Origin of the sequence: Streptomyces sp. NPDC001530 (assembly GCF_042894545.1) — a bacterium.
In the GTDB taxonomy this organism is placed as follows: Bacteria; Actinomycetota; Actinomycetes; order Streptomycetales; family Streptomycetaceae; genus Streptomyces.
This window is the reverse complement of record NZ_JBIAVS010000016.1, coordinates 132,552-246,757: the sequence shown is the minus strand read 5'-3', so window position 1 is coordinate 246,757 and position 114,206 is coordinate 132,552. Positions and strand designations below refer to the sequence as shown.

Here is a 114,206-nt window from a genome sequence, read left to right as displayed (position 1 = left end):
CGGCGTCACATTGCTTCCGGACCCGGAACCGCCGCGCGCGTCCGCGGTGTCACCGGGCGTACCGGTCGACACCCCGCCGAGCGCGACCGCGGCCAGCGACACCGCTCCGGCGGCGGCGAACGCGAACCGCAGCCCGCGTGAGGCCGAGCGATCGACCTCGTGTCGGCTAACGTCATGGATGCGGAAGCCGCGCCCCGAGGAGGGGGGCAGCACATCGGCGTGCGGTCCGGCGGGGACGTACCCGAAAGGCTCGCCCCTCACCCCGAAGATTCCGGCGACGCCGGAGGTCCGCTCGGCGCCCGGGAATCGTCCGCCGAACGCTCCCCCGCCCAGCGGCGAGCCACCGCCGTCGGAGTCACCTCCCCCGGGAAGCCCCTGGAGACGGGCCAGGAAGCTCTCGGAGGGTGGCGGAGGGGCCACTTCCGCGAATACGTTCTTCAGTCGGCGCTGGGCGTCCGCCTCGGCCTTGCACTTCGCACAGGTGGCGAGGTGGGCCAGGACGCGCTCGCGCGACTCATGACCGAGCTCTCCGTCCACCAGGGCGGAGAGTCGGTCGCCGAGGTGCTGCTCAGCGGGGCTAGGACGGGATCCACTCACGCGGTCGCGCCCCCTCCCCCCAGTACGGGCACACGGGCCACGAACGAGCGGCGCTCGGCGCGGGCCTCGGGAGACCGGTGGGCCAGGGCCTTGCGCAGCTGGGAGCGGCCGCGGTGGATCCGGGAGCGGACCGTGCCGAGCTTGACGCCCAGGGTCGCGGCGATCTCCTCGTACGACAGGCCCTCGATGTCGCAGAGGACGACGGCGGCGCGGAACTCGGGCGCGAGGGTGTCCAGCGCCTGCTGGACGTCCGCGTCGAAGTGCGCGTCGTTGAAGACCTGCTGCGGGGACGGCTCGCGGCTGGGCAGGCGCTCGGCCGCGTCGTCGCCGAGGGCGTCGAAGCGGATGCGCTGCTTGCGGCGGACCATGTCCAGGAAGAGGTTCGTGGTGATGCGGTGCAGCCAGCCCTCGAAGGTGCCGGGTGTGTAGGTCGACAGCGAGCGGAAGACGCGAACGAAGACTTCCTGGGTGAGGTCCTCGGCGTCGTGCTGGTTGCCCGTCAGGCGGTAGGCGAGGCGGTAGACCCGTCCGCTGTGCGTGCTGACGATCTCCTCCCAGGTGGGCGGAGTCCACGCCTGCGACTCCGCGTCGGTGGTGAACGTCGCGGTCTGCGCGGGGGCAGCAGCGTGGAACTTGTCAGCGATGTCGGTCACGGATTTCGGCTCACCCGCCGATCTGAGCAGGCGCCGCAGCACCCCTCCTCGATCCACAGGCGCAGCCGCACCTCCCCTGTCGGCTCTGGTGGTGTCCAGTGGAGCCCCTACCATAGCCACCTCGCCCGTTAGCTCCGGATAAGCGGTTTTACGAGAAATTGATACGCGCTCATATGGCTGCGTCAGCACTTGCTCGCCGCCCTGCTCTGCGTCCCGATCCATCGGCTTCCCCCCGCTCTGTTTCCCCACCCCTCTAAACGCCCGGTCCCATCTGCGGGTTCCCGGCACCAACGGATACAGTCACGCCCAGGCAATCACGGGGACAGGAGAGGGTCATTACCGGCAACCGGCAGACGAGCTGGGCGTTCGCCGACGCCTTTGTCGCCGAGGACGAAGCACTGCGCTGGGCCCGTGACCGGGCCCGGGAGGCAGGGCTGCGCTCGGTGTCGCCCGGCACGGGCGCCGCGCTGCGGTTGCTCGCCGCCACCGTCGACGCGAAGGCGGTGGCGGAGATCGGGACCGGGACCGGCGTCTCCGGAATTCATCTGCTGCACGGCATGAGGCCGGACGGGGTACTGACCACCGTGGATCCGGAGCCGGAGCGCCAGCAGTTCGCCCGCCAGGCCTTCCGCGCGGCCGGCTTCGCGAGCAATCGCGCCCGCTTCATCCCCGGTCGCGCGCTGGATGTCCTGCCCCGTCTCGCGGACGCCGGATACGACCTCGTCTTCTGCGACGGCGACCGTCTGGAGTGCCTGGACTACCTCGCTGAATCGTTGCGGCTGCTGCGACCGGGCGGGCTCGTCGTCTTCGAGGGCGTCTTCGCGGACGGCCGCACGGTGGACTCGGGACCGCAGCCCGCGGAGGTCGGCCGGCTGCGCGAACTGCTGCGCGCGGTGCGCGAGAGCCAGGACCTGGTGCCCTCGCTGCTGCCGGTGGGCGATGGCCTACTGTGCGCGGTCAAGCGCTGAGCCCAGCCGCTGGCTGCCCTCCGACCAGGCATTACGTCAATCCCGTACCCCTGAAAAACAGCTTCCCCGGCACCTAATACGGTGCCGGGGAAACTGAAGAGGTATGGTCGCGTTCCGCGTCAGCCGACGACCTTCTTGAGGGCGTCGCCGAGTGCGTCGGCCTCGTCAGGGGTCAGCTCGACGACGAGCCGACCGCCGCCTTCGAGCGGAACGCGCATGACGATGCCCCGCCCCTCCTTGGTCACCTCGAGCGGGCCATCGCCCGTCCGCGGCTTCATGGCCGCCATGCTCGTTCCCCTTCCTGAAACCAGCTCATCGTCGCCGACGGCCCCTTGGAGGGCACGCACGTCCTCTCATAGGACACGCGTCACCGGCATCGAACACATTGCTTCCAGGCCATTATCCCGCATCGCGGGACCCGATGACCAACATCAGTCGGCATCGCTTGCGCAACGCGCTTGAGCAAAACCACTCAATTCGGCGATGTGACTGCGATACTTCGCCGCCGCATGGTCTTCCCCCGCGTGGAATTCTTTGACGCAGGTCACATGTCCGGTCCGGTCCACGGACGGTGATCTCCGCCATGCTGTCCTTCAGACACATGACGTACTGACCAGTACGCCGGAGCCGCGACACCGGAGGGGACCCATCATGGCCGACACCGTGCTCTACGAGGTGAGCGACGGACTCGCGACCATCACGCTGAACCGCCCCGAGGCGATGAACGCGCTGAACATCGAGACCAAGGTCGCCTTCCGGGACGCGGCGCAGGCGGCCGCGGCGGACGGGGACGTGCGGGCGATCCTGCTGACCGCCGCCGGCGACCGCGCGTTCTGTGTCGGACAGGACCTCAAGGAGCACATCGGGCTGCTGGCCGCCGACAAGCAGTCGGGGTCGGGGCAGACGATGAGCACCGTGCGCGAGCACTACAACCCCATCGTGCGGGCGCTGACCGGCGCCGCGAAGCCGGTGGTCGCCGCGGTGAACGGGGTCGCCGCCGGGGCCGGCTTCGGCTTCGCCCTCGCCGCGGACTACCGCATCGTCGCCGATACGGCGGCCTTCAACACGTCCTTCGCGGGGGTCGCGCTGACCGCCGACTCCGGGATCTCCTGGACGCTGCCGCGAGTCGTCGGGCCCGGCCGGGCCGCCGATCTGCTGCTCTTTCCGCGCAGCATCACCGCCCAGGAGGCGTACGAGCTGGGGATCGCGAACCGGCTCGTGCCCGCTGCCGAGCTGCGCACCGAGGCGGAGAAGGTGGCCCGGGGGCTGGCCTCGGGGCCGACTCTGGCGTACGCCGCGCTGAAGGAGTCGCTCGCGTATGGGCTCTCCCATTCTCTGGACGAGACTCTGGAGAAGGAGGACGAGCTTCAGGCGCGGGCGGGGGCTTCGGAGGACCACACGATCGCGGTGGAGGCCTTCGTGAACAAGGAGAAGCCGAAGTATCTGGGGCGGTGACGGTTTGCGGGGAACTGCGGACCGTCTGTGGCTGGTCGCGCCCACGCGGCGGAGCCGCATATGTCACAGCCCCGCGCCCCCTAAGGGGCGCTCCTGCGGGCCGTGCAGTCCGACAGGTGGTCGTTGACGAGGCCGCACGCCTGCATCAAGGCATACGCCGTTGTCGGGCCCACGAAGCGGATGCCGCGCTTCTTCAGGGTCTTGGAGAGGGCCGTCGACTCGTCGGTGACCGCCGGGATGTCGGCCAGGCTCGTCGGGGCCGGGCGGGAGGCGTCGGGGGCGAAGGACCATATGAGCTCGTCCAGCTCGCCCGGGGCCCAGTCGGCCAGCACGCGCGCGTTGGCCACCGTCGCCTCGATCTTGGCGCGGTTGCGGATGATGCCGGGGTCGGCGAGCAGGCGCTCCTTGTCGCCGTCCGTGAAGGTCGCGACCTTGGCGATCTCGAAGCCCGCGAAGGCGGCGCGGAAGCCCGGGCGGCGGCGCAGGATGGTGATCCAGGACAGGCCCGACTGGAAGGCCTCCAGGCAGAGCCGCTCGTACAACGCGTCGTCGCCGTGGACCGGGCGGCCCCACTCCTCGTCGTGGTACGCCACGTAGTCCTCGGTCGACAAGGCCCAGGGACAGCGCATGGCGCCGTCGGGTCCGGCCAGTGCGTCGCTCACCGCTGGTCCTCCTCGGTCTGCTTCCGCAGGGAGGTCGCGGTGCTCGCGCGGGCCCCGGCGAGCGCGGCCTCCAGGTCGGCGATCCGGGCGTCCCGCTCGGCGATCTCGGCGCCGAGACGGCCGAGCGCGTCGTCGACGTCCGCCATGCGGTAGCCCCGTACGGCGACGGGGAAGCGCAGTGACTCCACGTCACCGCGGTGCACCGGACGGTCGTGGGGCAGCGGGTCCGCCAGCCGCTCGGGCACGGCCTCGGGAAGGGGGGCGCTCTCGCCGCCGCCCACCACGGACAGTGTCACCGCGGCGACCACGACGGCGAGCGCGACGACCAGGAACAAGAACATGAACATCGCTGAGGTCCCCACGCTCTGGTGCCGACGCGGGCGCGTCGGCGCGGAAGTACTGATGCTGAAACTGTCAGAGTCCGATCGTGCCATGCGAGTCTGACAGTTAAGGTCGCAGGCGGCTTATCAGCGGGACTTACTGGGAGAGGTCATAGGGGATGCTCAGGCTGGGCAGGCGGGAATTCGACCCGCACGAGCCGGTGATCATGGCGATCGTGAACCGGACCCCGGACTCCTTCTACGACCAAGGAGCCACGTTCCGTGACGAGCCGGCGCTTGACCGCGTGGAGCAGGCGGTGTCGGAGGGTGCCGCCATCATCGACATCGGCGGGGTCAAGGCCGGGCCCGGGGAAGAGGTGACCGCCGAGGAGGAGGCGCGCCGTACGGTCGGTTTCGTCGCCGAGGTGCGTCGGCGCTTCCCCGACGTGATCATCAGCGTCGACACCTGGCGGCACGAGGTCGGAGAGGCGGTCTGCGAGGCCGGGGCGAATCTGCTCAACGACGCGTGGGGCGGGGTCGATCCACGGCTGGCGGAGGTGGCCGCGCGGTACGGGGTGGGGCTGGTGTGCACCCACGCCGGGGGGTCCGAGCCGCGTACGCGTCCGCATCGGATCACGTACGACGATGTCATGGCCGACATCCTGCGGGTGACCGTCGGGCTGGCCGAGCGTGCGGTGGCGCTGGGCGTGCCGCGGGAGTCCGTGCTGATCGACCCCGGGCACGACTTCGGGAAGAACACCCGGCACAGTCTGGAGGCGACGCGGCGGCTGGGGGAGATGGTGGCAACGGGGTGGCCGGTGCTGGTCTCGCTCTCCAACAAGGACTTCGTCGGGGAGACGCTCGACAAGCCGGTCAAGGAGCGGGTGGTGGGCACGTTGGCGACGACCGCCGTGTCCGCCTGGCTGGGGGCTCAGGTCTACCGCGTCCACGAGGTCGCGGAGACCCGCCAGGTCCTGGACATGGTGGCGTCCATCGCGGGCCACCGACCGCCGGCGGTCGCCCGGCGGGGGCTGGCGTAGGGCCCGCGGCGGAGCCGCTCATGGATGGAGTGCGCCCCCGCCGCCCCTACCCTTTCCCGACCTTGGGGGCTCCGCCCCCGAACCCCCGCTCCTCAAACCCCCGCTCCTCAAACGCCGGAGAGGCTGAATCCTTCAGCCCCCGCGGCGGGGGCGAAGAAGCCCCAACCGGACTACCTCCCCGCCTCCTTCGACACCAGTGCCACCGCCTCCTCCACGTCGTCGGTCAGATGGAACAGGAGCAGGTCCTTCTCCGAGGCCTTGCCCTGGGCGATCAGGGTGTTCTTGAGCCAGTCGACGAGGCCGCCCCAGTACGCGGTGCCGAAGAGGACGATGGGGAAGCGGGTGACCTTCTGGGTCTGGACGAGGGTGAGCGCTTCGAAGAGTTCGTCGAGGGTGCCGAGCCCGCCGGGCAGGACCACGAAACCCTGCGCGTACTTGACGAACATCATCTTGCGGACGAAGAAGTAGCGGAAGTTCAGGCCGATGTCGACGTAGGGGTTCAGCCCCTGCTCGAAGGGCAGCTCGATGCCGAGGCCGACGGAGATGCCCTTCGCCTCGCAGGCACCCTTGTTGGCGGCCTCCATGGCGCCGGGGCCACCGCCGGTGATCACGGCGAAGCCGGCCTCGACCAGGCCCCGCCCGAGGGCGACGCCCGCCTCGTACTCCGGCGAGTCCACCGCCGTACGGGCGGATCCGAAGACGCTGATCGCGGGCGGGAGTTCGGCCAGCGTGCCGAAGCCCTCGATGAACTCCGACTGGATGCGCAGGACCCGCCAGGGGTCGGTGTGCACCCAGTCGGAAGGACCGCCCGCGTCCAGGAGGCGCTGATCCGTGGTGCTCGCCTGCACCTGATTGCGCCTGCGCAGCACCGGCCCGAGCCGCTTCTCGTCGGGTGGCACCTTCTTGCCCTCGGGGTTGCCGGTAGCCATGTCCGCTCCCTCCGCATAGGGGCCTCCCCCTGCTCATGGGGTCCCCCGCTCGAGCGAAGCCGAGACTCGGGGAGAAGCCGAGGGCTTGGGGAAGGTTGTTCCACCCCAGCGTAGATCTACGCGGGTTACGGAGGGGGGACGTAAGTATGTCCGCCGGGCACTGCCCAGGTTCGGGCGGATTCAGGCAGGTTCGGGCTTTTTCGGGCGGGTTCAGGCGGTCAGCCAGGCGCGCAGCCGCTCCTCGCCCGCCAGGACCTTCGCCGTCTCCACCCGCTCGTCGCGCTTGTGCGCCAAGTGCGGGTTGCCCGGGCCGTAGTTGACCGCCGGGATGCCGAGCCCGCTGAAGCGGGAGACGTCCGTCCAGCCGTACTTGGGCTGCGGGGTGCCCCCGACCGCCTCGATGAAGGCGGCGGCCGCCGGGTGGGAGAGGCCGGGGAGCGCGCCGCCGCTGTGGTCGTCGACGACGAACTCGTCCACACCGCAGTCGGCGAAGACCTCGCGGACGTGGGCGATCGCCTCCTCCTCGCTGCGGTCGGGCGCATAGCGGAAGTTGACGGTCACGACGCACGCGTCGGGGATGACGTTGCCGGCGACTCCGCCCGAGACGCCCACCGCGTTCAGGCCCTCGCGGTACTCGAGGCCGTCGATGACGGGGTAGCGCGGCTTGTACTCGGCCAGCCTGGTCAGGATCGGGGCCGCCGCGTGGATCGCGTTCGAGCCCATCCAGCTGCGCGCGGAGTGGGCGCGCTCGCCCTTGGTCTTCAGCAGCACCCGCAGCGTGCCCTGGCAGCCGCCCTCGACCTGGCCGTCCGAGGGCTCCAGGAGGACCGCGAAGTCGCCCTCCAGCCACTCGGGGTGGGCCTCGGCCACATGCTTCAGACCGTTCATGTGTGCCGCGACTTCTTCGTTGTCGTAGAAGACGAAGGTGAGGTCGCGGTTGGGGGCGGGGACGGTGGCCGCGATGCGGAGCTGGACGGCGACGCCCGACTTCATGTCGCAGGTGCCGCAGCCCCACAGCACACCGTCCTCGTCGAGGCGGGAGGGGACGTTGTCGGCGATGGGGACGGTGTCGATGTGGCCGGCGAGGATGACGCGCTCGGCGCGGCCCAGGTTCGTCCGCGCCACGACGTTGTTGCCGTACCGGTCGACCGCCAGATGCGGCAGGGCGCGCAGGGCGGCCTCGATGGCGTCCGCGAGCGGCTTCTCGGTGCCGCTCTCCGAGGGGAAGTCGACGAGCTGCGCCGTGAGCTCTGCAGCGTCCAGGGTGAGGTCAAGTGGGGTGTCGGCCATGCCGTCGACCCTAGCGCCCCGGGGTTCCGAGTCCCATGAGCGGCCGGATGCACCGGGGGCTCCCCGGTTGTCCACAGCCCCACGGGCCGCCGACAGAGGCCTCCAGTACCTTGTACGTCGTGCCAGAGCCGTCCCCCACTCCCGTCCGGCGCGGCCGCCTCCTCCGATTCGGGGGGGCCGTCGTGGTCCTGCTCGCGCTCGCGGGCTATCTCACCGTGCAGTACCTCACGGGTGGCACGGGTGCGCCGAGATGCAAGGTCGTCTCGGGCAAGGGAGACGGGGCGTCGTACGAGTTCACGCCCGAGCAGGCGGTGAACGCGGCGACGATCTCGGCGGTCGGCACCTCCCGCGGCATGCCCGAGCGTGCCGTGACCATCGCCCTCGCGACCGCCCTCCAGGAGTCCGGGCTGCGCAACATCCAGCACGGCGACCGTGACTCGCTCGGCCTGTTCCAGCAGCGGCCCTCGCAGGGCTGGGGGACGACGAAGCAGATCATGGACCCGACGTACGCGGCGGGGGTGTTCTACGAACACCTGGCGAAGGTGCCCGGCTATTCGCGCCTTCCCCTCACCGTCGCCGCGCAGCGCGTGCAGCGCAGCGGCTATCCGCAGGCGTACGCGAAGCACGAGCCGGACGCCACGCTGCTCGCCACGGCCCTGACCGGCCGCGCCGCGGCCACGCTGACCTGTGAAGGGCGCCCCGACGCGACCCTGGCCGGCGGCGCGGACTCGGTGCGGGCCGCGCTCGTACGGGACTTCGGGCGCGAGGTGCTGCAGGAGGCGGGAGCCGATGTGGGGGCCGAGGGCGCCTCCGCCTCGCCGACCGTCTCCGCGTCGCCGGCGGCCTCGGCCTCCTCGACGGGCGGGGGGCGGACCGTGACCGTCCCCGTGCGCAAGGAGGCCACTTCGGGGACCGGCGTACGGCAGCGCGGCTGGGAGCTGGCCCACTGGGCCGTGGCCAACTCCTCGGCACTGCACATCGAAAAGGTGTCGTACGCGGGCCGGGAGTGGACCGCCGGCAGCACCGACAGCGAGTGGCGCACGTCCGACGCGAAGGGGAGCTCGGCCGCGCGGACGTCCGCGGCCGAGGTCCGAATCGTCACTGGGCAGTAGTGCGGGTCCTCACCCGTATGGAGGACCCGGTCTCGCGCCGGGTCGACGATGTGCGCAGGTTTTCGCGCGGTCACTCTCGTCTCCGCCGAATCCCCTGAAAACAAAGGGCCGTAAGGATTCGGCAGACTTTCCGACTGGGCACCTTTTGCCCGCTTTTATCCACAGCCGATAATGCGACGCATTGCCAACTCTTTACGTCGGGCCACCGCAACCTTCGTGGGCTTCGAGCGGTAGTCACTGCGTCCGAGCCCGGAACGATCACCTTCGGTCGGTCGGCAACCAGCCGGTCAACTGCCGGGCGCGGTCGGACACTTCCACGTTCTCTCCCGTCTAAGGAGCATCATGTCCCTCCCCCTGACCCGCCGGATCGCCCGTGCCGCGCTGCTCGTCGCAGCGGGAGCGGCAGCCGGGGTCGGTGCGGCCGGCTCCGCCAGCGCGGCCCCCGACCTGCCGGCCACCCCCAACCTCGGCGGGCTGACCGCCCTGGACGGGACAAACCTCGGCAACACCGTCGACGGTGCGACTCAGAACGCCACCGGGCTCGCGGGCAAGACCGGCGGCCACACGGTCAAGAAGGCGGTGTCGGCCGTGGGCAAGACCGGTGGCAAGGTCGCCAAGACGGCGACGCCGGCCGCGCAGAAGGTGGCCGGGGATGCGGCGGGGCAGGCCGGCGGGGTGCTCGGTGACACCGCCAAGACTGCGACCGGGGGTGGCCTGCCGACCGAAGCGGTCACCAAGGGTGGGCTGCCGACGGGCCAGCTGCCGCTGAAGGGTCTCGGCTAGCCGCGGGGCTGTACGGCGAGGGGTCCAGGAAACGTTCGTTTCCTGGACCCCTCGCTTGTGCTCACGCCGCAGCAGTAACCACTACGGCTGCGCCAGGCGTTCCACCGCTGCTGCTACTCGTTCGTCCGTTGCCGTCAGGGCCACGCGTACGAACGTGGCGCCTGCCTGGCCGTAGAAGTCGCCGGGGGCCACCAGGATGCCCAGCTCGGCCAGGTGGGCCACGGTGTCCCAGCAGGACTCGTCGCGGGTGGCCCAGAGGTAGAGGCTGGCCTCGCTGTGTTCGATGCGGAAGCCGTGGTTGAGGAGAGCGTCGCGGAGGGCGGTGCGGCGGGCGGCGTAGCGCTCGCGCTGTTCGCGGACGTGGGTGTCGTCCGACAGGGCGGCAACCACGGCGGCCTGGGTCGGCGCGGACGTCATCATGCCGCCGTGCTTGCGGATCTGGAGGAGGTCGCCGAGGACGGCGGGGTCGCCCGCCAGGAACGCGGCGCGGTAGCCGGCGAGGTTCGAGCGCTTCGAGAGGGAGTGGACCGAGACGATCCCCTCGTACGAGCCGCCGCAGACGTCCGGGTGCAGCACCGAGACCGGGTCGGCCTCCCAGCCCAGCTCGATGTAGCACTCGTCGGAGAAGAGCAGGATGCCGTGCTCGCGGGCCCAGGCGACGATCCGGGTCAGTTCGTCCTTGGACAGCACCTTGCCCGTCGGATTCGACGGGGAGTTCAGCCACAGGAGCCTGAGGCCTGTCGGGTCCAGGTCCGTCGGGTCGTCGTAGACGACGTAGTCCGCCCGGGCCAGGCGCGCGCCGACCTCGTACGTCGGGTACGCAAGGCGGGGGTAAGCGACCTTGTCGCCGGGGCCCAGGCCCAGCTGGGTCGGGAGCCAGGCGACCAGTTCCTTGGAGCCGACGATCGGCAGGACGTGGTGGTGGGTGACGTCCCGGGCGCCGAGCCGTCGCCCCACCCAGCCCGTGATCGCGTCCCGCAGCTCGGGCGTGCCCCACACCGTGGGATAGCCCGGCGAGTCCGCGGCCGCGACCAGAGCTTTCTGGATCAGCTCGGGCACCGGGTCGACCGGGGTGCCGACGGACAGGTCGACGATGCCGCCCGGATGAGCGGCGGCCGTCGCCTTGTAGGGCTCCAGCTTGTCCCAGGGAAAGGTGGGAAGCCGGTCGGAGACTGCGGACACGGGATCGGGCTCACTTTCTCGTACGTACGACCCGTACGTGTGGCCGGCGCGCGTGTGGCCGGCACGGGCTGATACGGCAAACGCCTCGGTCCCGTACGGCGATCAAGGCGATCAGGCCGTACGGGACCGAGGCGGCACGTGTGCGGGCCGCTTACTGGTTCTGCGGCGGTAGCGCTGCGATGAAGGGGTGGTCGCGCTCGATCAGGCCGAGCTTGCTGGCGCCGCCGGGCGAGCCGAGCTCGTCGAAGAACTCGACGTTCGCCTTGTAGTAGTCCTTCCACTCTTCGGGAGTGTCGTCTTCGTAGAAGATCGCCTCGACCGGGCACACCGGCTCACAGGCTCCACAGTCGACGCATTCGTCCGGGTGGATGTACAAGGACCGGGAGCCCTCGTAGATGCAGTCGACCGGGCACTCCTCGATGCACGCCTTGTCCTTGACGTCGACACAAGGCTGCGCGATGACGTAGGTCACGCTGTCGTTCCTCCTCGATAGGGCGCTGGCGGGGCCTCCGTAGGCTCCGCCGCCTGGCGCGCGGGAGCGCGGCGTCGTCGATGCCCGCCCCTAGTATCTCCGTTCTTGGGCATGATCCGAACAGGAGGGGTGAACTGACCTGTGGAAATCTCTGCCTCCGGCCGCCTTGAGGTCCGTATCACCGCTGCTGACGTGGGCAAACGTGTCTCTGTTCGGCGGATGATCAAAGATGCCGCCGAGGGTGAGAAGTTCACCGACACGGTTGGTGTTCTCACATCATGGAACGAAGGTGTGCTGCTGATCACACGACGGACCGGGGAACGTGTCCGGATTGCCGAATCCGCGCTGGTCGCGGGCAAGGTCGTGCCGTCCGCTCCGGCGCGTCGGCGGGGCCCGGCGGCCTCGTACGAGGAGCTGGCGCGGGTCGCCGCGCGGGCGTGGCGGCCGGTGGAGAGCGAGCGGCTCGGCGGGTGGGAGCTGCGGGCGGCCTCCGGGTTCACCCGGCGCGCCAACTCCGTCCTGCCGCTCGGCGACCCCGGCGTGCCGCTGGACGAGGCGCTGACCTATGTACGGGACTGGTACGCCGCCCGTGGTCTGCCCGCGTACATCCAGACCGCGACCGGCGCCGAGGGCACGCAGGAGCTGCTGTGCGCGGAGCTGGAGGCGCGCGGGTGGGTGCGTGAGGTGACGGCCGAGTTGTGGATCGGCTCGCTCGCGCCGGTCGGGGACCGGGAGGCGCCCGGGGTGGTGCTCTCCCGCGAGGCGGACGACGCTTGGCTTGGGCGGTACCAGAGGAAGGGGCTGAGCGACGTGGCCCTGAAGGTGCTGAGCAGCGGGCCTTCGGTGTGGTTCGCGACGGTGCCCGGTGCGGAGGGGGAGGCTCCGGCCGCGATCGGGCGGTGCGTGGTGGACGGCCGCTGGGCCGGTTTCGCGGCCGTCGAGGTCGCCCCCGCCCACCGCCGCCAGGGCCTCGCCACGGCCGTCATGGCCGCCCTGGCCCGCCGCGCCCTGGACGAGGGCGCCTCGGCGGCCTGGCTCCAGGTGGAGGACGACAACGCGGGGGCGCGCGCGATGTACGCCGGGATGGGCTTCGGACCGCATCACGCTTACCACCACTATCGGTGGGTGCCGGACGCTGCGAATGCGGGGTCCGGGGGTGCGGGCGCCGAGGCCGCGGGTGCCGAGTCCGCGGGCGGGGACACCGGGGGCCGGGACGCCGGGGCTGCGCGTCGGGACGCCGAGGTTGCGGAGGCCGAGACCGCGGGCGGGGACACCGAGGGCCGGGACGCCGGGGCTGCGGGTCGGGACGCCGAGGCTGCGGAGTCCCAGACCGCGGACGCCGAGACCACGGGCGGGGACACCGCGGGCCGGGACGCCAGGGCTGCAGGTCGAGACGCCAAGGCTGCGGAGTCCCAGACCGCGGACGCCGAGACCACGGGCGGGGACACCGGGGGCCGGGACGCCAGGGCTGCGCGTCGGGACGCCGAGGCTGCGGAGGCCCAGACCGCGGACGCCGAGACCACGGGCGGGGACACCGAGGGCCGCGGCACCGGGGCTGCGGGCCGGGACGTCGGAAAGGGTGCCGCCGAGCGGCCGGGTGAGGAGGGCCGCTACGGCCGCGAAGCCGGCGGTGGCTCCGGACACAGGGACGACGGGCGCGGCGGTTTCGGGGCCGGCGAGCCGAGCGGGTGCCGGAACGGCGGGACGAGCAGGCACCGACACGGCGGGCCGAGCGACCGCCGCGACGGCGGGGCGAGCGGCCGCCGGGCCGACGAGCCAAGCAGGCACCGGGACGACGAGCCAAGTAGGCACCGGGACGGCGAGCCGAGCGGCCGCCAGGCCGACGAGCCGCGCAGGCGCCGGGGCGGCGGGCCCGGTGGTTTTCGGGTCGGCGACTCGTATCGATCGGTGTGAAGGGGCACGAGGCAGCTATGCGTTCCCCTCAGCCACCGGAACCGGAGCGGGCCGCCGAGGTGCGGCGGCGGTTCGCCGATGAGGCGCGGGCCGAGCGGCCCGATCTGGCGGTGTTGTGCCTCCTGGTGGGGGCCGCGGCGGACGGGGCCCTGGACGAGGCCGGGATGGACGCGGCGCAGATCGAGCTGGACCGGCTGGCGGGGCAGCTGCCGTTCCGGCCCGGTGGGCCGCGGTCCTGGGCGGCCGCGCTCGGGGAACTGCTCGGCGGGCGCTGCGGGTTCCGGGGCTCGCCGGGCGACTACCAGCGGCTGGAGTCCTCGCTGTTGCACGAGGTGCTGCGGCGGCGGCGTGGGCTGCCCATCCTGCTCTCCGTGGTGTGGATGGAGGTCGCGCGGCGGGCCGGTGCGCCGGTGTACGGGGTCGCTCTGCCCGGGCACTTCGTCGTCGGCTTCGGGCCTCCCACCCCTCCCCAAGCTCTCGGCTCCGCTCGAGCAGGGGATACCCCATTCCCGACCGCCGCCCCTCAAGGAGCTTCGCTCGGTGATTTCTTCCAGCAGCAGGTGCTCGCCGATCCCTTCGACGGGGGGCGTGTCCTCACCGGGTCCGATGCGGAGCTGCTCGTCGCGGGGGCGACCGGCGCCCCGCTCGACCCGTCGATGCTCTCCCCCGCCGACCCGCTCGACGTCGTGCTGCGCATCCTGAACAACATCCGTGCGTGGGCCGCCGCCCGGCCCGAGCGCTCGGACGTGTCCCTCTGGTCCGTCGAGCTGTCCCTGCTGCTGCCGTCGCACCCCGCCCGACTGCGCTACGAGCGGGCCCAACTCCTCGTCCAGCGCGGTGACTTCCTTGGCGGTGCCGCCGAACTCGAGGCGTACGCCGATGTGGTGGCCGCCGTGGACGAGCCCGCCGCGGACCGAGTACGCCAACAGGCCCACGCCGCACGGGCGATGCTCAACTGACCTTCTTTCGCCCCCTCCACCCCTGCCCGTCCCGTACCTGGGGGGCTGTCGCCCCCAGACCCCCCGTATCGCGCTCGGCCCGGACGTTCCCGTAGCTCTTGGTCACCGATTCGAACCCGACCACCGAGGTGGTGGCCGCCGCAGTCGTTGTCATGTGATCCATCGTGGCGGCGCGGAGGGTGCCGTCGGCAGTGCGGTGTGTCCTCAGTCCCGGATGACAGATGTCATACGGCGCGGACGCACGCCGGTGCCGCACTCCTCAAACCCAACGCCCGCGCCTGTTCCTCGCCCTCGGGCAAGGGTTTTTCGCCCCCATCCGGCCCACCCGCCCCTTCGACACCCGCTCGCCATGGCTCACTCGGGGCCACGCTGCATCGGATCTTGACGTACGACAAGAGGGCACCCGGCCAGGGAAACCATGGCCGGGTGCCCTCCTCGAAGCGGAAGCGCGTCCGCTAGCTGGGGTTCGTCGAGATGGTCACGTCGCGGTCGGCGGTCGTCTTCCCGAGCAGCGCCTTGTCGAGGGCCGAGGCGACGTCCTGGGGGCTCACGGGCTTCTTGCTGCCGTCGCCCTTGGTGATCGTGATGCCGTCGAAGGCGCCGCCGTACAGGCCCTTCAGCGCGTTGAGGTCGTAGTGCTGGACGAGCTTGCCGTTGACCGCGCGCACGCTCAGGAACTTCCAGATGGAGTTCTGCGGGCTGAACGAGATGGTGTGGGTGGCATCCGTCCGCACCGTGACGTTCGCGGACATCGCCGGCTCGGCGAACTTCGTCATCATCCGGTCGACCTCGGCCTTGGAGACCGTCGGCTGGCGGGTCGTGGTGGCGACCTTCACCGGCGTGGTGGTGTCGGTCTCCACCTGGGCGCGGTACGCGTCCTCAACGGCCTGTGTCGAGGCGGCGACGTCGATGCCCTTGCCCGCCTTGCCGTAGACGGCGACGGCCCTGCCCGGCTCGAACTTGATCGTGCCGTCGCTCACCGAACCGGAGCCGCCCGCGGCGCGCTCCAGGGCGGCCTGCAGCTTCTCCTCGTCGACCGGCATCACGGGCTCGACGACGCGCTCCTGGCCGAACAGCGAGCCGATCACCGAGACGGGGTTGTAGTCGCTGCCCGCGGCGGCGCGGACGGTGGCCTGGCTGTCGAGCTGGAGCCCGGCCTGGTCCGGCTTGAGCGAGACGGTGTCGCCGTCGACCGACAGCTTGAGCGCCTTGTTCGTACGGTCGCCGAAGGCGTCGTCGAGCTTCTTGGCGGCCTCGTCCCGGGTGCCGCCGCCGATGTCGACGCCGAGCACGGTGGTGCCCTTGGGCACGTCCGAGTGGTTCATGAGCAGCCCGGCGCCGTAGGCGCCGCCGGCGATGACGAACACGCCGACGCCCACGAGCTTCAGCTTGCTGCGGCCCTTCTTCTTCGCCGGCTTCGACGAGGCGGGGGGCTGCTGGACCGGCTCGGGCAGCTTCGGCGGGGTGTGCGGCAGCGGGCCGTCGGTGTGCGTGCCCGGCCCGAACGGGGAGTTCTGGGCGGGCGGCACGACGGGGATGCCGCTGGTCAGGGTGTGCCCGGAGACGTTGTCCCCGGGGCCGCCGTAGGCACCGGCGCCCGGCTCGGGCGCGGGCTTCTGCGGCGTGAGGATCGCGGTGTCGTCGCTGAGACCACCGCTGAGACCGCCGCGCGACGTGACGCCCGGAGCGCCGGGAGCGCCGCCGGGACCGCCGGGAGCACCTCCCGGATATCCCGCGCCCGGCCCCGCGGCCAGGCTGCCCGGCGCCGCGCCCGGACCGGCCGGCGGCGCCAGCGGGCCGTCGCCGGTGACCGGACCGCCGGTCGGGCCGGCGGGGCCACCCTGGCCGCCCTGCCCGCCTTCGGAGAAGTACGGGAGGTCGTCGCGGCGCGGCTCGCCGCCGTTGCCGGATCCGACGGACGGGAAGGACCCGGTGCTGCTCAGCGCCGCGGAGACGTCGAAGGAACCGGTGCCGCCGCCGTGGCCGGGGGCCACGGGTCCGGCGCCGGTGGCACCGGGCAGCCCGGCACCGTTCGTAGCGCCGCCACCACCGGGGCGGGGGGCATTCGCGCCACCGTGCCGGGCGCCGCCGGGGGCACCCAGCGGACCGGCACCGTTCGCGGCGCTGGGACGCGCGCCCCCCGGGGCGCCAGGGCGCCCGCCCTGTGCTCCCGTGGAGCCGGCCGCGCCCGCGGGACCCGAACCGCCGGGCAGGCCCGCGCCGTTGGTGGACCCACCTCCCGGCCCGCCCTTGGGCGCACCGGACTTGCGCGGCGCGAACCAGTCGCTGGTCTTCTCCTCGGCCGCGGCGGGTGCTCCGGCGGCGCTGTCCGCGGACGCGGACGTGGCGGCGGACGCGGACGCGGTCGTGGCCGCGGAGGTGGCCGTCGGCGCGGACGTGCCCGCGGCCGAACTGGCGCCCCGCGGCGCCTCCGCGCCGTTGCTCACGCCGTCGGCGGCCTCGGCGGACGCGTCGGTGTCCGCGACGGGTGTGCGGACGACGACGGGCGGGATGGGCCGCGATCCGGGGATGTTGATCCGGATCCGTGTCGTCAGCGTGGTCTCGGTCTTGCGCTCCTCCGGCGGGTTGCCGGTGGCCGAACGGCCCGCGTCAACGCCACTCTCGGAAGCCGCGGGGGTCCCGTACGGCGGCGTCCCCGACGGGTACGCGGCTCCACCGCGCCCGTTGGGCCCGGAGGACGAACTGTCAGTTTCACGACTCAAGGCAGGTTCTCCCGGTTGGCTCCGCCGCCCGTTTACTCGACCTCATCTCGGGCAGCTCGGCGGCGCGCACCACCATACTGGCCGTGTCCGGCGCGCAAACCTCGCCCGCGAAGGAAACCCCCACCGGACCCGCACCTGTTGGATACGGCGAAGTGGTACGTCACTTGCCAAGTCGGGCGCCGGAACCCTTCGGTTGCCGCCCCTGCCCAAGGGTGGCGCACATCACAGCAACAGCCATGCCGCCGAGCAGGAAGAGGTAGGAGACGACTCCCGCGCCGAAGAGGAAGTCGCCTTCCGGGCGGGTGGCGGTGAGCAGGACGACGGCGACCATCCAGCCGGCCGCGGGCGCGACAGCCCCGGCCCGGGAGGCGGTCGCCCGCGCGCCGCCGAGGAAGAGCCCGGCCGCGCCCAGCAGCGCGAGCAGCAACCCTCCCGGGAACCAGGCCGCTTGCACCAGCGCCCCGGCGGCCCCGACCACGCCGCCGAGCACAAAGAGGCCCAGGTAGGCGGCCATCCGCCCGCCCGAGGGCCGTGTCAGCGGCTGGGCGAGCATGTCTCCGCGCTGTCCCGTCGAACTCATCGCACGTCCGCCTCTCGCCGATCGATCCCCTCGAAGAGGTCCGTCTCCCGCGTCGCGCGCCGCTGCCCGCGCACCAACTCGTAGTACTCGGTGGTGAAGAGCGGCTGCGCGAGCTCGTTCGAGAGGACGAACCAGGGCTCGGCCACCTCGATCTGGGTGGCGTGCGCCCGCATCGCGGCGGCCTTGGCGGCGGCGTACGCGGTCCCGTCGATCTCGGTGGTGATCACCGGGTCGTCCACGACACCCGGTACGTCGTCGACGGCGGCGGCGCGGCTGAACGGCAGCTCCGGGAGGGCCTCGCGGAGGCGCGCGAACGCCTCCTCGGCGATCGGGCGCGGCACGCGGTTCCAGTAGATCTTGGCGATCTCCCAGGGCTCGCCGAGGTCCCGGCGGAAGGCGGCCTCCGCGGCCAGCTCGGCGGCGCGCATGGCCACACGATGGGCCTGGATGTGGTCCGGGTGCCCATAACCGCCCTGGGGGTCATAGGTGACGAGCACCTGGGGGCGCACCTCGCGGATCACCTCCACGAGGTGCTCGGCGGCCTGGTCGACGTCGGCGGACCAGAAGGCGCCCGGGCGGTGGTTCTGCTCGACGCCCATCATCCCGGAGTCGCCGAAGCGCCCGGGGCCGCCGAGGAAGCGGTGGTCCGTGACCCCGAGCTCCTTCATGGCGGCGGCCAGCTCACCGATCCGGTGCGGGCCGAGCCCGCCGTCGCGGTCGGGCGCGAGGTGCGCGAGCTCGGATGGGATGACCTCGCCCTCCTCGCCGAGGGTGCAGGTCACCAGCGTCACATGGGCGCCTTCGGCCGCGTATTTGGCCATGGTCGCGCCATTGTTGATCGACTCGTCGTCCGGGTGCGCGTGCACCAGGAGCAGACGCCGGTCGGGCAGTTCCGTCATGGAGCCCACCCTACGAGGCGACGGCGCCGGCCCCGAGCCGGGCGCGGATCAGCACCCGACGGGGGCGCGGATCAGAACTTGATGCTGCCGATCATGCCCGCGATGTTCGTGGTCAGCTCGTTGATCGTGGGAGCGACCGTCGAGGAGGCGAGATAGAAGCCGAGCAGGACACACACGATGGCGTGCGGCGCCTTCAGTCCTGACTTCCTGACCAGGATGACGACGATGATCGCCAGCAGCACCACCGCCGAAATCGAGAGTGCCACGGCGGCTCACCTCCAAAGATCCCTGGGACTTGGGTCCGGTTCGGGGGTCGGACATGGGGGGTCGATAAATCCATACAGCAGCCGGCAGGTTAATACCCACGCAGCGCTAGTGATCATAACTATCCGTACGCGCGCATCGATCGGCGCACGGCCGCACAAGGGGGCGCATGGCCAATATGGTCAGGGCATGACGACCGAGCCTCTCTCGTTCCCGCGCCGGTACGCTCGCACGCAGCGGTTCACCTCCGGCGCGCCGCGTGCGTTCACCGTGTCTCCCGACGGTTCCCGTGTCGTGTTCCTGCGGTCCCGCACCGGTACGGACCGGGCGAACCAGCTGTGGGTTCTCGATGTGCCGGAGGGCGGGGAAAGGGTCGCGGCCGATCCGGTGGCGCTGCTCGGCGGCGCCACGGAGCATCTGCCGCCGGAGGAGCGGGCGCGCCGCGAGCGCAGCCGGGAGGGCGGCGCCGGGGTCGTCGGCTACGCCACCGACACGGCGGTCGAGTTGGCCTCTTTCGCCTTGTCAGGGCGGCTTTTCACGGCGGAGCTGCGGGCCGGCACGGCACGTGAACTCCGCGTCCCCGGGCCGGTGATCGACCCGCGCCCCTCGCCCGACGGACGGCTCGTGGCGTACGTCGCCGGGGGCGCCCTGCGGGTCGTGGGCGCCGAGGGCGAGGACGACCGCGCGCTGACGGAGCCCGAATCCGAGTCGGTTTCCTATGGATTGGCCGAGTTCATCGCGGCCGAGGAGATGGGGCGTTCGCGCGGCTTCTGGTGGTCGCCGGAGAGCGACCGGCTGCTCGTCGCGCGGGTCGACGACACGCCCGTACAGCGCTGGTGGATCTCCGATCCGGCGCAGCCGGAACGCGATCCGCAGCGGGTCGCGTATCCGGTGGCGGGCAGCGCCAACGCGGACGTACGGCTCTTCGTCATCGGGCTCGGAGGGGTGCGCACGGAGGTCGTGTGGGACCGGGCGCGCTACCCGTATCTGGCGCGTGTGCACTGGTCAGCGGGGGGTGCGCCGCTGATTCTGGTGCAGGCGCGGGACCAGCGCAGCCAGCTGTTCCTGGCCGTGGAACCGGACACCGGGGCGACTCGGATGGTGCACGCGGACGAAGATCAACAATGGCTGGATCTTTTCGCTGGAGTGCCGTGCTGGAGCCCCGGCGGACAGCTCGTGCGGATCGCCGACGAGGGCGGCGTCCGGGTGCTCGCGTTCGGTGAACGCCCACTGACGGGACCGCAGTTGCACGTCCGCGCGGTGCTCGACGTGTCGGACGACGACGTGCTGATCTCGGCGTCGGCCGGCGCGGCGGCGGCCGCTCCGGAGACCGGCGAGGTGCATGTGTATCGCGTCAACGAGCTCGGCATGGAGCGCGTCTCGCAGGAGCCCGGCGTGCACTCGGCGGCGCGCGCCGGGGGCGTGACGGTGCTCGTCTCGTCGATGCTCGACCAGCCGGGCGCCCAAGTACAGGTGCTGCGCGAGGGAAAGAGGGCGGCGACCATCCCGTCGTACGCCGAACATCCCGGTTTGTCCCCGCGCGTGACTCTCACACAGGGGGGCGCACGGAAAATCCCATGCGCCGTGCTTATGCCTACTGACTACGACGGTGACACTCCCCTCCCTGTCCTCATGGACCCCTACGGCGGTCCGCACGGCCCGCGGGTGCTCGCCGCGCACAACGCGCACCTCACCTCGCAGTGGTTCGCCGACCAGGGCTTCGCGGTGATCGTCGCCGACGGCCGGGGCACCCCGGGCCGCTCCCCCGCCTGGGAGAAGGCGATCCGCGACGACTTCACGCTCTCGCTCGACGACCAGATCGACGCGCTCCAGGGGCTCGCCGAGACGTTCCCGCTCGACCTGTCCCGGGTGGCGATCCGCGGCTGGTCGTACGGCGGCTGGCTCGCGGCGCTCGCCGTGCTGCGCCGCCCCGACGTCTTCCACGCGGGCATCGCGGGCGCCCCGGTCACGGACTGGCGGCTGTACGACACCCACTACACGGAGCGGTACCTGGGCGATCCGGCGACGAGCCCGGACACGTACGCCAAGAGTTCGCTGATCACCGACGAGGGGCTCTCCGCGCCCGCCGAGCCGCACCGGCCGCTGATGATCGTGCACGGCCTCGCCGACGACAACGTGGTGGTGGCGCACGCCCTGCGGCTCTCCTCTGCGCTGCTGGCCGCGGGCCGCCCGCACGAGGTGCTGCCGCTGTCGGGCGTCACGCACATGACCCCGCAGGAACAGGTCGCCGAGAATCTGCTGCTGCTCCAGGTGGACTTCCTGAAGCGCTCACTGGGGCTCGTCTGACGCGGGAACCCGCCGGTCAGTTCTGCCAGGCGAGGTAGGCCAGGAGAGGAGCGCCGATGAGAAGCAGGTGGACGACGCCGGTCCTCCAGAAGCGCAGCACCGCGGCGAGGGCGAAGCCGCCGCCGGCCAGCCATGCGCTGAACACGAGGATGCCGTGCTGCTCGTCGGCCGTCCGCTGCATCTCGTACGGGTCGGGGGCGCCGAAGCTGATGCCGGCGACGACGAGTCCGTAACCGAGGACGAACAGGAGCAGGACGTCGAAGAGCCCGACCAGGACGGCGAGCAGACCGTCGTGCCGGCGTGGCTGGCGTGGCTGGCGTGGCTGGCGTTCCATGAATGGAGCCTTCCTCAAACGGTGGGCCGGGGTCCTGAGCACCCGTACTCAACTGCTCAGGACCCCGACACGGTCACCGGTGTCAGCCGTGGGCCAGCGGCGAGCCGCCGATCTCCTTGGTGATGGCTCCCTTTCCGTCGCCCTCGATGTCGTAGACGACCGTGGAGTCCGAGGACCAGAAGACCTCACCGTCGTAGACCATCGACGGGGCGGTGCAGGTGTTCACGGGCTCGATCAGGAACCAGGTGTAGTTGTCGTTGACGAGCTTGGTCAGGTCGCACGTCTTGGACGTCTCGACGACGTCGGCGCTGTCCTTGCCGGGGCGGGACTCCAGTCGGGTGGTGATCTTGAAGCTGGTGAACCGCTTGCTGTTGTCGATGACCTGGTCGACCAGGATCTGCCAGTTGACCACGGACTTCGCGGTGATCCTGCCGCCCGAGACGGCGGCGGTGTTCGTCACGTGGTATTGCGACTCCGGCTTCTGGCCGGGGAAGTACACGTCGAAGTCCGTGGTGGCCGACGCGGCGGCCGCCGGGGTGGCGAGCAGGACGCCGGCCGCGAGCGCGGAGGCGGCGAGACCGACGGTGGTGAGCGTCTTGCGCATGGGATTCCTTTCCTGGCGGGGCCGGGCCGGTGGGCCCGGCCCCGCGCGGGTGTCAGTTGCCCCGGAGGGTGTGTTCCAGGGCGTCGGCGTACAGTCGGGCGCCTGCGGGCTTGGGGTGGAACGACTGCATCGACGGCGCCGGCCCGTCGTTGTCGGCCTGGGACCGGCCGGTCATGACAATGCCGTGCACACTTTCGGGGTCTCCGCAGATCGCCTTGCCCGCGAACTCGTCGCGCGGGTCGGAGAAGACCGCGTAGGTGCCCGCGTCGGACGCCGCGCCCTTCATCTCGTCGGCGAGGGTGTTCGCGACCTTGTTGATGAACTGGCCCTCGACGGCGTCCAGCGCCGGCAGGCAGGAGCCGTCCTTCTCCAACAGGCGCGGGTAGCCCATGAGGACGACCTTCGCGTGGGGTGCCTTGGTGTGAATGGCCTTGATCAGATTGGCGATCCGGGGACGGACGGCGTCGTGCAGCCACTTCGGCGCCCACTCGTCGAGCCGGCCGGTCTCCCCGCTGGTCTCCTTGCCGGTGTCGGGGTCGATGTTCGGAATCGAGGCCGCCTGGCAGTTGACGAGGGAGGGGATGGGGATGTCCACGCACTTCTTGACGACGTCCGTGAAGCGGGCGTCGTTGCCGCCGATGCTCATCGTCACCAGGGTGGTGTTCTGGTCGAGGTAGCCCGCGTCGAGCTGCGAGACCTCGCCCTGGCTGCCGTCCCGCACGTCGTAGGTGCGGGCGCCGGAGCACGCGACGAAGTGGTAGTCCATGGTGTTGTCGAAGGAATCTGCCATCGCCCCTATGGACTTGGAGGCGCCGGGCAGGGTCGCCTGGCGGGACCAGGCGAGCTTGGACCGGTGACACTTCGAGGTCGTGTCGACCTCGGCCTTGCCCTCCTTGTGGGCCTTCTCGTTGACCGGGTCGCGGAAGTCGGTCTCCGGGTAGTAGTCCTTGCCGCCCGGCGCGGTGGCACCCTCGCCGGAGGAGTAGGAGTCACCCATGGCGACCACGAAGTTCTTCGGCTTGCCCGGCAGCGGCGTGAACGCCACGGAGTCCCAGGCGATGTCCTCCTCACCGCGTCCGTCGGCGGTGTTGGTGTCCAGCGAAACGGTCGGGACGCCGGTGAAGTTGAACACGCCGAGGTCGACCCACTTGTTCTCCTGCACCCGCTGCGGGTGGACCCGGACCGGGCTCTTGGAGTCGGTGCCGCCGACCACGTAGGAGGCCTGCCGAGTGTGGGCGCCGTGGTCGGGCATGTGCGCGTACACCCGCATCCAGCCCCGCTTGCCGCTGTTCAGCGTCCAGGTGCCCTTGGTGTACATGCGGATGCCCATGGCGTCCCCGGTCTTGGACCGGGTGTGCGAGAACCAGAAGTGGTTGCCGTTGCCCGCGCCGATCTGGTGGAGGTCCACCCGGCCGTTGGGGTACGCGAAGCTCAGCTCGAACTTGCCCTCGGACGACACGCCCGCACACCGGTTGGAGGAGCCAGCGGGGATGGTGCCGTTGGGCAGGTCGTCCACGATCATCGAACCGGCCGGGAGACCGGTGTTGCAGCGCGGCGGGTAGGAGTCCGCGTCCGGCTGCTCGGGGTAGGTGTCGTCGAACCGGTGGACCGGGTTGCCGCACTGCGCCCGAGCGGTGCAGTCCTTCCACTGGACCGGCTTGTTCCACCAGCACTTCAGGTACAGCGGGTTGGAGGTGTCCGGGTCGCCGGGCAGCTTGCAGGCGCCCTTGCCGGTGTCGTTGCTGTCCGTGTCGGTGATCTTGTCGCGGTCGCAGTCGTTGCTGCCGTCGCAGAACAGGCCGACCGGCGGCTTGGCGCTCGTGCGGTCCATGGTGGTCGTCCACCAGGCGGCGCGGTAACCGGGCTGGAAGTCACCGGGCTTGAACATCGCGGAGATCGGACGCGCGGCCCAGCCGATGACCTTCTCCTCGTACGGCCAGTCCTGCGGGTTCGCCGCGTGCCAGTAGGCGTCTCCGCCGTCGGCCCCTTCCAGGAACGGAGTGCGGTTGGCCTTCCACAGCGGGTTGGCGGGGTTGTTCGTCCAACCCAGGCCCCACTTACCGGATTCCTTGCCCGCGTCCGCCTTCAGGTGGTAGCCCGTGTTGTACGTCCACAGCGCGGCGAACCAGTTCTCGATGTACTTCGGGTTGCCGTCGTTGATGACGATCCCGTCCGCACGGGTCTGGTTCCACTTCTCGATGAGGATGTTGACACCGGCGGCGATGTTCGCCGCGTAGTCCAGCGCCACCGCTTCCTGCTGTGTGGTGGACAGGGCGGTCTCGCCGGGCTTCTCCTTGCCCCGCATCCGCATGCCGTCGGTGACCTGGGTGACGCCGTAGCCGCAGTCGGCCTTGGCCCACTCGATGAAGAACGGGTCGGCCTGGTCGCCGTCCGCCGCGTACGGCGTGCCGTAGAAGTTGCCGATCAGCGGGTTGCCCGTGACACCGGGGACGACCATGCGGGCCGCCTGCCACATGTTGGACTCCTGCGCCGTGATGCCGAGCATCACCGTCGCCGGGACATGCCAGTCGGCACCGGAGCCGCCGCTCAGGCTCCTGAGGGGGAACAGCGACTGGGGCGCGTACGCGGCCATGCCGGTGTTCTTCCAGTTCGCCAGCCGCGTCGCGCCCTTGTTGAGCTTGCCGACGACGGCCTGGTCCACGGCCCACTCGATCTGCCGCGGGGTCGGCTGGAAGGCCTGCTTCTTCGGGTCGTTGCGGGGCACGGAACACGATCGGTCCGTGTCCACGGAGGTGGCCCCGGCCCGCGGGGCGGCCTGCTTCCCGCCGAGCGTGAGGGCGGGGGTGAGGTCGTTGCCCTTGCCGTAGTTCGTCGGGCTGCCGAGCGCCACGGCCTCGGGGCTGGTGTCGACGACCGTCGTCTTTCCGGTGTCCAGCGCCCTGATGTCGGTGCGCACCAGGCGGGGGGAGTCGGCCTCGGCCTGGGTGATGCGGGAGGACTTGCCGTCCGCCCACCGTGCGGTGACCGCGGCCTGTCCCCGGCTGGAGACACGGGCGTCCTTGGCGATGCCGCCGGGGTTGTGCAGGAGGCCCGCGGCCCGGGACGTCGTGGTCGCCTTGCCAGTGACGTACACCTCGCCCGCCGGGGTCGAGGTGAGGTCGAACTCGGTCAGCCGGCCCGACGCGAGGCCCGCGGGGCGTGCCTTGGCCTTGGGCGCCCTGATCTGCGCCGCGCTGACGCGGTTGACCGTGGCCCGTTCGCCCGCGGTGGTGCGCCGCTCGGCGGAGCCCGGCTCGCGGTCGAGGAAGGTGACGCCGCCGTCGGCGTCGGCCTTGAGCTGGAACGGCGTGGTCTTCGTCGTGACCACCGTGCGCACCTTGGAGCCGGCGACGCGCACGAGGTGGTTGCCCTCGGCCGCCACGATGCCCCGCTGGGTGGGGATCGCCGAGGTGACCTGCCCGCTCACGGTCTGCCGCGCGCTTTCCTTGCCGGTGAGGGCGTCGACGGTGACGAGCCGGGTCCGGTCCTTCTTCGCCGTGTCGTCCGTCAGCGCGGTGAACACGGCCTGTTCACCGGTGCCGCAGCCGGGCGAGAAGTAGCCGAGCGTCGCGGTGAAGGGCAGCTTTTTCACATCGCCGGTGGAGAGGTCGACGACCGCGGTGAACGCGCCGCGCGTCATCAGCTCGGGCTTGTTGGTGAAGGTGCGCGGCGCGTAGGCCACGGCCGCGTACTTGCCGGACTGGGTGAGGCAGGCGTTGCCGATCCAGGTGTCGGTGTCGAAGCCCGGCTCGGAGAGGGAGGCGGCGGTCTTCCACGCGTAGCCGTCCTTCTCGGCGGCGACCAGGAGGTGGAATCCGGTGCCGTCACCGATCGTGGTGAACGCCCGGTCCTTGCTGGACCTGTAGTTCTTGCCCAGCACGCCCGCCCGCTTCTTGGCGGGGATCGCGCCGGGCTGCTCGTCGGCTCCGGGTGAGGCCGGTGCCGACCAGCCGTCGGCCGCGCCGGGTGGCGCGGTCTGTGCGTATGCCTGGGTGGTGGCGACACCCGCCGACAACGACACAGCGAGTGCCGTCGTCACGGGTATGCGCGCATACCGCAGTATGTCGCGTCTCAACTTCTCTACTTTCGCGATGAGTTGGCCGCGCCGGCACGGCGTGCGGGCACGGCGTGCGGGCACGGCGGAGCGCGCCGCCGCCGGGCATGCGGCAGCGGACGCGGGGATATGAGGTGTGGACAGGCCGGATCAGCACTCGATACGAGCGCGGACGTGCTCGGTGTGCCGGAGCAGACCGGCATGTTGGATCAGACAGGCGTGTCGCAGCAGACAGGCGTGTCGCAGCAGACCGGCGTCTTGGATCAGACCGGCGTGTCGGAGCGGAGCCGACACGCCGGGATCATCGAGCCCTGGCCTGAAGGTGGGTGACGGCGGCGGCCGTCAGTTGCAGGAGCCGACCGAGGAGAGGTTGTCGATGACGACCCTGCCGCCCTTCTTCATGTACGAGTACACCTCGCCGCAGTAGCCCTTCTTCTGGCGCACAGGGCCCGCGTAGGTGCTGAAGGTGCCGAAGTCCTCGTCGTCGGCGGTGGCGGTGTAGTTGTCCTTCAGCCGGATCCCCATGTACTGGGCGGAACCGGTGTCGTTCCACAGCACGCCGCAGGTCGGAACGTCGTAGATCAGGTCACCGGTGGTGGTGCCGTTGGTGTACACGTAGACGGTCGCGTAGCGGGTGGAGTCGCTCGGCAGCCGCTTCGCGGTGATGATCTTCGTGTAGCCCGCTCCGCACACCGTCGAGGCACTGGCGGCGACCGACGGCTTCGCGGCCACGATGGAGCGGGTCTGCTTCGACGCCTTCGGCGCGAACGTGAGGTCGCCGGCGTGGACGGTCGCCGCGCGAGGCAGTGACGTGTCGGTGGCGGCGACAGCCTGGCCGGGCACAGAGGTGCCGATCAGTGCCAGGGCTGCGATGGTCATGCCAGAGCGAAACGCGATCTTTGCGCGCATATGAAATTCCCCCATGTCATTGCGTCAACAGGGGGCGACCTGGTCAGTTGTCGGCTCCCCCATTAGCCACACAGGAACCTATCAGCACTCCCACAGCTTCGAAAATGTATTCCCTGCCACACCGGCGCGAGCACGGCAACGAGCCGGGGTGACATGGCGCACCCCGGCTCGTTTACGGCACCCGCACGGCCGTACGTTGTTCAGACTGACGCGTCCGTATATCGGGATCGGGTCGGCCAAGTTGCCTGCGTGTTAACGCAGTTCATGCACTTTTGTGCGGCTATTTCACCCCGTCATCATGATCGTCCGGCGGCTCCTCCGGCGGTACGACCTGCTTCTCCTCCGCGAAGTGACAGGCCGAGTCGTGCGCGGCCGGGCCCTCGGTGAGCCGGAACTCCGCGGGCACCGCGAGCAGCGGCACCTCCAGCGTGCACCGCTCCTGGGCCTTCCAGCAGCGGGTGCGGAAGCGGCACCCGGAGGGGATGTTGGCCGGGGAGGGCACGTCCCCGGTGAGGATGATCCGCTCCCGGTGCTCCCGGGCCTCCGGGTCGGGCACGGGCACGGCGGAGAGCAGGGCCTGGGTGTAGGGGTGTGTCGGATGGTCGTAGATCTCGGCGTCCTTGCCGGTCTCCACGATCCGTCCGAGGTACATCACGCCGACGCGGTCGGAGATGTGCCGCACGATCGAGAGGTCGTGCGCGATGAAGACGTAGCTCAGGTCGAACTCGTCCTGGAGCCTGTCCATCAGGTTGATCACCTGGGCCTGCACGGAGACGTCGAGCGCGGAGACCGGCTCGTCGGCGACGATGATCTGGGGGCGCAGCGCCAACCCCCGTGCGATGCCGATGCGTTGGCGCTGGCCACCGGAGAACTGGTGCGGGTAGCGGTTGATGTACTCGGGGTTGAGTCCGACCACGTCGAGCAGGTCCTGGACCTTCCTCCTGCGGTCGCGCTTCGGCGCCACCTCGGGATGGATCTCGTACGGCTCCCCGATGATGTCGCCGACGGTCATGCGCGGGTTGAGCGAGGTGTACGGGTCCTGGAAGACCATCTGGATGTTGCGGCGTACGGCCTTCAGCGCCTTGCCGGTCAGCCGGGTGATGTCCTCGCCCTTGTACTTGATCGACCCGGCCGTCGGCCTTTCCAGGTTGACCAGCATCCTGGCGACCGTCGACTTGCCGCAGCCGGACTCGCCGACGATGCCGAGGGTCTCGCCGCGGCCGAGGTGGAAGTCGACGCCGTCGACGGCCTTGACCGCGCCGATCTGCTTCTTGAAGAGGATGCCCTGGGTGAGGGGGTAGTACTTGACCAGGCCGCTGACCTCCAGAAGCGGCTCGGTCGGCGGGCTCGCCCGACGCTCCTCAGTCACCGTCTCGGCCATCGAGGCACTCCCTCCAGAAGTGGCAGGCGCTTCTGCGTTTCTCGTCCACCTCGTAGAGCGGCGGTACGTCGGTGCGGCACACGTCCTGGGCCATCGGGCAGCGCGGGTTGAAGGCACAGCCCGGCGGGATGCGCATCAGGTTGGGCGGCAGGCCCTTGATCGCGTAGAGCTCCTTGCCCTTCTGGTCGAGCCGGGGGATCGACTCCAGGAGCCCCTTCGTATAGGGGTGCGCGGGGGCTCTGTAGATGTCGTGGACCGGCGCCGACTCGACGATCCGGCCCGCGTACATCACGGCGATCCGGTCGGCGACGTCCGCGACCACGCCGAGGTCGTGGGTGATGAGGATGAGCCCCATGTCGAGCTCGCGCTGCAACGCGGCGAGCAGGTCCATGACTTGGGCCTGGACGGTGACGTCGAGGGCGGTGGTCGGTTCGTCGGCGATGATCAGGGCGGGTTCCAGGGCCAGCGCCATGGCGATCATGATGCGCTGGCGCATACCGCCGGAGAACTGGTGCGGATAGTCGCGCACCCGGTCGGCGGCGGCCGGGATGCGCACCCGGTCCATCAGCTCGATCGCCTTGGCGCGGGCGTCCTTCCGGGACATCCCGCGGTGCACGGTGAACATCTCGCCGAGCTGGTCGCCGACGCTGAGCACGGGGTTCAGGGACGACAGCGCGTCCTGGAAGATCATCGCCATCTCGGCGCCGCGCACCTTGCGCCGCTCGTCCTCCTTCAGTTTGAGCAAGTCCTTGCCCTGGAAGAGGATTTCACCGCCGGTGATCTTCCCGGGCGGCATGTCGAGGATGCCCATCACGGCCTGCGCGGTCACCGACTTGCCCGAGCCGGACTCACCGAGCACGGCGAGCGTCTCGCCCTCGTCCACGCTGTAGCTGACTCCGTTGACGGCCTTGGCGACCCCGTCCCTGGTTCTGAACTCCACGTGCAGATCGCGCACTTCGAGCAGCACGGCCGTCACCTCAGCTTCGGGTCGAGGGCGTCGCGCACCGCGTCGCCGAGCATGATGAACGCGAGCACGGTGATCGCGAGGGCGCCGGCCGGCCACAGCAGCATGTGCGGGGCGTTGCGGATGTAGGGGGAGGCCGCGGAGATGTCGATGCCCCAGGACACGGTCGGCGGCTTCAGGCCGACGCCGAGGTACGAGAGCGTCGCCTCGAGGGCGATGTACGTACCGAGCGCGATGGTCGACACGACGATCACCGGCGCGACGGCGTTGGGTGTGATGTGCCGCAGCAGCAGCCGCGCGTTGGAGGCGCCGAGCGCGCGGGCCGCCTGCACATAGTCGTTCTGCCGGGTGGTGATGACGGAGCCGCGCGCGATACGCGAGATCTGCGGCCAACCGAGCAGCACGATGAACCCGATGACCGGCCAGATCGTATTGCTGGTCACCACGGAGAGGAGGACCAGACCGCCGAGCACGACGGGGATGGCGAAGAAGATGTCGGTGATCCGGGAGAGGAACGCGTCCCCCACCCCGCCGAAGAACCCGGCGATCCCGCCCAGCAGAGAGCCGAGGATCGCGACGCCGAGGGTGGCGCAGACGCCGACGCTGATCGAGACGCGGGTCCCGTACACCACCCGGGTGTAGACGTCGCAGCCCTGGCCGTCGAACCCGAAGGGGTGGCCCGGCTGCGAGCCCTCCTGGGCCTTGGCGAGGTCGCACTTGAGGGGGTTCTGGGTGGCGATCAGCGAGGGCCACAGGGAGATGACGACCAGGAAGAGGATGACGAGCCCGGCGATGATGAAGACGGGGTTGCGCCGCAGGTCGTGCCAGGCGTCGGACCACAGGCTTCTGGGTTTCTCCTGCGGACCCGCGCCTTCCGGTCCGCCCGGTGCCCGTCCGCCGGAGGCGGCTGAGGGACGCTGCTCCAACGTCTCCGCCTCGCTCGCGCCGAGGTCCATTGCGCCTCCCATGCCGGTCGCGGCGATCGCGCCCTCCTTCTCGTACGGCGGCTGCTCAGGCATAGCGGATCCTCGGATCGAGTACGGCGTAGAGGAGGTCGACGAGCAGGTTGGCGACCAGGAAGACGAGGACGAGTACGGTCACGAAGCCGACGACGGTCTGCGTGTTCTGGCGCAGGATGCCCTGGTAGAGCTGGTAGCCGACGCCGTGGATGTTGAAGATCCGCTCGGTGACGATCGCGCCGCCCATCAGCGCGCCGATGTCCGTGCCGATAAAGGTGACGACGGGGATCAGCGAGTTGCGCAGCAGGTGTTTGGTGATCACCCGGTGCCGGGGCAGGCCCTTGGCGGTGGCGGTGCGGACGTAGTCGGAGCGTCTGTTCTCCGCGATGGAGGTGCGGGTCAGCCGGGTCACGTACGCGAGGGAGACGGAGGCCAGCACCAGGCCCGGCACGATCAGCTCGCCGAACGTGGCGTCCGTGGAGACCGACGGTTCGATCCACTGCCACTGGACGCCGAGCAGCAGCTGGAGCACCAGGCCGGTGACGAAGACGGGGACGGAGATGACGACGAGGGTGCCCAGGAGCACCGAGGTGTCGACGGGCCGCCCGCGCCGCAGACCGGTGATCACGCCCAGCGTGATGCCGATGACGATCTCGAAGAGGATCGCCACGATCGTCAGCCGGATGGTGACCGGGAACGCCGTCGACATCAGCTCGGTGACCGGCTGCCCGTTGAAGGCGGTGCCGAAATCGCCGGTGAAGACGTTCCCCATGTAGGTCAGGTATTGCTGCCAGACCGGCTTGTCGAGGCCGAACTCCTTCCTGAGCTGGGCGGCGGTCGCGGGGTCGCACTGCCGGTCGCCGCACAGGCCCGCGATGGGGTCGCCCATCACGTTCACCATCAGGAAGATGAGCAGGGTGGCGCCGATGAACACCGGGATCATCTGCAGCAGGCGCCGGGCGACATACCGTCCCATGAACGCTCAGCCGACCTTGATCTCGTCGTAGACGGGGACGCTGAACGGGTTGAGCGCGACGTTCGAGAGGCGGTCCGACCAGCCGGCGCTGCCGTTCTGGTACCAGAGTGGGATGGCCGCCATGTTGTCGCGGACGATCTCTTCGGCCTGCTGGAAGAGGCCGACGGCCTTGGCGGTGTCGGTCTCGGCGTTCGCCTCGTTGACGAGGTGGTCGAAGTCCTTGTTGGACCACTTGCCGTCGTTGGAGGAGGCGTTGGTGTAGTAGAGCGGCTGCAGGAAGTTCTGGATCAGCGGATAGTCCATCTGCCAGCCGGCCCGGAAGGGGCCCGAGAGCTTCTGCTGCGAGGCCTGGTTGCGGAAGTCGGCGAAGGTGCCGACCGGGTTGCCGACGCACGCCTTGTCGTTGCCGAGGGCGTTGTTGATGGAGTTGCAGACCGCGTCGACCCATTCCTTGTGGGAGCCGGCGTCCGCGTTGTACGTGATCTTGACCTGCCCGCCGGGGATTCCGCCGCCCTCGGCGATGAGCTTCTTCGCGTCGTCCGCGTTGTACGCGCAGTAGTCCCCGCACAGACCCTCCTTGTAGCCGCCGTCCGCGCCGAGGACCGGCGAGGTCCAGTCGGTGGCCGGGGTACGGGTCTTCTGAAAGATCGTGTCGGTGATCTGCTCGCGGTTGATCGCCATGGACAGACCCTTGCGGACCTTGTCCGAGCCGCTCTTGTTCCAGTCCGGGTCGTAGAAGGGAAAGGCGAGCGTCTGGATGATGCCTGCGGGCGTGTTCAGATACCGACCACCGAGGTCGCTCTTGACGTTCTTGAGCTGGGCGGCCGGGACGTCGTCGACCAGGTCGAGGTTGCCGGCCAGCAGGTCGGTGTAGGCGGTGTTGTTGTCGGTGTAGACCTTGAGCGTGACCCCGCCGTTCTCGGCCTTGTCCTCGCCCGGGTAGCCGTCCCACTTCTTGAGGCTCATCTGGGAGCCCTTGGTGTAGGACTCGATGGTGTACGGGCCGTTTCCGACGGGCTTCTTCAGCCAGCCGGAGTGGTCGTCGAAGAACGCCTGGGGCAGCGGGGCGAAGGCCGGGTAGCCGAGGGTGTCGGGGAAGGTCGAGAACTTCTGGGTGAGCTTGACCGTGAAGGTGTTGTCGCCCGTGACCTTCAGCCCGGACATGGTGTCGGCACTCTGGCTGCCGGACTCCGGATGCACCTTGTCGTAGCCCTCGATGTACCCGAAGAAGTACGCGTTCTTCTGGTTGTTCTTGAGACTGGCGCCGTAGTTCCAGGCGTCCACGAACGACTTCGCGGTGACCTTCTCGCCGTTGCTGAAGGTCCACCCGTCCTTGATGGTGATGGTGAAGTTCTGCGAGTCGGAGGTGTCGATCTTCTCGGCGAGCATGTTCTCGGCCGCGCCGGTCTTGGGGTTGTAGCGCTTCAGCGACCGGAAGATCATGTCCATGACCTTGCCGCCCTGCACCTCGTTGGTGTTGGACGGCTCGAGCGGGTTCTGCGGATCCGTCCACGAGGCGCTGAGCACCGCGCCGGTGCCACCACCGCCGCCTCCACCCCCACCCCCGCAGGCCGTCGCCGCGAGGGCTACCGCCGCCGCACCTGCGGCCCATGTGGCGTGTGTGGCTCCACGCATGGAGTGCCTCCTCAAGAGTGCGCTGTGCCGCCGGCGCCGGGGCAGCTGAATTCGACTCCGATGCGCTGCGCCTTTAGCACCCAATATCGGTGCATAGGGGGTGTATCGCATATCCACCCCACCCTTCCGGATGGTGGCGCCACCCGGATGCATCCGGATCCGTTCACTCCGGATGATCAACGCAATGGATCTTCGCCGTTCGATGCGGAACCGTTGGATTCGATGCACCAGATGTACGCATTCCGAGACTCGGGCGTCCGCATATCGAACCCCTTGCCCGTTTGGCGTAGTTGGCCCGATTCTGGACACGGAACGGCCACAGAGCGCTACACGCGTAGTTACGCTAAGGTCAACTCAAGGTAAAGAAGGTAAAGAGAAACCCAAGGGGGTCGAGAATTTATTGACCTTGAATGAATTGCGTTGAAAAAGTCCGGCGTAGCCCGTAGGGAGCGCCCTGCGGAGTCCTTGAACCGCATCGGGCCTGGAGCACCATGACCCCCCCAACTCCATCTGCGGCTGCCCCGCTAGAGGTGACCGACGAGAGCGCCGAAATCCCGGCCTCGCCCTCTCCGCTCAAGGGCGCCGAGAGTCGCTCACCCGGACGGCTGGCCTGGAACCGCTTCAAGCGTGACCGGACGGGCGTCATATCGGCCTACATCGTGATCTTCTTCTTCGTGATCGCGATCTGTGCTCCGCTGATCTCCATGGCGTACGGGAAGGATCCGTACACGCAGTACGGCCAGGAGACGGTCGGCTTGCTCAACGAAGCGGGCTTCCCGGTCAAGGCCAACGGCGGCATCGACGGCGACTTCTGGTTCGGCATCGAGCCCGCGATGGGACGTGACGTCTTCACGTTCCTGATCTACGGCATCCGCACCTCGCTGCTGATCGCCATGGCCACCACGCTCCTGGTCACGATCATCGGTGTGGTCGTCGGCATCACCGCCGGCTACCTGGGCGGCAAGACCGACTACCTCATCGGCCGGGTCATCGACATCCTGCTGTCGTTCCCCTCCACGCTGTTCTTCATCGCGTTCATGCCGGTGGTCTACGGCGTCTTCGTCTCCCCCGAGGACGAGATCCCGACCTCACTGCGGGCCACGTGTCTGATCCTGGTCCTCACCGCCTTCGGCTGGGCCTCCATCGCGCGCCTTCTCCGCGGCCAGGTACTGGCCCTGCGCGAGCGCGAGTTCGTCGAGGCCGCGAAGGTGACCGGCGCCTCTCCGGCCCGGATCATCTTCAAGGAACTGCTGCCCAACCTGTGGACGCCGATCCTGATCCAGTCCACCCTCGCCCTCCCGGCCTTCGTGACCGCGGAGGCGGGCCTCGCCTTCCTCGGCGTCGGCATCCAGGACCCCACCCCCGACTGGGGCGTGATGATCCAGCGCGGTGCCACCTTCTATACGGACGACATCACCTTCATGATCTTCCCGGGCGTCTCGATGATCATCTTCGTCCTGGCGTTCAACCTTCTCGGCGATTCGGTCCGCGACGCACTCGACCCGAAGTCCAAGCGCTGAGTCACACCCGGCCCGGTCATCGTCGTCCGGAAGCTGGTCGCTCTTCTCTCATCCATCACCACTAGGCAGGTAGGCCATGTCCTTTTCCCGCAGAAACTTCCTGATCGCCACCGGTGTGGCGGCGGGAGCTACCACCGTTCTCAGCGCGTGCAGCAGCGGCAACGCCGGCGGCGCCGGCAACGGTGGCAGCACCAAGGCTCCTAAGGGCAAGGCCGCCGAGATCACGGTCGGCACCAAGGCCGACTCGCAGGGCCCGGCTCCGGAGATGCCCGGCGCGGTCAAGGGCGGCACGATCTACACGCTCGACCAGATCGACTTCGACCACCTTGACCCGGCGCAGATCTACTCGTCGTACACGGGTGCGGGTTCCGTCCTGTTCCTGCGCGGTCTGACCGGCTACCGGGTCGACTCCAAGGGCAACACCACCCTCGTCGGTGACCTCGCCACGGACGCGGGCACGATGAAGGACGGCGGCAAGACCTGGTCCTTCACGCTCAAGGACGGCGTGAAGTGGGAGGACGGCGCCGACGTCACCATCGAGGACGTCCGCCACACCTTCGAGCGCCTCTTCGCCGACTTCGTCACCGAGGGCCCCCGCTACCCGCAGAACTGGCTCGAGGGCGGCGACAAGTACAAGGGCCCCTACAAGGGCAAGCACCTCGACTCCATCGAGATCGACGGCAACACCGTGACCTTCCGCCTGAAGGAGGGCCACAGCGACTTCAACTTCATGCTGGCCATGCGCGGCTTCGCGATCGTGCCGAAGAAGCACGACACGCAGAAGAAGTACGACAAGCGTCCGTACTCCTGCGGCCCGTACAAGATCGAAGAGCGCAAGATCGACAAGTCCCTGACGCTGGTGCGCAACACGCACTGGGACGCCGACAAGGACCCGGTCCGCAACGGCTACCCGGACAAGGTCGTCATGCAGTTCGGCTTCCAGTCGCTGGCCTCCTCGGACCGCTACATCGCGGACTCCGGCAACGACCAGTACGCGGTCTCCCTGCTCAACGAGGTCGCGCCCGAGCGCATCCAGAAGGTGATGGGCGACGCCACGCTGAAGAAGCGCGTCCTGACCCAGGTCGACACGACCTGCTACTACTTCCCGATCAACATGACGCGCATCAAGGACGTCAAGGTCCGCCAGGCGCTCAACTGGGCGTGGCCGGCCGCGCAGCTGAAGCAGCAGCGCGGTGGCTCGGCCGTGACCGAGACCGCGACCACGATCATCTCCCCGCTCACCCCGGGCCACGAGGACTTCGACCTGTACGGCAAGAAGACCAAGCCGATGGGTGACCCGGAGAAGGCCAAGGCGCTGCTGAAGGAGGCCGGCAAGGAGGGCCAGAAGATCGTCATCGCCTTCCAGCAGTCCGACAAGGCCGTCAAGGAAGCCGTCACCATCAAGAACGCCCTCACCAAGGCCGGCTTCGACGTGGTGACCAAGCAGGTCGACAAGACGTCCTTCTACAGCCAGATCGGCCAGCTGGACAACCAGTACGACATGTTCGCGGCCGGTTGGGGCCCGGACTGGCCGGCCGGTTACGCGGTCATCCAGCCCTGCTGGGACGGCAGCCAGATCGCCGACGGCGGTGTCAACTGGTCGCAGCTGAACGACACGGGCGTGAACAAGGCCATCGCCGCGGCCACGGTCATCACCGACCCGGCGAAGGCGAACGCCGCCTGGGGCGCGCTCGACAAGCAGATCATGGAGCTCGCGGCCTGCGTGCCCGACTACAACCCGATCCGGAACTACTTCTACGGTTCCAAGGTCGGCGGCGTGGTCTACAACGCCGGCGACACCTGCGTTGCGCTTGGCAAGGTTTACGCCAAGTCCTAACTCGTCGCGGGGCGGCGGTCGTCCGACCGTCGCCCCGGCCCCGTCCACGCTTCCCCACTCCCGGCGACGGCGCCCCGTCCGGAAAGTCACGCCCCCATGTTCCGTTTCCTGGTCCGCCGAGTACTCGGCGCACTCGTCATTCTGCTGGTCATCAGCGCCGTCACCTTCTTCTTGTTCTACGCGATCCCGCGCGACCCGGCACGGATGGCCTGCGGCAAGGTCTGCGACAAGGAACTGCTCGAGCAGGTGCGGCAGAACCTCGGAATCGCCGACCCCATGCCCGTCCAGTACTGGCACTGGCTGCAGGGCATCTTCGTGGGCCGGGACTACACCGGTGTCGGTCACTGTGACGCGCCCTGCCTCGGCTACTCGTTCACCAACAGCGAGCCCGTCTTCAACACGATCATGGACCGTCTTCCGCTGACGATCTCGCTGGCCGTGGGCGCGGCCTTCTTCTTCCTGATCATCGGCATCGGCGCGGGCATGATCGCCGCGGTGAAGCAGGGCAAGGCGCTCGACAAGCTCGCCAGCTCGTTCTCGCTGTTCGGTTCCTCGCTGCAGATCTACTTCGTCGGCTACATCGCGATGTTCTTCCTGGTGCAGCAGCTCGGTGTGCTGGACCAGCCTTCGTACACACCGTTCACCGACAACCCGGGCGCCTGGATCTCCGGACTGCTGCTGCCGTGGCTGGTGCTGTCCATCATCTTCACGGCGAACTACACCCGTATGACCCGCTCGCAGCTGGTGGAGCAGCTGAGTGAGGACTACGTGCGCACGGCCCGCGCCAAGGGACTGTCCCGCCGTTCCGTCTTCTTCCGCTTCGCCTGGCGCGGTGCGATGGGCCCGATCGTGACGATCTTCGGCATCGACATGGGCACGCTGATCGGCGGCGCGATCATCACTGAGTCGACGTTCAGCCTGCAGGGCCTGGGCATGCTCTCCGTTCGCGCGGTCGACGACAACGACCTGCCCATGCTGCTCGGCGTCACCCTCGTCGCGGCCGCCGCGATCGTCTTCGCCAACATCATCGTGGACGCCGTCTACGCCCTCATCGACCCGCGGATCCGGCTCGCCTGACCCCGGGCAACCCGCCCCCGACAGCTACCCCCGGCATCACCCCCCTCAGGAGCGTCCCCGTGACGAGCACCGATCAGCAGCCCTTCCTGTCCGTCAGGGATCTGAAGGTCCACTTCTCCACCGAAGACGGCGTCGTCAAGGCCGTCGACGGTCTCACCTTCGACCTGGCCAAGGGCAAGACGCTCGGCATCGTGGGCGAGTCGGGCTCGGGCAAGTCCGTCACGAACCTGACGATCCTGGGCCTGCACGACCGCGAGCGCACCGCCATCGACGGGGAGATCCTGCTCGACGGCAAGGAGCTGCTGACCGCCTCCGAGCGGGAGCTGGAGCAGCTGCGCGGCAACAAGATGTCGATGATCTTCCAGGACGCGCTGGCCTCGCTGTCGCCGTACCACACCATCGGCAAGCAGATCGGCGAGACGTACCGCAAGCACACCGGCGCCTCCAAGAAGGAGGCTCGGGAGCGGGCGATCGAGATGCTCAAGCGCGTCGGGATCCCGCAGCCGGACGTCCGTGTGGACGACTATCCGCACCAGTTCTCCGGCGGTATGCGCCAGCGCGCGATGATCGCGATGGCGCTGGTCTGCGACCCGGAGCTGCTGATCGCGGACGAGCCCACGACGGCGCTCGACGTGACGGTCCAGGCCCAGATCATGGACCTGCTCAAGGACCTCCAGCAGGAGTTCGGCACGGCGATCATCTTCATCACCCACGACCTCGGTGTCATCGCCGACATCGCGGACGACGTGCTGGTGATGTACGGCGGCCGGTGCGTGGAGCGCGGCACCAAGAAGGAGGTGCTGCGGGAGCCGCAGCACCCGTACACCTGGGGCCTGTTGGGCTCGATGCCGAGCCTGGACGGACCGGTCGACGTACCGCTGAACCCGATCCCCGGTTCGCCGCCGTCGCTGCTGAACCCGCCGACGGGCTGCCGCTTCCACCCGCGGTGCACCTTCACGGAGAAGATCGAGGGCGGCCTCTGCTCCACCGAGCAGCCGCCGCTGAAGGTCACGGACGGGCGCGGTGCCGCCTGTCACCTCACGGCGGACCAGCGCCGCGAGTTCTTCGCCGACTTGGCCGCGACGCGGTCGCACTGACGTAACTGAGACGGGATTTCACGATCATGAGCAACACGAACCCCCTCCTGGACGTCACCGGACTGACCAAGCACTTCCCGGTGATGGGAGGCTTCCCCTTCAAGCGGAAGATCGGCGCGGTCCAGGCCGTGGACGGCCTCGACTTCCAGGTCGCCGAGGGCGAGAGCCTGGGTCTGGTCGGCGAGTCCGGTTGCGGCAAGTCGACGACGGGCCGGCTGATCACGCGCCTCCTGGAGCCCACCGGCGGCAAGATCAGCTACCGCGGCCAGGACATCACGCACGCGGGCCGCAAGCAGCTGGCGCCGGTCCGCTCCGAGATCCAGATGATCTTCCAGGACCCGTACGCGTCGCTGAACCCGCGGCAGACGGTCGGCAAGATCATCTCGGGCCCGATGGAGATCAACGGGATCAACCCGCCCGGCGGTCAGGAGAAGCGCGTACGCGAACTCCTGGAGACGGTCGGTCTCAACCCCGAGCACTACAACCGCTTCCCGCACGAGTTCTCCGGCGGTCAGCGCCAGCGCATCGGCGTGGCCCGCGCGCTGGCCCTCGAGCCCAAGCTGATCGTCGCGGACGAGCCGGTCTCCGCCCTGGACGTCTCCATCCAGGCGCAGGTCGTCAACCTGCTCCAGGACCTCCAGCGGGACCTGGGCATCGCGTTCGTCTTCATCGCCCACGACCTCGCCATCGTGCGCCACTTCTCCGAGCGCGTCGCGGTCATGTACCTCGGCAAGATCGTGGAGATCGCCAACCGCGAGGACCTGTACGACAACCCGCGCCACCCCTACACGCGCGCGCTCCTGTCCGCCGTCCCCGAGGCCACGGCGGACGACGTCCCGGCCCGCGAGCGCATCCTCCTCACCGGCGACGTGCCCTCCCCGCTCAACCCGCCGTCGGGCTGCCGCTTCCGCACCCGCTGCTGGAAGGCCACGGAGAAGTGCGCGACGGAGGCCCCGCCGCTGGTCCAGGTGGAGGGCAACCGCGAGGGCCACCTGACGGCGTGCCACTACCCGGAGACCACGGCGGACCTGGCGGTTCCGGCGGCCCGCAAGTCTCTGTAAGACCCCCGGCGACGCACCGGCACACCCCAATTCGTCGGGGCGCCGCCTCACGGGACCGGACCGTCGGCCCATTGACCCGAGCCATATGACGATCCCGGCTCCTGGGGACAGCGAAGGCCCGTGCGCCCCTGAGGGGAGCACGGGCCTTCGCCTTGGCCACGGCATTGGGCATCGATCTCGCTACCCTGAAGGCATGGACTACGCGAAGATGCGCGCGATCGCCGAGGAGCTCACGGCATACGCCGAGCACCTTGAGGGATCTTGGGAGGTCGAGATCGGCCCCTCCGGGCCGTTCCTCGCGATGATGAGTCCCTCGAAGCGCCATGAGGGCACGGTCCGCCGCATCCGCAACCAGCTCAACGAGCAGCTCCCCGCCACCCACCCCGGCTACGTCTGCGAGAACGGCCCTGAGATCGAGCACCCGGCGATCGGCCGCATGCGGCGCCCGGACGCCGTCGTCATCCCCGAGGACGTGCTCGACGAAGAGGGCCTCGCCGTCGACGCGACCCAGGTGCTGGCGGTCATCGAGATCGTCTCCCCGTCCAACCCGGACAACGACTACGGCGAGAAGCTCGCCGAATACCCGGCCATGGGCATCGCCCACTACATGATCGTCGACCCTCGCACGGGCACCATCGAGGTGCACTCCGAGCCGTGCAAGGACCGCTACCAGCACAAGGACCCGTACATCTTCGGTGACGCCGTGCCGTTCGGCCCGTGGACGGTGGAGACCGACGCCTTCCGCCGCTACGGAAAAGCGGGGAAAGCCCAGCCCTAGAGCGTGCTGGGCTCAGCCCAACTCCCCTCGCTCCACGCAGAATTCGTTGCCCTCCGGGTCCGCCAGGACGACCCAGCCGCCGCCGTCCGGGCGGGTGTGGTCCGCGATCTGCCGGGCGCCGAGGGCGAGTGCGCGCTCGACCTCCGCCGCGCGGGTGCGGCCCTGCGGTTGCAGGTCGAGGTGGATGCGGTTCTTGGCCGCCTTGTCCTCCGGGACGTGCACGAACAGGAGGGTCGGACCGCCGGACGGGTCCACGATCACCGCCTCCGGGTCGCCGGGCTTGTCGTCGTCGGCCAGCGGGCGGCCGAGCAACTCGCTCCAGAAGAGCCCGAGATCGTACGGGTCGCTGGTGCAGTCGAAGGTGATGGTGCGGATGGTGGGGTTCAACGACCCGTCCTCTCCCATGGTCTAGGCACCCGTCCGGCCGTCGGCCAGTTCGCGCAGGATGTCGAGGTGGCCGTTGTGGCGGGCGGTTTCCTCGACGAGGTGGAGGAGGATCCAGCGGAGGTCGACGTGACGGCCGTCGCGGATGGGGCGCCGCGCCTTGGTGTCCAGGTCATGGTCGGCGACCAACTGGCGGTAGCGGGCGGCCTGTTCCTCGAAGTCGTCGAGGAGTCGGGCCAGCGGGATGTCGACGGCGATGCGCATCTCGCGGTCGGGGTCCTCGTCCGTCCAGGGCCCCTCGTCCTCCTCGCCGAGGAAGACGACCTGGAACCAGTAGTACTCGACCCAGCGCAGGTGGCTGATCAGTCCGCACAGGGTCATCAGCGGGGACCCGGGCAGCGGGGCCTTGCGGGCGTCCTCCGGGGAGGCGCCCTCGCACTTGGCGCGGGCGGTGGCGCGGGCGTAGTCGAGGAAGGTGGTCAGCTGGGTGCGCTCGTCCCAGGCGGGGGGCGTGTCGGTTCGAGTCATCGAGGTGAAGCATCCCGGCCCGCCCGTTCGATGTCGAGCGATTAACAGCCCTCCTCCCGTAGTCCTCACGGAGGCCGCCCTGGCCGACATAACGGTCTACACCACCGACCCCCGCCAGGAACCGAGCATCCTCCACCACCCCCACCGCATCGTGCTACGCGGCCACGTCATCCGCTGACCCCGCGTCACGTCTCTTTCGCCACCAGCTCCACTTCGAACCCGTCCCCGTTCTCCAGATAGGCGGCGCAGTGCTCGGGCCCACCCGCGTACGGGTGCCGGTCCGCGAACAGCAGCGACCATCCATACGCCGGTGCCTCCTCGACCAGCGCGTCGAGTTCCGTCCGGCTCGCGACGTGGAAGGCGAGGTGGTTGAGGCCGGGGCGCAGCCGGTCGTGCCGGTCTCCGACCAGCGCGGGTGACTGCTCGACGACCAGGTATGTCTCCCCCAGCCGCCAACTCCGGCCGTCCGGCCAGTCCTGGTACGGGGCGTACCCGAGCCGCTCCAGCAACCAGCCCCACGCCCGCACGGCCCGGCCCAGGTCCGGCACCCACAGCTCGATGTGGTGCAGCATCCTCATCCCTCCGGTCGGAGCGCGGGGATCAGTTCACGGGCCGCGTCGCGCAGCGACCGGAATCGGGCGTGGGCGCGGGTGAGCTCGCCGAGGGCGTGCGTGGAGGCCACGGCGTACACCGTGCAGCCGGCTGCGAGGCCCGCCTCCACGCCCGCGGGCGAGTCCTCGACCACCACGCACCGGGCCGGGTCCACGGCGAGCCGCGCGACGGCGGTCAGGTAGCCCTCCGGAGAGGGCTTGCCCTCGGAGACGTCCTCGGCGCAGATCCGTACCTCCGGCACGGGAAGTCCGGTACGGGCGAGGCGGGCTGCCGTGGGCGTCGCACGGCTGGACGTGACGATCGCCCACCGGTGCGGCGGCAGGGCCCGCAGCAGGGAGGCCGCCCCGTCGAAGGCGTGGAATCCCGGCTCCTCGGCGGCCATCAGCCCGTCCAGGAGCCGGTGTTCCCCGGCGGGATCCAGGTCCGGGGCCAGGAGACGGAGGATGTCCGTTCTGCGCTTGCCCTGCGTGGCCCGCCAGACCTCCCCGGGATCCAGGCCGCGCAGTCGTGCCCAGGCCCGCCAGACCCGGCCGTGCGCATCCGCCGTGTCGATCAGGACGCCGTCCACGTCGAAGAGGACAGCGTTCGCCGTGCCGGGGCCGTCGGCCTCTTCCCTCACCTTGCCGCCACCTCCCCGGAGTTCAGCGGGCACGCAGGTCCTCGGCCCATCTGGCCGCGTGTCAACTCCCCCGCAGCGTCAACCGCTTGATTGATCAGGCCGCTGCCGCTCACATGGGTGATGTTGTGGGCGACGTCCATGCACTTCCTCCCCGATCAGCGGTTCGAGCAAGCCTACGGACTGAGACACTGCTGCGATGGCTGATCGCTCGTTCAGTGATATCCCGCTCGCCGCCCTGTACGACGCGCTCAATCCATGGGGACCGAGCGATGACTTCTACCTGGACCTGGTGATGTCCGCGCGGTCCGTGCTCGACGTCGGGTGCGGGACGGGGCGGCTGTTGGGGCGGGCCCGGGAGGCCGGGCACGAGGGGCGGCTCTGTGGGCTCGACCCCGCCGCGGCCATGCTGGTGCAGGCGCGACGCCGGGCCGCCGCCGAGTGGGTGCTCGGGGATCTCGCCTCCGCGTGCTGGGAGCGGGAGTTCGACCTCGTCGTCATGACCGGGCACGCTTTTCAAGTGCTCGTGAGCGACGAGGAGTTGCGCTCCACCCTCGCCCGCGTTCGGCGCGCCCTCACCGCCGACGGACGCTTCGTCTTCGAGACGCGGAACCCCGCCGCCCGCGCCTGGGAGTCGTGGACCCCGGACCAGGCGCGCGAAGTCACCGACGCCCACGGCGACGTCGTACGCGTGTGGCACGACGTGGAGACACCGGTCGCCGGAGACCGTGTGACGTTCACCGAGACGTTCGACCACCCGGCGTGGGAGCGGCCGCGCACCAGTCGCAGCACGCTGCGGTTCCTGGCCCCGTACGCCCTGGACCGGTTCCTCACCGAGGCCGGGCTCGCTGTGGACGAGCGGTACGGGGACTGGGGGCGCGGGCCGTTCACCCCCACCGCTCCCGAGATCATCACCGTGACCCGGCCAGGACGCACAGGCTAGTACCGCAAGGGTGTTTGTGCTGATTGCCGGCCAGTTTCAGGGACAGGCTGTGTCCGTCGGCGGCGGCGAGATGAGTCTTCGTGGTACCGCCGAGGGCATGCTGGTGCGGCTCACCGGCCCCGCCCCCGTTTCTAGGGGAAAACCGAGGCGCGGACCCGACTGACCACCGCGGGGAGGAAGAGCGAGCACACGGTCGCCGCTGTGGCGGAGGACCAGGCGATGGCCCAGGCGACGGGGCCGAGGGGGGTGCAGCCGAAGAAGTGGCTGAGGCCGGGGGTCTGGACGACGACGGCCAGGGCGGCCATGGAGCCGAGCGAGGAGACGAGGATCGACCGGCTGCGGCCACCGGCCAGGAGGGTCTGCCCGAGCTGCGCGCCCACCAGCGCGACAAGGGCGACGGTGCGTGCGCGGGCCGCGCGCCCCGTGAACCGGGCGCCGAGCCAGCCCACGGTCGCGCCGAGAGTCGTGGCCACCGCGCGCACGACGGTCTCCTCGGTGAGCGCCGTGCCGAGGGAGGCCTCGGGCCCTTCGTGGAGCATCCGCTCGGCCGCCTCGGGGCGGGGCGGGCGGAGGGCGACCGCCATGGCCGGGGCGAGGTCGGTGAAGAGGTTGACCAGCAGAAGCTGGCGGGCCGTCAGGGGCGAGGTGCCGGTGGCGGCCACCCCGAGGACGGTGAAGGCGATCTCACCGAGATTGCCGCCGACGAGGATCGCAAGGGCCTGTCGAACCGAGGCCCACATGGCGCGGCCCTCCACGAGGGCGGCGAGGACCGTCTCCAGCCGGTCGTCGGTCACGACGAGATCGGCGGCCGCGCGCGCGGCCGGCGTGGCGCGCGTCCCGAACGCGATGCCGATGTCGGCGAGCCGGATGGCGGGGGCGTCATTGGCCCCGTCGCCGGTCATGGCGACCGTCCGGCCGAGGCGCTGGAACGCCTGTACCACCCGGACCTTGTGGACGGGGGTGCCGCGCGCGACGACGCCGACCTCGGGCAGCAGCGCGTCGAGAGCACGGTCGTCGAGATCGTCGAGTTCGGCGCCCGTCACCACCCGCCGACTGTCCAGGACACCGAGGTCGACGGCCATCGACTCGGCGGTCCCTGGATGGTCGCCGGTGATCATCACGATGTGCACTCCGGCGTCCATCAGTTGCCGCACCGCGTCGGCGGCGGTGGGGCGCACCCGGTCGGCGAACGCGAGAAAACCGAGGAAGTCCAGTCCGGTGACGGTTTCCTCGGTGAGCTCGCCGCCGGCCGTGTCCCGGCGCTCCGCGACCGCCAGAATCCGGTGCCCCTCTGCCGCCAGCTTCTCACCGGCGGCCAGGATGCCGTCCCTGCCCGCTCGGTCCAGGCTGTGGCCGCCGCGCGTGGCACACCGCCCGACGACCTCTTCCGGTGCCCCCTTCACCGACAGCACCCAGTTCTCGCCGCTGCGGCCCCAGGCGGCATGGAAGCCGCGGCTGGGCTCGAACGGCAGGTTGGAGGTACGCCGCCAGCCCGGCGCGGCGGTCGTGCGGCCCACGCCCGCTCCCTCCGCACCGGCGACAACCGCGCCGTCCGTGGCATGTTCGAGTCCGTGGGCGCCGTGCGGGCGGGGCGTTGCCCGCAGCGCGGCGGCGAGAACGGCGCGCTGCTGCTCCGCCAGCTCTTCGAGGGGACGACTGTCGCCGTCCGACGAGACGCCGACCAGGGAGATCTGCCCGTAGGTGAGGGTGCCGGTCTTGTCGAAGCACAGCACATCGGTGCGACCCGCCGCCTCGATCGTCCGGGGATTGCGCACCAGGGCGCCTTGTGCGGAAAGCCTGCGCGCGGCGGCGAGCTGGGCCGCCGAGACCAGGAACGGCAGTCCTTCGGGAACGCTGGCCACCGCCAGCCCCACGCCCGCGCCGATCGTGTCCCGGGCGGGGCGGCCGCGGAGCAGACCGACGGCCATCACCGCCGCGGCGGAACCGAGCGCCACCGGCAGTGTGGTGCGGGTGATCCTGGCCAGCCGGCGCTCGACTCCGACCGCCGGTGCGGCGCCCCGCTCGGCCACCGCGGCACGGCCGGCCTCTGTGGCCGTGCCGGTCGCGACGGCCACGGCACGGCCCCGCCCTGCGGCCACGGTGGTGCCCTCGTAGACCATGGACGTACGGTCCGTCAGGTCCGACGCCAGAACGGGGGCGACGTCCTTGGCCACCGGCAGCGACTCGCCGGTCAGTGCCGACTCGTCGGCCTCGAGGTGATGGGCCTCCAGCAGGCGGCAGTCGGCGGGCACGACATCGCCGGCGTTCAGGATCACCACATCCCCCACGGCCAGCTCCTCGGCCGGGACGCCGGTCTCCGCCCCGTCCCGCACCACCTTGGCCATGACCGACGACTCACGGCGCAGCCTGGCAACCGCCCGGTCGGTCGAATGGCGCTGGAAGCCTCCGATCAGCCCTGACAGGGCCGTGACCGCGATGATGAGGCCGGAGTCGAGTACCGCGCCCACCGCCGCCGACAAGGCTGCCCCGGCGCCGAGGATCGGGGTCAGCGGGTTGGCCATCTCCGTGAGATAGGCCCTGGCCAGCGACGACGTCCGCACCTGATCGCCCGGCGTGGTGGTGCGCACCCGGGCCTCCTCGGCCGTCAGCCCGCTCTCCATACCGCCGGTTCTGGCGAGCACGGAGGACGGGTCCATCGCATGCCAGGGGTACCGGGTCGTGGTCACCCGCATGGGGCTGCTCAGCACCCGCAGCGCCGACCAGACCCCGGTCGCGGTACCGAGTGCGGCGGCTCCGTCGAACGACGTCATGCTGCGGGCCGCCGGGCGCCGCGACCGTCCCGCCAGCGCCGTCGCCGCGCCGATGGCGGCCGACGCCTGCGCGAGCCGGACCCCGCGGTGCGCCGCTTCGCGGCCCGCGCGGCACGCCGCCACGACCATGATGGCCGCCGCCGGATCGGTATCGACGTACAGATCCGCGCCCCAGGGCGGCGCCCCGTCCGGGCCGGTGACACCCACCGCGACGTCGGCGGCCCGTAGCGCGGCCGGGTCCCCTGAGACGAGCAGCACGCCGGTCCCGTCCCGCTGCAGGGCTCGTACGGAGTCGGGCAGCCGGTCGCCTCCGTCCCTCACGCCGTCGGCCTCCCGCACGGCCGCGTCCGCCGTGTGCTCGCCCGCGACCAGGACCGTGAGTCCGGCTCCATGGGCCGACGGGACGAAGGCGCTCGCGACATCGTGGAGCTCCGGCGTCACACTGACCACGGCCACCAGGTGGTGGTCCCGCGCCAGGCCCAGCACGAGGTGTGCGCCGCCCTGTCGGAGCCGGTCCCGGGCCGATGAGCCGGTGGGGCCGTGCAGTGGCAGGCGTTCGACGGGACCCAGCGCCCATTCGCCGTCCCGGCGCACGCGGTCCGGAGCGGAGCCGTCGAAGAGCCGGTGCGCGGTCGCGGCGAGTTCTCCGGCCGGTGCGTCCTCGTCGAGGGAGACGAGATCGGCGAGGAGATAGGCCCCGGTCGCCAGGACATCCGTGTCGAGGAGCACGGTGCCGATCCTGTCCAGTTTCCGCAGCGCATCGGGCTGTGCCACGACGGTGCCGCGGCGGGCCAGGCCCCGGCCCAAGGTACAGGCGAATCCTTCGCGGGCCAGCAGGGGTGCTTTGGGGATCGCCGCCAGTGCCCCGCTCGCCGCCCGCATGGGACGTCTGGACACGAGGAGCAGTCCGGCGAAGGATGCCGCTGCCACTCCGGCCACCTGGTCCGCATAGCGCTCGACCGGGCCGTCCTTCAGGGGCACCTCACGTGCCGGTGCCGGGCCGGTTGCGCTGGTGGCGCCCGCGCCTCGCGGGGTGCCCGTGAGGCGCGGCTCGGCCGCGGCCCACGCGGCGCACTCCGCGTTCACCTCGACCACACGCAAGGCGTGCCGGATGGTGTCCACACCGATTCCGAGGAGTCCGCCGGAGCCCGCGTGGCCCACCGCTGCCAGCCCGGCCATGAGCACATCGGCCTTTCGGACGCCCACCGCGTTCTCCACGAGCCGGCGCAGCCGGGGCTGAGTGTCGACCAAGGGGACCAGTGACGCGATTCCGGCCGGGATGGGGGTGTGGCGAGTAAGCCTTACCGCTGTGGCCACGGGGGCAGCTGCCACCTGCGCGGCAACAGACCACGCCGCTCGCCGGATCGGCCCCCCGGACAGCGGGTGCTCAGGCAGTGGCCCGTCGAGGCCGTGCTTCTCCTCCACCGCCTCGACCGTGTCGACCAGTGCCTTCACGGTGGGCTCGGCGTCGGGCGCGCCCTCGGTGGTGACGATGGCACACCCCAGGACGGTGTTCATCACGGCCCACTGCACGCACGGAAGGGCGGCGAGCCGCTGCTCGACGTCCTCCACCGCCCTCGCCGCGTCGGCGTCACTGCGGTCACGCAGCCCCCGTACGGCGATATGCACCCGCTCGTCGAAAAACTGGACGCGTTCCTCAGCGCCTCCGAGCACACCGGCCACGGACGAGGCGACAGCACGCAGCAGTCCGCTTCCCGGAATCCGCACGGTGTGTCACCCGCTTCCCTGCGTCACCACGTCAATCGATGTGCTTTCGGGGGACGACTCTGCGCCGATAACGCGTCAGAATTGAACAGAAGGCACATATCCGATGTACCCGTGTGGAAGGAGGAAATGTCATGCCTGGGAAGCCAAGGACAGCGAGCGCTACGAAGAAGACTGCCGCGCAGCAAAAAACGCCACCCAAGAGGACCGATGGCATACATATCCACGAGGGGCCGGCCGGTCTGACCATGCACACGTTCAACGCCCCGGTGCCCGTTCCTTACCTCACCCCGAAGGATGTGGCTGCCGACGCCCGAGCGGTGACTTCACGGCTGCGTGACATGCCGACGCCGCCGCTGGCCAAGGACGTCGTCTTCTACGGCGGACTGGGCGCGCTCACCGTGGCAGGGGCCCTCGAATGGCCCGTCGCCCTCGCCGTCGCCGGAGCCACCTGGCTGGTGCGCAGTAAGGGAAAGGAAGCGCTTAAGGAGCGCGCGGAGTCACAGGAAGAGAGTGGTTCCCGGTCCACCAGGGCCGCCAGGCGGAGCGCCTGACGGAACCCGCATCACGTACCGGCGTACAGCAACGACAGCGCTGCCGCGCGCCGGTGCGTCATCAGGCGGCGGCCGCGCCCATTCGGTGCGATCGCGAGTACGCCGTCCACATCTCCCACATGAGGCGGACGGCGATCGCCTCGGCGATCGCGATGCCGATCTTCGTGAATGCTGCTACGAGAATTGCGCCCATTGGTGCTGTCTCCTTGCTCAAGATGTCGGGTAGCCGTTAGCCCACTTTGCACGCCTTCCGGCCCTATTGGGCGCCACGACGGCGTCTTCCAGGTGTCGCCTGGGTGAACGTATGGGAACGGGACGACGACCGCTGGGCTGCGACTGCAGTCGGCGCGCACCGTGGCGCGGGCCATGGAGAGCCCGACCACGCCAGTCTGCACCACGCCGGTCTGTACAGAGGGATCGGGACGCGATCCGGGGTGCGTAGCCGAGTGGTCACCGACTGTGCACTCCAGGGGCTGGCCGGCGTGGACCGGGATGGGCAGTCGCGGGCCCCGGCCGCGTGCTGGCGGGCGCGCGATCACGGGGTCCACCCCGCAAAAAGGGTTCCGGCCGACGAACCGTCCGATCACACCCTCGGCCGGTCCCGCGGCGGACTGACCACCAAAGTCCACCTCTAGTCGTCGTCGCTCTCCAGCGCCGCCAGTGCCGGGTCCAGCACGATGTCCTCCGCCCGCGCCTCGATCGTCGGGTCCTCCGGGAAGTGGCAGGCCGTCAAATGCCCCTCGGCGTTGCCCGCCAGCTGGATCAGCGGCGGTTCCTCCTGCGCGCACTTGTCCTGCGCCTTCCAGCAGCGGGTACGGAAGCGGCAGCCGGAGGGCGGGGAGATGGGGGAAGGGACGTCGCCCTGGAGGCGGATGCGTTCCTTTTTCTCGGCGTCGATGTCCGCGTCGGGGACGGCCGACATGAGGGCGTGGGTGTAGGGGTGGCGCGGGCCGGTGTACAGCGACGTACGGTCAGCGATCTCCACGATCTTGCCGAGGTACATCACCGCCACGCGCTGCGAGAAGTGGCGGACGATCGCGAGGTCGTGGGCGATGAAGACGAACGCGATGCCCATCTCCCGCTGGACTTCCTGGAGCAGGTTCACCACCTGCGCCTGGATCGAGACGTCCAGGGCGGAGACCGGCTCGTCCGCCACGATCAGCTTCGGCGCGAGGGCCAACGCCCTCGCCACGCCGATGCGTTGGCGCTGGCCGCCGGAGAACTCGTGCGGGAAGCGGTTGTAGTGCTCGGGGTTGAGACCGACCGTCTCCAACAGCTCGCGTACGCGGGCTTCGCGGCCGCCGGGCGGATTGATGCCGTTGATCTCCATCGGGGAGGAGATGATCGTGCCGACCGTCTGCCGGGGGTTGAGGGAGGCGTACGGATCCTGGAAGATCATCTGGATCTCGGAGCGGATCGGGGACAGCTGGCGCCGGCTGGAGCGGCTGATGTCCTTTCCGCGGTACGAGATCGTGCCCTGCGTGGGCTCCATGAGACGGGTCAGCAGCCGTCCCGTCGTGGACTTGCCGCAGCCCGACTCGCCGACCAGGCCCAGCGCTTCACCGGGGAAGACGTCGAAGGAGACGCCGTCCACGGCCTGCACCGCGCCGACCGTGCGCTTGATCGGGAAGCCGCCCTTCACCGGGAAGTACTTCTTCAGGTCGCGTACCCGCATCAGCGGTTCGGCCGGTTCCACGTCCCGTTGCCCGGGGATCGTGTCGGCCGCGACCGCGGTCTTCTCGTCGCTCACAGCGTCGCTCACAGTCCGTCCGTCCCCTCAGCCCAGCCGGGGCCGAATCGTCTCGTTGAAGATCGTGTTCTTCTGATGCAGCGTCAAATGGCAGGCGGCGCCGCGCCCCACCGGCAGTTCGGGCCGGATGTCGACGCACCGGTCGGAGCCCTCGACCTCGCCCCGGAAGGCGCACCGCGGATGGAACGGGCACCCCGAGGGCGGGTTCAGCAGCGACGGCGGCGCGCCCGGAATGGGGGTCAGCGGCTCGTCCACGTCCGCCGACAGGCGCGGCATGGAGGCCAGCAGGCCCCAGGTGTACGGGTGTTGCGGACTCTTGAGCACCTCGCGGACCGTGCCGCGCTCCACCGCCCGCCCCGCGTACATCACGAGCAGGTCGTCCGCCATGTTGGCGACCACACCGAGGTCGTGGGTGATCATGATGATCGCGGAGCCGAACTCCTGCTGGAGGTCCTTCAGCAGGTCCAGGATCTGCGCCTGGACGGTGACGTCGAGGGCCGTCGTCGGCTCGTCGGCGATCAGCAGGTCCGGGTTGCAGACCAGGGACATCGCGATCATCGCGCGCTGGCGCATACCGCCGGAGAACTGGTGCGGATAGTCGTCCACGCGCCGCTTGGCGTGCGGGATGCCGACCTTCTCCAGCATCTCGATGGCCCGCTCGCGCGCCTCCTTCTTGGAGGCCCCGGTGTGCTTGCGGAACGGCTCGCCGATCTGCCGCCCCACGGAGTGGTACGGCGACAGCGCGGTCAGCGCGTCCTGGAAGATCATCGCCATCTTGTTGCCGCGGAGCCTCTCCAGCTCGCTCTCCGTGGCGGTGATCAGTTCCTTGCCGTCGAGGAGGATCTCGCCCTCGATCGTCGTGGTCAGCGGGTTGTGCAGGCCCAGGATCGTCAGGTTGGTGACGGACTTCCCGGATCCGGACTCGCCGACGATGCCGAGCGTCGTACCGCGCTCCAGGTCGAAGGAGAGGCCGTCGACCGCCTTGACGTCGCCGTCCTCCGTGGAGAAGCGCACATGCAGGTCGCGGACCGACAGGAACGCGTCGGATCCGGCGGGCGCCGCGGCGTCCTCGGGCTTGGTGAGTGTGGTCACTGGGAGAGCTCCTCAAGCACTAGGACAGCCGCACACGCGGGTCGATCACGGCGTACAACGCATCCACGATGACGTTGAGCAGGAGGATGAACGCGGCGCTGAAGAGCATCACGCCCATGAGTTTCGGCAGGTCCTTGCCGACGACGGACTCCACGGCGAGCCGGCCGATGCCCGCGAGACCGAAGGTGAACTCGGTGACGACGGCGCCGCCGAGGAGCGCGGAGAGGTCCATGCCGAGGATGGTGAGGATGGGAATGAGCGAGCCGCGCCAGGCGTACCGGAAGAAGACGTATCTGCCGGTCATGCCCTTCGCGCGGGCCGCGCGCACATGCTCTTCCTGGAGCTGTTCGATCATCGTCGAGCGCGCCATACGGGTGTAGTTGGCGGTGAAGATGACGGACATGACGACCCAGGGGATCAGCAGACCCATGAACCACTGGGCGGGATTATCCGAGAACGGCACGTACTTGGGCTTGTCCAGCCAGCCGGTGCTGTAGACGAAGATGCCGAGGACGATCGGGCCGAGGAAGTAGATCTGGAACGAGCTCAGCACCAGCGAGACGGAGCTGAAGACCTTGTCGAGCCAGGTTCCCCGGTAGCGGGCGGCGATCATGCCGGTGCCGAGCCCGACAAAAAGGAAGACGATCAGGCCGCCGATCGTGAGGGACAGCGTCAGCGGGAAGCGGTCCATGATCGTGTCCCAGACCATCTGCTGGTCCCGGAAGGAGACGCCGAAGCAGGGGGCCGGACAGTGGCCCACGGCGAAGTCCCGTCCGACGAAAATGCCGGAGAGGAACTTCCAGTACTGCACGGGGATCGGATCGTCGAGCCCCAGGTTCTTGTGGATGATCGCCAGCGCGTCCGGGGTGCAGTTCTTGCCGCACGCGAGCGTGGCCGGGTCCTGGGGGATCGCGTAGTACATGAAGAACGTGAAGGCGCTGATCAGCAGGAGGATGAGCATCGCGCCGAACGTCCGGCGAAGGATGAATCGAAGCATGGCGGAACGCTGCTCTCAGGACGGCGGCCAGGGACAGGAGCGCCCGGGGCGCACTCCGCTGAGTGCGCCCCGGGAGGGTGGTCAGCTCTTGAGGAAGACCCGAGTCGGGTCGGTGTAGCTCGTCACCGTGGAGTAGCGCAGGCCGCCCACGTTGGAGCCGGCGATCTGGAACACCTTGGTGTAGTAGATCGGCGACGCCGGGTTGACCTTCTCGCTGATGTACTGGTTGAGCGCGGTCCAGGCCTTGGTGGCCTCGGCGTTGTCCGTGATCTTCTGGATACGCGCGATCTCGGAGTTCACGTGGTCGTCGTTGATGTGCGCGTAGTTCGAGGCGCCGTCCTGGATCTGCGTGCCGTCGTACAGCGGCGGGAAGACGGTGCTGGCGGACGGCCAGTCCTGGCCCCAGCCGGTCATGTAGATGTCGAAGCCGTTCTGGACCTTGCCGACCTGCTCGTACCAGGTGGCGGCGTCGATCTCCTTCTTCTGGACGTCGAGGCCGATCTTCGTGAGGGCGTTCTCGATGAGGACGGCCTGCTGCTGGCGGACCGGGATGTTGGCGTAGGCGTAGACGATCTTCTTGCCCTTGGCGCCGGCTTCCTCGATCAGCTTCTTGGCCTTGGCGATGTCACCGTTGGGCTTCTTGCTCCGGTCGAAGGGGTCGTAGTCCTTCTGGTAGCCCGGAGTGGTGGGCGACATCAGGCTGTTGGCGACCTCACCGCCGTACGCGCCACCGTCCGCCTTGAAGACCGCGGTGGAGGGCATGGCGTAGGTGATCGCGTCGCGGATCTTCTTGTCCTTGATGCGGTCCATGTTGAAGTTCATCTGCCACACGTACGGGGCGTAGCCCTGGATCGTGCGCTTCATCGCCGCGGCGTCGGAGACGACCTTCTGCACCTGGGTGGTGGCGACCTGACCGGTCATCATGATGGCGTTCTTGGCGTCACCGCGGTCGGCGAGGATCGTCTTCGTCTGGTCCTCGTCGTCGTGGTTGATGTCGATGTTGAAGCCGTCGACGTACTGGTGACGCATCGGGTCGGTCTTCGCGTCCCAGTTGGTGTTCTTGACCAGCTTCACGCTCTTGCCGGCCTTGAACTCGGAGATCTTGTACGGGCCGACGGCGACCGGCTTGGTGTCGTACTTGGCCTTCGTGTCCGTCTTCTCGGGGACGACGGAGTAGCCAGCCATGGCCAGGGCCTGCGGCAGGTCGGGTTGCGCGACCTTGAAGTGGAAGACGACGGTCTTGTCGTCGGGGGTCGCGAGGACCGAGTCCGGCAGGTGCTTGCCCTTGAACGGGCCCGCGTAGGCCTTGCGGTAGGTGGTGCCGGAACCCGACAGCCACTGCTGGATGTAGGACGGGCCGTCCGTGATGAACGGGTCGTAGAGCCGCTCGAAGGTGTGGCGGATGTCGGCCGAGTCGATCACATGACCGGTCTCGTCCTTGACCCCGTCCTTCAGCGTGTACGTCCAGGTCTTGCCGCCGTCCGACATCTTGCCGGGGTCGGTGGCGAGGTCGCCGACGACCGTGAGCCCGCCCTTGGCGTCCTCCTTGTACGTGGTCAGGCCGCGGAAGATGAGCTTGGCGAGCAGGCCGGCGTCGCTGACGTAGATCTGGCCCGGGTCGAGGTGCGAGAAGTCGTCCTCCTCGTACACCTGGATCGTGCCACCGGGCTTGGCACCCGTGACCTCTTCGGCAGGTCCCGTCGAGTCGGCCGCGGTACCCATCTTCACCGCCGCGGACTGCGACGCGGCCTCTTCCTTGTTCTTGCTCTTGTTCTTGCCGCTGCCGCTGTCACTGCTGCTGCAGCCGGCCAGCGCGAGGGCGCCGGCGGCGACCGCGACGACGGCGGTCCGCGCTCTGCGGGAACTGAGGATGCTCATGGAGTCGAGTCCACCTGCCTGTGAGTTGTGATCAGTGATCCACTGGTGCTGCTTGGCAGTGCACGGCCGGTCGTCGCCGGCTCCCGGGTGGCAGCGGCACCCCCCTGAACTCGGGTCAGCGGCCCGTCTTGGGATCGAAGGCGTCCCGGACCGAGTCACCGAGGAGGTTGAACGCCACGACGAAGACGACCATGGCGACACCCGGGAAGAACATGTAGACGGGGTCCTGTTCGTAGATGTCCGACCCGATGGCGAACATCCGGCCCCAGTCGGGGGTCGGCTCGGAGTAGCCGACGCCGACGAACGAGAGGAAGGCGACCGAGAGAATGGTGCTGGGCAGCATGTACGTGCCCTGCACCAGGATCGGTGTGACGAGGTTGGGCAGCAGTTCCTTGCGGATGATCCGCCACGGCGAGGCGCCCGCGACCTTGGCGGCCTCGACGAACTCCCGCTCGCGCAGCGAGAGCGTGACCGCCCGGATGAGCCGGGCGAGGCCCATCCAGCCCAGGAACCACAGCACTCCGATGATCGCGAGCGCGTGGATGTAGGTGGGCGTCTCCTCGTCGGGGGCGACGAACACCGCGGTGATCACCGGCATCGCCGCGATCATGAACAGCTGCTGCGGAAAAGCGAGCAGGAAGTCCGTGAGCCGGCCCAGCCAGTAGTCGACCTTGCCGCCGAAGTACCCGCCGACCAGACCGATCAGCACGCCCATGAACACCATCGCGAGCGTGGCCGCCAGCGCCGTGTACAGCGAGGTGCGCATGCCGTACAGCAGCTGCATGAACACATCGCGCCCGAGGGTGGGTTCGATCCCGAACCAGTACTCCGACGTGATGCCGCCGTTGGGGCCCGCGGGCATGTTGAAGTCGTTCAGGAGCAGCGGGTTGTCCTGCCCGTAGAGCGTGTACGGGTTCTTGCCGTACAGCTTCGAGATCAGCGGAGCGAGGGCGGCGATCAGGAAGAAGAAGAGCACGATGTACGCGGAGACGACACCGGTGCGGTCGCGCTTGAACCGGCGCCACATCAGCTGGCCGGGCGATCGGCCCTCCAGCTTCTCCGGCGCGTCGGAACGCTTCTGCTTGGCCTGCTCGTCGACCTCGGTGGAGGCTTCCGCGCCCTCGATCTCGATCGGACTCGTCATGATTCGTCCATTTCATGGGTACGCCGAGCCCGCGGCCGCCACAGGGTGTGGGCGGCCACGGTTCGGACCATGCGGATCAGGAGAGACGTATGCCTAGCGGTCGCTGTGCGCAAGGGCGCTGCGTGCGACAACTCGCAGATGAACACGCGTAGTTGGCATCTGGTGCCTCCTCATGACTCAACCGGTGCACGGACAGGAGGGGCCTCTGACTGACCTCCGACACCCCTGACGGAGGGTCAAACACCCCACTGTGCTCGTGAGTCGGCGCTGTCCCCACAGCGCATGACCCATTGACCCGAGCGTTACGCGGCTAACTATCTGACATGAGCCAGATAACCGACCACAGCCTTTAGGTCTCGGTTCCATCACAGCTGGCGCGTACATCTTCCAAAATCTGGACAAAATGATCTGAGGGAGAAGCCCGCGAAACGGACGTGTTACATGCGTATCGGGCGGGGGGTACCGCATTTCGGACACCGGGGAGTCGGAAAACGGGTTGCAAAAAGCCCGGGTCCCCCCATCCTGGGGAAACCCGGGCTCAGTTGCCGGTGATCAGCCGTGCTTGGCGCGGCTCGCTGCGCGGGCGCGCTCGCGGGCGTCCAGGTTGACCTTGCGGATGCGAACGGCCTCCGGGGTCACCTCGACGCACTCGTCGTCGCGGCAGAACTCGAGGGACTGCTCCAGCGAGAGCTTGCGCGGCGGGACGATCGCCTCGAACGAGTCGGCCGAGGACGACCGCATGTTCGTGAGCTTCTTCTCCTTGGTGATGTTCACGTCCATGTCGTCGGAGCGCGAGTTCTCGCCGACGATCATGCCCTCGTACACCTCGGTGCCGGGGTCGGTGAACAGCACGCCGCGCTCCTGGAGGTTCGTCATCGCGAACGCGGTGACGGCACCGGCGCGGTCGGCGACCAGAGAGCCGTTGTTACGGGTCGCCAGCGTGCCGAACCAGGGCTCGTGGCCCTCGTGGATCGAGTGCGCGATGCCGGTGCCGCGGGTGCTGGTGAGGAACTCGGTCCGGAACCCGATGAGACCGCGGGAAGGAACGACGAACTCCATGCGCACCCAGCCGGAGCCGTGGTTGGACATGTTGTCCATACGGCCCTTGCGGACGCCCATGAGCTGCGTGACCGCGCCCATGTGCTCCTCGGGGACATCGATCGTCATGCGCTCGACCGGCTCGTGGACCTTGCCGTCGATCTCCTGGGTGACGACCTGCGGCTTGCCGACGGTCAGCTCGAAGCCCTCACGGCGCATCTGCTCGACCAGGATGGCGAGCGCGAGCTCACCACGGCCCTGGACCTCCCAGGCGTCCGGACGCTCGGTGTCGAGCACACGGAGGGAGACGTTACCGATCAGCTCGCGGTCCAGACGGTCCTTGACCTGGCGGGCGGTGACCTTGCGGTCCTTGACCGCGGCCTTGGCGTCCGCGCCCTTTCCGGTGCCACCACGGCCGACCAGCGGCGAGGTGTTGGTACCGATCGTCATCGAGATCGCCGGCTCATCGACCGTGATCAGCGGCAGCGCGATCGGGTTCTCGGGGTCGGCGAGGGTCTCGCCGATCATGATGTCCGGGATACCGGCGACGGCGCAGATGTCACCGGGGCCCGCCTTCTCCGCGGGCTTGCGGGTGAGCGCCTCGGTCATCAGCAGCTCGGTGATGCGGACGTTGGACATCGTGCCGTCGCGCTTGATCCACGTGACGGTCTGGCCCTTGCGGAGCTCGCCCTGCTCGACGCGGAGCAGCGCGATACGGCCGAGGAAGTTGTCGGCGTCCAGGTTCGTGACGTGCGCCTGGAGCGGGCCCTCCTCGTCGTACGACGGGGCCGGGACGTGCTCAAGGATCGTGGAGAAGAACGGCTCCAGGCTGTCGCTGTCGGCGGGGACGGTGCCGTCCTCCGGCTTGGTCAGCGAGGCCACGCCGTCACGCGCACACGCGTAGACGATCGGGAACTCGATCTGGTCCTCGTCGGCGTCGAGGTCGAGGAAGAGGTCGTACGCCTCGTTCACGACCTCGTCGATGCGGGAGTCCGGGCGGTCCGTCTTGTTGATGCACAGGATGACGGGCAGGCGGGCCTGCAGCGCCTTGCGCAGCACGAAGCGGGTCTGGGGCAGCGGACCCTCGGAGGCGTCGACGAGGAGGACGACCGCGTCGACCATCGACAGACCGCGCTCGACCTCGCCGCCGAAGTCGGCGTGGCCGGGGGTGTCGATGATGTTGATCGTGATGGCCTCGCCGCCATCCTTGGGGTGGTACTTGACGGCCGTGTTCTTGGCCAGGATCGTGATGCCCTTCTCACGCTCCAGGTCGTTCGAGTCCATCATGCGGTCGTCAAGCGACTCGGCGGCGTGCGCGGCGAAGGCACCGGCCTGCTTGAGCATGGCATCGACCAGGGTGGTCTTGCCATGGTCGACGTGGGCGACGATGGCGACGTTGCGGATGTCGTGGCGCGTGGCCATATTGAGGCGCTTCTCCCGGGGTGAGTGGACGGCCTCCGCTGCGCGGGGCCTGCCGGGCTGAACACGCCACGGCCTTACCCCATGGTACGTGCCCCCACCGGACCCGGCCTCCACAGGTCGGTCCCGCCCCCGTACCTGCGCATATACGCGGCCCCACAGCCGCCTTCGCTGGTAGCCGACCTCGCTGTGGGCACGCGCGCCGCCGCCCGCCTCTGTCGCCTCCGTAGCTGTGGGCATGCGTGCCGCTGGGGGCGGCGGCACGGGTGGGCACAGCGGCACCCCGTAAGCGCCGGGCTGCGCGACCTGCCCCGACCTACGCCCCGGTGCCGGGAACCTTGGTGCGACAGGGCACCCGTTCGACTGGGGGCGCTAGCTCTTTGATGGGGTTGCCGAAGGCTGGGCGCCCTTTTTCAGGAAGCCCATGTCCTCGTAGATCGGGGTCTGGAAGCCGAAGGCACCCGCGTTGGCGAGGTTCGAGCGCGCGGCGGTGAGCTGAGGGCGCTGGTAGAGGGGGATGGAGCCGGCGGCGGCCCAGATGTGGGCGTCGGCCTTGCGGACCAACGAGCGCTCCTCGTCCTCGTCCAACGTGGCAATGGCCTGATCGAAGAGCTGATCAACCTGGTCGGTACCGACCCGGGTGAAGTTCTGCTCGACGCTGAGCGAGCCGTCGGCGGCCGGCACCGGCTTCGCGAAGATCGGCCGCGCGTCGGTGGCCGGGAAGGCGGTGGCGGGCCACGAGTACAGCGCCAGGTCGTACTGCCCCGAGGCGATGTGGTCCTTGAAGTAGCTGTCGTCGGAGACCTTGGACAGTTCCGCATGGATGCCGATGCGCCCCAGCATCTGCGCGATCCGGTCGGCGACCGCGCGCAGGGACTCCGAGCCGGGCCCCGAGGGCAGCACGAAGCGGAGCGTCAGCGGCTTGCCGTCCTTGGTGAGCGCACCGGCCGCGGCGCCCGCCGGCGCGGCCGTGCCCTTGGGGGCGTACGCCCCCGGCGCCCCGCCCTGGTTGACGTACTGCCGCCCGTCCAGGTGCTTGCCGGCCTGCTCGTCCGCGTACTCCCCCGAGTGCCTCTGCTGGTGCTTCTCGCCCTGGTTGTGCTGCTCGCCGTGGTTGCGCTTCTCGCTGTGGTCCTTGGGATCCTTCTTCTCCCGGTCGGCATCGGAGGGCTTGTCGTCCTCTCCGACGATGTACGTCCCGTCGTCGCCGGAGCCGTCCGAGTCCGGCGACGCCTTCTTGCCCTCGGAACCGGCGGCCTTCTCCGTCTTCTTCTGCTCCTTGACCGGCCCGCCGGGCACCCACCCGGCCTCGGTCAGCAGGGCTTGCGCCCCGGCGGTGTCCTGGCCGCCGAGGGCGCCACTGTTGTCGGCGTACGCCTGCTGGCCGGAGAGGGCGAGATGGCTGCCGACCGGCACGGCGGGCAGCCCGAGCGGCGCCAGCACCACCTTGGCGAGCTCCTCGCGGTCGAGAGCGCGGGCCACGGCGCGGCGCACGCGCTCGTCGGTGAGCGGGCCCTCGGAGCCGTTGAGAGCGAGCTGGGTGTAGGCGGGTTCGAGAGACTTGCGGACCACGAAACCGCGCAGCGTCGACTGCCCCGCCTTGCTCTGCTTCCCGCCGGGCCCCTGCAGGGGGGTACTGCTGCTCTGGTCGCCCGCGGCGAGCGTGATCCGCTCGGCCGCGGAGGGATCGATCTCGGCCAGGTCGAGCTGGTCCGCGGCGAGCGCGGTGGCCCGCTTGTCGCGGGCGACGGCGATCAGATCGATCTCGGAGAGCTTGGTGGGGCGGCCCCACCAGCGCGGATTGCGGGTGAGGTGGACCTTGCCCTCCTTGCGGTCCACGTTCTGCAGCGCGAAGGGCCCGGCGGTGACCTTCAGCTTCCTTCTGGCGCCGTCGTTGAAGGAGTCCGGGGTGCCCATGACGTCCTTCGGGTACAGCGGCGAGAACAGCGACTTCCAGTCGGCGTACGGCCGGCTGAAGGTGACCCTGACCTCCAGGTTGTTCTTGCCGCGCTCGATCTTCTCGATGCGGTCGTAGCCGGCGTTGCGGGCCGTCCAGTACGCGGTGTCCTTGCCGGACAGGGCGCGCCACTGGGCGGCGAAGTCGGCGGCGCCGATCTCGCGGCCGTCGCTCCAGACCGCCTGCTGGTTGAGCTTGTACAGCACGACCTGCTTGGGCTCGCGCTCGACGATCTTCGCGGACTCCAGGTAGTTCGGGTTGACCTGCGGGCGGCCGTTCTGGTCGAGCCGGTACATGGACGGCAGCACGGCACCGGCGACGCGGGAGGTCGCGGCGTCGGCATCGGCCTGGAAGGTGTTGAGCGTCTCCGGTACGGAGTCCACGGCCCAGCGCAGGGTGCCGCCGTCGGCGATCAGGTCGCGGGCCGCGGGCGCGATGTCCTGCCCGGCGACGGGCTTGCCCGCCTCGTCCTCCGCGCTGCACGCGGCGAGGGCGGGTACCGCGAGCGCGCCCGCGGTGAGGAACGCGACCGAGCGCATCACCGCGCGCAGTCCGACGCCGTCGTGGGACATCACTGCAACCTCCGGGGGACGCTCCGCTGTGCGGGCAGGTCGGCTTTCTGATCACGTTTGGCGGTATATGGAGTTGATCAGATGTATGCGCCCACTGAAGGGGAGAGGAGCCGCGCGGGGGCGGCGACACGCGGGGACGGGCGCGAAGGCCACCCATGCGGCGCAATCGTTCCGCCCCCTCCGCCCCTACCCATTCCCGTCCCTTGGGGGCTGCGCCCCCCCCAGACCCCCGCCAAGGGGCTGCGCCCCCAGGTACGGGACGGGTAGGGGCGGAGGGGGGCGAGACACCTCCGGGCGCCCGGACCCGCCAGGGGAGGCACCGGCGCGTGCAGGGCGCGTGGCGGCGCGTTCGGGATGGTGCGATCCTGGAATCCGTGCAGATCTCTTCACACGGCCCGGTGTGACGCGCAACACTCGCAGGCGCATGAACGTTGCCGCCTTGGGCCAGAGGGTCCGCGGAAGTGAGGGCAAGTCATGTCCGTGCACGACGACTTGACGTCAGTACAGCGCTGCCTCGACGACCTCGCGAGGTCCGTGGGACGGCTGGAACAGCAGATAGGCACGGGCCTGGAGATGCGCCGGGTGCGGGTCGACGCCGACCACCTGCGCGAAAGCCTCGCGCTGCTGCGCGAGGCCGCCGACCAGCCGGCCGCGCCACGCCGACCCGACCTGGTCGCCATCCCCGACGCCCCGTACGACAACTCCCTGTGGACGGACTCGGACGACGAGGGCCTCGGCGCCCGCGACCGCCACGCCCCCTGAGCGCCCAAGGCGAGTGAGCCGAAGGGAGGCGCCTGTGTCGAGAGGCCATAGGTCTCCCCTGCTCGAGCGAGGCCGAGAGCTTGGGGGAGCGCGGCGGCCCGACAAAGGAGGGTCGACCACGGTCGGCCTCTCGCCCCAGGCGCGCCCCGGAGGCGAACCGAGCCCTGAAGAGGAGCAGCAGCGTTGGCCACTGGTACGGAACCCCATCTGAACAGCGGCGGCGTACAGTCCGGTACGCGCGCCGCGATCGCCGCCCCGCATCTGCGGACCGACCGCTGGTGGCTGGCGCCCGCCGTCACCGCGGCCGGGCTGCTGGCCTTTGTCGTGTACTCGACATGGCGGGCGTTCGCCGACACGCACTACTACGCGGCGCCGTACGTCTCGCCGTTCTACTCGCCGTGTCTGGCGGAGCGGTGCGCGACCATGCACGCGGGCCCCAACGCGGACCTCTTCGGGAGCTGGTGGGCGATCTCCCCCGCCGTCATCATCCTGATCTTCCCGCTCGGCTTCCGGCTGACCTGCTACTACTACCGCAAGGCCTACTACCGCGGCTTCTGGGCATCGCCGCCGGCCTGCGCGGTCCCCGAACCGCACAAGAAGTACTCCGGCGAGACCCGCTTCCCGCTGATCCTGCAGAACATCCACCGGTACTTCTTCTACGCCGCGATCCTCGTCGCCGGTGTCCTGACCTACGACACCGTGCTCGCCTTCCGCGACGAGCGCTACCACTGGGGCCACATGGGCCTGGGCACTGTGGTGTTCCTGGTCAACATCGTGCTGATCTGGGCGTACACCGTCTCCTGCCACTCCTGCCGGCACATCGTCGGCGGGAAGCTGAAGCACTTCTCCAAACATCCCGTGCGCTATCGGATGTGGCAGTGGGTCGGGAAGCTGAACGCCCGTCACATGCTGCTCGCCTGGACGTCGCTGGTGAGTGTGGCGCTCGCCGACTTCTACGTGTATCTGGTCGCGTCCGGCGCCTTTGACGATCCGCGCTTCTTCTGAAATGAGTGGGGCCTTCTGATGTCCGTGGTCGATCGGCAGGAGTGGGACGTCGTCGTGGTCGGTGCCGGGGGCGCCGGACTGCGCGCCGCCATCGAGGCGCGGGAACGCGGCGCCCGTACCGCCGTGATCTGCAAGTCCCTGTTCGGCAAGGCGCACACCGTGATGGCCGAGGGCGGCATCGCGGCGGCGATGGCCAACGTCAACGAGAACGACAACTGGCAGGTCCACTTCCGCGACACCATGCGCGGCGGAAAGTTCCTCAACCAGTGGCGGATGGCCGAGCTGCACGCGCAGGAAGCGCCCGACCGCGTATGGGAGTTGGAGACCTGGGGCGCCCTCTTCGACCGTACGAAGGACGGGCGGATCTCGCAGCGCAACTTCGGCGGCCACGAGTATCCGCGGCTCGCCCACGTCGGCGACCGGACCGGGCTCGAACTGATCCGGACCCTCCAGCAGAAGATCGTGTCCCTCCAGCAGGAGGACATGAAGGAGACCGGGGACTACGAGAGCCGCCTGAAGGTGTACCAGGAGTGCACCGTCACCCGGATCCTCAAAACTGTGTCTGACAGCGGCTCCGCCGCGGGCAGCCGCGTCTCCGGGGTCTTCTGCTACGAGCGCGAATCGGGCCGCTTCTTCGTCCTCGAGGCGCCCTCCGTCGTGATCGCCACCGGCGGTATCGGCAAGTCCTTCAAGGTGACGTCGAACTCGTGGGAGTACACCGGGGACGGTCATGCGCTGGCGCTCCTCGCCGGGGCGCCGCTGCTGAACATGGAGTTCGTGCAGTTCCACCCGACGGGCATGGTCTGGCCGCCGTCGGTGAAGGGCATCCTCGTCACCGAGTCGGTGCGCGGCGACGGCGGAGTGCTCAGGAACTCCGACGGCAAGCGGTTCATGTTCGACTACATCCCGGACGTCTTCAAGGAGAAGTACGCGCAGTCCGAGGAGGAGGGCGACCGCTGGTACGACGACCCGGACCACAACCGCCGCCCCCCTGAGCTGCTGCCCCGCGACGAGGTCGCGCGCGCCATCAACTCCGAGGTGAAGGCGGGCCGCGGTTCGCCGCACGGCGGGGTCTTCCTGGACGTCTCCACCCGTATGCCCGCCGAGGTGATCCGCCGCCGGCTCCCGTCCATGTACCACCAGTTCAAGGAGCTCGCGGACGTCGACATCACGGCCGAGCCGATGGAGGTCGGACCCACCTGCCACTACGTCATGGGCGGCATCGCGGTCGACTCGGACACGGCTGCCGCGCGCGGCGTACCAGGGCTGTTCGCGGCCGGCGAGGTCGCGGGCGGCATGCACGGCTCCAACCGGCTCGGCGGCAACTCCCTCTCCGACCTGCTGGTCTTCGGGCGGCGGGCGGGACTGCACGCCGCCGAGTACGCCACGGACCTGGCCGGGGACCGCCCGCCCGTGGACGACATCCAGGTCGACACGGCCGCCGCGGAGGCGCTGCGGCCCTTCTCGGCCGAGGGTCCCGAGCCGGGCGCCGAGAGCGGGCGCCCGCCCGAGAACCCGTACACCCTGCACCAGGAACTCCAGCAGGCCATGAACGACCTGGTCGGCATCATCCGCCGCGAGGCGGAGATGGAGCAGGCCCTGGAGAAGCTCGCGGAGCTGCGGGTACGGGCGCGCCGGGCGGGCGTGGAGGGCCACCGGCAGTTCAACCCCGGCTGGCACCTCGCCCTCGACCTGCGCAACATGCTCCTGGTCAGCGAGTGCGTCGCACGGGCGGCGCTGGAGCGTACGGAGTCCCGGGGCGGCCACACCCGGGAGGACCATCCGGCGATGGAGCGGGCGTGGCGCCGTATCAACCTCCTGTGCCAACTGACCGATCCCACCGGCGGATTGGCGGCCACCGACCCCGTACACGGCCAGATCGACCTCGTACGCGAGAGCACCGAACCCATCCGCCCCGACCTGCTCGCCCTCTTCGAGAAGGAGGAGCTGGTCAAGTACCTCGCCGAAGAGGAGCTGTACGAGTGAGCAGCTATGAGGCCCGCTTCAAGGTGTGGCGCGGGGACGCCGAGGGCGGCGGCCTGGAGGACTTCGAGGTCGAGGTGAACGACGGTGAGGTGGTGCTCGACATCATCCACCGGCTCCAGGCGACCCAGGCCCCCGACCTGGCCGTGCGCTGGAACTGCAAGGCGGGCAAGTGCGGTTCGTGCTCGGCGGAGATCAATGGGCGGCCGCGGCTGATGTGCATGACGCGGATGTCGGTGTTCACGCAGGAAGAGACGATCACCGTCACGCCGCTCCGCGCCTTCCCCGTCGTACGCGATCTCGTCACGGATGTGGGCTTCAACTACACGAAGGCGAGAGAGGTCCCGTCCTTCGTCCCCCCGGCCGGCCTCGGCCCCGGCGAGTACCGGATGCAGCAGGAGGACGTGGACCGCTCGCAGGAGTTCCGCAAGTGCATCGAGTGCTTCCTGTGCCAGGACACCTGCCATGTCGTCCGCGACCACGAGGAGAACAAGCCGGCGTTCGCGGGCCCGCGCTTCCTGATGCGGGTGGCGGAGCTGGACATGCACCCGCTGGACGCGGCGGCGGAGTCCGGCCTGGACCGCAAGCGCACCGCCCAGGACGAACACGGGCTCGGCTACTGCAACATCACCAAGTGCTGCACGGAGGTCTGCCCCGAGGGCATCAAGATCACGGACAACGCCCTGATTCCCTTGAAGGAACGGGCGGTCGACCGCAAGTACGACCCGCTGGTGTGGCTGGGGTCGAAGATCAGGAAGCGGGAGACGTAGGGCCGGAATCCGGGCCTGCCGCGGGGCCGCCGGGGCGTCGGCGGTCGCGACGGGCGCGGTGCATCAGGGCGGCTCCGGTGAGCATTCCGGCGCTGCCCACGAGGGTGAAGGCGAACTGGACGGCACCGGGGCCGATCATGGCCAGCGCCAGTGAGGGAAGCGCGACGGACGCCGTCAGCACCAGTGCGCCCTGGCCCCACAGCCGTCGCCGGAAAACCGGGCGGCGGTTCCACCCGGGCACCCGGCCCCCGCGCACGGCGATGATCCCGACGGCGGCCGCCAGTCCCAGGGCCACGCCCTCGGCGAGCCCCAGCGCGAAATGCCAGTCGGTGGTCATCGGCTTGCGGGACGGCCGGGGCGCTGCCCGGCCATCTGTAGCACCAGGCCCACGAAGAACAGGGCCATCCCGGCCATGGCGTACGGCGTCATGTCGGCGTCGGGCCCGTGGAACGGTCCGAGGAACATGTACAGGGACATACCGACGGCCCCCACCACCGCCCCGTATCCCCACAGCTTCGGCCGCAGGACACGGCGGCGGCCCCACGGCGGCACCCAGCCCGTCGTGATCCCCGCGATCCCGATCCCCGCCAGGCCGACCACGGCGAGCACGGCCACCGCCACCAGAATCCAGTGCATCAGTCCCCCATCCCGGTGCGTGCCGAGCAGGGCGCGCACCCAGATCATGGCACGCGGGGGTCCTTGTCCTCCAGAAGGATGAGCGTCTGCTGAATGCTGTGCTCCGCGATCCCGCGCATCAGCCCCGGCTCCGGGAAATCGCCGTCGAGGAGGCGGAGCGGACCCGCGACGAGGGACAGGTGCATGGCCAGGCGGTACAGGCGAAGCCGGTCCTCGTCGAGGCCGTCGGCGCGCAGGGCCTCGTAGTGGTCCTGGAAGCGCAGCCGCAGGAAAACGTGCTCCCACTCGGCGTCGAAGTACATCAGGCCCTCGATGTCGATGAGGGCCGGGTGGCCGTCGGCGTCCACGAGGACGTGGTCCGGGCCGAGTTCGCCGTGGATGAGGGTGTGCTGGGTGCGGGGATGGATCGCGGCGGTGAGCTCGTGGATGCGGTCCTGGAGCGCTGCGCCTACGGCGGCGATCCGGGCGTCTCGTGCCGCGGCCTCCGCGAGGTCGATGAGCACACGGTCCCGTACGACCTCCTCGCAGGAACTCCCGTATGACACACCGCCGTTGTCGACGAGGGCGACCTTGCCGTAGCGGGGGGCGCGGTGGCCGCTCATGGTGTGCAGGGCCTCGGCCAGTTCCCGCAGGGGCTTCGCGGCCGCCCGCGGATCACGGCGCAGCAGCTCCTCCAGGCTGCCGCCGCACACGTCCTCGACGACGGCCGTGTCCGCCGGGAGGTGCTCGCGCGTGCGGTCGGCGAGGAAGAGGCGCGGCGTGCGGATGCCGAGCGCGGCCAGCCGCTCGTACGAGGCCGTGAAGAGGTCGATTCCGGAGGCGTGGGAGAAGGGGTCGCGGTGGTGCTCAGCGGGGCCCGAAGGATCCACCGGGCCGGTCTGACCCGTGGGCGCGGGCGACGCCGTCTGCTCCGTCGGGTCCGTCGGGTCCGTCGGGTCCGTCGGGTCCGTCTGCCCCGTCGGCTCCGTGGGCTCCGTGGGCTCCGTCGGCCAGAAGTCCTCGTCCGGGGACCAGACGTACGCGATCGCTGTGGAGTCGTCGTCGAAGGTGAGGCGGTAGACGCCCTTCTTGCTGCCGCCGCGCAGGCGGGTGACGGCGGTGAGGATGCGGGTGGGGCCGAGGGCGGCGCGGGCGAGCGAGGCCAGGTCGTGGCGGCTGAGGGGTGTGCGGGTGGCGGTCATCGGACCCACCCTTCCCGATAGGCGGTCCAGTCGGCTTCCGTTGCCGCGAAATCCACGTACAGGGCGACCCCGAAGTGCTCGCGCGTGCGGTCCGTGCGGGAGAGGCCGAGACGGGTGCCGCGTACGGCCGCCGCGACCGTTTCCGCCGACGCGTAGTGGACCCTTGTGTCCTCGTGGAAGAACGGCAGGCCCATCAGCAAGTCGGTGGACTTCGGGGTGACTTCGAGGGCGAGGGAGGTCTGCTGGGCGACGTAACCGCCGTACAGGCTCTCCAGGGGCATCGCCGTGTCGTACGACATGACGGCGATCTGGTCGACGCGGCGGGCGACCTGGCCGAAGTACGACTGGGACCACCACTTGGGGTGTCCCGTGAGGGTGCCCGCGATGGAGTGGGCCGCGGGGAGCGGGTCGATCTGGTGGGCGGCGACGGAGAGGGGGACGCCGCGGGCCCGGGTGAGCCGGTGCAGGTCATCGAGGAGGGAGAGGTAGTCGCGGTCGCCCGAGTGGAGGGGTTCCAGGTCGAAGTGGACGCCGTCGAAGCCGGCCACGAGGATCTGGCGGGCCGACCGCACGACGGCATCCCGGGTCGCCGCGCGCTCCAGCCGCAGCCCGACCGGCCCCTCACTGGCCAGCTTGTCACCGAGCCAGGCCTGCACCCGTACGCCGGACAGCTCCCGGTGCACGGCCGCGATCAGCCAACCGGCCCGCGAATACGCCGTCTCCGGCAGCGTCCCGTCGTGCTCCAGCGGTCCCGCGTGCACGTACAGATCCCGCACACCGCTACTCCGCAACCGCCCCGCCAGCGCCTTGACGTCCGCGTCCCCCTTCCGCCCGTCCACCCAGGCGTGCCCCAGCCAGAGGGCGTCACGGTTCCTGGTCTGGGTCCCGGGGGCCGGATCTCCGGCGTAGTTCACCCGCAGGGCGATTCCGGCCGCGAGGGACGGGAGGAGAAGGACGAGGACAAGCGTGACGGCAATGCGCTTGGGCCAGCGGAGACGGGGGTGCCGCCAGGCCTGGGCGATCCGGCGGGCAGGGGTGGCGCGGCGCGAGGGGTTGCCGGGGGCGCCTGTCGGCGGTGCGGGGGCGTCGACCTGGTCTCCCGGGCAGCCCAATGGCTGGGCGGTGCTGCCGGTCTGCACGTCTGCGTCGCGTGCGTTGCCCGCGTCGCCTGACGGCGCATCGGCGGCGTCGCCCGGCGGCACTCCGGCGTCCCCTAGCGGCGGCGTGGGAGCGTCGACCTGGTCTCCCGGGTGGGCTGACGGCTGGGCGGTGCTGCCCGTCGGCACCCCTACGTCGCCGCTCGTCGGCACTTCGGCATCCCCTAGCGGCGGCGCCATGGCATCGGTCTGGTCTCCCGGGTGGCCCGACGGCTGCGTGGGGTTGCCCGGCGGCCGGGCTGAGTCGCTCTTCGGCTCCCCGGGGCGGGCTGTCGTCGGGGCGGGGGTGCTCACCGGCGGGCCGCTTGTTGGCGGCCTCGGGGCGCTCATCGGCCGCCCGGCGTCGTCCGCTGGGGGCTGGGGGTCGCCCGTCCGGGCCTCTCCGGGCGGTGCGGCCTCCGTGGCTGTCGGCTCGGGCGGGCTCTCCGGGCGAGTCGTTGCCGTGTTCGCCGTTGCTTCGGACTGCTCTGCCGGGGCCGTCGTTCCCGGCTCCGGGCTCTCCGCGCGGTCCTCCGGCGCGGATTCCATCCGTCCCGTATCCATCCCCCGTGCCCCTCCTGTACGCCCCCGTATCCCCCGTACCTTAGGCGTCCCCGCCACGGCGTATCCCGGTCGCGTCGGCGCGCAAGCGGTCATACGCTCCCAAATGTGACGTCGCCCCAGAGCCGAAACCGGTCGCGCCGAGCCACGTCCCACATAGCCGTGCGGGTGGCGCATGTCGTGCTCGGGGGGCTGCTGGCGGTGGGGTGGCTGGTGCTGCCCCTGGCGAGGGCGGGGACCGGGGACGCGGTGACCGTGGCGCGGGGTGTGCAGGTCGCCGACGAGGTGGGGGCCCGGACGGCCGAGGGCGATCCGGATCAGGACGAGACGACGGCCACCGGCGATCTCGTACTGCCCCTCGTCGCGGTGGGCGCCGCGGCGGTACTGGCGGCGTACGGGTACGCGCGGCGCAAGCGGCGGGCGAGGACACGTACGACTCCTGGCGGCGGCGCCCCGCACGTCGCACCGCCGGTCCTCGAACTCGACCAACGGACCCGGCAGTTGCTGATCGACACCGACGACTGCGTCCGCACCAGCGTCGAGGAACTCGGCTGCGCCACCGCCCAGTTCGGGAGCGAGCCGGTCAAGCCCTACGCGGAGGCACTGTCGTACGCGAAGTCCGAGCTGGCGGCGGCCTTCCGGCTGCGGCAGCGGCTCGACGAGGCCGCCCCGGAGGACGGCCGGAGCATGCTGGAGGAGATCGTCCTGCGCTGCACGGAGGCGGGGCGGCGGCTGGACTCGGAGGCGGCCGGGTTCGATCTCCTGCGCGCCCTGGAGCGCAGCACCACCGCCGCGCTGGAGCACGCCGAGACCCGCTTCCGTGAGCTCGCCGCACGCACCCCGGCCGCCCAGACGACGCTCGGCGACCTCCACCAGCGGTACGCCCCTTCCGCCTCCCTGCCCGTCGCGGGCCACGTCGAACAGGCCAAGGACCGGCTCGTGTTCGCGACGGTCCATCTCAACCAGGCGCGGCAGTCGCTCGACCGGGGCGACGGCGGGAAGGCGGCCGCGTATCTGCGCGCGGCGGAGGGGGCCGTCGACCAGGCGGCCACCTTCGTGGCCGGCGTGGAGCGGCTCGCGGGCGAACTGGCCGCGGCGGCCGAGCAGTTGCCCGGCGCGCTCGCCGCGGTAGAGACCGACCTCGCTGGTGCCCAGGCTCTCCTGGCGACCGCGGGCGTCGGTACGCTGCCCGGGCGGGTCGCGCACGCCGAGTCGCTGCTCGCCGATGTGCGCCGGGAGTCGGCGGCCGGTGCGTACGATCCCCTCGACGCTCTGCGGCGCATCGCGGAGGCGGGTGCGGCTCTTGCCGAGGCGCGCGACGGGGACCTTCCCGAGGAGCGCGCCCGCGCCCTCCTCGACCAGTTCGTGCTCCCGGTCCGTAGCGCGGTCTCCGCCGCGGGGGACTTCGTGACGACGCATCGGGCGGCGGTGGGGTGCGGGGCGCGGACGCGGCTGGCGGAGGCGGAGCGTCACCTTGCCGGCCGGTCCCCTGCCCTTGCCGACGTGCGGCGGGCCGACGTGCTGGCCCGTCAGGCGCGGGAGCTTGCCGAGCGGGATGTACGGGCGTACGGGAGTCCGTCCGCCGGGCGCGAAGGTGCCGGGGTCGGTGGGGCCGTGCTGGGTGGGATCCTCCTGGGGGGTGGAGGCGGGCCAGGGAGCTTCGGCGGGCCCCGGACACGGGCACGCCGGGCGACCTCCTCCCCGGCCTGACCCGACACCGACACCGGTGCCGGCCCGGGAGGTTTTTCGCCCCCTCCGCCCCTTCCCATTCCCGTCCCTTGGGGGCTCCGCCCCCAAACCCCCGCCAGGGGCTCCGCCCCCTGGACCCCCATCGGCCTTGACGGCCTCGTCCTCAAACGCCGGACGGGCTGAAACTCTCCAGCGCCGGCCCGGGGGAAATCTTTCAGCCCGTCCGGCGTTTGAGGACGAGCGCGCAGCGCGATAGCGGGGCTCTGGGGGCGGCAGGCCCCAGGTATGGGACGGGTAGGGGCGGAGGGGGCGAAAAAACCCACCCCCTGCCCTCAGAACAAGCTCAGCAACGCCTCCGCCGGGTCCGTCAGCCCCGTTTCGCCGTCCGGCAGCGGGAGTTCGAACCACACTGTCTTGCCCCGGGGGGTCCGCCGGGACCCCCAGGCCGCGGACAGCAGCCCCACGAGCTGCAACCCCCGCCCGCCCTCGTCGGTGTCCCGCGCCCGCCGCCGCCGCGGCTGGACGAGCCCCGCGTCCCAGACCTCGCACACCAGGGTGCGGTCGAGAAGCAGCCGTAGTCTGATCTCGCCCTCGCCGTAGCGCAGCGCGTTGGTGACCAGCTCGCTGACCAGGAGCTCCGCCGTGTCGACGAGCGGCTCCAGGTCCCAGGCCACCAGCTGCGTCCGCGCGTACTCGCGGGCGCGCCCCACGCTGCGCGGCTCGCGCGGCAGGGTCCAGTCGCCGACGGACTCGGCGGGCAGCCCCTGGACACGTGCCATCAGCAGGGCGATGTCGTCCTCGCCGTGGTGGGTGTCGAGGGTGTTGAGAACGTGGTCGCAAACGTCCTCGAGGGGACTGGAGGGGTCCGTGAGGGCGCCGACGAACGCCTGCAGGCCTTCGTCCAGCGGATGGTCGCGGGACTCGACCAGTCCATCCGTGTAGAGCGCCAGCAGCGCGCCCTCCGGAAGCTCGACCTCGACCTCCTCGAAGGGCTCGCCGCCCACCCCGAGCGGCATCCCTGGCGGCACGTCGAGCATCAGCGCGCTCTCGCCGGGCTCCACCAGCACCGGCGGCAGATGGCCCGCGTTGGCGAAGGTGCACCGGCGCGTCACGGAGTCGTAGACGGCGTACACGCACGTCGCGAGGTACACCTCGGAGAGGTCGGCGTCGCGCGGCTGTCTGGCGGTGCGGGTGGCCTGCTGGACGCCGGGCGTGCCGAGGCCGCGCGCGATCTCGTCCAACGCCGAGAGGACCTCGGCGGGTTCCAGGTCCAGTAGCGCCAAGGTGCGTACGGCCGTGCGGAGTTCGCCCATCGCCACCGCGGCGCGCAGGCCGCGTCCCATCACGTCACCCACCACCAACGCGGTGCGGTGGCCGGGGAGTTCGATGACGTCGAACCAGTCGCCGCCGACCTCCGTCGCGGCGTTGCCCGGCAGATAGCGGCAGGCGATGTCCAGACCGGAGGCCTCGGGGTCACCCGGGGGCAGCAGGGACCGCTGCAGTATCAGCGCGCGCTCGTGCTCACGCCGGTACAGCCGCGCGTTGTCGATGCAGACGGCGGCGCGCGCGGCCAACTCCACCGCGAGCGCCCTGTCGCGTTCCCCGAACGGCTCGCTGCCCTTCGTACGGGAGAACTGGACGAGCCCGACGACGGTGTCGTGGGCGACCATCGGGACCGCGAGCGTGGACTGGATGAGGCCGCCCTCTTCGGCGGGGATGTGCCGGGGGCGCGCGGTGCGCAGGGCATCCGCACAGGGCGAGTTGAAGGGGTAGTGGTGGACCGCGCCCACGGCCACCGGTGCCGGTCCGCCGACGAAGGGAGCGTCGGAGACGGCGCTCGCGAAGGCCACGCGGCGGAGTTCGGCGCTGCCGTCGGCCAGGCCCGGCGGGGTCTCGTCGCCGGCCAGCAGGCCCTGGTAGAGGTCGACAGTCGCGAGGTCGCAGAATCCGGGGACGACGACGTCGAGGAGTTCGCGAGCGGTGGTCTCCAGGTCGAGGGAGTTGCCTATGCGGGCGCCGGCCTCGTTCAGAAGGGCGAGATTGCGCCGGGCCGCGGCCGCCTCGCGGGCGGCGGCGCGGCGGGAGGTGATGTCGGTTCCGAGCCAGGCGATGCCAATGGGGCGGCCGCTGCCGCTGTGCACGCGGTAGAGGTTGATGGACCAGTGGCGGCGCTCTTCGGAGCCGGGCACATGGCCGGTGACGTGCATGTCCGTGATGGAGTCGCCGGTTTCGAGGACGCGGCGCAGGGTCGCCGAGACCCGCTCGGCCTCCGCGCGCGGCAGATAGTCGTAGACGCCCCGCCCACGGTGGTCGTCGACGGTGCCGCCGAAAGTCGAGGCGAACCGCTGGTTGGCGCGCCGGACCCGCAGCTCCGTGTCGATCAGCAGAAAGCCGAACGGAGATTGACCGAAAATCGCCTGCGAGGCGGCGAGGTCCGTCTCGATGGAGCGCAGGGTGCGGACGTCCACGACGATGCAGACGGCGGCCCGTTCGCCGTCCTCCGTAGTGGTGGGCATCACATAGACCTCGGCGAGCCCCTCGGTCCCCGCACCCCCGCTGTCGGGGGCGGGCAGCTGGAAGGGGACCACTCCGGTCCACTCCCGTCCGTCCAGGATCTCCGCCATCTTGCGCTGCCCGAACTCACGCCGGTCGGGGGTGACGAACGCCTCGATGGGATCCATGCCGACGGCCCGCTCGGAGGAGATGCCGAAGAGCTGCTCGGCCCGCAGGCTCCACTGGTCGACGAGCCCGTCGGCGCCTATGGAGAACGAGGCGACCTTGATGTAGTCGTAGATCGAACCGGGCGGACTGCTCTGCCACATCGTCTCGCCCGTCGCCTCGCCCACGGCGGAATCGACCGCGGCCTCAGCCCTCGCGCCGTCCGACGGGTCCTCGGACTCCGTGGCCTTCGCTGGTATCTCGCTCACGCGAACCGTCCCCTCCAGCTCACCGCGTCCGGCACCGGTCACCGGGGGCGGCTGCCCGCAGTATCCAGCACTACGGTGCCGCACAACACGGTGTTCACGATCACAGCACGGTCCCGATGGTTTTTGGACCGGCCGCGACATACTCCCAGTCTTCTAACCAGGTGGTGCCCCGTCGAATCAAAGAGTTCCGGCGGCATCGGTGGCCTGAACCCATCGGTCGCGCCCCTCCGGGCCGACGCGCCGTCAGCCGGGCACCGCCAGCTCGAACCAGACCGTCTTTCCGGTCCCCCCGGGGCGGGTGCCCCAGCGCCGGGACGAACTGGCCACGAGCTGGAGTCCACGGCCGCTCTCGTCGTCGGCGTCTGCGGTCCGTTCGCGGGGCGGGTCCGGCAGCGAGTCGGAGACCTCCACCAACAGGGCGCCCCGCACCCCGTCGGGACGTACCAGCCGTACTCCGATGGGGCCGGTCGCGTATCGCAGGGAGTTCGTCACCAGCTCACTGACCAGCAGTGCGGTGATGTCACCGAGGGAATCCAGCTCCCAGGTACGCAACTGACCCCGGACGACGGCGCGGGCGGTACGAACGGCACCTGGTTCCGCGGGAAAGGTCCACTCGGCGCAGTCGCCTTCGGTGTCGATCAAGCCGATCACTTCCCAGGCCGGGAACCCACCCATGTCCGGTTTCGTGGGGTTAATGGGCACATACCCGATATCCGTGACGCCTTACCGCACAGGAAGGCGCACTGTGGCACGAACGGCGTACGAGTCCCCGAACCCTGCCCGCACACACCCCACGGGGCCCCACTACGCCCTGCGGACTTTCCCTACGCCCGCCCTCTGCGCCTGCGGACTTTCCCCACGCCGGCCCTCTGCGGCTGCGGGCTCCCCCCTGCCAGGCTGCCGCCGCTACTCCCCCGCGCTCAGCCTCAGCAGCGCGCCCTTCACCGCCGGTACGTCCGGGTCCAGCCAGTCCACGCCCCAGATCTCGCCGGGGGTCAGCCAGCGCAGCTCGTCGTGGTCCTCCAGGGGCTGGGGTTCACCGGAGCCGGGCAGCAGCCGCGCGGTCCACACCCGCAGGACGTACCCCGGTTTCAGGGGCCACTCGCCGGGGATCCGCTCCAGCGGCTCGGCCTCGACGCCGAGTTCCTCGCGCAGCTCCCGTACGAGGGCGTGCTCGGGGGTCTCGCCCGGTTCGACCTTGCCGCCCGGCAACTCCCAGCGCCCGGCCAGCTCGGGGGGCGCGCTGCGGCGGGCGGCGAGCAGACGCCCGGCGCTCAGCAGGGCGGCTCCGACCACCACGATCCGTTCCGTCATGCGCCGGAGCCTACGGGAGCGCGGGGCGGCCCCGTACGCGCGATCACTTGCTTCCGTTCTGCCCGATCCGCTCGACCCAGTAGAGCTGCTTGTGCCCGCGATCATCGAGGCTGTCCGCGATCTTCTGGGCCTCGGCCCTGGTCGCGTACCTGCCCACGCGGTAGCGATTGCCGTTGTCGTCCTGCCGTATGACGAGCCAGGGAAGAGTGATCGTGCCGTCGTTCATCGCGCCCCTCCACTTCCCGCCCCGGGCCCCCGCCGTACTCCGCCCTCTAAGGAAACCGCAATCCGCATATGCCCGACCCTACGCCTAACCTTTACGCAGCGAATACGCCTTTTCACAAAGAGGTACGCGAGAGGCACGCCAGAGGTGCGCAACCAGCCAGAACGGGAGGGGGTGCACGCCATCGAACGCGCTGTCGACCGCCCCCCGCGCGCCCCCGAGCAGCACGAAGTCCCGCCCAGGCAGGGCTCTTGAGAAAGGCCAGATTCCAACCGGGCTTCACGCGCGGTCCACTTGGCGGACGCCGCGGGTCAGTTCCCGGACGGCGTCGGCCACTTCACCGGCACGCGGCACCCGGTTGCTTCACAGGCTGATGACAGTCGGTTACTTCACGGCTGGTGATGGTCGGTTACTTCGCGGCTGGTGATGGTCGGTTACTTCACGGCAGGTGGCGCGCGGTTACTTCACGGGCAGGTGATAAGCGATCCGGTACCGGTCCGCCGGTACGACGACGTCGGCCGTCTCGACCGGGCGGCCGGACGCGTAGAAGGTCCGCTGGATGACGAGGACGACATGCCCGGGTACGCCGCCCAGCGCGAGGAGTTCCTCGGCGAGGCCTGGGCGCGCTCCCACCTCCTCCGTGACGTTGTCCACGATCACGTCGATGGCCGCCATGCGCTCGACGACGCCCATGCCGCCGAGCGGGCCCTCCTCGGGGAGCATCACCGGCGTACGGCCGGTGACGGCGAGGGGTTCCCAGGACGTGGAGAGCATCATCGCCTCGCCCCCCTCCCGGTACACGTAGTTCGTGCACATCACGCGGTCGCCGGGCTGGAGGGACAGGCGCTCGGCGATGGCGCCGCTCGCCTCGACCTGCCGGCTGCGGGACTCCCAGGTGCCGTGCACGGAGGCGTCGGCCTGCTCCTGACGGAAGGGGGTCGCCCCGCTGTCCGGCCGGTACCCGGAGCGGGCCACGCGGCGCGGCACCGGCCGCTCCCGCACATAGGTGCCCGACCCGGAGCGGCCCTCGACCAGGCCTTCGGCCATCAGCACCTTGCGTGCCTCCAGGGCGACCGTGTCCGAGACGCCGTATTCCTCGCGGATCCTGGCCTGTGACGGGAGGCGGGTGTGCGGTGGCAGCGAACCGTCGACGATCTTCTTGCGGAGATCACCCGCGACGCGCAGGTACGCCGGCTGCTCACCGAAAGTCACTGGCCGCTCCCATCAGATTGTACAGACAGCAACAGCGTGGCAACCCTGGGTTGTGCCATGCAAGCAAAGGCCAGAGAATCACTCGAAGTGATGACTTGTGCCCGCCGAGGGCTTTACGCAGGCACTTTCTCCCCGGTATAGCCGCCGTCACACCTCCATGCCGGTGCCGCTTCCTTCGCCGTCCTGGCCGTCGCCGCTCTCGTCGGACGGCGGCGGGGTGGTGGCGAGGCCCAGAGCCTTGCGTGTGGTGACCGTCTTCTTGGGGTCGATGAGCTTCATGCCCTTCTCGTAGTGGGTGTAGAAGGTGTCCGCGTCCTGCGCGGCCGCCGCCTTCGCCCACTCCTTCTGGGCCAGCTCCATGTCCTTCACCAGGGCGTCGACCGGCTTGCGGACCGCGGGGGCGAACCCGTAACCGCGCAGAGCGTCCGCCTGCGTCGTGAGCGCGTCCGAGACCTTGGTCGCCCACTTCTTGTGGCCGGGCAGGTCGTCCTCCACGTACTCCGCGTCGGGCGCCGCGTCCATCGCCGCGTTGATGCCCTGCGCGGCCTGCAGATAGGCGAGCTGGTCCGCGTCGAGCGTGGTCGCGTCCGTGCGCAGCGAGCCCGTCAGGCTGCCCTTCTCGTCGGTGTTCCCGAACATGCAGGTGATCTCGCGGTCGCCGAGGCGCCAGCTCTGCCGCGTCGGCGTGAAGTAGTACACGTCGACGTTGTCCGGGACGGCCCAGGCGTCCATCGCGTACGCGTCCTTCAGGGCGTAGCACTTCTCGTCGGCGGAGTCGGTGATCGCACCGTCACCCGGGTAGGCACCGCCCCTGCCCAGCCGGAAGTCGGCGAAGACCTCGGCGTCGTGCTTGCCCGCGCACGGCACCTTGTCGACGTCGTACGCCATCCCCTCCAGGGCGCCGCCGGGCGCGTCGAAGCACTCGCCCTTCTTGAGCGAGAAGGCGGCGCCGCTGCCCGAGTCGTTCGCCGCGTCCTTGAAGCCGTCCCAGAAGTCGCCCACGCCGCCCGTGGCGATCGCGACCGCGAGCAGCACGACGCCGATCGACGACATGACCATGCCGCCCACCGCCATCCCCTTGCCCCGCTCGCCCCGCTTCTTGATCTGCGCGAGCGCGACGATCCCGAGGAGCAGCCCGACGGCGGGCAGGAAGCAGAGGATGCCGAGGACGAGCGCGGAGATCGCGAGACCGTTGACGGGCGCCGGCCGGTTGTACGGGGAGTAGCCCTGGCCCCAGGGCTGGTACGGCGCCGGATAGGGGGTCTGCTGGTACGGGTACGCGCCCGGCGGCATCCCCGGAGTGCCCGGCGGCAACCCTGGAGGCGGGTACTGGCCTCCGGCCTGCTGCGGCCCAGGAGGCGGGTACTGGCCTTCGGGCTCCTGCGGCCCGGGCGGCGGGGGTATGGCCACGAGTACCTTGCTCCTAGTCCAGGCGAGGTAGAACCTGCGTACGGCTGCCATATGGCTGCGCGCATCGTAAGCGCGACATGGCTGGGGGCGTAATGGAGGTTACGAACGCGACAATTCCGGCGGTCAACGGCCTGACGGCGCGTTGGGCGGGTGTGGTGTCGGACGGCACGGTCTTCTCGGCGGCCGGGGTGTGGCCCCTGCTCGGCTTTCTGGCGGACGGGGCCGGCGGCGCGGCGCGCGCGGAGCTGGCGGAGGCCGTCGGCTGCCCGGCGGAGGAAGCGGCATACCGCGCACGGGAGTTCATGGCCACGCTCGGCGCGATGCGGGGGTTCGACTCGGCCCTCGGGCTGTGGACCGACGAGCGGCTGAAAGCGCGGGAGGAGTGGGAGTCGGGGCTGTCCGCGGGGACGCGCGGGGCACTGACGGGCGCTCACGACGCGGACCACGCGACGCTCGACGCCTGGGCGACGGAACGGACCGGGGGCCTCATCGAGCGCATGCCGGTCGACCTGACCGACGAGACCATGCTCGTCCTGGCGAGCGCGCTGGCCCTGCGCACGAAGTGGCTGCGCCCCTTCGAGGAGCGTTTCTTCCGGCCGGAGGCGGGACCGTGGCAGGGGCGCGCGCTGCTGGGGCTGCGCCGCCGCAGCGTCCTGCTGGACCGGATCGGCGTGGCGGACACACCGCACGGGTCGGTCACCGAGCTGAAGGTGCTCGGCTCCACCGGCATCGACGTCCATCTCCTGCTCGGCGAGGAGCGGATGAGCCCGGGGCAGGTGCTGGGCGCGGGCGTGGACCTCCTCGGCGGCACCCGCGAGGTCGTGCCCGGTCCGCTCCTCCCGTACGGCGACGTGGGGCCCGGCGTGCGCGTGGCGAAGGAGCGCTGCGTACGGCCCCGGCCGACGACGTTGCGCGTCATGACGGCGGCGTACGAGGTACGGGCGGAGCACGATCTGCTGGAGCGGAGCGCCCTGTTCGGCCTCACCGCGGCGAGTGACCGCGGCCGGGGGCACTTTCCCGGCATCTGCGCGTGGCCGCCGCTGGCCGTCGAGTCCGCCCGGCAGTGCGCCATGGCGAAGTTCGGCGCGCTCGGCTTCCGGGCCGCGGCGGTGACGTCCATCGGTATCGGCGTCACCTCGGCCCCCGAGCGGCACCACGTGACCACGACGATCGACGCCGTCTTCGACCGCCCCTTCGGCTTCCTCGCCGTGCACCGCCCCACACGCCTGGTCCTCGCGGCCGGCTGGGTCACGGACCCGGAGCCGTACCGCGAGGACCAGGGCAGCTACTGACCGTCGGTCAGAACTGCAGCGCCCAGGAGTCGATCTTCCCGGTGTCGAGCGCCGCGTTGTCGCTCACGCGCAGCTTCCATGTGCCGCCTGCGACCTCGGAGGAGGCGTTCACGGTGTACGTGGTGTTGATGTTGTCGCTGCTTCCGCCGGTGCCGTACGCCTTCAGCGTGTACGCCGAACCGTCGGGGGCGATCAGTTGCACCTGCAGATCACCGATGTAGGTGTGAACGATGTTCACAGGCACACTCAGTGACGACGGCGCGTTCCCGGAAACACCGCTGACGGTGATCGGCGACTCCACCGTGGAGTTGTCGTTGATCGCGTAGTCCGCGGTGTTCTCGAAACGCGGTCCGGGCGGGGTGACCGTACCGGCGCCGACCTGGAGCAGCCGGTTGGGCGAGCCGGTGCCGGGGTTGGTGACGACACCGGTCGAGGCGGCGGCGACCAGGCCCGAGGCGACCTGGGCGGGCGTGGAGCCGGGGTGGTCGGCCAGATAGACCGCCGCGGCGCCGGTCACGTGCGGCGTCGCCATCGACGTACCGGAGATCGTGTTCGTCGCCGTGTCGCTGGTGTTCCACGAGGACGTGATCGAGGAGCCCGGAGCGAAGATGTCCAGGATGGAGCCGTAGTTGGAGTAGCTGGCGCGGGCGTCGCTCGACGTGGTCGCGCCGACCGTGATGGCCTCGCTGACGCGCGCGGGCGAGTAGTTGGAGGCGTTGGCGCTGTCGTTGCCGGCCGCGACGGCGAAGGTGACGCCGGAGGAGATGGCGTTGCGGACGGCCGTGTCGAGGGCGCTGTCCGCGCCGCCGCCGAGCGACATGTTGGCGACGGAGGGGCCGCTGTGGTTCTGGGTGACCCAGTCGATGCCCGCGACGACCTGGGCGGTCGTCCCCGAGCCCGAGTTGTTGAGCACGCGGACGCCGACGATCTTCGCCTTCTTGGCGACGCCGTAGGAGTTCCCGGCGACGGTGCCCGCGACATGCGTGCCGTGGCCGTTGCCGTCCTGCGCGGTGTTGTCGTTGTCGACGGCGTCGTAGCCGTACGAGGCCCGGCCGCCGAAGTCGCTGTGCGTGATGCGTACGCCGGTGTCGATGATGTACGCGGTCACGCCCTGCCCGGCCGAGTCCGGGTAGGTGTACTTGCTGTCCAGCGGCAGGTTCTTCTGGTCGATGCGGTCCAGGCCCCAGGAGGGCGGGTTGGTCTGGGTCGCGTCGATGTGGAAGGTGCGGTTCTGGACGACGGAGGCGACGGCGGGGTCGGCGGCGAACCGCTTCGCCTCGGCCGCGGTGGCCTCGATCGCGTAGCCGTTCAGCGCCTTGACGTACGTACGCTCGATCGTGGCGCCGTACTCCTTGGCGAGGGCCTTGCCCCGGGCCGACGTCGCCTTCGCGACGTGCGCGTCGAGGGTCACGATGTAGCTGTTCGCGACCGCGTTGGACGCGTCGGCGTACTGGATGTGGCCTTCGCGCTCCGGCGCGGCGCCGGCTGGGACGGCGGAGACGATGCCGAGAACGAGGGCCGCGGTTCCTATGCCGGCCAGTCTTCGCCGGGTGTGACGCATCACTGCCATCTGAGGATCCTCTTCATCGGTGGTGCGCTGGTGGGGGTGGTGCACGAACCGATTGGTGCATGGCGCGCAAGCAGATGCGGACAGGGTCATGTCAATCCGCTGTGCGAACCCTGTGTGTCAGCCGAAAGATTGGGGCTTCCGAAGGAATTGCACAAGGGCCCTGCAGGGACGTAACACAGGTGCCATATGCCAGTCATGACACAACATCACCAAGCAACGCATCTAACCTGCGGTCATGACCCCCTTGCCGGATTCCTTCTGCCCGACGGACGGCACGCGCGTCCCCGCCGGCTCGCTCGCCTGGTGCTGTCCGGTCTGCCGTGGCCCGCTCGATCTGGACTTCGCACCGACACCCGCGCCGCTCAAGTCCCTTGCGGGGCGGGTGAATTCGCTGTGGCGGTATGCGGAGTGCCTGCCGCTGGCCAACCCCACGGTCAGCCTGGGCGAGGGCCGCACCCCGCTCGTCCCCCTCCGCGACGGCATCTCCGCGAAGCTCGACTTCCTCATGCCGACGCTGTCGTTCAAGGACCGCGGGGCGGTGCTGCTGGCCGAGCTGGCGCTGCGGCTGGGGCCGCGGCAGGTGATCGCGGACAGCAGCGGCAACGCGGGGACGGCGATCGCCGCGTACTGCGCGCGGGCCGCGCTGCCGTGCACGGTGTACGTCCCCGAGGGCACCTCCCCGAAGAAGCTGGAGCAGATCGAGGCGCACGGGACGCGATTGCATGTGGTCGAGGGCGACCGTGAGGCGGCGGCGCTGGCCGCACGTTCGGCCGCGGACGAGGAGGGGGTGTTCTACGCCTCGCACGTCTTCAACCCGTACTTCCTGCACGGTACGAAGACCTACGTCCATGAACTCTGGGAGGACCTCGGCGGACGCCTCCCCGATGTCATCGTCGTCCCCGTCGGCAATGGCACGCTGCTCCTCGGCGCCGCGCTCGCCGTCGCGGAGCTGCACGCCGCGGGGCTCATCGACCGGCGGCCCGCGCTGTACGCCGTCCAGTCCGCGGCGGTCGCTCCGCTGGCCGCCGCCTGGTCCGAGGGCGCGGACGACCTCGTCGGCGTGACGCCCATGGCCCCGACCTTCGCCGAGGGCATCGCGATCCCCCGTCCGCCGCGGGCCCGGCAGATCCTGCGGGCGGTCCGGGAGTCCGGGGGCGCCTTCCTGACGGTGACGGAGGATCAGATCCGGCACGCGCAGATGGACTTGGCTTCGCGTGGGCTGTACGTGGAGTCCACGGGGGTGGCCTGTTGGGCGGCCGTTCGGGAGGGGGTGCTGGGGGAGCGCTCGGGGGTGGTGCCGTTGTGCGGGGCGGGGGCGAAGACGGGGCTGGCGCGGGCGTAGGGTTTTCCGCCCGCGCAGTTCCCCGCGCCCCTTCAGGGGCGCGGGGAACTGCGCGACAAACCCCCACCCACCCGCAGCCGAAAGGCTGGTAAGGGGCGGAGGGGGCGAAAGGAACCACCCCCACCCCCGACGACGTACCGCCGCTAGGGCCGTTCCTTCTCAAGGAGTTCGACGCATCGCCCCAGCAGCCCCACCAGCGCGTCCCGCTCCTCGTCCGTGAACTCGGCCGCCAGAGCGCGCTCGACCCGTACGGCACGGGCGTCCGCGTCGGCCATGACGGCGCGGCCCTCGTCGGTGAGCCGGGTCTCCAGGACGTTCTTGTGCCACTCGTGCGGGGTGCGCTCGATGAGTCCGCGGTCCTGGAGGTTCTTCAGGACCGTGTTCATGGTCGGGGGCGTGACCACGCAGAGGCGGGCCAGGGCGGCGGCCGAAATGCCGGGGTTCGCGCTGAGGTGGAGCAGCGCCGCGTACTGGGCGACGGTCACACCCGCCGGCTTGAGGACCGCGGTCTTGGTCGCGTTGAGAGCCTGCTCGGCCCGCTTGAGATGGGAGCCGAGGCGCTCGGAGGCGGGCATGGACGTCATCTCCGCATGGTAGCGGCGCACGGTATGAGCGATACGACGATGCACCCTCATGCATGCGTAAATATATTGACGATGATTAGAGCTCTAATCTAGATTCGTGCTCGTTGCTCTTCCCTGTGGAAGCTCCATGGGAGCTCCCGTGGAAGTTCCCGTGGGACCTCCCGTGGAAGGCGTGGGAGCTCCCACGGACGCTCTTGTGGAATCCGAGAAGCCGACCGAGAGGCACCGTCGTGTCCCGTGCGATTCAGCGCCGCACCTTCCTGACCGCCGCCGCCCTGACCGTCGCGGCGACCGCCGTGGGCGCACCGCCCGCGACCGCCGCACCCCGTATCTCCACCGCCGTCGAACTGCCCGGCGACCGCGTCTACCCGGAGGGCATCGCGGTGGACCCGCGTACGGGCGACCTGTACGTGGGCTCGTACACCACCGGCGCCGTCTACCGGGCGACGCCCGGCCGCCGTACGGCCGAGGTCTTCCTGCCCGCGGGCACGGACGGCCGGACCACCGCCAACGGTCTGAAGGTCGACCGGGCGGGCCGCCTGTGGGTGACCGACTCGACCTCCGGGGTGGACGTCTACGACCTGCGCACCCGTGCCCTGCTGGCCCGCTTCGACGCACCTGGCGACGCGCCGCGCTTCGTCAACGATCTGGCGATCACGGCGGACGGCAGCGCGTATCTGACGGACAGCGTGCGGGAGGTCGTCTACCGGGTGACACCGGCGGAGCTGGCGCGGGCGACGGCTCACGGTGGCCGCGCCGCGCTCACCACCGCCTACGACTTCAGCCGTGTCGTCGCCCCGCACCCGTCCGGTACGTACACCCTGAACGGGATCGTCGCCGGGGACCGCTGCCTGTTCACCGTCGACATGACCGGGGGCGACCTCTACCGGATCGACCTCCCCACCGGCGACATACGCCAAGTCGCCCTGTTCGGTGGCGACTTGGTGAACAGTGACGGACTGGAGCTGGTCGGCGGCACGCTGTGGGCCACCCTCAACAGGACCAACACGGTCACCCGTTGGCGTCTGTCGGCCGACGGCACCGCGGCCCGTCTGGAGCGGAGCGTCACCGACGCCGCGCTCCAGATCCCGACGACGCTTGTCCGCCACGGCGGCCGCACTCTCGTCGTCCGCTCGCAGTTCGACAAGGGCGGGCCGATGGGGCCGGGCACTCCCGAGACGCCGTTCACGGTGGCCTGGGTGCACGGGATCTGACGCGCGCTCAGCCCTGTGCGGCCAGCCGCTGCTGCTCCTCCTCCACGATGCGGCGGGCCAGCCCGTCGTCCGAAACGTCGACCGCGTCCGGGCTCGCCTCCGCCATGTCGCTGCGGCGGGCGTAGGCGTCGAAGAGCCGGTCCTTGTTCCGCAGGATGCGCAGCAGCCGGTCGTCCACGCTGTCCGCGGCGAGGAGGCGGTGCACCTGGACCGTGCGGACCTGGCCCATGCGGTGGGCGCGGGCCACGGCCTGGTGCTCCAGGGTCGGTTTGACCTGGGGCTCGCACAGGACGACCACGGATGCCGCCTGCAGATTGAGGCCGACGCCGCCGGCCTCGATCTGGCAGAGCAGCACCGCGTGCCCGTCGGCCGCCGCGAACTCGTCGACGAGACGCTGGCGGCGGGCGGCGGGCACGTCCCCCGATATTGGCCCGAACACACCCTTGCTCAGGGCCCGTCGGGCCGGACCGCCCAAGGCCTCCTGGACGGTGGCGAGCACCTCGCGGAAGTACGAGAACACGACCACCTTCAGTCCGTTCTCGGCCGCCTCGGAGACCAGTTCGCGCAGCCGCTGGAGCTTGGCGGACTTCTCCGCGTCGGCGTAGGCGGCCCTGCGCATCGCCATGAAGTTCCCGGCCGCGACCGCCTTACGGTAGGCCTCCTGGTCGGCCGCGCTGAACTCCTCCCACTCGTCGACCTGGAGCAGTGCGGGCAGTTCGGTGAGGACGTCCCGCTGGTTGCGGCGCAGATAGGCCGGGGCGACGGACTTGCGGAACGCGTGCGGGCCGGCCGCCGCGCTGCTGTTCTGGATCTGCGGCAGCAGCTCGGGGCGGAGGTAGCGGACGAGGCTGCGGAACTCCTCGACGCGGTTCTCCATCGGCGTACCCGTGAGGAACAGGACGCGGTCGCAGCCGTCGGTCCAGGCCGCGACGGCCTTGGAGCGGCGGGCATCCGGATTCTTCACGTAGTGCGCCTCGTCGACGACGAGCATCCCGGGCCACGTCCCGTCGGGGGTCCCCGGCTTCGCGCCACCATCGCGCGTCCGCGGCTTCGCGCCACCGTCGGAGATTCCCGGCTTCGCGCCGCCGCCGTCGGAGGTCCCCCGCTTCGTGCCATTCGTCGCGACCGGGCCGCTCCCTACTGACATGACCTGGCCGCTTCCGACCGGCGTGATCGTGCCGCCGCTTCCGACCGACATGACCGGGCCGCCGTTTCCGACCGACATGACCGGGCCGCCACTTCCGACCGACATGACCGGGCCACCGTTTCCGTTCGGCGTGGGCAGACTGTGCAGCACGTCGTACGTCGTGATCGCGACGCCGCCGCGCTCGCGCCACTCGGCGTACGCGTCGTGCCGGTCGGCGCCGTGCACCGGCAGGGCCCGCAGGGTGCTGCGGGCGCGGATCTCGCGGGTCCAGTTGATCAGCACGCTGGCCGGGCACACCACCAGGAAGTGGCTGTGCCCCTCCCCCGCGAGGTGGGCGAGCACCGCGATGGCCTGCACGGTCTTGCCGAGCCCCATCTCGTCGCCGAGCACGACCCGGCGCTGGGCCAGCACGAATCGGGCGCCGAAGGACTGGTAGCCGCGCAGCGAGACCCGGCGGTGGGTGTCGTCGAGGGCCTGCCCGTGGACCCGCTCGGCGACCTGCGACGGCAGGAAGCCCTCCGCGGCCTCGACGTCCGCCGTGTGCTCGGAGATCTCGGCGAGCTGGCTGTAGTACTCCGTGGAGCGCAGCTCGAAGTCGACCCAGGCCTCGATGTCGGAGGCCGGTTCACGCAGCAGGTCCGTGGCGGCCTGCACGAGCAGCAGTCGTACGTCCCGGGCGGCGGCGTCGGCCGTCAGCTCGCGGATCCCGGCGACCGCCGCGAACGCGCTCTGCCGGCGGCGCCGCCCGGTGAACGCCAGGCGCAGCCGTCCGGCGGCCGGACGGGCCTCCGGCAACAGCGTGCCAAGCCGCTCGTCGAGCTGTTGGGCGGCATCGACCGCCCGCCGCAGCTCGGGCCCCGCCTCGACGAGCCTGCGCAGCGCGACGACCAGGGCGGTGGTGCGGGGCTCCGGATGGTCCACGTCCATGCGCACGGAGACCGTGTCCTCGACCGCCCTGGCGATCTGGCGCGCGGCGGCGAGCGCCTGGTCGGCGGTCTGGGCACCGACCCCCGGGATCTGCCGCAGCTCGTAGCGGCTCGTCTCGTACACCGCGCGCACCGAGGCGAGCCCGGCCGCCTCGACGGCCCCGAGGCGCAACCGCCCCTCTGTGACGTCCTTCAGCCGGGCGACGGGGATGGACTCCAGCTCCCTGGCGACGAGTTCGGCCCGGAGCGGATCCAATGCCGTACGCACCGCTTCGAGGGCGCGGGTGTGATCGGCGAGCACCGTCCGTGCGGCCTCGTGCAGCCGCGCGGCTTCCGCGAGCAGGGCCCGCGCCCTGCGCCCGACGAACGGTTCGTCGCTGACACCCGCCATGACACCCCTCATGTGCCGTCCGTACCGATGCGCGCATCCTTCCACGCGGCGCTGACAGTCGACGGCGGTGGGATCATGGGGTCAGGAGCTCATAAAGGGAATAAAGACAATAAAGGAGGCGAAATGTCTGCCATCAAGGAGAGCGTAGACATCTCTCGCCGCCCCGAGGACATCTACTCGTACGTGACCGACCCCTCCCACCTCATGGAATGGCAGGAGAGCGTCGTATCCGTACGGCCGCTCGGGGAGGCTCCGATGAGCGTGGGGTCCCGCGTGGTCGTGACCCGGCGCATCGGTAACCGAGAGTTCCCGATGACCATGGAAGTCACCGACATCGACCCTCCGCACAGCTGGCACCTGCGGAGCGTCGGCGGGCCCGTCAGGAGCGAGGTCCAGGGCACGATCGAGGCGCTCGGCGACGGCGAGCGGTCGCGTCTGACGATCGACCTCGACTTCGAGGGCCACGGCATGGGCAAGCTGCTGGTGCCGCTGGTCGTCCGCCGCATGGCACGGAAGGAGATGCCGAGGGACGAGCAGAAGCTCAAGGAGCTTCTGGAGAGCGGTGTCGCGTAGGCCTCGGACACACAGCGCAGTCTGCCGAACCGCCCTGCTCCGCCGCCGGCCCGGCCGGTGACGTCGCTGTGTCGGCGCTCTCCGGCGGCCGCATCGTGCTCGGCATGGGCGCGGGCGGGCTGTGGGACCGGATCTCCGCCATGGGCGTGCCGCGGCTCTCCCCGAGCGAAGCCGTGAACGCCTTCGAGGAGGCCATCGTCCTGGTCAAGACGCTGTCGGGCGGCGGTCCACCGGTCACCTATCGCGGCCGCCACTACCAGGTGGACCAGATCGAGCCGGCCCCTGTGGCCGCGCTCCCGGTGTGGACCGGATCGGTCGGCCGGAAATCCCTGGCCGCCACCGGCCGGGTTGCCGACGGCTGGCTCCCCGGCCACGCGGCGGACCGGCTCAGCGAGCGATACCGGGACTCGCGGCCGGTCATCGACGAAGCGGCGGGCGTGGACCGCGATCCGCGCGAGATCCGCACAGCAGGTCTCTGCCGACCAAAAATGCCGCCCGACCCGCTTCGCCGCAGGTCGGACAGCCTTCCGTAAGATCGACCAGACGTTGAAGCGGAATGTCTACGGTAGAGCTCCCACCTGCGGCGATAAGGATCTTCCGGAGGCCATCCCAGCACGGTCCCAGCATGGGAGCGCCATCCCAGCACCATGATCGGGTCTCAATCCGCATCAGCCGACCGCTTGCGGGCTACCCCTCCACTGAGATCGTGATGGCCCGGGCACCGGAGCGGGCCGATCCGGCCGAGGGAGACCTCATCGCCGCGCGCAACTCGCAAGGTGCGAGTAGGAGCGCACTGCTGACACAGCGTGAACCTCAAGCAACTCCGTAATTCCAGGGGCACTCGCGAGGTGAGAGACCTCAGGCTCCGCGGCTATCGGGGCTGCCACGCCCGTACGAGGTCCTCCGGTCCCCAGTGCGCGGTCAGTGGCAGGTCATCAGCCACCCCGCAGCGGGAGACCGCGACCAGCGGAGTGTCCGGGGCGATACCGGGGACAGCGAGCATGTCGCGTACCAAGGCGTCGTACTCATGACGGCCGAAGGGCTGGGTCTCCAGCCACTTGACCGACCCGACGAAGTGCACCTGCCGGGCCACCGGCTCGCGGTCCGCGCCAATGAGATCGATCTCGGGGTTGTTCTGACGGTTCCACCAACCGCCGATGGCCTCGGTCTCGGGCCACTCGTCATTGGGCATCAGACGCAGCAAGGAGTCGCGGATCAGTGGCTCGATCGCTCGCCCGCGCCAAGTGGTCCATGACCGCTCGATGCGTTCCAGTGCCAAGTCACCGCGGCCACGCTCGATGAGTGGGATCGCGCGTGCCAGGAAGGCCAGCCAGAACCGCAGATACGGGTCGGCGATCCGGTAGCGCTTGTTCTTGCTGTCCGGCTTGACGGACAGGGGGAGATCAGCAGCCAGGACTCGCTTGGCCTGCAGCATGGCCAGCAGCGGGGAGAGCGTGCCGGACGGCAGCGCGCTGGCGCCGCCGGCCTGGGCTGCGATCGCGCTGAACGTGCGCTCACCGCTGCCAACCGCTTCCAGTACGGCCCGTGAGTGTGAAGCCTCGGGGAATTCGCCCAGCAGGGACAGCTCGCCGGCCACCAGCAGGGGCGAGAGAGGATTGGCGACCGAAGCCTGCAAGAAGGCCGTGCGTCCCATACCCGGCCGCCATGACTGCACGATCTCGGGGAATCCTCCAGTGATCAACTGGGCGTCGACGGCCCCGGCGGCGTCGAGCTCGGTCATGGCCTGTACGTCGGCCAGGTTCAGGGGACGGACGGTCATTTTCGCTGCTCGGCCGAAGAACGGGCGCCCGTACGACTGCAGCGCCTCCATCACCGATGTATCGCTGCCAACCAGCAGCAGAAGCACGGGCTTGGAAGACAGGTGACGGTCCCAGACAGTTTGGAGTGCGCCCTCGAATTCCTGATCCTGCTCGACCAGCCAGGGCACCTCGTCAATCACCGCGATGCTGGGCGAGTCATCGGGTACCGCGAGCGCCAGCGAGCGCAGGGCCTGGTTCCAGTCCTGCGCCTGGAGGCCGGCGACTAGCTCGACCCCCGGCAGTAGCGACTGCGCGAGGGCCGCGGCAAAGTCGGCGCGCTCAGTCACAGGGTTACGCCCCCGGGTGGCCTGGAACACCACGTACGGCGCTCCCGAGCGGTCGCAGAACTCCTGCACCAGTCGCGACTTCCCCACTCGGCGCCGGCCCGTCATGATCACAGCCCGCCCTCGAGTGGCTCCAACACCCTCTGCCACTGTCCGGTACTGCTCGGCCAGCAGTTCAAGATCTCCGACCCGACCTTGGAACTCCACGACACGCGCTCCCAGGCGATTAACGTAGATAGATTATTACGTAGATTGAATCTTACTTCACCTCACGCGGCCTAGTGGATGGAGGACAGAGGCGGGTCCACGCGGACGAACCTCACACACAACGAGCATCGCGGCTGATCAGAAGCCGCCTGTGGAACCGCGGCCGAAAAATGCCCCGGTCACTGAGACCCATGTCGCGTGACGTCCCGTGAGGCAACCGAGGGACCCGAACCGCGGGTGATCGCGCTGGCTGGGCGGCCGGTTGCCTGGTCGTATTCGGTTACCTTCAGCCCGGTTGGAAGAATGCGAGCATTTTCTGGCCGGCGTCCGGCGACGTCAGGATTTCCTGGACGTGCGCGGACTGCCGGCCTGCAGCGCTGGTGCGTTCGAACATCTCGCGTTCGTATTCTTTGACGGCGGCGGGGAAGTCGTTCGGGTGCGCGACCAGCGCGAGGCCGAGCAGGGCGCCGTCGAGCAGCGCCATGTTGGCGCCCTGCCCCACCGGCGGCATCAGGTGCGCGGCGTCGCCGAGCAGCGTGACGTCTGGCGTCGACGGCCAGGTCAGGCCGACCGGGAGAGTGGTGATCGACCGCGGCAGGACCGTGTCGTCGCAGGCTGCGATCAGTGCGGTGAACCGTGAGTCCCAGCCGGTGAACAGGTCGATCAGCCGCACCCGGGCGGCGGCTGGGTCGCCGAACGGGATCCCACTGGTCGCGAACCAGTCCTCGGCGGTGTTGTAGAAGCTGAGGTAGATGCGTACGCGGCCGTCGCCGTTCCGCTGCGCCGACAGGGATTGTCCGTTCCCGAGCACCCAGTAGTTGCCGCGCCCAACCATCGCCGCGAGGTCGGGGTGGGTACGGTCGATGTCGGGAATACCGAGCTCAACGACGTTTTGGCCGGTGTGCGCCGGTCGGGCGTCGGTGAGCAGCGCGCGGACCCGGGAGTCCGCGCCGTCGGCGCCGTCGGCGCCGACCAGCAGGTCATACGTCGCACTGCTGCCGTCGGCGAAGTGCAGCAGGCCATTGTCGGCGAATTCGAACGCGCGCCCCCAGCGCACCGCGTGTTCGGGGAGAGAGTCCAGCAGCAGGTTGCGCAGATCGGCACGGTCGACCTCAGGTCGCTCGAGCGGGGCGTCGTCGGGCGTATCCTCCTGCAGCAGGGTGCCGTCCGGCTGGAGAAGTCGCAGGTCCTGGCCTTCACGACGGGCAATCGCGTGGAACTGGTCGATCAGGCCGGCCTCGCGCATCGCCCGCTGCCCGGTCCCGGAGTGCAGATCAAGCATGCCGCCCTGACCGCGCGCGCCGCGCGACGATTCCCGTTCGTACACGACGGCGTCGATGCCGTTCATGTGCAGCACACGGGCAAGGGCCAGGCCGCCCAGTCCGGCTCCGACGATGGTGATGGTCATGGTTGCCTCCGATTCGCCGTATTGCCTGCTCGCGGGAGATCGACCCGTGGTGCGCGGGCCACTACCGGCGGGGCGCCGAACGCGATCCCGCACTCGCCGATCGCCTCGGCCGGGAACCTGGTCAGCCGACCGGCCTCGGCCGACTCGGCGACCAGTTCGTTCAGCCGGGCGGTGAGCCGCTCGGCAAGCCGGCGGGAGTGGGCGAACACGATCGTCGACCGATGTTTGCCGACCAGCGCGAGAATCCGCTGCTCGACATTCGGCGAGACGGACGACCGCCGCTCCGGTCCCGCCGCCGAGCCGGACACCTCGCCGGTGCACTCCCCGTGCATGGCCATGTCCGCGACCGGGACTTCCACTCGCAGCCGGACCGATTCCCGGTTCGCCGGCCGCACGATCTTGACCGGCAGTTCGCCGGCGAGGAAGGTGCTCACCTCCTCGACCGGCCGGACCGTCGCGGACAGGCCGATCCGCTGTGCCGGTTTGCCAAGCTGCGCGTCCAGCCGGGCAAGCCGGTTCACCGGCGGAGCCGGGGCGCAAGCACCGTGCGCACGACCTTGGCCACGTTGCTCGCGGCGGATCCGCCCTCGTCTTCGGGTTCCGGTTCCAGCACGCGCTGGATCTGCAGCAGCAGCTGGTTGGTCGACCGCCAGAGCGGGACGAACAGGCCGGCCACCGGCCCGACGCCCTGGATCGGACCGTCGGACAGCTCGGTGACCTTCTTGGCGACCGTGACCGTTGTCGGGTCCCGCAGGATCAGGTGCACCTCATCGTCGACCAGCCGGATTTCCATCTTGCGCGCGGCGGCCTCCTCCGGGTTCGCGTCCGTGGTCGTCTCCGGATCCAGTTCGTCGATCTTGGCGGCGACCGCGTCCGGGTCGACCCCGAGTTCGCGCAGCACCCTGGCCGCCATGCTGTTCTCCGCCCGCAGCATCGCCTCAAGCAGGTGATGGCTGCCGACCGGTGCGCCACCGGCCAGCGCGCTGGCGGCGGACACGGTGTCCTCGGTGGCCGGTGTGCCGGCCGGCCATGGGCCGGCCGCGACGTCCTGCGATCCCTCCAATGACGCCAGCACCGCGGCACGGATCTTGCTGATCGGATTGATCCGCTCGGCAAGCACCTTCGCGCCGACGCCCTCACCTTCCCTGACCAGGGCGAGCAGGATGTGTTCCGTACCGATGTAGGTGTGGTGCAGCTGCTGCGCCTCGCGCAGGGCGAGGTCCAGCGTCTTCTTCGCGCTCGGCGCGAACGGGATATGGCCGCTCAGCTCCTGCGTGCCGGGCTTGACCACCGCGGCGATATCGACCTGCGCCGTCTCCTTGTCGTACCCGAGCTGGTACAGAACTTTCGCCGCCATGCTGTCCGGCGCGTCGAGCAGCCCCAACAGGATGTGCTCCGTGCCGATGTAGTTGTGCTTGAGCAGCCTCGCCTCCTCCTGAGCCGTGACGACCACCTTGCGGGCTTTCACCGTGAACCTTTCAAATGGCATGGCTCCATGGTCTCAACCATGTCAATACGATGTTATTGATAGGGTCACCGTGCTGAAGGGAGGGTGTGATGGAGACACCGTCGGACTGGGAGGACCGGCTCGCGCGCTGGCAGAACGAGCTGGAGCTGTTCGAGCAGCTGGACGAGACACCCTGGGTCACGCTGGCCAAGGCGGAAGCCGAGACCGGCGTTTCCCGCTCAGCCCTGCGGTCCTGGTACCGCAATGGCGAGATCCAGTCCCGGCTGGTGGACGGCCCGAACGGGCCGCAGCGCCTGGTCCGGCTGGACGCGGTGATCGAGCGCGCCGCCGCGTCACCGCGCATTCAGCGCAGGGCGGAACGGGAAGTCAGCCTGGAAGCCCAGGTCACCCTGCTACGGCACCGGGTTGACCAGCTTGAGCTGCGACTGGCCGCGCTGGAGCGGAAGTGACCGGCGCGAGCAGCACCGTGCCATCGGCCCGGAACGGTGCCACCGTCGCCGGATCCGCCTGCTCATCCACGACCAGGGTGTATGGCCGGTCCAGCGGCGCCCAGTAGGGGAACGGGACGGCGCACCGAGCTTGGAGTGGTCGGCCGGCACCACCGCGGTCCGTGCCGCGTACAGCATCACGTGGGTACGTCCTCGCTGTCGCCAAGGGAATGCCGGCCTCCAGGGACAGAGCCGCTCCAATGACGGCCCCTTCTCCTCCACCAGGTTCGTGCTGCATGTCCCGATTACGTCCTGCTGAATGGGACTCTCGCCGAGTGCGACCGGATCGGCGACAGCCGCGCCGGTTACTCCCACAAACACCGCCGGCAGGGGGTGAACGTGCAGGTGATGACCGACCCGGCCGGGCGGCTGCTGTGGATTTCCCTGGGCCTCGCTCTCGAGGCCGCTGAATCCACCAGGCATCACCTGCCGCTTGTACTTTGTCATGGCGTTTGCCCAGGTAAGCGACGTGGTGGACTGCAGAGACTGCACCTGAACGCCGATGACAGCGCTCCCACCTGCGGAAACGTGTTCTCGGGGAACCAAGTCAGCACAGCATCGGCACCGGTGGGAGACACGAGCCTTCCTGACGGCCGGGAAGGGCGGTCGCACCGTTGACGATCTCGTGGCCCCGGCCTCGCCGGATCGCTACGTTCGAGCCATGACCGCACTGCCCGACTGGATGCGCCCGCCGCGCGCGGAAGGCTGGTTCGCGGAGGACTTGGACCGCCTCCCCGAGGCACCGCGCCACACCGAGCTGATCGACGGAGCCCTCGTCTTCATGCTGTCGCCCCAGCGGTCCTGGCACGGTCGCCTTGTCACCTCCCTCACCACCACACTGATGGCCACCGCGCCCGCCGGTTTCGAGGTCGAACGGGAGATGACGATCCGCCTCGACGAGCGGAACCGGCCGGAGCCGGATCTGCTCGTGACGACCGCGCCGTACGACCCGGACCGCACGTGGTACGCGCCGGAAGAGGTCCGGCTCGTCGTCGAGGTCGTCTCACCGGAATCCGCCCACCGCGACCGCACGGTGAAGCTGCACAAGTGCGCAGAGGCCAAGATCCCGCACTATTGGTGCGTCGAGGAAGAGGACGGCGCCCCTGTCGTGCACGCCTACGAACTCGACGAACCGACTGGCCTCTACGCGCCCGCGGGCATTTTCCGGGGCCCCCTCAAGCGCCCTGTGCCTTTCGAGATCAGCCTGGATCTCGACAAGCTCACCCCTCCGAGGCGCACCTAGGAGTCAGCACCAAGTCAGCACGGGAAGGCAGAAGGGGCCGGGCTCGCCAAAGCCCGGCCCCTTCTGACCCGCGCACTTGACGAATCGCCTAGCGCACAGTAACGAACCGGTCACACATTGAAGCGGAACTCCACCACGTCGCCGTCCTGCATGACGTAGTCCTTGCCCTCCATGCGGGCCTTGCCCTTGGCGCGGGCCTCGGCGACCGAGCCGGTCTCGACCAGGTCGGCGAAGGAGATGACCTCCGCCTTGATGAAGCCTTTCTGGAAGTCGGTGTGGATGACACCGGCGGCCTCGGGGGCGGTGGCGCCCCTCTTGATGGTCCAGGCGCGGGATTCCTTGGGGCCGGCCGTCAGATAGGTCTGCAGGCCGAGGGTGTTGAAGCCGACGCGGGCCAGGGTCGTGAGGCCCGGCTCCTCGGCGCCCACCGACTCCAGGAGCTCCATCGCGTCCTCCTCGTCGAGCTCGGCGAGGTCCGCCTCCAGCTTGGCGTTGAGGAAGATCGCCTCGGCGGGGGCGACCAGGGCGCGCTGCTCGGCCTTGAAGTCGTCGTCGACCAGCTCGTCCTCGTCCACGTTGAAGACGTAGAGGAACGGCTTGGTGGTCAGCAGGTGCAGGTCGTGCAGCAGCTCTTCGTTGCCGGAGCCCTGGACGATGCCCTGCGAGAAGAGGGTGTCGCCCTTCTCCAGGATCTCCTTCGCCGCCTCCACCGCGGCGACCTTGGGAGCGACGTCCTTCTTGATGCGCGACTCCTTCTGGAGGCGCGGCAGGACCTTCTCGATCGTCTGGAGGTCGGCGAGGATCAGCTCGGTGTTGATCGTCTCGATGTCGTCCTTGGGCGAGACCTTGCCGTCGACGTGCACGACGTTCTCGTCCTTGAAGGCACGGATGACCTGGCAGATCGCGTCGGACTCGCGGATGTTCGCGAGGAACTTGTTGCCCAGGCCCTCACCCTCCGAAGCGCCCTTCACGATGCCCGCGATGTCGACGAAGTCGACGGTCGCCGGGAGGATGCGCTGCGAACCGAAGATCCCGGCGAGCTGGGTGAGACGCGCGTCCGGGACGCCGACCACGCCCACGTTCGGCTCGATCGTCGCGAACGGGTAGTTGGCCGCGAGCACGTCGTTCTTGGTCAGGGCGTTGAACAGGGTCGACTTGCCGACATTGGGCAGACCGACGATTCCGATCGTGAGCGACACGTTGCGACTTCCCGTACGTGAGGATGGGCGAAGGGCCCTCGGAGAGCGCGGGCCGATCCACCAGTCTACGGCGTGCCGCGTTCCGCACCGGCGACGTATCGAACGCTTGGCCAAGGTGTGGCCAACGGCGTGTCTGAGGGGCTATTCGACACATAAACCGACCTAAGTTGGTCCAGTGGAGCAACACAGGACGCGTCCCCCTCAGCACAGACCACGACGCGGCGCGCCGGTTCCGGCGCAGGCCGCGCGGGGCGCGGCCCTCGATGCCCGACGGAGCGCCCCGGTGGCGCGTCGGCCCCCGCCTCCGCTGGTCCAGGCCGTGCGGCGGATGCCGAACCCCCGGCTCACCGGGCTGGGCAGCGGGCTGTTCTGCGTCGCGGTGATGTTCGCGCTCGCCTGCCTCGACCAGTTGCTGTTCGAGGCGTCGTTAGTGGTGTACGGGGTGCTGTTCGTGCCCGTGTGTGCGCTGACCGCCGTGTGGGTGCGGCGGGGGGATCTGGTGACCGCGCCCGTCGTCGTGCCGATCGCCTTCGCCATCGGGCTGGTGCCGGTCGCCGACAGCGGCGGGGGGTTCGGGGGCCGGGTCATGGGGCTCTTCACCGCGCTGGCCACGCAGGCGGGGTGGTTGTACGGGGGCACGCTGGTCGCCGGTCTGATCGTCACCTTCCGGAAGGTGCGGCTGATGACCCGGCGGGCGGCTCAACGACGGGCCCAAGCCGCCGCTTCGCGGCGATCTCTCCCACCCGCCCGCCCGTCTCGGCCAACCGGATAGCCCGACTCGAAACGACATCGCGGAAGCCGGCCCCCAGGGCAAAGGGAGGCGGGAAAACGCGCGTCGGCGAAACCGAGACGGCGGGTGCCCGGCTCTCGGAGAGACGCCGGGTGACCCTGCTCTCGGAGAGACGCCGGGGAACACGGGACGCCGGGTCACCCGGCCCTCGGGGGCGCGCCGGGGAAGAACCGGACACCGGATCACGCGGCCCTCGAGGAAACGCCGGGAAGACGAGACACCGGGTCACCCGGCCCTCGAGGAAACGCCAGGGAAGACCGGACGCCGGGTCACCCGGCCCTCGAGGAAACGCCGGGAAGACGAGACACCGGGTCACCCGGCCCTCGAGGAAACGCCAGGGAAGACCGGACGCCGGGTGACCGGGTCCTCGAGGAAACGCCGGGGAAGACCGGGCGCCGGGGGAAGCCGAGACCCCGGGCGGCCGTGGAAGCCGGGTCGGCGAGCCGGGACTACATCGCCGCCTTGGCCGCTCTCATCGCCGCCCCCACGATCCCCGCGTTGTTCTGCAGCTGTGCCGGGACGATCTCCGCCTTGATGCCGGCGATGAGGGGCAGGAACTTGTCGGCCTTGCGGCTGACACCGCCGCCGATGATGAAGAGCTCGGGCGAGAAGAGCATCTCGACATGGGCCAGGTACCTTTGCACCCGGTGGGCCCAGCGCTCCCACGACAGCTCGTGGTCCTCCTTGGCCTTGGTGGAGGCGCGCTTCTCCGCGTCGTGGCCGCCCAGCTCCAGGTGTCCCAGCTCCGTGTTCGGGACCAGCTCGCCGTCGATGAAGAGGGCGCTGCCGATGCCCGTGCCGAAGGTGAGGAGGATGACCGTGCCCTGGCGGTCGCGCCCGGCGCCGAACTGCACCTCGGCGACGCCCGCCGCGTCCGCGTCGTTCAGCACGGTCACCGGAAGGCCGTCCAGTCGGTCGCTGAGCAGGGCGCGCGCGTCGGTGTCGATCCAGTCCTTGTCGACATTGGCCGCCGTACGGATCGTGGCGCCGCCGGTGACCACCCCGGGGAAGGTGATGCCGACCGGGCCCGTCCAGCCGAAGTGGCCGACGACCTCCTTCACGCCGTCGGCCACCGCGTCGGGCGTCGCCGGGTGCGGAGTGAGCACCTTGTAACGCTCCTCCGCCAGGTCGCCGCGGTCCAGGTCCACGGGAGCGCCCTTGATACCGGAACCGCCAATGTCCACACCGAAGATCTGCATGGCCCTACGTTACGTCGTACGACTGACAGTCACTTCTCGGGCGTACCTGCCGTACCGGCCGTACGCCGCTCCACCAGCGCCGCCGCCTCCGCGCGCAGATCGCGGCGCAGCTCCTTCGGCAGCGAGAAGGTGATGGACTCCTCGGCGGCCTTGACGATCTCCACGTCCTCGAAGCCGCGCCGCGACAGCCACTCCAGGACCTGCTCGACCAGGACCTCCGGGACGGAGGCGCCCGAGGTGACGCCGACCGTGGTCACGCCCTCCAGCCACGCCTCCTCGATCTCGTCGGCGAAGTCCACGAGGTACGCGTCGCGCGCGCCCGCGAGCTTGGCGACCTCGACGAGCCGCTTGGAGTTGGAGGAGTTCCGCGAGCCGACCACGATCACCAGGTCCGCCTCCGCGCCCATCTGCTTCACCGCCAGCTGACGGTTCTGCGTCGCGTAGCAGATGTCGTCGCTCGGCGGGGAGATGAGCTGCGGGAACTTCTCCTTCAGCGCGTCGACCGTCTCCATGGTCTCGTCGACCGACAGCGTGGTCTGGGAGAGCCAGACGACCTTGGAGGGGTCGCGGACCTCGACCTTGGCGACGTCCCCGGGGCCGTCGACCAGGGTGATGTGCTCGGGTGCCTCGCCGGAGGTGCCGATGACTTCCTCGTGGCCCTCGTGCCCGATGAGGAGGATGTCGAAGTCCTCGCCTGCGAAGCGGACGGCTTCCTTGTGGACCTTGGTGACCAGCGGGCAGGTCGCGTCGATGGTGGCGAGCTTGCCTGCCGCGGCCTCGTCGTGGACGACCGGGGCGACGCCGTGCGCCGAGAACATGACGATGGACCCCTCGGGGACCTCCGCCGTCTGCTCGACGAAAATCGCACCCTTCTTTTCCAGGGTCTGCACGACGTACTTGTTGTGGACGATTTCGTGCCGGACATAGATCGGGGCCCCGTACTGCTCGAGGGCCTTCTCGACGGCGATCACGGCGCGGTCCACGCCCGCGCAGTAGCCCCGGGGGGCGGCGAGCAGGACACGGCGGCCAGGCGAAGCAGTCATGCACCCCATCGTAAGGCCGCGCCCGGCGGGTCAAAGATCGCCTCGATCCCTCAGCCGAGACCTGTATCACCCATCCACAACCTCCTTGGACAGAACACGTAGGACGGGGATCCCCGACATGGCCCCCGGTGAGCGCGTCCCGCCTTCTGCCGTCCCCGGGTCGGGGCCGTGCCGGTACATCCGCCCGTCGCGGGGTGGGCCTTCTTTTGTGAAGGTGCACTTGGCTGTCGTGAGCGACGGGCATTCGATGTACCGGCACGGCCCCTCCGGTCGTCTTGCGGCTGCGGGTGCGTGGGGGGCCGGTGCCCGTCTGCCGGACGCCGTGACATAGCTGCAAGCCCGGCCTGGCGTAGCTGCGAGCCGCCGTCGCATAGCTGCGGGCCGTCGTGCCGCGGGGGCGGCACGGGTGGGCGTAGCGGCAACCCCGCGGCGCCGGGTTCCTCCCGCCCACGCGGCGTTGTCGGTGGTGGCCGTTAGTCTCGGGCGCATGGCTCTCAACACGTCCGCGGACGCTCCGCTGCCCGTCGGTGAGGTGTCGCGGCTCATCGGGGGGTGGATCGACCGGCTCGGCGCGGTGTGGGTCGAGGGGCAGATCACCCAGTTGTCGCGGCGCCCGGGTGCGGGTGTCGTCTTTCTGACGCTGCGCGATCCGTCGTTCGACATCTCCGTGAGCGTGACCTGTTATCGGCAGGTGTTCGACGCCGTCGCCGACGTGGTGAGCGAGGGCGCTCGTGTCGTCGTACACGCGAAGCCCGAGTGGTATGCGCCGCGGGGGCAGTTGTCGCTGCGGGCCGCCGAGATCAAGCCGGTGGGAGTGGGTGAACTGCTCGCCCGGCTCGAGCAGTTGAAGAAGTCGCTGGCGAGTGAGGGGCTGTTCGCGGCCGAGCGCAAGAAGCCGCTGCCGTTCCTGCCGCAGCTCATCGGGCTGGTGTGCGGGCGCGCGTCGGCGGCGGAGCGGGACGTGCTGGAGAACGCGCGGCACCGCTGGCCGGCCGTCCGCTTCGAAGTCCGCAACGTCGCCGTGCAGGGCGTGCACGCGGTGCCGCAGGTCGTGCAGGCCGTGAAGGACCTGGACGCACTGGACGACGTCGACGTGATCATCGTGGCGCGCGGCGGCGGCAGCGTGGAGGACCTGCTGCCGTTCTCGGACGAGCAGCTCGTACGGGCCGTGGCGGCGTGCCGTACGCCCGTCGTATCGGCCATCGGGCACGAACCCGACAACCCGCTGCTCGACCACGTGGCCGACCTGCGCGCGTCCACACCGACCGACGCCGCCAAGAAGGTCGTGCCGGACGTCGGCGAGGAGTACGAGCGGGTGCGGTTCCTGCGGGACCGGGCGCGGCGCTGCGTGCAGTCGTTCATCGAGCGGGAGGAGCGGGGGCTCGCGCACGCGCTGGCCCGGCCCTCGATAGAGGATCCGCACCGCATGATCGACGAGCGGGCGGGCCAGGTCGACTCGCTGCTCGACCGCGGCCGGCGCACCCTCGGGCACCTCCTCGACCGCGCCGACTCCGAGCTGACGCATACGCACGCGCGCGTGGTGGCCCTCTCCCCCGCCGCGACCCTCCAGCGGGGATACGCGGTACTGCAGAAGGCCGACGGACATGTGGTCCGGGGGCCGGACGAGGTGGCGGCGGGCGAGGCGCTGCGGGCGCGGGTCGCCGAGGGTGAATTCTCCGTACGAGTCGATGCATAGGGTGGGCGCATGACCAGCAAGGTGGACGAGGCGCTCGGGTACGAGCAGGCGCGGGACGAGCTCATCGAGGTGGTACGACGCCTGGAGGCGGGCGGTACGACCCTGGAGGAGTCCCTCGCGCTGTGGGAGCGGGGCGAGGAGCTGGCGAAGGTGTGCCGGCGGTGGCTGGAGGGGGCACGCAAGCGCCTCGACGCGGCGCTCGCGGAAGAGGGAGAAGAGGGCGAGGGCGGCTCGGCCGGTTCCGCGTAGGGCCGGGGGTCGGCCGACTCCGAGCGGGGTAGGACGGGGCGCCGGTCGGCCCCGATCGGTTCCGGGGACACCGAGCCCGGCTAGTCCTTGAAAGTTGGAGCATATGTGAAGTGGATCACCCTGCCCCGATTTTAATTGAACCTTAAACCTTCCTGTCGTACTGTCGAGACGCAAGCCGATCCCCCCGGATCCCCGCTCGTTCCCGAGAAGGTTCACCATGTCTCTCGTTCTTGACCCCGCCGCCCAGGACCTGCTGTTCCGTGAGGCCCGCACCGCGAACACGTTCACCGACGAGCCGGTGACCGACGAGCAGGTGCAGGCGATCTACGACCTGGTCAAGTACGGCCCGACCGCCTTCAACCAGTCGCCGCTGCGCATCACCCTGGTCCGCTCCGCCGAGGCCCGTGAGCGCCTGGTGAAGCACATGGCCGAGGGCAACCAGCCGAAGACGGCCACCGCCCCGCTGGTCGCGATCCTCTCCGCGGACAACGAGTTCCACGAGGAGCTCCCGGCCCTCTTCCCGCACTTCCCGGCCGCCAAGGACGTCTTCTTCTCCGAGCGCCCGGCCCGTGAGGGTGCCGCTTCCCTGAACGCCGCGCTGCAGGCCGCGTACTTCATCATCGGCGTCCGCGCCGCCGGTCTCGCCGCCGGCCCGATGACCGGTGTCGACTTCGCGGGCGTCCAGAAGGAGTTCCTGGACGACGACCACACCCCGCTCATGGTCGTCAACATCGGCAAGCCGGGCGAGGACGCCTGGTTCCCGCGCTCCCCGCGCCTGGAGTTCGACGAGGTCGTCACGACCGTCTGATCCCCCCGCAGGTACGAGAAGGGCCCCCGGCAATGGCGCCGGGGGCCCTTCTCGTAGGTCCGCCTCGTATGTCCGCGCTCAGGACGTCTCCAGCGCCTGCGCCATCTTCGTCAGCTGGGCGAACGACGCCGTGCCGGTCACCACTGTGGTGGAGCCCTTGCCCTTGAGTACGAGGGCGTCGTACTTGTCGCCGTCGTAGCGCTGCCACGTCCGGTCGCCGATGCGCTGGGTCGTGTTCGTGTCCTCGGCGCCCTGGGTGGCCGTGTCGATGAACACCGCGGGCTTCTGCGTGGACTGCTCGATCGCCACGTACTGGCCGTCGGGGTCGTGGAAGCCGAGGTGCCAGGCGTCGAACTCCGCGCCGTTGTACCGCACCGACGTCGCCTTCCACTCCTTGGGCAGGCCCCCGGGCGCCGCCACGGGATAGCTCGCCGCGCGGCGCGCCGTGAGCAGCTCGACCCGGTAGTCGACACGCTTGAGCGGAGGCTCGGAGTCGTCGTGCGGGATAAAGATGTAGATGACGCCCGCCATGAGCCCGATGAGGCCCAGGGAGAGAATCATGTCCCGGACCGACTGCTTGCCTTTCGTACCTGCCACGCACCTATCGTCGCAGGTACCCTGCCCTGCTCATCCGTGGGGTCCTCTGCTCATTTTGTCTGCCTAACGATAGAGTCGGGCCACACCCTCATCCGGCCGTCGTCGTATCAGAAAGGTGCGCTCCGATGACCGAGCATCATCTGCCGTCCGAACTCGAGGTCCCTTCCGAGGCCCCCGACCGAAATCTCGCCCTGGAACTGGTCCGCGTCACCGAGGCCGCCGCGATGGCCGCGGGCCGCTGGGTCGGCCGCGGCGACAAGAACGGCGCCGACGGCGCCGCCGTCCGGGCCATGCGGACCCTCGTCTCCACCGTCTCGATGAACGGCGTCGTCGTCATCGGTGAGGGTGAGAAGGACGAGGCCCCGATGCTCTTCAACGGGGAGCGCGTCGGCGACGGGACCGGCCCCGAGTGCGACATCGCCGTCGACCCGATCGACGGGACCACGCTCACCGCCAAGGGCATGTCGAACGCGATCGCCGTGCTCGCCGCCGCAGACCGCGGCACCATGTTCGACCCGTCCGCGGTCTTCTACATGGACAAGCTGGTCACCGGCCCGGAGGCCGCAGACTTCGTCGACATCAACGCGCCCGTCTCGGTGAACATCCGGCGGGTCGCCAAGGCCAAGCGCTCCACCCCCGAGGACGTCACGGTCGTCATCCTCGACCGGCCGCGCCACGAAGGGATCATCAAGGAGATCCGGGAGACCGGCGCACGCATCAAGCTGATCTCCGACGGCGATGTCGCCGGCTCGATCCTGGCCCTGCGCGAGGGCACCGGCATCGACCTGCTGCTCGGCATCGGCGGTACGCCCGAGGGCATCATCTCGGCCTGTGCGGTCAAGTGCCTCGGCGGCACCATCCAGGGCAAGCTGTGGCCCAAGGACGACGAGGAGCGGCAGCGGGCGATCGACGCCGGTCACGACCTCGACCGCGTGCTGACCACGGACGACCTGGTCTCCGGCGAGAACGTCTTCTTCGTCGCGACCGGCATCACGGACGGCGAGCTGCTGCGCGGGGTGCGGTACCGCGCCGAGACCGCGACGACCGAGTCGATCGTGATGCGGTCCAAGTCCGGCACGGTGCGGCAGATCAGGTCGGAGCACCGGCTGAGCAAGCTGCGGGCTTACAGCGCGATTGACTTCGACCGGGCGAAGTAGCTCCCGCGGGGTCGCTCCGCCGGGGGCGCCGGGGAACTGCGGTCGTGGGTGTGTGCGGGCAGTTCGTGGCTGGTCGCGCCCACGCGGCCGGAGCCGCATGATGCCCACGCCCCCACGCGGCGGAGCCACATGATGTCACCGCCCCGCGCCCCTTACGGGGCGCGGGACAGCAGCGGGAAAGGGGCGCCCCTGTGCGGAGGGGCGCCCCTTTCCCGTGTGTTCCGGCTAGCCGGCCGCCGCTATCGTCCCCCGCGCGGCCTTCTTGAGTTCCAGTTCGCGGCGGCGGCGCCGGGCGAGGACCACGCGGCGCTCGGCGGCGGTGAGGCCGCCCCAGACGCCGTAGGGCTCGGGTTGCAGGAGCGCGTGTTCGCGGCATTCGACCATGACAGGGCAGCGGGCACAGACGCGCTTCGCCGCCTCCTCACGGGACAGCCGTGCCGCGGTGGGTTCCTTGGAGGGGGCGAAGAACAGGCCGGCTTCGTCTCGTCGGCACACGGCCTCCGTATGCCATGGGGCTTCCTGATCCCTGTCCCGCACTGGCGCCCGCCGGGCCGGAAGGGCAGCTACCTGCAGGGACTGATGCGGCGGTTGCAGCACGGTCTACTCCTGACGACGGCTTCGCGAGCGTGCCGGGCGCCGCGGAAAGTTCCACAGCGCCCTCCAAGAGACGATGCAGCAAGGCCTACCCGCTGTGCGCGTGCCTATGCACTGAGTTCCGAAGCCCCGGGAATTCTCGTACGCGGCAGGGCTCGTACAACTGGACCAATGCGCTGACGGAGCCGCCGAATTCACAAGCGTCAACGGTCCAGGTGCTTGCGCAAACTCCTGTCGACCCGGTCGGCCACGCGCTCGGTCACACGGCCCGTCACCCGGTCGAGGATGTCCGCGATCAGCTTGCCCCGCTTGGGTCTTGCCTCGACGTTCCCCAGCACGGCCAGTCCGTCGACGTAGACGACCGGTGCGTGGGGGTCGCCCGAATCCAGCGTGTCCACTTCGAAGTTGCCCAGCACGCCGCCGCCGTTGCCCCGCAGCGAGACGTTCTCCGGGACGCGGATCTCCACGCTGCCGAAGACCGAGATCACCTTGATCACGACCTGTTGGTACTCGAAGATCGCCTCGCTGAGGTCTATCTCGATACTGCCGAAGATCGAGTACGCGTGGATACGCCGGCCCGCGCGCCAGCGGCCCTTGCGGACCGCGGCGCTGAAGACCGCCACCACGTTCTCGTCGGCCTCCGCGGGGAGCGCGTCCGCGGTGGGGCGGTTGGGCGCGGAGGTGTACGCCGGGGCCGTGCGGCCGGTGTGGGCGGCGGGCAGGTCCCGTACGAACTGGTCGAGCTCGCCGACGGTCTTCGTGGCCAGCACCCCCTCGACCCGCTCGGCGTGCTCCTCGGCGGTCAGGCGCCCCTCGGCGAGCGCCTCGCGCAGGATGTCGGCGATACGGTCGCGGTCGGCGTCCGAGGCGCGGAGGTCGGTCGGCTTGGCCGCCGTCGGTGGGGGCGGCGTCGCCGTCGTGGTGGCGGTCGGGTCGGAGCGCTTCTGAAGGTCCACGGCAGCAGCGTACCCAAACGCGATAGATCGCGACTACCCCTTCTCGCGACACCTGTGGAAAACCCGCCACCGCACCAACTGAGCCTTACCTCACAGACTCGGTGTCCGTAGCAGGTTCTACGCTGGTGGGCGCTGCCAATGGAGGCACGCCGCTGTCTGTCTAGTGAGGAATGGGCGACAATGCCTGAGTTCGCGTACACCGATCTGCTCCCCCAGGGAGAGGACACCACCCCGTACCGGCTGGTGACCTCCGAGGGTGTCTCCACCTTCGAGGCCGACGGGCGCACGTTCCTCAAGGTCGAGCCGGAGGCGCTGCGCAAGCTCGCCGAGGAGGCCATCCACGACATCCAGCACTACCTGCGCCCGGCCCACCTCGCGCAGCTGCGCCGGATCATCGACGACCCCGAGGCGTCCAGCAACGACAAGTTCGTCGCGCTGGACCTCCTGAAGAACGCGAACATCGCGGCCGCGGGCGTCCTCCCCATGTGCCAGGACACCGGCACGGCGATCGTCATGGGCAAGCGCGGGCAGAACGTGCTCACGGAGGGCGGCGACGAGGCGGCCCTCTCGCGCGGCATCTACGAGGCGTACAAGAACCTGAACCTGCGCTACTCGCAGATGGCTCCGCTCACCATGTGGGAGGAGAAGAACACGGGCTCGAACCTGCCGGCGCAGATCGAGCTGTACGCGACCGACGGCGGCGCCTACAAGTTCCTCTTCATGGCCAAGGGCGGCGGCAGCGCCAACAAGAGCTTCCTCTACCAGGAGACGAAGGCCGTTCTGAACGAGGCCTCCATGATGAAGTTCCTGGAGGAGAAGATCCGTTCGCTCGGTACGGCCGCCTGCCCGCCGTACCACCTCGCGATCGTCGTCGGCGGTACGAGCGCCGAGTACGCCCTGAAGACCGCGAAGTACGCCTCCGCGCACTACCTGGACGAGATTCCGGCCGAGGGTTCCGAGCTCGGGCACGGCTTCCGGGACAAGGACCTGGAGGAGAAGGTCTTCGAGCTGACCCAGAAGATCGGGATCGGCGCGCAGTTCGGCGGCAAGTACTTCTGCCACGACGTGCGCGTGGTGCGTCTCCCGCGACACGGTGCGTCCTGCCCCGTCGCCATCGCCGTGTCCTGCTCCGCCGACCGTCAGGCCGTCGCGAAGATCACGGCGGAGGGCGTCTTCCTGGAGCAGCTGGAGACCGACCCGGCGCGTTTCCTGCCGGAGACCACCGACGAGCACCTCGACGAGTCAGGTGACGTCGTCAAGATCGACCTGAACCAGCCGATGGACGACATCCTCGCCGAGCTGACCAAGTACCCGGTCAAGACCCGGCTCTCGCTCTCCGGCCCGCTCGTCGTGGCTCGCGACATCGCGCACGCCAAGATCAAGGAGCGGCTCGACGCGGGTGAGGAGATGCCGCAGTACCTGAAGGACCACCCGGTGTACTACGCGGGCCCGGCGAAGACGCCCGAGGGGTACGCGTCCGGCTCCTTCGGCCCGACGACCGCCGGCCGCATGGACTCCTACGTGGAGCAGTTCCAGGCGGCGGGTGGCTCCAAGGTGATGCTGGCGAAGGGCAACCGGTCGCAGCAGGTCACGGACGCGTGCGATGCGCACGGCGGCTTCTACCTGGGCTCCATCGGCGGGCCCGCGGCCCGTCTTGCCCAGGACTGCATCAAGAAGGTCGAGGTCGTCGAGTACGAGGAGCTCGGCATGGAGGCCGTCTGGAAGATCGAGGTCGAGGACTTCCCGGCGTTCATCGTGGTCGACGACAAGGGCAACGACTTCTTCCAGAACCCCGCCCCCGAGCCGACGTTCACCCACATCCCGGTCCGGGGGCCCGGGCTGGCGTAGCGTCCCGGAACACCGCTGGATCTGGATTTCGTCCCACTTCGTCCCAGGAACGAGTGGGACGGCATCCTTGCGCATTTTGCCGGAAAAGCTCCGTGCTGACTGGATCACGACCAGTGATCCGCAGGTCAACTCGGAGGGAATTCCCATGATTCGACGCACCTTGCGTAACGGTCTGGTGGCCGCGATCGCGGCCGTCGCCGCCTTTCCGGTGACGGCCGTCGCCGCCACCGCCCCGGCGGCGCACACTCCCGGCTCGGGCACGCCCCCGCGCATCTCGGTGCCCAGCTGGTACCTGCCGGCACCGCTGGCGCCGCAGCACCACGCCCGACGCCACGTGACGACCCACGTACGGCACCACGTGGCGGCCCCCGCCCGGCGTCACGTCACGACCCACGCCCGGCACCGCGTCACGGTCCACACCTGGGGTCGTGTGACGACCCACCGCCTGCGGCTGAACGTCCGGTCCGGGCCGGGAACCGGCTACCGGGTCATCGGCTCGCGGCCCGTCGGCCATGTCATGGCCATCACCTGCAAGAAGCAGGGCTCCAACGTCCTGGGCAACCCGCGCTGGTACAAGCTCGCCCACCACAAGGGCTACGTCTCCGCCCGCTACGTCATGAACCTCGGCCCCGTGCGCTGGTGCTGAGGAGCGCTCCGCCGCTCATGGCATCCGGTGCCGCCTGGCGGGGCGAGGTTCACCCCGCCGGGCGGTACTAGCAGTCGATCAGCCGATCACACCGCCTCCCGATGGCGAAACAGCAGGTCAACTCCCCTTCATATTCCGGTGATCGGGGTGTGCCCCGGCGCCGCGCACGGGAACACATCAGGGCGGTCACCCCCCGGCACGGCGAGGGAGCGAGATGGAGAGCCACGTGACGGTCAAGAGACAGCCGCTGCCCGACTCGTCGGACGACGCGGAGCAGCTCCTGGTGGAGCGACTCCGCGCCCTCAAGCAGCGGACGGGACTGAGTCTGGCCGCGCTGGCCACCGCCACCCCGTTCAGCAAGTCGACGTGGCACCGCTATCTGAACGGCGACCAGTTCCCGCCGCGCGCGGCCGTCGAGGCACTCGGCCGGCTTGCGGACACCGACCCCGGGCCGCTCCTGACCCTGTGGGACGCCGCGGCCCGAGCCCAGTCCAGGGCGGCGAAGCCGACCGCACCACATCAGGCACCCGGCCCGGCCGCCCCCGTACCCACTCCCGTCCGCGCCGGGCGCCTCCATCGGCCGAATCGGGCCGTCGTCGCCCTCGCGGCGGTGGCCGCCACGGTGGTGGTCACCGCGGGCGCGGCGGACGTCCTCGACCTGGACGACGCGGTGGCACGCCACGCGGCCGCCTCCTGTCGCGGCAGCGCCTGCCAGGGGGAGTTCCCGACCGCCGAGACCTGCGGGCGTGACGCGCGTACGGAGAGCACCGTCGTCAAGGCCGCCCAGGTCGTACTGCTGCGGTTCTCCCCGTCCTGCGCCACGGTCTGGTCCGAGGTGCGCACCCGGGCCGGCGGCGCGCGGGAGATCTCGATCAGGTCGGGTCGGGACGAGCTGTCCGCCATCTACCCGGGCGACGCGTCGGACGGCTACAGCAGCCCGATGCTGGCGGCCTCGAGCCCGCGAGGGGCGCAGGCATGCGCCAAGGTCGGCGGGAAACCGGCGTGCACCGGCCTGTTCGGCATCCGGCGCCGCTGACCACCCGTCACGCCCAGGTCACTCCCCCACAGGCCGACCGGCGGACACTCCGTTCCCGTCGCCTGCCACGGGAACACGGGGCACGTCCGCGATGCTGTCCTGATTGGAGGTGGTCGGCAATGGCCGATGAACAGGCAGCTGAGCAGGCAGAAGTCCCGTACCGGATCGAGCACGACTCCATGGGCGAGGTCCGTGTCCCGGCGGACGCCAAGTGGCGGGCGCAGACGCAGCGCGCCGTGGAGAACTTCCCCATCTCGGGGCAGCACCTCGAACGCGCGCACATCGAGGCCCTCGCCCGCATCAAGGGAGCTGCCGCCAAGGTCAACGCGCGGCTCGGGGTGCTCGACAAGGACGTCGCGGAGGCCATCCAGGAGGCGGCCGGTGAGGTCGCCGAGGGGCGTTGGGACGCGCACTTTCCCGTCGACGTCTTCCAGACGGGCTCCGGTACGTCCTCCAACATGAACACCAACGAGGTCATCGCCACGCTCGCGACCGAGCGGCTCGGCAAGGACGTACACCCCAATGACCATGTGAACGCGTCGCAGTCGTCGAACGACGTCTTCCCCTCCTCGATCCACATCGCCGCCACCGCAGCCGTCACCCGCGATCTCATCCCCGCGCTGGAGCGGCTCGCCTCCTCGCTCTCGTGGAAGTCCGAGGAGTTCGCCGGCGTCGTGAAGTCCGGGCGTACGCACCTGATGGACGCGACGCCCGTGACGCTGGGGCAGGAGTTCGGCGGGTACGCGGCCCAGGTGCTGTACGGGGTCGAGCGTCTCCAGGCCTCGCTGCCGCGGCTGGCCGAACTGCCGCTCGGGGGAACGGCCGTGGGGACCGGGATCAACACCCCGCCCGGGTTCTCCGCCGCCGTCATCGCGGAGGTGGCCCGGGACACGGGGCTGCCGCTCACCGAGGCCCGCGACCACTTCGAGGCGCAGGGGGCGCGCGACGGGATCGTCGAGACCAGCGGGCAACTGCGGACCATCGCCGTCGGGCTGACCAAGATCGCCAACGACCTCCGGTGGATGGCGTCGGGGCCGCGGACCGGACTGGCCGAGATCAGTCTCCCGGATCTGCAGCCGGGGTCCTCGATCATGCCCGGCAAGGTGAACCCCGTCATCCCCGAGGCCGTGTTGATGGTCGCCGCCCAGGTGATCGGGAACGACGCCACCGTCGCCACGGCCGGAGCGGCCGGCAACTTCGAGCTCAACGTCATGCTGCCCGTCATCGCGAGGAACGTCCTGGAGTCGATCCGGCTGCTCGCGAACGTCTCGCGGCTGCTCGCCGACCGCACCGTCGACGGGATCGTCGCGCACCGCGAGCGGGCCCGCGAGTACGCCGAGTCGTCACCGTCCGTGGTCACGCCGCTGAACAAGTACATCGGGTACGAGGAGGCCGCCAAGGTGGCCAAGAAGGCGCTGGCGGAGCGGAAGACCATTCGCCAAGTCGTCCTGGAGTCCGGGTACGTGGAGCGCGGTGACCTCACGCTGAAGCAGCTCGACGAGGCGTTGGATGTCCTGCGGATGACGTATCCGTAACGGCGTTCGACCTGCTGATGACGCCTCCGTAACGGCATGTGTCCGGTGGCGAGAACCGTGACGCGCGCCGCAGCGTCGTATGCCTCGGGCACCTAATATCTGGTCATGGCAGACGGTGGAGCGGTGAGAGAAGTGGAAGCGGGCGGGTCGACGGCGCACTGGGCCCCCGGGAGTCACATCCTGTGGCGGTACCGGGAGAACGCCGGCCCGCGCTTGCACATCTGCCGCCCCGTGACCGTCGTACGGGACGACGACGAGCTGCTCGCGGTGTGGATGGCGCCGGGCACGGAGTGTGTGAAGCCGGTGCTCGCCGACGGTACGCCGGTGCACGGGGAGCCGCTCGAGTCGCGCTACACCAAGGCCCGTACGGTGCGCCGCGACCGCTGGTTCGGCACCGGGGTACTGAAGCTGGCGCGGCCCGGCGACGCCTGGTCGGTGTGGCTGTTCTGGCAGCCGGGCTGGCGTTTCAAGAACTGGTACGTGAACCTGGAGGCGCCGCTGTCCCGTTGGGAGGGCGGGGTCGACTCCGAGGATCACTTCCTGGACATCTCCGTGCACCCGGACCGGAGTTGGCGCTGGCTCGACGAGGACGAGTTCGCGATGGCGCAGCGGGCCGGTCTGATGGACGCTCAACTGGCCGCGCGAGTAAGGGAAGCGGGGTTGTCCGCGGTGGAGGTGATCCGCGCCTGGGGCGCGCCGTTCTCGGACGGCTGGCAGCACTGGCGCCCGGATCCGTCCTGGCCGGTTCCCGCCCTGCCCGATGACTGGGACCGTACGCCCGCGCACGTGTCCTCATGAGACCCTTGATGCGCCCCCGTGGTACAACCGTAGGATCGTCTTCCGCAAGGGCGCACGGCAGCAACAACTCCCGCAGTATGAGCCGGGCTTGACCATACGTCACCGAGGGGCGGCAGGACGTGAGCGAGGGGTACGAGGGCCACGACGGCGCGGCCCGCAGACGGCCGTGGCGACCGCGCGGGCTCGCCACGGCGTCCGCGCCGACGACGGCGTTCCCGTCGATGCGGGCCGTACCCGGCCCTGACGACGCGCAGATTCCGTTCCTGGGGCACACATTCCGGGTATCGGGGCTGCGGGACGAACTGCACGCACGGCGCGCAGCCCCGGACGGATGGATTCGACACGCGTGACGGAGCACCCCACCTCGCACGAGCGCCGCCAGCCCGGCGCCGGCCGGCCGCCCGCCCCCGCGGACCCCCGCGGGGCGCTCCTGCGTTCCCCGGAGCAGTCGTCCACGCTGCCGGGCGCCGCCGCGTTACCCGTCCAGGCCCGCACGGGCGACGTTCCCATGGGCCCCGGTACGACCACGGCCTGCGGCAAGCACGGCCCCACCGGCGGTCAGGCCTCCGCCGGCACCGACATGTCCTCTTCCCCCGGCTCCGCCCCTTCGCCTGGCTCCCCCTCGGCGCCCGGCACCGGCGCGCCCACACCGCCGCCCGCCTCCCCCGGCCCCGAGCACTCCCAGCCCTCGGCCACCGAGCCCGATCCGCACCGCCCGCGCCCAGCTCCCGACGGCATCCCGGCCCAGCCCGCCGACGAGAAGGACCGCCCGTCGGGGAGCCCCGGCGGCAAGGACCGGCGCACCGGGCAGGGGCTGCCGCCCGGCGGCCCGATGCCGATGCGGCGCGACGGGGACCGGCTGCGCTTCGTGGGCGCCGCGACCCGCCGGATCGCCCGGGGCATCGACCTCGACGAGATCGTGATGGGCCTGTGCCGGGCCACCGTGCCGACGTTCTCGGACGCGATCCTCGTCTATCTGCGCGACCCGCTGCCCGTCGGCGACGAGCGGCCCACCGGCCCCGTCGTGCTGCGGCTGCGGCGCACCGACCGGATTCCTGAGGAGCGGGACACCGACGGCGGCTTCATGCCCGCGCTCCATCCCGAGCCCAGCGAGCTGCAGGCGATGACGGCCGAGCTGTGCGAGGTGCGCCCCGGCGGTGCCCTCGCCGAGGTGCTGCGCGGCGTACGGCCGGTGTTCGCGGACGCGCCCGCCGCCCGCGCCGCGCTGCCCGAGCTGCTCGGCGACGACCTGGCCGTGCCGAGCGGGCAGCGCGCGATCCTCGCTCCGCTGCGCGGCCGCCGCCGGGTGATCGGCGCGGCGCTGTTCCTGCGCCGCCCGGAGCGGCTCGCCTTCGAGGCCGACGATCTGCTGGTCGCCGCCCAGCTCGCCACGCACAGCGCGCTCGGCATCGACAAGGCGGTGCTGTACGGGCGCGAGGCGTACATCGCCGACGAGCTGCAGCGCACGATGCTGCCCGAGACCCTGCCGCGGCCCACGGGCGTACGGCTGGCGTCCCGCTATCTGCCCGCCGCGGAGACCGCGCGCGTCGGCGGCGACTGGTACGACGCGATTCCGCTGCCGGGCAGCCGCGTCGCCCTGGTCGTCGGTGACGTCATGGGCCACTCCATGACGTCGGCGGCCATCATGGGCCAGCTGCGGACGACGGCGCAGACCCTCGCCGGGCTCGATCTGCCGCCGCAGGAGGTGCTGCACCACCTCGACGAGCAGGCCCAGCGGCTCGGCACCGACCGCATGGCGACCTGCCTGTACGCCGTCTACGACCCGGTCTCGCACCGCATCACCATCGCCAACGCGGGCCATCCGCCGCCGGTCCTGCTGCACCTGGGCGGGCGGGCCGAGGTGCTGCGGGTGCCACCGGGTGCCCCCATCGGCGTGGGCGGGGTGGATTTCGAGGCGGTGGAGCTGGACGCGCCCGCGGGCGCCACGCTGCTGCTCTACACGGACGGTCTTGTCGAGTCCCGCCTGCGCGACGTGTGGACGGGGATAGAGCAGCTGCGGGAGCGGCTCGCGGCCACCGCGCAGCTGACCGGGCCCGACCATCCGCCGCCGCTGGAAGCGCTGTGCGACGAGGTGCTCGACATGCTCGGCCCGGGCGACCGGGACGACGACATCGCGCTGCTCGCCGCCCGCTTCGACGGGATCGCGCCGAGCGATGTCGCGTACTGGTTCCTGGAGCCGGAGGACGCGGCCCCGGGGCGGGCCCGGCGGCTGGCCCGGCGTGCGCTGTCCCGCTGGGGTATGGAGGACATGACCGACTCCGTGGAGCTGCTCGTCAGCGAGGTCGTCACGAACGCCGTGCGCTATGCGTCACGGCCGGTGACGCTGCGGCTGCTGCGGACGGACGTACTGCGCTGCGAGGTCGGCGACGACGTGCCGCAGCTGCCGCGGCTGCGGCAGGCGCGCGCCACGGACGAGGGCGGACGCGGGCTCTATCTGGTCAACAAACTGGCCAGACGGTGGGGTGCGACACGGCTCAGCACCGGAAAGGTGGTCTGGTTCGAATTGAACCGCGGCTGAGGGGTACCCGCGCGGGGCGCCCCCGGCAGTCGTTCAGAACGGAACCGACTTTGGACCCCGTCCAAATGTTGCCGACATCCCGTCGGCGGCGTTGACTGCTGGGGTGAGCGAAGCGACCTGACGACCCTCTGCTGTGACGGGAGGACGCTCGTGACGCAGGCACCCCAGAAGACGCCGTACACCACGAACAACGCCGGAGTCCCGGTGGAGAGCGACGAACACTCGCTCACCGTCGGGCCCGACGGCGCGATTCTGCTCCAGGACCACTACCTCATCGAGAAGATGGCCCAGTTCAACCGCGAACGGGTCCCCGAGCGGGTGGTGCACGCCAAGGGCGCGGGCGCGTACGGATTCTTCGAAGTCACCAATGACATCAGTCAGTTCACCAAGGCCGATCTCTTCCAGCCGGGCAGGCGCACCGAGATGCTGGCCCGGTTCTCCACCGTGGCCGGCGAGCAGGGCTCGCCCGACACCTGGCGCGACCCGCGTGGCTTCGCACTCAAGTTCTATACGGAGTACGGCAATTACGACCTGGTGGGGAACAACACCCCCATCTTCTTCGTCCGTGACCCGCAGAAGTTCCAGGACTTCATCCGCTCGCAGAAGCGCCGGCCCGACAGCGGGCTGCGCGACAACGACATGCAGTGGGACTTCTGGACGCTGTCCCCCGAGTCCGCGCACATGGTGACGTGGCTGATGGGCGACCGCGGCATCCCGAAGACGTACCGCAACATGAACGGCTACTCCTCCCACACCTATATGTGGGTCAACGGCGGAGGCGAGAGGTTCTGGGTCAAGTACCACATCAAGACGGACCAGGGCATCGACTTCCTCACCCAGGCCGAGGCGGACGAGCTCGCCGGTATCGACGGTGATGTCCACCGCCGCGACCTGTACGAGTCGATCAAGTCCGGGAACGCGCCGAGCTGGACCATGAACGTGCAGATCATGCCGTTCGAGGACGCGCCGGACTACCGCTTCAATCCGTTCGACCTGACCAAGGTGTGGCCGCACGGCGACTACCCGCTGATCGAGGTCGGCCGGATGACGCTCGACAAGAATCCGGAGAACTACTTCGTCCACATCGAGCAGGCCGCCTTCGAGCCCTCGAACCTGGTGCCGGGCATCGGCCCGTCCCCGGACAAGATGCTGCTCGGCCGGCTCTTCTCGTACCCGGACACCCACCGCTACCGGATCGGCCCCAACTACGCCCAGCTGCCGCCGAACCGGCCGCACGCTCCGGTCAACTCGTACGCGAAGGACGGCCCGATGCGCTACGAAGCGGCGAACACCGGCGCCGTGTACGCGCCCAACTCGTACGGCGGTCCGGAGGCGGACGTCCAGCGGTTCGGCGACCCCGCGGGGTGGCAGACGGCGGGCGAGATGGTCCGCGAGGCGTACGAACTGCACCGCGAGGACGACGACTGGGGCCAGCCGGGCACGATGGTCCGCCAGGTCCTCGACGACGCGGCCCGCGACCGCCTCGTATCGAACGTCAGCGGCCATCTGAAGGCCGGCGTGTCACGTCCGGTCCTGGACCGCGCGGTGCAGTACTGGCGCAACATCGACAAGGAGATCGGCGACCGGATCTCCCACAACGTCAACGGAGACTGAGCACCGGGGCATTCAGGGGCAGGCAGCGTGGCGCCCGAGGCGGGTCGAGCGGACTCGCCTCGGGCGCCATGCTCTTGTGGTGGGGTGGGAGGGCAGCATCCAGACGTGAGGACGAACCGTGCAGTTTCAAGACGTACTGAACCGTCTCGACCGGTGGCTGGAAGTCAATTCGCCGGATGATCTCGGCACGTTGAACCCGCCGGCGACCGCGTCGGAGATCAACGCCATCGCCGAGAACAGGTTCTCGCTCATCCCCGAGATCCGGACGTGGCTCGGGCATCACAACGGCGTCTCCACCCATCTCCGGCACAGCGGCCCCGGCGGCTTCCTTCCGGGCGGCCACTATCCGGTCGACGCCGAACGCATGACGAACGGCCTGCGGGACATGGAGCAGGACGTGGCGTGGAGCCTGGAGGACGGCAACGCGGACTTCGTGGTGGGCGCGACGGCCCATGTGATGTGGGTGCCCATCAGCAGTACGCACACCGGGGTGGAGCTGGTCGTGGACCACCGCGAGGGGCCGACGTACGGCGCCGTTCTGGAGATCGACCAGGATCTGGAGCTGTGGGGCGTCGTGCGCTGGAAGAGCCTGTCCGAGATGTTCCAGGAGACGCTCGAAGCGCTGGAGACCGGGCGGCCTGTCGTCACGGCAATCGGCGGGGAGATCCGTCCCGAGACGGTTCGTGCATCGGACGGTACGAGCAGCGTCGTCTGGCGGTGACGCGAGACGGCTGGGCGTGGGGGGGGCCGCCCGCCCCCGCCCCCCCCCCCCCCGGCCCCCCCGGGGGGGGGGGGGGGGGGCGGGGCGCCCCCCCCCCCCCCCGGGGGGGGGGGACCCCAACCCGCCCCCACCAAGTTGAA

99 protein-coding genes and 3 pseudogenes (1 of these 102 only partly in view) are annotated in these 114,206 nt (G+C 70.1%); 44 read left to right on the top strand and 58 right to left on the bottom strand.

Going from position 1 to position 114,206, the window contains the following annotated elements; all coding sequences use genetic code 11:
- Both ACFY0T_RS31825 and sigE read right to left on the bottom strand, forming a co-directional pair.
- On the bottom strand, positions 1-597 hold the 5' portion of the coding sequence (locus tag ACFY0T_RS31825; protein WP_388878135.1) for an anti-sigma factor family protein. Its footprint begins 378 nt before the window's first position; 597 of the gene's 975 nt are visible here — the first part of the coding sequence; its start codon is at positions 595-597; the stop codon falls past the left edge of the window.
- The gene (sigE, locus tag ACFY0T_RS31820) at positions 594-1,292 is read right to left on the bottom strand and encodes an RNA polymerase sigma factor SigE (RefSeq protein WP_388878241.1); all 699 of its coding nucleotides are present in this window, start codon (positions 1,290-1,292) and stop codon (positions 594-596) included. The genes ACFY0T_RS31825 and sigE overlap by 4 nt, the downstream gene beginning before the upstream one ends.
- A 227-nt stretch (positions 1,293-1,519) precedes the next feature.
- On the opposite strand from sigE, the gene ACFY0T_RS31815 reads away from it, so the two are divergent.
- A complete protein-coding gene (locus ACFY0T_RS31815) occupies positions 1,520-2,218 on the top strand; it encodes an O-methyltransferase (RefSeq protein WP_388878238.1) in 699 nt (232 codons plus the stop codon).
- A gap of 119 nt (positions 2,219-2,337) precedes the next feature.
- Here ACFY0T_RS31815 and ACFY0T_RS31810 read toward each other — a convergent pair whose 3' ends face one another.
- Positions 2,338-2,505: a DUF3117 domain-containing protein gene (locus tag ACFY0T_RS31810; protein WP_003966491.1), complete on the bottom strand. Its 168-nt coding sequence runs from the start codon at positions 2,503-2,505 to the stop codon at positions 2,338-2,340.
- Between the two features lie 364 nt (positions 2,506-2,869).
- On the opposite strand from ACFY0T_RS31810, the gene ACFY0T_RS31805 reads away from it, so the two are divergent.
- Positions 2,870-3,673, top strand: a complete 804-nt coding sequence (locus ACFY0T_RS31805) for an enoyl-CoA hydratase/isomerase family protein (RefSeq protein ID WP_388878132.1) — start codon at positions 2,870-2,872, stop codon at positions 3,671-3,673.
- A gap of 80 nt (positions 3,674-3,753) precedes the next feature.
- On the opposite strand, the gene ACFY0T_RS31800 is transcribed toward ACFY0T_RS31805, so the two are convergent.
- Positions 3,754-4,302, bottom strand: coding sequence for a DNA-3-methyladenine glycosylase I (locus ACFY0T_RS31800; RefSeq protein WP_388878235.1), 549 nt, complete (start codon positions 4,300-4,302; stop codon positions 3,754-3,756).
- A 29-nt stretch (positions 4,303-4,331) separates the two neighbouring features.
- On the bottom strand, positions 4,332-4,682 hold the full coding sequence (locus ACFY0T_RS31795; protein ID WP_388878129.1) for a DivIVA domain-containing protein: 351 nt from the start codon (positions 4,680-4,682) through the stop codon (positions 4,332-4,334).
- Between the two features lie 152 nt (positions 4,683-4,834).
- On the opposite strand from ACFY0T_RS31795, the gene folP reads away from it, so the two are divergent.
- Entirely contained in the window at positions 4,835-5,695 is an 861-nt protein-coding gene (folP, locus tag ACFY0T_RS31790) for a dihydropteroate synthase (RefSeq protein ID WP_388878126.1), read from the top strand.
- 170 nt (positions 5,696-5,865) lie between these two features.
- Here folP and ACFY0T_RS31785 read toward each other — a convergent pair whose 3' ends face one another.
- Positions 5,866-6,624: a TIGR00730 family Rossman fold protein gene (locus ACFY0T_RS31785; protein ID WP_388878123.1), complete on the bottom strand. Its 759-nt coding sequence runs from the start codon at positions 6,622-6,624 to the stop codon at positions 5,866-5,868.
- Between the two features lie 210 nt (positions 6,625-6,834).
- Complete coding sequence (dapE, locus tag ACFY0T_RS31780; RefSeq protein WP_388878120.1) at positions 6,835-7,914, bottom strand: succinyl-diaminopimelate desuccinylase; 1,080 nt, start codon at positions 7,912-7,914, stop codon at positions 6,835-6,837.
- Positions 7,915-8,033: 119 nt separating this feature from the next.
- Here dapE and ACFY0T_RS31775 point away from each other — a divergent pair, with 119 nt between their 5' ends.
- Positions 8,034-9,026: a heavy metal transporter gene (locus ACFY0T_RS31775; protein ID WP_388878117.1), complete on the top strand. Its 993-nt coding sequence runs from the start codon at positions 8,034-8,036 to the stop codon at positions 9,024-9,026.
- Positions 9,027-9,368: 342 nt separating this feature from the next.
- Positions 9,369-9,809 carry an ATP-binding protein gene (locus ACFY0T_RS31770; RefSeq protein ID WP_388878114.1) on the top strand — a complete coding sequence of 147 codons (441 nt, stop codon included), beginning with the start codon at positions 9,369-9,371 and terminating at the stop codon, positions 9,807-9,809.
- An 81-nt stretch (positions 9,810-9,890) separates the two neighbouring features.
- On the opposite strand, the gene ACFY0T_RS31765 is transcribed toward ACFY0T_RS31770, so the two are convergent.
- Positions 9,891-10,991, bottom strand: a complete 1,101-nt coding sequence (locus tag ACFY0T_RS31765; protein WP_388878111.1) for a bifunctional succinyldiaminopimelate transaminase/glutamate-prephenate aminotransferase — start codon at positions 10,989-10,991, stop codon at positions 9,891-9,893.
- Between the two features lie 151 nt (positions 10,992-11,142).
- Positions 11,143-11,463: a ferredoxin gene (fdxA, locus tag ACFY0T_RS31760; RefSeq protein WP_018089397.1), complete on the bottom strand. Its 321-nt coding sequence runs from the start codon at positions 11,461-11,463 to the stop codon at positions 11,143-11,145.
- Positions 11,464-11,604: 141 nt separating this feature from the next.
- Here fdxA and ACFY0T_RS31755 point away from each other — a divergent pair.
- Positions 11,605-12,588: pseudogene (locus tag ACFY0T_RS31755) on the top strand (GNAT family N-acetyltransferase); the annotation flags it as partial.
- A gap of 806 nt (positions 12,589-13,394) precedes the next feature.
- Positions 13,395-14,336 (top strand): tetratricopeptide repeat protein, encoded by a 942-nt coding sequence (locus ACFY0T_RS31750; RefSeq protein WP_388878108.1) that lies wholly within the window; start codon positions 13,395-13,397, stop codon positions 14,334-14,336.
- 455 nt (positions 14,337-14,791) lie between these two features.
- Here ACFY0T_RS31750 and ACFY0T_RS31745 read toward each other — a convergent pair whose 3' ends face one another.
- The 4 genes from ACFY0T_RS31745 to ACFY0T_RS31730 all read right to left on the bottom strand — a co-directional run bounded on the left by ACFY0T_RS31745 (position 14,792) and on the right by ACFY0T_RS31730 (position 18,804).
- Positions 14,792-17,059, bottom strand: a complete 2,268-nt coding sequence (locus ACFY0T_RS31745) for a hypothetical protein (protein WP_388878105.1) — start codon at positions 17,057-17,059, stop codon at positions 14,792-14,794.
- A gap of 160 nt (positions 17,060-17,219) precedes the next feature.
- A complete protein-coding gene (locus tag ACFY0T_RS31740) occupies positions 17,220-17,639 on the bottom strand; it encodes a DUF6113 family protein (RefSeq protein ID WP_388878102.1) in 420 nt (139 codons plus the stop codon).
- On the bottom strand, positions 17,636-18,538 hold the full coding sequence (gene mshB, locus ACFY0T_RS31735; RefSeq protein ID WP_388878099.1) for an N-acetyl-1-D-myo-inositol-2-amino-2-deoxy-alpha-D-glucopyranoside deacetylase: 903 nt from the start codon (positions 18,536-18,538) through the stop codon (positions 17,636-17,638). Before mshB ends, ACFY0T_RS31740 begins: the two co-directional genes overlap by 4 nt.
- A gap of 71 nt (positions 18,539-18,609) precedes the next feature.
- Positions 18,610-18,804, bottom strand: a complete 195-nt coding sequence (locus ACFY0T_RS31730) for a hypothetical protein (protein ID WP_388878096.1) — start codon at positions 18,802-18,804, stop codon at positions 18,610-18,612.
- A 187-nt stretch (positions 18,805-18,991) separates the two neighbouring features.
- On the opposite strand from ACFY0T_RS31730, the gene ACFY0T_RS31725 reads away from it, so the two are divergent.
- Positions 18,992-21,109: a prolyl oligopeptidase family serine peptidase gene (locus ACFY0T_RS31725; protein ID WP_388878093.1), complete on the top strand. Its 2,118-nt coding sequence runs from the start codon at positions 18,992-18,994 to the stop codon at positions 21,107-21,109.
- A gap of 16 nt (positions 21,110-21,125) precedes the next feature.
- Here the strand turns inward: ACFY0T_RS31725 and ACFY0T_RS31720 are convergent, their stop codons facing one another.
- The 9 genes from ACFY0T_RS31720 to ACFY0T_RS31680 form a co-directional block, all read right to left on the bottom strand.
- Positions 21,126-21,443: a hypothetical protein gene (locus ACFY0T_RS31720; protein ID WP_388878090.1), complete on the bottom strand. Its 318-nt coding sequence runs from the start codon at positions 21,441-21,443 to the stop codon at positions 21,126-21,128.
- 82 nt (positions 21,444-21,525) lie between these two features.
- Positions 21,526-22,047, bottom strand: a complete 522-nt coding sequence (locus tag ACFY0T_RS31715) for a hypothetical protein (protein WP_388878088.1) — start codon at positions 22,045-22,047, stop codon at positions 21,526-21,528.
- A 52-nt stretch (positions 22,048-22,099) separates the two neighbouring features.
- Complete coding sequence (locus tag ACFY0T_RS31710) at positions 22,100-26,122, bottom strand: GDSL-type esterase/lipase family protein (protein ID WP_388878085.1); 4,023 nt, start codon at positions 26,120-26,122, stop codon at positions 22,100-22,102.
- 321 nt (positions 26,123-26,443) lie between these two features.
- Positions 26,444-26,980 carry a hypothetical protein gene (locus tag ACFY0T_RS31705; RefSeq protein WP_388878082.1) on the bottom strand — a complete coding sequence of 179 codons (537 nt, stop codon included), beginning with the start codon at positions 26,978-26,980 and terminating at the stop codon, positions 26,444-26,446.
- 310 nt (positions 26,981-27,290) lie between these two features.
- Entirely contained in the window at positions 27,291-28,391 is a 1,101-nt protein-coding gene (locus tag ACFY0T_RS31700) for an ABC transporter ATP-binding protein (RefSeq protein ID WP_388878080.1), read from the bottom strand.
- Positions 28,372-29,358 carry an ABC transporter ATP-binding protein gene (locus ACFY0T_RS31695; protein WP_388878077.1) on the bottom strand — a complete coding sequence of 329 codons (987 nt, stop codon included), beginning with the start codon at positions 29,356-29,358 and terminating at the stop codon, positions 28,372-28,374. Before ACFY0T_RS31695 ends, ACFY0T_RS31700 begins: the two co-directional genes overlap by 20 nt.
- 5 nt (positions 29,359-29,363) lie before the next feature.
- On the bottom strand, positions 29,364-30,374 hold the full coding sequence (locus ACFY0T_RS31690; protein ID WP_388878074.1) for an ABC transporter permease: 1,011 nt from the start codon (positions 30,372-30,374) through the stop codon (positions 29,364-29,366).
- Positions 30,367-31,290: an ABC transporter permease gene (locus ACFY0T_RS31685; protein WP_388878071.1), complete on the bottom strand. Its 924-nt coding sequence runs from the start codon at positions 31,288-31,290 to the stop codon at positions 30,367-30,369. The genes ACFY0T_RS31690 and ACFY0T_RS31685 overlap by 8 nt, the downstream gene beginning before the upstream one ends.
- Positions 31,291-31,296: 6 nt before the next feature.
- Complete coding sequence (locus ACFY0T_RS31680) at positions 31,297-32,925, bottom strand: ABC transporter substrate-binding protein (RefSeq protein WP_388878068.1); 1,629 nt, start codon at positions 32,923-32,925, stop codon at positions 31,297-31,299.
- Positions 32,926-33,416: 491 nt separating this feature from the next.
- Between ACFY0T_RS31680 and ACFY0T_RS31675 the strand changes: the two genes are divergently transcribed.
- The 6 genes from ACFY0T_RS31675 (at position 33,417) to ACFY0T_RS31650 (ending at position 40,295) form a co-directional block, all read left to right on the top strand.
- Positions 33,417-34,445, top strand: coding sequence for an ABC transporter permease (locus tag ACFY0T_RS31675; RefSeq protein ID WP_388878065.1), 1,029 nt, complete (start codon positions 33,417-33,419; stop codon positions 34,443-34,445).
- Positions 34,446-34,521: 76 nt separating this feature from the next.
- Positions 34,522-36,282 (top strand): ABC transporter substrate-binding protein, encoded by a 1,761-nt coding sequence (locus ACFY0T_RS31670; RefSeq protein ID WP_388878062.1) that lies wholly within the window; start codon positions 34,522-34,524, stop codon positions 36,280-36,282.
- A 96-nt stretch (positions 36,283-36,378) separates the two neighbouring features.
- On the top strand, positions 36,379-37,359 hold the full coding sequence (locus tag ACFY0T_RS31665; RefSeq protein ID WP_388878059.1) for an ABC transporter permease: 981 nt from the start codon (positions 36,379-36,381) through the stop codon (positions 37,357-37,359).
- A 59-nt stretch (positions 37,360-37,418) separates the two neighbouring features.
- Positions 37,419-38,456 (top strand): ABC transporter ATP-binding protein, encoded by a 1,038-nt coding sequence (locus ACFY0T_RS31660; protein WP_388878056.1) that lies wholly within the window; start codon positions 37,419-37,421, stop codon positions 38,454-38,456.
- A gap of 26 nt (positions 38,457-38,482) precedes the next feature.
- On the top strand, positions 38,483-39,517 hold the full coding sequence (locus tag ACFY0T_RS31655; protein WP_388878053.1) for an ABC transporter ATP-binding protein: 1,035 nt from the start codon (positions 38,483-38,485) through the stop codon (positions 39,515-39,517).
- A 193-nt stretch (positions 39,518-39,710) separates the two neighbouring features.
- On the top strand, positions 39,711-40,295 hold the full coding sequence (locus tag ACFY0T_RS31650; protein ID WP_388878050.1) for a Uma2 family endonuclease: 585 nt from the start codon (positions 39,711-39,713) through the stop codon (positions 40,293-40,295).
- Between the two features lie 12 nt (positions 40,296-40,307).
- Here ACFY0T_RS31650 and ACFY0T_RS31645 read toward each other — a convergent pair whose 3' ends face one another.
- From ACFY0T_RS31645 to ACFY0T_RS31630, 4 genes are all read right to left on the bottom strand, one after another.
- Positions 40,308-40,700 (bottom strand): VOC family protein, encoded by a 393-nt coding sequence (locus tag ACFY0T_RS31645; RefSeq protein ID WP_388878047.1) that lies wholly within the window; start codon positions 40,698-40,700, stop codon positions 40,308-40,310.
- A 3-nt stretch (positions 40,701-40,703) separates the two neighbouring features.
- Positions 40,704-41,207, bottom strand: a complete 504-nt coding sequence (locus ACFY0T_RS31640; RefSeq protein ID WP_388878044.1) for a DinB family protein — start codon at positions 41,205-41,207, stop codon at positions 40,704-40,706.
- 185 nt (positions 41,208-41,392) lie between these two features.
- Entirely contained in the window at positions 41,393-41,779 is a 387-nt protein-coding gene (locus ACFY0T_RS31635) for a VOC family protein (RefSeq protein WP_388878041.1), read from the bottom strand.
- A gap of 2 nt (positions 41,780-41,781) precedes the next feature.
- Positions 41,782-42,471, bottom strand: coding sequence for an HAD family hydrolase (locus ACFY0T_RS31630; RefSeq protein ID WP_388878038.1), 690 nt, complete (start codon positions 42,469-42,471; stop codon positions 41,782-41,784).
- A 163-nt stretch (positions 42,472-42,634) separates the two neighbouring features.
- Here ACFY0T_RS31630 and ACFY0T_RS31625 point away from each other — a divergent pair, with 163 nt between their 5' ends.
- The gene (locus ACFY0T_RS31625) at positions 42,635-43,378 is read left to right on the top strand and encodes a class I SAM-dependent DNA methyltransferase (protein WP_388878035.1); all 744 of its coding nucleotides are present in this window, start codon (positions 42,635-42,637) and stop codon (positions 43,376-43,378) included.
- A 131-nt stretch (positions 43,379-43,509) separates the two neighbouring features.
- On the opposite strand, the gene ACFY0T_RS31620 is transcribed toward ACFY0T_RS31625, so the two are convergent.
- The gene (locus tag ACFY0T_RS31620; RefSeq protein ID WP_388878032.1) at positions 43,510-47,877 is read right to left on the bottom strand and encodes an HAD-IC family P-type ATPase; all 4,368 of its coding nucleotides are present in this window, start codon (positions 47,875-47,877) and stop codon (positions 43,510-43,512) included.
- A 245-nt stretch (positions 47,878-48,122) separates the two neighbouring features.
- On the opposite strand from ACFY0T_RS31620, the gene ACFY0T_RS31615 reads away from it, so the two are divergent.
- Positions 48,123-48,428, top strand: coding sequence for a hypothetical protein (locus tag ACFY0T_RS31615; protein ID WP_388878029.1), 306 nt, complete (start codon positions 48,123-48,125; stop codon positions 48,426-48,428).
- Between the two features lie 61 nt (positions 48,429-48,489).
- Here ACFY0T_RS31615 and ACFY0T_RS31610 read toward each other — a convergent pair whose 3' ends face one another.
- Positions 48,490-48,621 (bottom strand): hypothetical protein, encoded by a 132-nt coding sequence (locus ACFY0T_RS31610; protein WP_388878026.1) that lies wholly within the window; start codon positions 48,619-48,621, stop codon positions 48,490-48,492.
- 346 nt (positions 48,622-48,967) lie between these two features.
- Here ACFY0T_RS31610 and ACFY0T_RS31605 point away from each other — a divergent pair.
- Positions 48,968-49,060, top strand: a pseudogene (locus tag ACFY0T_RS31605) (IS5/IS1182 family transposase); the annotation flags it as partial.
- Here ACFY0T_RS31605 and ACFY0T_RS31600 read toward each other — a convergent pair.
- The 7 genes from ACFY0T_RS31600 to ACFY0T_RS31570 form a co-directional block, all read right to left on the bottom strand.
- Positions 49,060-50,124, bottom strand: coding sequence for an ABC transporter ATP-binding protein (locus ACFY0T_RS31600; RefSeq protein ID WP_388878232.1), 1,065 nt, complete (start codon positions 50,122-50,124; stop codon positions 49,060-49,062). The pseudogene ACFY0T_RS31605 and the gene ACFY0T_RS31600 sit on opposite strands and share 1 nt — an antisense overlap.
- Positions 50,125-50,205: 81 nt before the next feature.
- Positions 50,206-51,270, bottom strand: coding sequence for an ABC transporter ATP-binding protein (locus ACFY0T_RS31595; protein ID WP_388878023.1), 1,065 nt, complete (start codon positions 51,268-51,270; stop codon positions 50,206-50,208).
- Positions 51,271-51,289: 19 nt separating this feature from the next.
- Positions 51,290-52,267, bottom strand: a complete 978-nt coding sequence (locus ACFY0T_RS31590) for an ABC transporter permease (protein ID WP_388878020.1) — start codon at positions 52,265-52,267, stop codon at positions 51,290-51,292.
- An 81-nt stretch (positions 52,268-52,348) separates the two neighbouring features.
- Positions 52,349-54,145: an ABC transporter substrate-binding protein gene (locus tag ACFY0T_RS31585; protein WP_388878017.1), complete on the bottom strand. Its 1,797-nt coding sequence runs from the start codon at positions 54,143-54,145 to the stop codon at positions 52,349-52,351.
- A gap of 115 nt (positions 54,146-54,260) precedes the next feature.
- Complete coding sequence (locus tag ACFY0T_RS31580; RefSeq protein WP_388878014.1) at positions 54,261-55,289, bottom strand: ABC transporter permease; 1,029 nt, start codon at positions 55,287-55,289, stop codon at positions 54,261-54,263.
- Between the two features lie 552 nt (positions 55,290-55,841).
- On the bottom strand, positions 55,842-57,749 hold the full coding sequence (typA, locus tag ACFY0T_RS31575) for a translational GTPase TypA (protein WP_388878011.1): 1,908 nt from the start codon (positions 57,747-57,749) through the stop codon (positions 55,842-55,844).
- A gap of 369 nt (positions 57,750-58,118) precedes the next feature.
- Positions 58,119-60,275, bottom strand: a complete 2,157-nt coding sequence (locus ACFY0T_RS31570; protein ID WP_388878008.1) for an ABC transporter family substrate-binding protein — start codon at positions 60,273-60,275, stop codon at positions 58,119-58,121.
- Between the two features lie 474 nt (positions 60,276-60,749).
- Between ACFY0T_RS31570 and ACFY0T_RS31565 the strand changes: the two genes are divergently transcribed.
- From ACFY0T_RS31565 to ACFY0T_RS31550, 4 genes are all read left to right on the top strand, one after another.
- A complete protein-coding gene (locus tag ACFY0T_RS31565) occupies positions 60,750-61,037 on the top strand; it encodes a hypothetical protein (protein WP_388878005.1) in 288 nt (95 codons plus the stop codon).
- A gap of 183 nt (positions 61,038-61,220) precedes the next feature.
- Complete coding sequence (locus ACFY0T_RS31560; protein ID WP_388878002.1) at positions 61,221-62,042, top strand: hypothetical protein; 822 nt, start codon at positions 61,221-61,223, stop codon at positions 62,040-62,042.
- Between the two features lie 18 nt (positions 62,043-62,060).
- The gene (locus ACFY0T_RS31555) at positions 62,061-64,028 is read left to right on the top strand and encodes a fumarate reductase/succinate dehydrogenase flavoprotein subunit (protein ID WP_388877999.1); all 1,968 of its coding nucleotides are present in this window, start codon (positions 62,061-62,063) and stop codon (positions 64,026-64,028) included.
- The gene (locus tag ACFY0T_RS31550) at positions 64,025-64,795 is read left to right on the top strand and encodes a succinate dehydrogenase/fumarate reductase iron-sulfur subunit (RefSeq protein ID WP_388877997.1); all 771 of its coding nucleotides are present in this window, start codon (positions 64,025-64,027) and stop codon (positions 64,793-64,795) included. Before ACFY0T_RS31555 ends, ACFY0T_RS31550 begins: the two co-directional genes overlap by 4 nt.
- Here ACFY0T_RS31550 and ACFY0T_RS31545 read toward each other — a convergent pair.
- Genes ACFY0T_RS31545 through ACFY0T_RS31530 form a run of 4 tightly spaced genes read right to left on the bottom strand, consistent with a single transcriptional unit; the run spans position 64,776 to position 67,949 of the window.
- A complete protein-coding gene (locus ACFY0T_RS31545; RefSeq protein WP_388877995.1) occupies positions 64,776-65,132 on the bottom strand; it encodes a hypothetical protein in 357 nt (118 codons plus the stop codon). The genes ACFY0T_RS31550 and ACFY0T_RS31545 overlap by 20 nt on opposite strands.
- Positions 65,129-65,479: a hypothetical protein gene (locus tag ACFY0T_RS31540; protein ID WP_388877991.1), complete on the bottom strand. Its 351-nt coding sequence runs from the start codon at positions 65,477-65,479 to the stop codon at positions 65,129-65,131. The genes ACFY0T_RS31545 and ACFY0T_RS31540 overlap by 4 nt, the downstream gene beginning before the upstream one ends.
- Positions 65,476-66,612 carry a phosphotransferase gene (locus ACFY0T_RS31535; RefSeq protein ID WP_388877988.1) on the bottom strand — a complete coding sequence of 379 codons (1,137 nt, stop codon included), beginning with the start codon at positions 66,610-66,612 and terminating at the stop codon, positions 65,476-65,478. Before ACFY0T_RS31535 ends, ACFY0T_RS31540 begins: the two co-directional genes overlap by 4 nt.
- Positions 66,609-67,949 carry a hypothetical protein gene (locus ACFY0T_RS31530; protein WP_388877985.1) on the bottom strand — a complete coding sequence of 447 codons (1,341 nt, stop codon included), beginning with the start codon at positions 67,947-67,949 and terminating at the stop codon, positions 66,609-66,611. The genes ACFY0T_RS31535 and ACFY0T_RS31530 overlap by 4 nt, the downstream gene beginning before the upstream one ends.
- A gap of 468 nt (positions 67,950-68,417) precedes the next feature.
- Between ACFY0T_RS31530 and ACFY0T_RS31525 the strand changes: the two genes are divergently transcribed.
- Entirely contained in the window at positions 68,418-70,019 is a 1,602-nt protein-coding gene (locus ACFY0T_RS31525) for a hypothetical protein (protein WP_388877982.1), read from the top strand.
- A gap of 311 nt (positions 70,020-70,330) precedes the next feature.
- Here ACFY0T_RS31525 and ACFY0T_RS31520 read toward each other — a convergent pair whose 3' ends face one another.
- From ACFY0T_RS31520 to ACFY0T_RS31495, 6 genes are all read right to left on the bottom strand, one after another.
- Entirely contained in the window at positions 70,331-72,925 is a 2,595-nt protein-coding gene (locus ACFY0T_RS31520) for a SpoIIE family protein phosphatase (RefSeq protein ID WP_388877979.1), read from the bottom strand.
- A gap of 243 nt (positions 72,926-73,168) precedes the next feature.
- Positions 73,169-73,600 (bottom strand): ATP-binding protein, encoded by a 432-nt coding sequence (locus ACFY0T_RS31515; protein WP_388877976.1) that lies wholly within the window; start codon positions 73,598-73,600, stop codon positions 73,169-73,171.
- Positions 73,601-73,831: 231 nt separating this feature from the next.
- On the bottom strand, positions 73,832-74,239 hold the full coding sequence (locus ACFY0T_RS31510) for a (deoxy)nucleoside triphosphate pyrophosphohydrolase (RefSeq protein ID WP_388877973.1): 408 nt from the start codon (positions 74,237-74,239) through the stop codon (positions 73,832-73,834).
- 43 nt (positions 74,240-74,282) lie between these two features.
- Complete coding sequence (locus ACFY0T_RS31505) at positions 74,283-74,465, bottom strand: SPOR domain-containing protein (protein WP_055618615.1); 183 nt, start codon at positions 74,463-74,465, stop codon at positions 74,283-74,285.
- Positions 74,466-74,921: 456 nt separating this feature from the next.
- Entirely contained in the window at positions 74,922-75,674 is a 753-nt protein-coding gene (locus ACFY0T_RS31500) for a GntR family transcriptional regulator (protein ID WP_388877969.1), read from the bottom strand.
- A 147-nt stretch (positions 75,675-75,821) separates the two neighbouring features.
- Positions 75,822-77,084: a DUF4190 domain-containing protein gene (locus ACFY0T_RS31495; protein WP_388877966.1), complete on the bottom strand. Its 1,263-nt coding sequence runs from the start codon at positions 77,082-77,084 to the stop codon at positions 75,822-75,824.
- A 92-nt stretch (positions 77,085-77,176) separates the two neighbouring features.
- Here ACFY0T_RS31495 and ACFY0T_RS31490 point away from each other — a divergent pair, with 92 nt between their 5' ends.
- Positions 77,177-78,376, top strand: coding sequence for a serpin family protein (locus tag ACFY0T_RS31490; RefSeq protein ID WP_388877963.1), 1,200 nt, complete (start codon positions 77,177-77,179; stop codon positions 78,374-78,376).
- Between the two features lie 7 nt (positions 78,377-78,383).
- Here ACFY0T_RS31490 and ACFY0T_RS31485 read toward each other — a convergent pair whose 3' ends face one another.
- Positions 78,384-79,946, bottom strand: a complete 1,563-nt coding sequence (locus ACFY0T_RS31485; protein ID WP_388877960.1) for a S8 family serine peptidase — start codon at positions 79,944-79,946, stop codon at positions 78,384-78,386.
- A gap of 235 nt (positions 79,947-80,181) precedes the next feature.
- Here ACFY0T_RS31485 and ACFY0T_RS31480 point away from each other — a divergent pair, with 235 nt between their 5' ends.
- On the top strand, positions 80,182-81,288 hold the full coding sequence (locus ACFY0T_RS31480) for a pyridoxal-phosphate dependent enzyme (protein ID WP_388877957.1): 1,107 nt from the start codon (positions 80,182-80,184) through the stop codon (positions 81,286-81,288).
- Between the two features lie 143 nt (positions 81,289-81,431).
- On the opposite strand, the gene ACFY0T_RS31475 is transcribed toward ACFY0T_RS31480, so the two are convergent.
- Positions 81,432-81,872: a MarR family winged helix-turn-helix transcriptional regulator gene (locus tag ACFY0T_RS31475; protein ID WP_388877955.1), complete on the bottom strand. Its 441-nt coding sequence runs from the start codon at positions 81,870-81,872 to the stop codon at positions 81,432-81,434.
- A 230-nt stretch (positions 81,873-82,102) separates the two neighbouring features.
- Between ACFY0T_RS31475 and ACFY0T_RS31470 the strand changes: the two genes are divergently transcribed.
- The gene (locus ACFY0T_RS31470) at positions 82,103-83,086 is read left to right on the top strand and encodes an SMP-30/gluconolactonase/LRE family protein (protein ID WP_388877952.1); all 984 of its coding nucleotides are present in this window, start codon (positions 82,103-82,105) and stop codon (positions 83,084-83,086) included.
- A gap of 7 nt (positions 83,087-83,093) precedes the next feature.
- On the opposite strand, the gene ACFY0T_RS31465 is transcribed toward ACFY0T_RS31470, so the two are convergent.
- On the bottom strand, positions 83,094-85,550 hold the full coding sequence (locus ACFY0T_RS31465; RefSeq protein WP_388877950.1) for an SNF2-related protein: 2,457 nt from the start codon (positions 85,548-85,550) through the stop codon (positions 83,094-83,096).
- 123 nt (positions 85,551-85,673) lie between these two features.
- Between ACFY0T_RS31465 and ACFY0T_RS31460 the strand changes: the two genes are divergently transcribed.
- Both ACFY0T_RS31460 and ACFY0T_RS31455 read left to right on the top strand, forming a co-directional pair.
- Positions 85,674-86,123 carry an SRPBCC family protein gene (locus ACFY0T_RS31460; RefSeq protein ID WP_388877948.1) on the top strand — a complete coding sequence of 150 codons (450 nt, stop codon included), beginning with the start codon at positions 85,674-85,676 and terminating at the stop codon, positions 86,121-86,123.
- Positions 86,124-86,191: 68 nt separating this feature from the next.
- On the top strand, positions 86,192-86,656 hold the full coding sequence (locus ACFY0T_RS31455) for an LLM class flavin-dependent oxidoreductase (RefSeq protein WP_388877946.1): 465 nt from the start codon (positions 86,192-86,194) through the stop codon (positions 86,654-86,656).
- A 338-nt stretch (positions 86,657-86,994) separates the two neighbouring features.
- On the opposite strand, the gene ACFY0T_RS31450 is transcribed toward ACFY0T_RS31455, so the two are convergent.
- The 4 genes from ACFY0T_RS31450 to ACFY0T_RS31435 form a co-directional block, all read right to left on the bottom strand.
- Positions 86,995-88,434 carry an ATP-binding protein gene (locus ACFY0T_RS31450; RefSeq protein WP_388877943.1) on the bottom strand — a complete coding sequence of 480 codons (1,440 nt, stop codon included), beginning with the start codon at positions 88,432-88,434 and terminating at the stop codon, positions 86,995-86,997.
- Between the two features lie 286 nt (positions 88,435-88,720).
- A complete protein-coding gene (locus ACFY0T_RS31445) occupies positions 88,721-89,842 on the bottom strand; it encodes an FAD-dependent oxidoreductase (RefSeq protein WP_388877940.1) in 1,122 nt (373 codons plus the stop codon).
- Positions 89,839-90,363: a hypothetical protein gene (locus tag ACFY0T_RS31440; RefSeq protein WP_388877937.1), complete on the bottom strand. Its 525-nt coding sequence runs from the start codon at positions 90,361-90,363 to the stop codon at positions 89,839-89,841. The genes ACFY0T_RS31445 and ACFY0T_RS31440 overlap by 4 nt, the downstream gene beginning before the upstream one ends.
- Entirely contained in the window at positions 90,360-91,331 is a 972-nt protein-coding gene (locus ACFY0T_RS31435; RefSeq protein WP_388877934.1) for a Clp protease N-terminal domain-containing protein, read from the bottom strand. The genes ACFY0T_RS31440 and ACFY0T_RS31435 overlap by 4 nt, the downstream gene beginning before the upstream one ends.
- Positions 91,332-91,399: 68 nt before the next feature.
- Between ACFY0T_RS31435 and ACFY0T_RS31430 the strand changes: the two genes are divergently transcribed.
- The 3 genes and pseudogenes from ACFY0T_RS31430 to ACFY0T_RS31420 all read left to right on the top strand — a co-directional run bounded on the left by ACFY0T_RS31430 (position 91,400) and on the right by ACFY0T_RS31420 (position 93,041).
- Complete coding sequence (locus ACFY0T_RS31430; RefSeq protein ID WP_336114730.1) at positions 91,400-91,759, top strand: excisionase; 360 nt, start codon at positions 91,400-91,402, stop codon at positions 91,757-91,759.
- 246 nt (positions 91,760-92,005) lie between these two features.
- Positions 92,006-92,242 (top strand): annotated as a pseudogene (locus ACFY0T_RS31425) (IS5/IS1182 family transposase); the annotation flags it as partial.
- Positions 92,243-92,459: 217 nt separating this feature from the next.
- On the top strand, positions 92,460-93,041 hold the full coding sequence (locus ACFY0T_RS31420) for a Uma2 family endonuclease (protein ID WP_388877931.1): 582 nt from the start codon (positions 92,460-92,462) through the stop codon (positions 93,039-93,041).
- 110 nt (positions 93,042-93,151) lie between these two features.
- On the opposite strand, the gene ychF is transcribed toward ACFY0T_RS31420, so the two are convergent.
- A complete protein-coding gene (gene ychF / locus ACFY0T_RS31415; RefSeq protein ID WP_388877928.1) occupies positions 93,152-94,240 on the bottom strand; it encodes a redox-regulated ATPase YchF in 1,089 nt (362 codons plus the stop codon).
- 175 nt (positions 94,241-94,415) lie between these two features.
- Here ychF and ACFY0T_RS31410 point away from each other — a divergent pair, with 175 nt between their 5' ends.
- On the top strand, positions 94,416-95,012 hold the full coding sequence (locus tag ACFY0T_RS31410) for a DUF6542 domain-containing protein (protein ID WP_388877925.1): 597 nt from the start codon (positions 94,416-94,418) through the stop codon (positions 95,010-95,012).
- Positions 95,013-95,479: 467 nt separating this feature from the next.
- Here ACFY0T_RS31410 and ppgK read toward each other — a convergent pair whose 3' ends face one another.
- Together ppgK and ACFY0T_RS31400 are read right to left on the bottom strand one after the other, a co-directional pair.
- Positions 95,480-96,229, bottom strand: coding sequence for a polyphosphate--glucose phosphotransferase (ppgK, locus tag ACFY0T_RS31405; RefSeq protein ID WP_388877922.1), 750 nt, complete (start codon positions 96,227-96,229; stop codon positions 95,480-95,482).
- A gap of 29 nt (positions 96,230-96,258) precedes the next feature.
- Complete coding sequence (locus ACFY0T_RS31400; protein WP_388877919.1) at positions 96,259-97,281, bottom strand: 4-hydroxy-3-methylbut-2-enyl diphosphate reductase; 1,023 nt, start codon at positions 97,279-97,281, stop codon at positions 96,259-96,261.
- A 478-nt stretch (positions 97,282-97,759) separates the two neighbouring features.
- Here ACFY0T_RS31400 and xseA point away from each other — a divergent pair, with 478 nt between their 5' ends.
- From xseA to ACFY0T_RS31385, 3 genes are all read left to right on the top strand, one after another.
- The gene (xseA, locus tag ACFY0T_RS31395) at positions 97,760-98,968 is read left to right on the top strand and encodes an exodeoxyribonuclease VII large subunit (protein WP_388877916.1); all 1,209 of its coding nucleotides are present in this window, start codon (positions 97,760-97,762) and stop codon (positions 98,966-98,968) included.
- Positions 98,969-98,977: 9 nt separating this feature from the next.
- Positions 98,978-99,217: an exodeoxyribonuclease VII small subunit gene (locus ACFY0T_RS31390; protein ID WP_388877913.1), complete on the top strand. Its 240-nt coding sequence runs from the start codon at positions 98,978-98,980 to the stop codon at positions 99,215-99,217.
- Between the two features lie 217 nt (positions 99,218-99,434).
- On the top strand, positions 99,435-100,025 hold the full coding sequence (locus ACFY0T_RS31385; protein WP_388877910.1) for a malonic semialdehyde reductase: 591 nt from the start codon (positions 99,435-99,437) through the stop codon (positions 100,023-100,025).
- 78 nt (positions 100,026-100,103) lie between these two features.
- Here ACFY0T_RS31385 and ACFY0T_RS31380 read toward each other — a convergent pair whose 3' ends face one another.
- Positions 100,104-100,622, bottom strand: coding sequence for a DUF4245 domain-containing protein (locus ACFY0T_RS31380; protein ID WP_388877907.1), 519 nt, complete (start codon positions 100,620-100,622; stop codon positions 100,104-100,106).
- A 125-nt stretch (positions 100,623-100,747) separates the two neighbouring features.
- Here ACFY0T_RS31380 and glpX point away from each other — a divergent pair, with 125 nt between their 5' ends.
- Positions 100,748-101,779 carry a class II fructose-bisphosphatase gene (gene glpX / locus ACFY0T_RS31375; RefSeq protein WP_388877904.1) on the top strand — a complete coding sequence of 344 codons (1,032 nt, stop codon included), beginning with the start codon at positions 100,748-100,750 and terminating at the stop codon, positions 101,777-101,779.
- A gap of 225 nt (positions 101,780-102,004) precedes the next feature.
- Here glpX and ACFY0T_RS31370 read toward each other — a convergent pair whose 3' ends face one another.
- Both ACFY0T_RS31370 and ACFY0T_RS31365 read right to left on the bottom strand, forming a co-directional pair.
- On the bottom strand, positions 102,005-102,376 hold the full coding sequence (locus ACFY0T_RS31370; protein WP_388877901.1) for a WhiB family transcriptional regulator: 372 nt from the start codon (positions 102,374-102,376) through the stop codon (positions 102,005-102,007).
- A 200-nt stretch (positions 102,377-102,576) separates the two neighbouring features.
- Complete coding sequence (locus tag ACFY0T_RS31365; RefSeq protein ID WP_388877898.1) at positions 102,577-103,329, bottom strand: DUF1707 domain-containing protein; 753 nt, start codon at positions 103,327-103,329, stop codon at positions 102,577-102,579.
- 180 nt (positions 103,330-103,509) lie between these two features.
- On the opposite strand from ACFY0T_RS31365, the gene ACFY0T_RS31360 reads away from it, so the two are divergent.
- The 9 genes from ACFY0T_RS31360 (at position 103,510) to ACFY0T_RS31320 (ending at position 114,066) form a co-directional block, all read left to right on the top strand.
- Complete coding sequence (locus tag ACFY0T_RS31360) at positions 103,510-105,177, top strand: fumarate hydratase (RefSeq protein ID WP_388877895.1); 1,668 nt, start codon at positions 103,510-103,512, stop codon at positions 105,175-105,177.
- A 145-nt stretch (positions 105,178-105,322) separates the two neighbouring features.
- Positions 105,323-105,823, top strand: a complete 501-nt coding sequence (locus ACFY0T_RS31355) for an SH3 domain-containing protein (protein WP_388877893.1) — start codon at positions 105,323-105,325, stop codon at positions 105,821-105,823.
- A 226-nt stretch (positions 105,824-106,049) separates the two neighbouring features.
- On the top strand, positions 106,050-106,859 hold the full coding sequence (locus tag ACFY0T_RS31350) for a DUF2690 domain-containing protein (protein WP_388877890.1): 810 nt from the start codon (positions 106,050-106,052) through the stop codon (positions 106,857-106,859).
- A gap of 119 nt (positions 106,860-106,978) precedes the next feature.
- Entirely contained in the window at positions 106,979-108,394 is a 1,416-nt protein-coding gene (locus tag ACFY0T_RS31345) for a class II fumarate hydratase (protein WP_388877888.1), read from the top strand.
- Positions 108,395-108,499: 105 nt separating this feature from the next.
- A complete protein-coding gene (locus ACFY0T_RS31340; RefSeq protein WP_388877885.1) occupies positions 108,500-109,192 on the top strand; it encodes a DUF402 domain-containing protein in 693 nt (230 codons plus the stop codon).
- Between the two features lie 119 nt (positions 109,193-109,311).
- Positions 109,312-109,542: a hypothetical protein gene (locus ACFY0T_RS31335; RefSeq protein WP_388877882.1), complete on the top strand. Its 231-nt coding sequence runs from the start codon at positions 109,312-109,314 to the stop codon at positions 109,540-109,542.
- Positions 109,524-111,731, top strand: a complete 2,208-nt coding sequence (locus tag ACFY0T_RS31330) for a SpoIIE family protein phosphatase (protein WP_388877880.1) — start codon at positions 109,524-109,526, stop codon at positions 111,729-111,731. The genes ACFY0T_RS31335 and ACFY0T_RS31330 overlap by 19 nt, the downstream gene beginning before the upstream one ends.
- Positions 111,732-111,881: 150 nt before the next feature.
- Positions 111,882-113,345, top strand: coding sequence for a catalase (locus ACFY0T_RS31325; protein ID WP_388877878.1), 1,464 nt, complete (start codon positions 111,882-111,884; stop codon positions 113,343-113,345).
- 118 nt (positions 113,346-113,463) lie between these two features.
- A complete protein-coding gene (locus ACFY0T_RS31320; protein ID WP_388877876.1) occupies positions 113,464-114,066 on the top strand; it encodes a hypothetical protein in 603 nt (200 codons plus the stop codon).
- The last annotated feature ends 140 nt before the right edge of the window (positions 114,067-114,206 follow it).

What these genes read in the sequence shown, in the direction of transcription:
- ACFY0T_RS31810 (WP_003966491.1), bottom strand. Translation starts at nt 2,505, where the DNA reads ATGGCGGCCATGAAGCCGCGGACGGGCGATGGCCCGCTCGAGGTGACC.
- ACFY0T_RS31805 (WP_388878132.1), top strand. Translation starts at nt 2,870, where the DNA reads ATGGCCGACACCGTGCTCTACGAGGTGAGCGACGGACTCGCGACCATC.
- ACFY0T_RS31800 (WP_388878235.1), bottom strand. Translation starts at nt 4,302, where the DNA reads ATGCGCTGTCCCTGGGCCTTGTCGACCGAGGACTACGTGGCGTACCAC.
- ACFY0T_RS31795 (WP_388878129.1), bottom strand. Translation starts at nt 4,682, where the DNA reads ATGTTCATGTTCTTGTTCCTGGTCGTCGCGCTCGCCGTCGTGGTCGCC.
- folP (WP_388878126.1), top strand. Translation starts at nt 4,835, where the DNA reads ATGCTCAGGCTGGGCAGGCGGGAATTCGACCCGCACGAGCCGGTGATC.
- ACFY0T_RS31785 (WP_388878123.1), bottom strand. Translation starts at nt 6,624, where the DNA reads ATGGCTACCGGCAACCCCGAGGGCAAGAAGGTGCCACCCGACGAGAAG.
- dapE (WP_388878120.1), bottom strand. Translation starts at nt 7,914, where the DNA reads ATGGCCGACACCCCACTTGACCTCACCCTGGACGCTGCAGAGCTCACG.
- ACFY0T_RS31770 (WP_388878114.1), top strand. Translation starts at nt 9,369, where the DNA reads ATGTCCCTCCCCCTGACCCGCCGGATCGCCCGTGCCGCGCTGCTCGTC.
- ACFY0T_RS31750 (WP_388878108.1), top strand. Translation starts at nt 13,395, where the DNA reads ATGCGTTCCCCTCAGCCACCGGAACCGGAGCGGGCCGCCGAGGTGCGG.
- ACFY0T_RS31740 (WP_388878102.1), bottom strand. Translation starts at nt 17,639, where the DNA reads ATGAGTTCGACGGGACAGCGCGGAGACATGCTCGCCCAGCCGCTGACA.
- mshB (WP_388878099.1), bottom strand. Translation starts at nt 18,538, where the DNA reads ATGACGGAACTGCCCGACCGGCGTCTGCTCCTGGTGCACGCGCACCCG.
- ACFY0T_RS31725 (WP_388878093.1), top strand. Translation starts at nt 18,992, where the DNA reads ATGACGACCGAGCCTCTCTCGTTCCCGCGCCGGTACGCTCGCACGCAG.
- ACFY0T_RS31720 (WP_388878090.1), bottom strand. Translation starts at nt 21,443, where the DNA reads ATGGAACGCCAGCCACGCCAGCCACGCCAGCCACGCCGGCACGACGGT.
- ACFY0T_RS31715 (WP_388878088.1), bottom strand. Translation starts at nt 22,047, where the DNA reads ATGCGCAAGACGCTCACCACCGTCGGTCTCGCCGCCTCCGCGCTCGCG.
- ACFY0T_RS31705 (WP_388878082.1), bottom strand. Translation starts at nt 26,980, where the DNA reads ATGACCATCGCAGCCCTGGCACTGATCGGCACCTCTGTGCCCGGCCAG.
- ACFY0T_RS31700 (WP_388878080.1), bottom strand. Translation starts at nt 28,391, where the DNA reads ATGGCCGAGACGGTGACTGAGGAGCGTCGGGCGAGCCCGCCGACCGAG.
- ACFY0T_RS31690 (WP_388878074.1), bottom strand. Translation starts at nt 30,374, where the DNA reads ATGCCTGAGCAGCCGCCGTACGAGAAGGAGGGCGCGATCGCCGCGACC.
- ACFY0T_RS31685 (WP_388878071.1), bottom strand. Translation starts at nt 31,290, where the DNA reads ATGGGACGGTATGTCGCCCGGCGCCTGCTGCAGATGATCCCGGTGTTC.
- ACFY0T_RS31680 (WP_388878068.1), bottom strand. Translation starts at nt 32,925, where the DNA reads ATGCGTGGAGCCACACACGCCACATGGGCCGCAGGTGCGGCGGCGGTA.
- ACFY0T_RS31675 (WP_388878065.1), top strand. Translation starts at nt 33,417, where the DNA reads ATGACCCCCCCAACTCCATCTGCGGCTGCCCCGCTAGAGGTGACCGAC.
- ACFY0T_RS31670 (WP_388878062.1), top strand. Translation starts at nt 34,522, where the DNA reads ATGTCCTTTTCCCGCAGAAACTTCCTGATCGCCACCGGTGTGGCGGCG.
- ACFY0T_RS31665 (WP_388878059.1), top strand. Translation starts at nt 36,379, where the DNA reads ATGTTCCGTTTCCTGGTCCGCCGAGTACTCGGCGCACTCGTCATTCTG.
- ACFY0T_RS31655 (WP_388878053.1), top strand. Translation starts at nt 38,483, where the DNA reads ATGAGCAACACGAACCCCCTCCTGGACGTCACCGGACTGACCAAGCAC.
- ACFY0T_RS31650 (WP_388878050.1), top strand. Translation starts at nt 39,711, where the DNA reads ATGGACTACGCGAAGATGCGCGCGATCGCCGAGGAGCTCACGGCATAC.
- ACFY0T_RS31645 (WP_388878047.1), bottom strand. Translation starts at nt 40,700, where the DNA reads ATGGGAGAGGACGGGTCGTTGAACCCCACCATCCGCACCATCACCTTC.
- ACFY0T_RS31640 (WP_388878044.1), bottom strand. Translation starts at nt 41,207, where the DNA reads ATGACTCGAACCGACACGCCCCCCGCCTGGGACGAGCGCACCCAGCTG.
- ACFY0T_RS31635 (WP_388878041.1), bottom strand. Translation starts at nt 41,779, where the DNA reads ATGCTGCACCACATCGAGCTGTGGGTGCCGGACCTGGGCCGGGCCGTG.
- ACFY0T_RS31625 (WP_388878035.1), top strand. Translation starts at nt 42,635, where the DNA reads ATGGCTGATCGCTCGTTCAGTGATATCCCGCTCGCCGCCCTGTACGAC.
- ACFY0T_RS31615 (WP_388878029.1), top strand. Translation starts at nt 48,123, where the DNA reads ATGCACACGTTCAACGCCCCGGTGCCCGTTCCTTACCTCACCCCGAAG.
- ACFY0T_RS31610 (WP_388878026.1), bottom strand. Translation starts at nt 48,621, where the DNA reads ATGGGCGCAATTCTCGTAGCAGCATTCACGAAGATCGGCATCGCGATC.
- ACFY0T_RS31590 (WP_388878020.1), bottom strand. Translation starts at nt 52,267, where the DNA reads ATGCTTCGATTCATCCTTCGCCGGACGTTCGGCGCGATGCTCATCCTC.
- ACFY0T_RS31585 (WP_388878017.1), bottom strand. Translation starts at nt 54,145, where the DNA reads ATGAGCATCCTCAGTTCCCGCAGAGCGCGGACCGCCGTCGTCGCGGTC.
- ACFY0T_RS31580 (WP_388878014.1), bottom strand. Translation starts at nt 55,289, where the DNA reads ATGACGAGTCCGATCGAGATCGAGGGCGCGGAAGCCTCCACCGAGGTC.
- typA (WP_388878011.1), bottom strand. Translation starts at nt 57,749, where the DNA reads ATGGCCACGCGCCACGACATCCGCAACGTCGCCATCGTCGCCCACGTC.
- ACFY0T_RS31570 (WP_388878008.1), bottom strand. Translation starts at nt 60,275, where the DNA reads ATGTCCCACGACGGCGTCGGACTGCGCGCGGTGATGCGCTCGGTCGCG.
- ACFY0T_RS31565 (WP_388878005.1), top strand. Translation starts at nt 60,750, where the DNA reads ATGTCCGTGCACGACGACTTGACGTCAGTACAGCGCTGCCTCGACGAC.
- ACFY0T_RS31555 (WP_388877999.1), top strand. Translation starts at nt 62,061, where the DNA reads ATGTCCGTGGTCGATCGGCAGGAGTGGGACGTCGTCGTGGTCGGTGCC.
- ACFY0T_RS31545 (WP_388877995.1), bottom strand. Translation starts at nt 65,132, where the DNA reads ATGACCACCGACTGGCATTTCGCGCTGGGGCTCGCCGAGGGCGTGGCC.
- ACFY0T_RS31540 (WP_388877991.1), bottom strand. Translation starts at nt 65,479, where the DNA reads ATGATCTGGGTGCGCGCCCTGCTCGGCACGCACCGGGATGGGGGACTG.
- ACFY0T_RS31535 (WP_388877988.1), bottom strand. Translation starts at nt 66,612, where the DNA reads ATGACCGCCACCCGCACACCCCTCAGCCGCCACGACCTGGCCTCGCTC.
- ACFY0T_RS31530 (WP_388877985.1), bottom strand. Translation starts at nt 67,949, where the DNA reads ATGGCGCCGCCGCTAGGGGATGCCGAAGTGCCGACGAGCGGCGACGTA.
- ACFY0T_RS31515 (WP_388877976.1), bottom strand. Translation starts at nt 73,600, where the DNA reads ATGGGTGGGTTCCCGGCCTGGGAAGTGATCGGCTTGATCGACACCGAA.
- ACFY0T_RS31510 (WP_388877973.1), bottom strand. Translation starts at nt 74,239, where the DNA reads ATGACGGAACGGATCGTGGTGGTCGGAGCCGCCCTGCTGAGCGCCGGG.
- ACFY0T_RS31505 (WP_055618615.1), bottom strand. Translation starts at nt 74,465, where the DNA reads ATGAACGACGGCACGATCACTCTTCCCTGGCTCGTCATACGGCAGGAC.
- ACFY0T_RS31490 (WP_388877963.1), top strand. Translation starts at nt 77,177, where the DNA reads ATGGAGGTTACGAACGCGACAATTCCGGCGGTCAACGGCCTGACGGCG.
- ACFY0T_RS31485 (WP_388877960.1), bottom strand. Translation starts at nt 79,946, where the DNA reads ATGGCAGTGATGCGTCACACCCGGCGAAGACTGGCCGGCATAGGAACC.
- ACFY0T_RS31480 (WP_388877957.1), top strand. Translation starts at nt 80,182, where the DNA reads ATGACCCCCTTGCCGGATTCCTTCTGCCCGACGGACGGCACGCGCGTC.
- ACFY0T_RS31475 (WP_388877955.1), bottom strand. Translation starts at nt 81,872, where the DNA reads ATGACGTCCATGCCCGCCTCCGAGCGCCTCGGCTCCCATCTCAAGCGG.
- ACFY0T_RS31465 (WP_388877950.1), bottom strand. Translation starts at nt 85,550, where the DNA reads ATGGCGGGTGTCAGCGACGAACCGTTCGTCGGGCGCAGGGCGCGGGCC.
- ACFY0T_RS31460 (WP_388877948.1), top strand. Translation starts at nt 85,674, where the DNA reads ATGTCTGCCATCAAGGAGAGCGTAGACATCTCTCGCCGCCCCGAGGAC.
- ACFY0T_RS31445 (WP_388877940.1), bottom strand. Translation starts at nt 89,842, where the DNA reads ATGACCATCACCATCGTCGGAGCCGGACTGGGCGGCCTGGCCCTTGCC.
- ACFY0T_RS31435 (WP_388877934.1), bottom strand. Translation starts at nt 91,331, where the DNA reads ATGCCATTTGAAAGGTTCACGGTGAAAGCCCGCAAGGTGGTCGTCACG.
- ACFY0T_RS31430 (WP_336114730.1), top strand. Translation starts at nt 91,400, where the DNA reads ATGGAGACACCGTCGGACTGGGAGGACCGGCTCGCGCGCTGGCAGAAC.
- ACFY0T_RS31420 (WP_388877931.1), top strand. Translation starts at nt 92,460, where the DNA reads ATGACCGCACTGCCCGACTGGATGCGCCCGCCGCGCGCGGAAGGCTGG.
- ppgK (WP_388877922.1), bottom strand. Translation starts at nt 96,229, where the DNA reads ATGCAGATCTTCGGTGTGGACATTGGCGGTTCCGGTATCAAGGGCGCT.
- ACFY0T_RS31400 (WP_388877919.1), bottom strand. Translation starts at nt 97,281, where the DNA reads ATGGGGTGCATGACTGCTTCGCCTGGCCGCCGTGTCCTGCTCGCCGCC.
- xseA (WP_388877916.1), top strand. Translation starts at nt 97,760, where the DNA reads ATGGCTCTCAACACGTCCGCGGACGCTCCGCTGCCCGTCGGTGAGGTG.
- ACFY0T_RS31390 (WP_388877913.1), top strand. Translation starts at nt 98,978, where the DNA reads ATGACCAGCAAGGTGGACGAGGCGCTCGGGTACGAGCAGGCGCGGGAC.
- ACFY0T_RS31385 (WP_388877910.1), top strand. Translation starts at nt 99,435, where the DNA reads ATGTCTCTCGTTCTTGACCCCGCCGCCCAGGACCTGCTGTTCCGTGAG.
- glpX (WP_388877904.1), top strand. Translation starts at nt 100,748, where the DNA reads ATGACCGAGCATCATCTGCCGTCCGAACTCGAGGTCCCTTCCGAGGCC.
- ACFY0T_RS31360 (WP_388877895.1), top strand. Translation starts at nt 103,510, where the DNA reads ATGCCTGAGTTCGCGTACACCGATCTGCTCCCCCAGGGAGAGGACACC.
- ACFY0T_RS31355 (WP_388877893.1), top strand. Translation starts at nt 105,323, where the DNA reads ATGATTCGACGCACCTTGCGTAACGGTCTGGTGGCCGCGATCGCGGCC.
- ACFY0T_RS31345 (WP_388877888.1), top strand. Translation starts at nt 106,979, where the DNA reads ATGGCCGATGAACAGGCAGCTGAGCAGGCAGAAGTCCCGTACCGGATC.
- ACFY0T_RS31340 (WP_388877885.1), top strand. Translation starts at nt 108,500, where the DNA reads ATGGCAGACGGTGGAGCGGTGAGAGAAGTGGAAGCGGGCGGGTCGACG.
- ACFY0T_RS31330 (WP_388877880.1), top strand. Translation starts at nt 109,524, where the DNA reads ATGGATTCGACACGCGTGACGGAGCACCCCACCTCGCACGAGCGCCGC.